Source organism: Providencia sp. wls1943 (assembly GCF_009706275.1).
GTDB classification, from domain to species: Bacteria; Pseudomonadota; Gammaproteobacteria; order Enterobacterales; family Enterobacteriaceae; genus Providencia; species Providencia zhijiangensis.
Window position 1 is genome coordinate 1 of record NZ_WLTU01000023.1, and the last position, 115,343, is coordinate 115,343.

Consider the following 115,343-nt stretch of genomic DNA (forward strand, 5'->3'; position numbering starts at 1 on the left):
CTGAGCCATGATCAAACTCTTCAATTAAAAAGCTTGATGCTCAAAGAATGTTTACTGTCGTTTAATTTCCGAAGAAACCAAATTACCTATTAGTTCATATATATGAATTAACGTGTTAGTCACTCTTCAAGACTTAAAATCAAATATTTTTTTGATAGTGTCCTGTGAGTGCCCACACAGATTGTCTGATAAATTGTTAAAGAGCGGTGCGACATTTCTTGAGAAATTCGACTCAGTTTTTATCAACTTAGGTCGCTGTCGCGAGGTGGCGTATATTACGCTTTCCTCAGTTAGAGTCAAGCATTTTTTTGCTTAATCTTTTCAGATTCTCTCGCTGCCGGTTCAGTGTCCATCGCGCTTTGCGTTGGCTTGTTCCCGGTCAGTGGATGCGCATTATAGGGAGTCGCAGAAATCCTGCAAGTGTTTTTTGAAAAATAATTTCCAACTGATTACCCTTTATACTTCACGTGTATTTTTTCAACAAAAATACGCCATTTTTGTATTCATTTTGGCATTATAGTCATGAAAAAGGCGACCTTCAGGTCGCCTTTTAACTTACTTATCGATAATAACCGAGCGCTTACTTACTGCTTCGCTACGATTTCATCGTTTTCAACATCCAGAGTAATTGGTTTGCCCGGGATTAATCTGCCTGACAGAATTTCTTGTGCCAGTGGGTTTTCAATCTCTTGCTGAATTGCACGTTTCAACGGACGAGCACCAAAGATTGGATCGAAACCAGCTTCACCAATTTTCTCTAATGCAGCCGCTGTTGCAGTGACTTCATAACCATGTTCTTCCAAACGTTTATATAAACGAGCTAATTGAATATTCGCAATATTCGTAATTTGCTCTTTACCTAATGGATGGAATACCACGACTTCATCAATACGGTTAATAAATTCAGGTCTGAAGTTATGAGCGACAACTTCCATCACCATATCTTTCATTTCTGAATAACCGATCATGCCAAAACGTTCTTGGATAAGATCGGAGCCTAAGTTTGACGTCATGATAATTACAGTATTACGGAAATCTACCGTTCTACCTTGTCCATCAGTTAAACGACCGTCATCTAATACTTGCAGCAAGATGTTAAATACATCAGGGTGCGCTTTTTCAACTTCGTCCAGCAAAATAACTGAATATGGACGGCGTCTTACCGCTTCAGTTAAATAACCACCTTCTTCATAGCCCACATATCCTGGAGGTGCACCGACTAAACGAGATACAGAGTGTTTCTCCATAAACTCGGACATATCGATACGAACCATGGCGTCGTCACTATCAAACATAAAGTTTGCCAGTGCCTTACATAATTCAGTTTTACCTACCCCAGTAGGGCCTAAGAACATAAACGAACCAATTGGGCGGTTTGGATCTGACAACCCTGCGCGACTACGACGGATAGCATTCGACACGGCCACAACCGCTTCATCTTGACCAATCACACGTTGGTGCAGCTGTTGTTCCATTCGTAACAGTTTTTCTCTTTCGCTTTCAAGCATTCTTGATACTGGAATACCTGTCCAACGAGCCAGAATTTCTGCGATTTCGACGTCGGTCACTTTATTACGTAAAAGCTTCATGCTTTTACCTTCTGCTTTCGTCGCTGCTTCTAACTGTTTTTCTAACTCAGGAATACGTCCATACTGCAACTCAGACATTTTCGCTAAATCACCGTTACGACGCGCTTTTTCCATCTCAATACGCGTATTTTCTAATTCAGCTTTAATGTGTTGGGTGCCAGTTAATGATGCTTTCTCTGCTTTCCACTCTTCTTCTAATGCAGAATATTCACGCTCTTTTTCCACCAGCTCTTCTTCTAACATTTCCAGACGTTTTTTACTGGCATCATCCGACTCTTTTTTCAGTGCCTGTTGTTCCAGTTTTAATTGGATAATACGTCTTTCCAGTCTGTCTAAAGATTCTGGTTTTGAATCCATCTGCATACGTAAGCTGGCACCGGCTTCATCGATTAAGTCGATAGCTTTGTCTGGCAGCATACGGTCTGTAATGTAACGGTGCGATAATGTAGCAGCTGCAACAATTGCAGGATCAGTAATTTGCACATGATGGTGCAACTCATAACGCTCTTTCAAACCACGCAAGATAGCGATAGTGTCTTCGACTGATGGTTCTGCAACATATACTTTTTGGAAACGACGCTCTAACGCAGGGTCTTTCTCTATATATTGACGATATTCATCAAGAGTTGTTGCCCCCACACAGTGCAGTTCACCACGAGCCAGTGCAGGTTTTAACATGTTACCGGCATCCATCGCGCCGTCGGCTTTACCCGCACCAACCATAGTATGCAATTCATCGATAAACAGAATGACGTTACCTTCTTGTTTAGCAAGGTCATTCAGAACACCTTTCAAGCGTTCTTCAAATTCACCACGATATTTCGCCCCTGCAATCAGTGCACCCATATCCAGTGATAATACACGTTTGTTTTTCAATCCTTCAGGGACTTCACCATTGACGATACGTTGTGCAAGTCCTTCAACAATCGCCGTTTTACCTACACCAGGTTCACCAATTAATACTGGGTTATTTTTAGTACGACGTTGTAATACTTGGATGGTACGACGAATTTCTTCATCACGACCAATCACAGGGTCTAATTTCCCTTGTTCTGCACGTTCGGTTAAATCAACAGTAAATTTTTTCAAAGCTTGGCGCTGGTCTTCAGCGCTTTGGTCATTCACTTTTTCGCCACCACGCATCTGTTCTATTGCCTTTTTCAAATTGTCTTTATTAACACCTGCTGTTTTTAACATATCAGCGAGGGTTGTATTGGCTTCTAAAGCAGCGAGCAGAAATAGTTCTGAGGAGATAAAGTCATCCCCATTTTTCTGAGCCAGCTGGTCACATAAGTTCAAATGACGCATTAAGTCACTTGATGGTTGTACATCCCCAGCAACACCTTGTACTTGAGGGAGCCGAGCCAATGCATCTTCAATTTTGTTTTCGAACGCAACTGCGTTCACGCCGAGCGTCGTCAATAATGGACGCACGGTGCCACTTTCTTGATTAAACAAAGCACTGAGTAAATGAATTGGTTCAATAAACTGATTTTCGCGCCCAAGGGCTAATGACTGGGCGTCAGCGAGAGCTTGCTGGAATTTATTAGTTAAACGATCCAGACGCATAACACCTCCAATAGAATATGATTAAATTTGCTACTGGAGATAAGATGCGGTCTGTTTTTAAATATTCAAGTTTTAGGCGGGATTATTTTTTCAATATTTGTTAATTTGGAATATTATTCCATGAACTAGTTATTTATCCATATAAGGGATGCCATTCTTCCTGTTCGTCCCTCACGTCGGTAGGAAAAAAATCTGTTTTCATCACTTACTGTACAAAATTCACCGCCATAAATGGCGGAAACGCCCGCTGCTTGTAGCTTTTTACGTGCGAGTAAATAGATGTTTGCCAGAAATTTGTCATTGTGAGGTGTAAACGCATCCGCAAGATCGGCTGATTGATGAATAAATGCTTGTTTAACTTCTACACCAACTTCAAATCTCTCAGGACCAATAGCGGGTCCCATCCACACCATAATGTCACTTGGTTGTGCATTAAATGCCGCTAACGTATTTTCCAATACGCCATTGCAAAGACCTCGCCACCCAGCATGAGCGGCAGCCACTTCTTTACCATCGCGGCTACAAAACAATACTGGCAAGCAATCCGCCGTCATAATGGCACACACTTGACCAACTTGATTGGTATACACCGCATCCGCTTGACGATTTTTAATCTCACTTCCCGTTAAGTGCAGAACATGAGTACCGTGAACTTGCTCAAGCCACACGGGTTGCTGTGGCAATTGAGCTAGCTTTTCAAGACGATAACGATTTTCACTGACTGCCTCAGGCAAATCCTCAACATGGTCACCTAAATTTAGGCTATCAAAAGGTGGAAGGCTCACTCCACCAGCACGAGTTGTACTGCATGTTGAAATATTTTTAGGCTGCGGCCAATCAGGGAAAATCAACGTATTCATTACCAGTCCATATCGTCTTTGTGAAGTTCAGTGTCTGCTTTCAGTGCTTCAATCAATTTCACCATATCATCAGGTAATGGCGCATGCCATTCCATTTGGATCCCAGTGATTGGGTGATAAAGACGCAGCATTGTCGCGTGCAATGCTTGTCTATCAAAACTACGCATCACTTCGAGGAACTCTTCTGTTGCTCCTTTCAGTGGACGTGGTCGACCACCGTATAATGGATCGCCAATTAATGGATGGTTGATATGCGCCATATGAACACGGATTTGGTGCGTTCTGCCAGTTTCTAAGCGTAAACGTAAGCGCGTATGTGCACGGAAATGTTCCATTACACGATAGTGAGTCACCGCAGGTTTGCCCATTGGATGCACTGCCATGTGCGTTCTTTTGGTTGGATGGCGAGAAATTGGCTCTTCCACCATACCGCCCGCTGTCATACGACCAACGGCGACCGCTTCATATTCACGCGTAATTTCACGGCGTTGCAACGCTTCCACTAAGTGAGTTTGTGCTGGAACCGTTTTAGCGACAACCATCAGCCCAGTTGTGTCTTTGTCTAAACGGTGAACAATACCCGCTCTTGGTACATCCGCGATTTCAGGATAGCGATATAATAATGCGTTTAAAATGGTTCCGTCTGGGTTGCCAGCCCCTGGATGAACAACTAAATCACGCGGTTTATTAATAATTAGGATATCTTCATCTTCATAAACAACGTCAAGTGGAATATCTTGAGGTTCCCAACGGGAATCTTCTTCAATTAAGGCATCGATGGAAATTTGTTCACCACCTAAAACTTTTTCTTTTGCCTTATTGATAACTTTGCCGTTAACCTGCACTCTATCGTCTAAAATCCATTCTTTTATTCGAGAACGTGAATAATCGGGGAACAATTCAGCCAAAGCTTGATCTAAACGTTGACCAAGCTGTGATTCTGCGATAGTTGCACTTAATTGTACTTGTTGAGCCATAAATTAATCTACTTTTTGGTGTTTGTGTTTTGACGGCGCTGCCGTTTCATTTAAAATGTATGCTATTGTAACTCGAATTTTGCCGGGAGCCTTACGGATAGACTCCCTCGATACAGTCAGAGGATAACCAACACGTGATGATACGTATGAAATATCTGGTGGCAGCTGCCACGTTGAGCCTGGCTCTCGCCGGATGCTCCAGCAATAACGAAGTCAGCCCCGATAGTTCCCCAGCTGAGATTTATAGTACAGGTCAGCAAAAATTACAGGACGGTAACTATAGCGCGGCAATTAAACAGTTTGAAGCGTTGGATAACCGCTACCCGTTTGGTCCGTATGCTCAGCAAGTACAGTTAGACCTGATTTACGCCTATTATAAATCAGCTGAGCTACCAATGGCGATAGCTTCGATTGACCGTTTCATGCGTTTAAACCCAACTCATCCAAATATTGACTACGTACTTTACATGCGTGGCTTAACGGCAATGGCGTTAGATGACAGCATGTTACAAGGTTTCTTTGGTATCGATCGCTCTGACAGAGACCCACAACACGCATTGGTTGCGTTCAAAGACTTGAGCCAGCTAGTTCGTTACTATCCGAACAGCCCATATTCCAACGATGCAAGTAAGCGTTTAGTTTACTTAAAAGATCGTTTGGCAAAATTTGATCTCTCTGTCGTTGAATATTACAACAAACGTGGGGCCTATGTCGCGGTTGTTAATCGTGTCCAACAAATGTTACGTGACTATCCAGATACAGAAGCAACACGTCAAGCGCTCGGATATATGGAAATTGCGTATAAAGAGATGGGCTTAGACAAAGAAGCAAATAAAGTCGGCAGCATTATTGCAGCAAACCAATAAATTGCTTTTTAACGCTATCGATTGAAATAAGAACGGCAGCTTCGGCTGCTGTTTTTTTTGATAGTTTTAATCGTGATTTGAAATACTGCAGGTTTAAAGATGAATACAAGTAAGAGATAGTTTTGAACTTTTTCTTTTAAAATTCATACCCTAAAATTTTACCCAAAAAAAGTACCGGCTATTTACCGTGTCGATAGCCAACTCTTTCAGTCTCCCTCAATATAGTTATTTTGGCAATCCTTTTACCTGCCTTTTTTAGCCAAAATCACACTTCAAGTGGGTACCCTCTCCCCCATAATTTAAGTGTGATCTAGATCATTTTTTTATTCCTAGATATCGGTATTCTGAATTCATCAAAGACGGAAACAATGAGAGGTAACTATATGATAGTTAACATTACTAGCAAACAAATGGACATCACTCCCGCAATTCGTGAGCACATTGAAAGCCGTCTAGCAAAACTCGATAAATGGCAAGTTTCCTTGATTAGCCCCCATGTGGTGCTATCGAAAGAGCCTCAAGGTTTTATGGTTGATGCCAACATAAAAACCGCTACCGGACAGTTGGTAGCAAGTGCTAAGCATGAAGATATGTACGTTGCAATAAATGACCTTATCAACAAACTCGAAAGACAGTTAAACAAAGTGCAACATAAAGGAGAATCAAGAAGGGCAACTAGTAGTGTAAAAGAAGCGAATCTAGAAACGTTGTAATCAGTTACGTTTAAGTAGTTACGTTATATTTTTATATTATCAATCCACTTATCTTGAAACCTTCCAAACGCGCTCATCATGGGCGCGTTTTTACGTTGTGCGCTGTTTTTTGTTGACTTCTCGTTCACTATCATGTCTATTTGAATAACTTCACTCGAAAGGATTTCCCATGAAACTAAATACTGTTTTCTTTTTCTTCTTTAGCCACTCACATTAAGGGGCTTTTGTCGTTCGAGAAAAAAAAGAAGACAATATTTTAAAGCCCCCTACCTAGGGGGCTTTTTTATTCACTGATGTTTGATAGGGTCGCAGAATGGAAAATAGCACTAATTTACTGAAAGTCCGTGAGAAAATTAGCCAGTTAGACAGTGAACTCCTTGGGCTTCTTGCAAAACGTCGAGGCTATGCAATTGAAGTTGCGGAAACTAAAATCGATGATAACCGCCCAATCCGTGATAAAGAGCGTGAACGCCAATTACTCGATGTATTAATTAATAAAGGCACGCCTCTGGGTCTTGATGGTTTTTATATTACACGCTTGTTTCAGATGATCATTGAGGATTCTGTTCTGACTCAACAAGCTATCCTGCAAAAACATTTAAACCTGACACCAAGCGATACCGCAAGATTTGCATTTTTAGGGCCGAAAGGTTCTTATTCCCATGTTGCCGCGCGTCAATATTCAGCTCGTCATTTTGATCAACTGGTTGAATGCAGCTGCCATAAGTTCCAAGATATCTTTTCACTCGTTGAAAGTGGCCAAGCAGATTACGGTATTTTGCCTATTGAGAATACCAGCTCAGGGGCAATTAATGATGTTTACGATTTACTGCAAAATACATCATTATCCATTGTCGGTGAAATTCGTTTGCCGATTAACCATTGCTTGCTGACTACCCCAGGTAGTGAATTAAGTAAGATTGATACGGTTTATAGCCACCCTCAGCCATTCCAGCAATGTAGCCAATATTTATCTCAATTCCCCCATTGGAAAATTGAATATTGCGACAGCACATCTACAGCCATGCAAAAAGTGGCAGAACATAATTCCCCTAATGTTGCTGCATTAGGAAGTGAAGCGGGCGGTGCTTTATATGGCTTAACGGTTTTGGAGCATAACTTAGCGAATCAGCAAATTAATATGACTCGCTTTATTGTTGTGGCTTCACGAGCGATTGAAGTGACTGAACAAGTTCCTGCGAAAACCACATTACTGATCACAACAGGTCAACAAGCTGGTGCATTAGTGGATGCTTTGATTATCTTAAAAAATAATAAGATAGTGATGAGTAAATTAGAATCGCGTCCAATTAATGGTAAGCCGTGGGAAGAGATGTTTTATGTGGATGTTCACGCTAACTTGCGTTCAGATAATATGCAACAAGCACTGAAAGAATTAGCGGAGATCACCCGCTCAATTAAAATTCTTGGCTGCTACCCATCTGAAAATATCGTTCCTGTAGAACCAGAAAAAATGGCGCCTTAGTTTTAATTTTGGCTCAAAAAAATAACACAGGTTATTCGCCTGTGTTATTTTTATTAATTACGATTTATGCCAATCACGATTTTTGTATTGTCGCGCTGAGCTTAAAGTAATTAACTAAGTTTTGAAGATGGTAAGCTTGGTCATTTAACGAATCAGCTGCCACCACTGACTCTTCTACCAGTCCCGCATTTTGTTGAGTGGTTAGATCCAACTGCCCCACAGCGCTGTTAATTTGTGAAATACCATCGCTCTGCTCTCTACTCGCTTGGCCAATTTCACGCAGCAACGCATTCATCTCTTCAACACTGGCAACCATTCCGTGGATCTGCTGGCTGGCTTGTTCAACCAATTCCATCCCTTCTTGGGTTTGTGAGGAAGAATTTTCGATTAATGAACGAATATCACTGGCCGATGCAGCGCTTTTTTGTGCCAGTAATCTCACTTCCCCCGCCACTACCGCAAATCCACGACCATGCTCTCCCGCCCTTGCTGCTTCAACGGACGCGTTCAAGGCTAAGATATTCGTTTGGAAGGCAATAGAGTCGATTAAATTAATGATATCCGTCATTTTTTGAGACGAACCATTAATTGCACGCATTTTATCAGTTAGCTGAACCATCATCTGACCATTGTTTTTGACTGTCACAGCCGTATTGTCAGCCAACATTGTCGCTTCATGGGTATGTTCAGTGGTGTTCTGTACCGTTGATGTGATTTGCTCCATCGAACTTGCCGTTTGCTCAACAGAAGCTGCTTGCTCTTCCGTTCTAGCCGCTAAGTTCTGATTACCCGCGACAATTTGCCCTGCTGCCGCAGAAATACTCTCAGAACCATTTTGAACCTCTTGGACAATCTCAAGTAGATGCCCTTTCATTTCGCTGAGCGACTCAAGTAAAATCCCTGTTTCATCTTTAGATTGTGCTTGAATATTTTGGGTCAAATCACCACTGGCAATCGATTTAGCAAAATCAACTGCTTGCTCTAAAGGTCGAGTGATAATACGCGTGATGTACCACCCCATAACGCAACCCACAACAATACTGATGATTGATAAAAATGCTAATAAAACACGATTTGCTTTATAGTCATCTTCCACCTGATAACCGGTTTCTTGCATCAACATGTTTTGGATGGCTATCAGGTTTTGGACTTGCTCACGATATTCTCGTTGAATAACAGATGTTTTTGTCATCATCATTTCAATCGCAGCTTGGCGATTGCCCTGATTCATAAACTCCATCATCTGTTGCTGAGCACTAATAAATTTAGCTCTCACTTCTTGGATATTATCAAGCACCTCGCGAGAACGGCTATCGGTTATACCCCTGTCCAACTCATCCAGCAGATCAGAAATGTTTTGGCTAATTTTAACCAGCTCTTCCTTACGTTTTTCACTCCCTCGGTCATCCAATAAAATCAATTCTTGAATACCAATATAAGAATAAAAGTTATCCATCACCGAGTTTGCATTAGCAGTTATTGGATAACTTTTAAAAATGACGTTCTGAATGCTTTCATTTGCACGATTCATATTCACTAATGAAAACAGGGAACTTAAAACAATTAGCGTGATGAAAACGCCAAACGCGATAGTTAATTTCAAACTAATTTTGAGGTGCTTAAAAGACATAGGTTTACCACACTTATCATCATTTAATGATTAGTGTTATCGGTCAATGACAAGGGATCTTTATTAGATAAATCGTTTAATTTATAAATATCGACATTATAAACTGATTAATTTCTAATTAATTAGTGGATAAACCCACCCAAGGAAGAAGCTCAATTGTAAATTTAGGATAAACTACAGAAATAAATACAATTACTTATTTATTATAAATATTAATAATGAAAATGTATTTAGCACTTTTAGCATAAAGATAGCCATTACCCTTTTTCATCGATTTATAGAGTAATGGCTAAAAGAGATTATTTACGGTTATCGTTCGCCCGTTGTAATAGAGACTGGCTTTCTTTCATGAAATGATGAGCATCTTCACCAAACCACTGGCTAACTTGCTCAAATTGTCGAATAAATTCGGCTTTATCTTTACGCTCCAGCATTTCAATGGATTGCCCCAAAAGCTGGTAATAACGGCGGATCAATTCAACATTTTCATCCGAAGACATGATGATATCTGCATACAATTGCGGATCTTGTGCAAACAAGCGCCCTACCATTGCCAATTCAAGACGATAAATTGGGGAAGAGAGATCCAACAACTGCTGTAGATCAACCTGCTCTTTCGCTAAATTTTGCCCATAAGTAAACGTCGTAAAGTGGCGTAACGCCTGAATAAAACTCATATTACGATCGTGTTCTTCAGGCTTAATCGCTTTCAAGCGCGCGCCCCAAACTTGTAGCTGCTCCAGTAGCCACTGATAAGATTCCGCTTTTCGCCCATCACAGAATGCAAAAACTTGCTTGGCAACACTGCCAATATCAGGACCAAACATCGGATGTAACCCTAATACAGGGCCTTGATGCACTGACAGCATAGCCTCGAGTGGCTTTTGCTTCACAGAAGCAATATCCACTAAAATTGTTTCTGGATCTAAAGTAGGCAAACGTTTAATGACATCAACAGTGAGGTGGATAGGTACACTGACTATCACCACACTTGCACCAGAAACTATTGACGCCGCATTATCCCAATCCTGCTCACCCAGCAATTTAACCTGATAACCAGACAGGGAGAGCAGACGATGAAATAACCGCCCCATTTTTCCATTCCCACCGACGATCACAATCGGGCCGGCGGTAGGGTTCAATGTTTTAAATCCTTTGTCATTTTCGCGCGCATAGGACTCACGCATGATTCGACGAAGAATATCTTCAATCAGATCAGGCGGGATCCCCATTCGCTCCGCTTCTGCTCGGCGAGCTGCCAACATGCTGGATTCACGCTCAGGCACGTAAATAGGTAATCCATGCTGGCTTTTGACTTCGCCGACTTCAGCCACTAGCTGAAGCCGTTTGGCTAACAAATCTAATAATGACTTATCAACTTCATCAATCTGTTCCCGTAAATGGGATAATTCAGCAGACATACCAATCCCTTGCTCAGCTCACTTTACTTAATTTCTGCCCACGCTGCTCAAGCACTGGGGATAATGCTTGGTGTAATTTACGCAGCACAGACTCAGTTTCATCCCAATTAATGCATGCATCTGTCACCGAAACTCCATATTTCATATTCTCACGTGGCTGTTCTGATGACTGGTTGCCTTCATTAATATGGCTTTCAAGCATAATACCTGTAATTGATTCATTACCATTAACAATTTGTTCGATGATTGAATCAACCACCAGTGGCTGACGACGGAAATCTTTATTTGAGTTACCGTGGCTGCAGTCCACCATTAACGATGGCTCTAGTCCTGCTTTTTTCATTTCTGCTTCACAAGCTGCAATACTTTGCTCATCATAGTTTGGTGTTTTGCCGCCACGTAAGATCACATGACCATTTTTATTGCCGCTGGTGTGCAGCAAGCAAACTTGACCTGATTGATTGATTCCCATAAAGCGATGTGGCATTGCAGCGGCTTTTAACGCATTGATGGCGGTAGATAAACTGCCATCTGTGCCGTTTTTAAAACCGACTGGCATTGATAAGCCGGATGCCATTTCACGGTGAGTTTGGGATTCCGTGGTTCTCGCTCCGATTGCTGACCAACTGAATAAGTCACCTAAGTATTGTGGGTTATTAGGATCTAACGCTTCTGTTGCCAGTGGTAATCCCATATTCACTAAGTTGGTCAATAAATCGCGGGCAATGTGTAGCCCTTTTTCCATTTCAAAGCTGCCATCCATAAATGGATCGCTAATTAAGCCTTTCCAACCCACGGTTGTACGTGGTTTTTCAAAGTACACACGCATCACAATATATAAGCTATCACTTAACTCAGCGGCAAGTTTCTGTAAACGCTCACCGTATTCGATGGCAGCATCTACATCATGGATTGAACAAGGACCACATACCACGAGTAAGCGCGGATCACGCTGATGAATAATATCAGCAATCACTTTACGCGATGTCGCAATGGCATGCAGGTTGCTGTGACTCAATGGATATTTTTGTTTCAGACTTTCAGGGGTGATAAGAACCTGCTCGTCTTGAATATTCACGTTATTGAGTACATCTTTTTGCATGATCATTTGATTACCTACTTAGCTTATTATTTATTAGTGATGTTATTTATCGATCTTGTGTTTGGTGCGTGAGAGATAACATATCATGCATCGTAAAGATTTCAATCCAAAACTGTAAAATAATTTAATTGAGTGTACATAAAAAATTACATTATTTTATACCATTGAATTTAAATAATATTAATGAATAACAAGCAAAAATTTCATATTAAAAAGCAAAGCATGAATAAAATAAGTAAACATAAGTTTACACATTGGAGTTTATTGAACGATATATTCTAAATAGTTCGAGTTGTCGCTAGGCGGCAAGAGAATGAGTCGCTAGGAGCATACATGAGTATGTGACCAGTGCGAATGAACGTAGCTAACACCGCGAGAACTTGAAATATGACGAATATATGACGAATATAAAAAAGGCCCGCAAATATGCGGGCCTTTTAACTTTCGGATGTAGCGAAAGCGTATTACTTGGCGTTCAGACGCTCTTTGATACGAGCTGCCTTACCAGAACGCTCACGCAGGTAGTACAGTTTAGCTCTGCGAACAGCACCACGGCGTTTAACAGCAATGCTATCTACGACTGGAGAGTGAGTTTGGAATACACGCTCAACACCTTCGCCGTTAGAAATTTTACGAACAGTGAATGCAGAATGCAGACCGCGGCTACGGATAGCGATAACCACGCCCTCAAATGCCTGCAGACGTTTTTTAGAGCCTTCTACGACCCATACCTTAACTTCCACGGTGTCACCCGGACGGAATGAAGGTACGTCCTGCTTCATCTGCTCTTGTTCAAGTTGTTTAATAATGTTGCTCATAATAACTCTCTTACCCTAGGTAAACTGATATGTTTAGACAATTAATTGTCTGGATTCACTGGTTGCTCAGCCTGATATTCCCGTTGGAATTCAGCTAGCAACATCCTCTGCTCGTCAGTCAGAGCTAGGCTTTCTAGAAGCTCAGGTCTTCTAAGCCAGGTACGACCGAGTGACTGCTTCATGCGCCAGCTATCGATCTTGGCATGGTTTCCTGAAAGTAGTATGTCAGGAACTTGCATGCCGTCTAACACCTCTGGTCGGGTATAGTGAGGACAATCTAACAAGCCATCCGCAAAAGAATCTTCTTGAGCTGAAGCTTGATGACCTAGTACTCCAGGAATAAACCGAGAGACTGAGTCTATCAACACCATAGCAGGGAGCTCCCCACCACTGAGAACGTAATCACCGATTGACCATTCTTCATCAATTTCGGTTTGAATGATCCGCTCATCAATACCTTCATAACGACCACAAACAAGAATTATCTTCTCGTTTGTTGCCAGTTCACAAACTCCGTCTTGACCGAGTTTGCGACCTTGAGGTGAAAGATAAATCACTTTTGCACCATCACCGGCCTCAGCTTTTGCTGCGTGGATTGCATCTTTTAACGGTTGCACCATCATCAGCATGCCTGGACCACCACCATAGGGGCGATCATCAACAGTTTTGTGTCTATCGTGAGTAAAATCTCTCGGATTCCAACACTCAACCGTTAGCAGGCTATTTTTCACTGCCCGACCAGTTACCCCGTACTCGGTTATTGCGCGGAACATTTCGGGAAACAGGCTAATTACCCCAATCCACATGATTTATCCCACTCATAAAAACCGGTAAACCGGAGATTTAAAAACCAGGATCCCACTCCACTTCAATAATTTTGGTGGAGAGATCGACTTTCTTGATAACCTGCCCATCAAGAAACGGAACTAACCGCTCCTTGATGCCAAATGCATCTTTTAAATTTGCCTTGATCACGAGAACGTCATTCGATCCCGTTTCCATCATATCAATGACAGTACCAAGGTCGTAACCCTCAGACGTCACTACATGGCAACCCATAAGGTCTTTCCAGTAGTATTCGTCGTTGTCCAAATCAGGAAGTTGGGTTGAATCAACCGCAATTTCAAAATTGGTCAATAGAGCAGCTGCATCGCGGTCTTCGACCCCTTTGAGCTTGACGATGATATCTTTGTTATGATGTTTCCAATCTTCTATTTCAATATGTTGCCACTGACCAGAGCGTTGGATAAACCAAGGTTGATAATCAAAAATACTTTCAGCATGTTCGGTGGAGGAAAAAACTTTGAGCCAACCACGAATACCGTATGCCGCGCCTAATTTGCCCAATACAATTGGGTTTGCAGGAGGCAGTAGTTTAGTTTGCTTGCTCATTGTTACCACCGTGACAGATTAAGCTACTTTTTTAGCTTGTTTGACCAGTTGTGCAACACGGTCAGAAACAGTTGCGCCTAAGCCAACCCAATGCTCAATACGGTCCAGGTCTAAACGCAGTTCTTCTGCTTGACCTGCAGCGATCGGGTTGAAGAAACCGATACGCTCAATGAAACGACCGTCACGCGCATTGCGGCTATCGGTTACAACGATTTGGTAGAACGGACGTTTTTTAGCGCCGCCACGAGATAAACGAATTGTTACCATAACATCCTCATTAGTTAACAAAACAACCAGACTCCATCGAGGGATAGAGTCCAGTTGTTATATAAAAAGCCCGAAAAGTTTACTCACTTTGACGCAAAAATCAATCAAAAGTACACTTTTGTTTCAGGCTTTACTGCTTAACGCCCCGGGAAACCCGGAGGCATCATACCTTTCATACCGCGCATCATCTTGGCGAGACCGCCTTTCTTCATCTTTTTCATCATGCGCTGCATATCATCAAACTGTTTTAAGAGTTTATTAACCTCTTGTACTGTGGTTCCAGAACCCGCAGCAATACGGCGTTTGCGTGATCCTTTAATAATCTCGGGTTTTTCGCGTTCTTTGCGTGTCATGGATTGGATCATCGCTTCCATACGGATGGTAATTTTGTCATCCATTTGGGATTTAACCGCATCTGGTAACTGGGACATGCCTGGCATCTTACTCAGCATGCTAGTCATTCCGCCCATATTACGCATCTGTTTTAGCTGGTTTAAGAAGTCATTAAAATCAAAGGTATCCCCTGTTTTCAACTTCTTCGCTAATTTTTCAGCTTCATCACGGTCAACTTTGTGTTCAATCTCTTCAATCAGAGATAACACATCCCCCATGCCTAAAATACGTGAAGCCACGCGTTCAGGGTGGAATGGCTCAAGGGCGTCAGTTTTTTCACCAACCCCTAAGAATTTGATTGGCTTACCGGTAATGGAGCGAATAGATAATGCAGCACCACCACGCGCGTCACCGTCAACTTTGGTTAAAACGACCCCAGTTAATGGCAATGCTTCATTAAAAGCTTTCGCTGTGTTAGCTGCATCTTGCCCTGTCATGGCATCAACCACAAACAAGGTTTCAACCGGATTGATAATACGATGGACTTCTTGGATCTCTTCCATCATCGCTTCATCAACGTGTAAGCGACCGGCTGTATCTACTAACAACACATCGTAAAATTGTAATTGTGCGTGCTTTAAGGCTTTTTGAACGATTGCCGCTGGCTTTTCTTGCACTTCAGATGGGAAGAAATCAACACCAACCGCTTGTGCTAAAGTTTCTAACTGTTTGATCGCCGCTGGACGATAAACGTCGGCAGAAACTACTAAGACTTTTTTCTTTTGTTTTTCTTTTAACAGTTTACCCAGTTTTGCAACGCTGGTTGTTTTACCCGCACCTTGCAAACCTGCCATCAACACAACAGCCGGAGGCTGAGCAGATAAATTCAGCTGGTGATTTTCTTCACCCATTGCGCGGGTCAGTTCATTTTGAACAATTTTAATGAACTCTTGACCCGGTGTTAGGCTTTTATTAACGTCTTGACCAACAGCACTTTCTTTGACTTTTTGAATAAATTCACGGACGACTGGCAAAGCAACGTCGGCTTCCAGTAACGCCATGCGAACTTCGCGTAATGTATCTTTAATGTTGTCATCAGTCAGACGTCCACGCCCACTGATATTGCGCAAAGTGCGCGATAGTCTGTCAGTTAAATTATCAAACATGTGTCTTAGCTCAATTCTGTTATGGGCCTATATGTAGCCTTATTTGGTTACTCGCGCGCTATATTTCAAGGGCAAACTCAAGATAGCCACGGCACAATTCAACGCTGTGTTGGTCGCCGATTGTATCATACTTGATGGGGTTTCGCTGTTTCGTTTCATTAAGCTAAGTGAGCAGCCTAAATGAGCGATTAGTAAAGAATATACAGCGATACGTCATACCAATAGTTGGAGCCTACACTTGCACGGGTTATACTAGTTAATTACTATCCACTTAAAATGAATAACGACACTATACTATGCCCGTATTTGCAGTCATAGCAGTTTGTACATACATGGTCAGTCTGCTGCTGATCGTTCCCGGACAAGTGCGCAAGCAAGCTCTTTATCGTCGATTGGCTATTTTATTAGCTATCGTGGCGATGGTTACTCACGCAATCACGTTGAAATTACAAATTTTTAGTGAAGCCAGCGGGCAAAATCTCACCCTCTTAAATTTAGGTTCCTCTGTCAGTCTCTTAATGTGTTTGATTATGACGGTGGTTTCCTATTTAGGGCGTGCGTGGTACTTAACCCCTATTGTGTATAGTTTCGCGATTATTAACCTGATTTTATCTACGATTATGCCTGGTGAGTTTATTACTCATTTAGAGGCAAGCACCCCATTATTTGTCCATATTGGCTTAGCCTTATTAAGCTATGCTACGTTGCTTATCGCGGCGTTATATGCGTTTCAAGTTGCCATTATTGACTACCAGCTTAAAAACAAAATTCTGAAATTTAGCCCTGATATGCCGCCAATGATGGTCATTGAACGCAAAATGTTTCACGTCACTCAGGTGGGCGTCATTCTCTTGACCTTAACGCTGTGCACGGGCTTTATTTATATGGATAACATCTTTGATAAAGAGAATATCCACAAATCCGTACTCTCCGTTATTGCTTGGTTTGTTTACGTTATTTTGCTGTGGGGGCATTTTCATGGTGGATGGCGAGGCAAACGCGTCCTCTTTTTCCATGTGGGCGGTTCACTTATCCTTACCTTAGCGTTTTTTGGTAATCGATTAATTCAGCAATTAACCATGATGTAGAGCCATTTTAGTCTTAAACGACCGTTATAAATAAGGAACCTTGTTTTGGATGAAGTATCTACTGGTACTCTAATCATCATACTGATTGTTTTAATTTTTTTATCCGCTTATTTTTCAGCATCAGAAACCAGTATGATGACGTTGAACCGTTATCGGTTAAAACACTTAGCGAAACAAGGTAATCGCTCTGCTATCCGCGTTGAAAAACTACTACGCCACCCCGACCGCTTACTGGGCTTAGTATTGATTGGTAACAACCTAATCAACATTGTTGCTTCTGCTCTCGCGACCATTATCGGGATCCGCTTATATGGCAATATGGGTGTCGCCATTGCAACTGGTGTGCTCACATTTGTTATTTTGTTATTTGCAGAAGTGATGCCAAAAACCATCGCGGCACTGTACCCTGAGCGTATTGCCTTCCCTAGTAGCTTTATTCTTACGCCACTGCAAAAAATCATGTTACCTGTCGTGTGGGCGTTTAATACTGTTTCCGCCCTTTTTATGCGCTGCTGTGGAATAAAAGTCTCAAACACTCGTAACGATGCTGTCAACAAAGAAGAGTTACGCACTATTGTTCACGAGTCCAAAAACAAGCTCAGCCGCCGTAATCAAGACATGCTGATTTCAATTCTTGATTTAGACAAAGTCACTGTTGGCGATATTATGCTGCCACGTAATGAAATTGTCGGTATCGATATTAATGATGATTGGAAGTCGATTGTTAGGCAGCTCACTCACTCCCCTCATGGACGTATTGTCCTGTATCGTGATTCTCTTGATGATTTGATTGGTATTTTGCGTGTGCGAGAAGCTTATCGATTGATGGTAGAAAAACGCGAGTTCAACAAGCAGAACTTGATCAAAGCTGCCGATAGGATCTATTTCATACCAAATAGCACGCCACTCAACGTTCAGTTGGTTAATTTCCAGCATAAAAAAGAGAAGCTAGGCATCATCGTTGATGAATATGGCGAGATCCAAGGTTTGATCACTGTCGAAGATATTTTGGAAGAAATTGTCGGTGACTTCACAACGTCAATGTCCCCTTCTTTAGCTGAAGAAGTCATGCCTCAGAGCGACGGTAGCGTCCTTGTGGATGGAACAGCAAACATTCGCGACCTGAATAAAGTATTTGATTGGAACCTCCCTATTGATGGTCCTAGAACCGTGAATGGGATGGTTTTAGAGGTATTAGGTGATATTCCGCAGCCTGAAGAACAAATTGTTATTGGCCACTATGTTATCGAAGTTTTAGTAATCAACGATAATATTATCAAGCAGGTAAAAATCACCCCGCTCGGTTTTGACTCACAAACCCCTGAATTTTAATTGTTCATTTCAAAGAAAAAAGCCTTAAAACCCTGATCCATTGATCGGTGATTTTAAGGCTTTTTAGTCTGTTTTTTTCAACAACTAAACATGAAGCTGGGCGAGCTTTTCTTCTGGCAATGCAAGTTCATCGTTTTTATTGACGAGAATATCTTTCGCTAGCACATTTCGGGCAATTTGCTGAGCTTCTTCAAGAGAGTGCATCATGTAAGTACCACATTGGTACACATTAAGCTCTGGGATCTTGTTTTGGTCTTGCACATGCAGTACATCTTGCATAGCGGCCTTCCAAGCTTTTGCAACACGTTGTTCATCCGGTTGACCAATCAAGCTCATATAGAAGCCTGTACGGCATCCCATTGGCGAAATATCGATGATTTCAACACCGTTACCATTAAGGTGATCTCGCATGAAGCCAGCAAAAAGGTGCTCTAGCGTATGCGTTCCTTTTTCTGTCATTGCTTCTTTATTTGGAACTGTAAAGCGTAAATCGAATACGGTGATAGTGTCTCCATGAGGCGTTGTCATCGTTTTCGCTACACGAACAGCAGGAGCAGCCATACGCGTATGATCCACAGTAAAACTGTCTAATAACGGCATTTCATGACCTCCAAAAAAATAATTTAAAAAAAATGAAACTAATCCAAAAATGCGGAGTCTTAATATGTGAAAGACGCGCAAATTGTTATCATCCCTAATTCTTTAAAAGATTTTTTATTTGGCCACCTCGTTGTGGCCATTTTCTTTTAGCGTCCTGCGTGGATCTTAAGATACTCTTCAAAGCTTTCACTCTGATCTTGCTCCATTCGCTTCTGCTTCTCAATTGAAGCCAAACGTGCTTGTTCAAACTGTTCTTCAGTGATCACTTCATAAGGTTCATTAATTAACTGCTGATAGTATTTTTCAGCTAATTCTAACCCATAGCCACCGATACCTTTTTCCAGCATTTCGTCCATCACCAGCGCTGAATAGGTCAAGTTTGGATCTTCAAACATGGCGACAAACTGATGACACACATCTTTGTATTTTGCATCACAGCAGGTATCCAAAACTTCAGCCACACGGATCAGATCTTTAAACAACGTTTGTCCCACTTCAACCAATGGTTTGAGCTCGCTACCACAGCCAAAGCCAATCACCTGCTCCGGTTTACGACCTTCAAGGATCACACGGCTCCAGTTTTTGCGGCAGCAATCCAACTCTTGAACATTCATTTCCGGGGCATCTGCAAGCACGCACCAAATAAGGAATAAATCTACAAAGCGAGCTTGGGTTTCATTAACCCCAATAGGGCTAAATGGATTGATATCGAGGGAGCGAACTTCAATGTATTCGATACCACCACGTAATAATGCATCAGAAGGCGATTCGTTACCTTGAGGGACACGCTTCGGACGAATTGGCGCATACAGCTCATTCTCGATCTGTAGCACATTGGTGTTCAACTGAACGTACTTGCCATCTTTTTTCACGCCCAGCTTTTCAAATTCAGCGGAAGGCTTGTGAATGGCTTTTTTCAGATTTTCCACATATTCGTCAAGGTGGTTAAACGTAATATTTAAATCACTCTGAGATTTATTGGTGTAACCTAAATCGCTCATTCTCAATGACGTTGCGTAAGGCAGATAATAAGTACCGCACTCGGTCTTGTTAAAGTTCAGTGTGGTTTCTCTGTTCTTTAAGAAAGAGCCGCAAATAGCGGGAGATGCGCCAAATAAGTATGGGATCACCCAACCAAAGCGATAGTAGTTTCTGATTAGACGTAAATAGCCTTCAGAAATTTTTTCCTTTCCGCTTTCTGCATCTTCAACACCCGCCCACGCTTTCCAAAACTCAATTGGAAATGAGAAATTATAGTGAACACCCGCGATGGTTTGCATTAATGCCCCATAGCGGTTTTTTAACCCTTCACGATACAGCGTTTTAAACTGCCCCACATTGGAGCTACCGTATTGCGCTAATGTGATCTTATCTTCACTTGCAATAAAGCAAGGCATACTTAACGGCCACATTCTTTCATCGTGTAAATGACGTGCCGTATAGCGATGCAGATCCCGCAAAAAAGCCAAGTTGTGGCTAATGCTTTTATCTACAGGAGTAATAAATTCGAGTAAGGATTCCGCAAAATCCGTGGTGATCCATTTATGGGTAAGGGCTTTCCCCAGCTCATCTGGATGTAATGTCTCGGCTAACGCACCTTGAGGTGTCACGCGTAGTGTTTCACGCTCAATACCGCGTTGAATGCCATTGAGAATTTCCGGGTGCGCTTCTAACCATGAGAGCGCTTTTGATACGTCCGGGATCAAATCGACCTCCCGCCTGTGATTTAGTTTTATTTTAATAAGGTGATTACTTTAGCTTAAATCACATAAATTGTCGCTGTCTAGATGTGTGGTTTACCCGATGAGAAAACAGAAAGAAAAGGAAGGAAGATAGCAAATTAGGATTTTAGGCAAAAAAAAACTCCTCAGATTGAGGAGTTTCTTAATGATGGTGCATCCGGGAGGATTCGAACCTCCGACCGCTCGGTTCGTAGCCGAGTACTCTATCCAGCTGAGCTACGGATGCAGAATTTGTCGATTATCAATCGATGCTGTATAACTACAGCAGTAATTTGGATTCATTGAATTTATGACAGAATTATTGATACTGACAGAAGTGTTTAAGAGATGGTGCATCCGGGAGGATTCGAACCTCCGACCGCTCGGTTCGTAGCCGAGTACTCTATCCAGCTGAGCTACGGATGCATTTTAGTGCAATACGTACTTCTCTCTCAATACTGCTTAATCAAAATCTACTTCAATATTTATGGTTGTAAATCTTGTTAGCTTTAAAACCATATTAAATCTAAACTACTTTTGCTTTAGTTCGCTATAAACTAAAACATCACCCTATCAGTTTTACTCATAAGGTAGAAAATGGTGCATCCGGGAGGATTCGAACCTCCGACCGCTCGGTTCGTAGCCGAGTACTCTATCCAGCTGAGCTACGGATGCAGAGCCTAAAATGGCGGTGAGGGAGGGATTCGAACCCTCGATGCAGCTTTTGACCGCATACTCCCTTAGCAGGGGAGCGCCTTCAGCCTCTCGGCCACCTCACCATATTTTAGTCACATGCGATTTGTTTTTGTTTAAACATCTCGTCTCTGTGTGGCGCACATATTACTTTCCTAGACTTAGAAGTCAAACAATTTTTCCAAACTTTTTGCATTCCAATGATCGTTTGCACATTTCACAAGCAAGATGATTAGTTTAACACCGAAAAAGCGATGTTTCCGTGCTTTTTTGCCCTTTTATTATCTTCAATCTTATTATAAAAAATTCAGGAAAAAATGGAGAAAGTTGATAGCGTGTAGCTTAGCAGTATGAAAATAGTACAGGAAGAAAGGTCGATTCATTCAAAGAGATAGCGCTCAACACTAACATAATGTGTTAAGCCAATTACAGAATAGAAAAATTAGGGAATCACTAAAGATAAAAAAGAGAAAGACAAGCGCCCATTATTGCTGTGTGATAACTCACTGGACGCTTATTCATTATTATTGATTGTCTGGTTGAGTCTTTTCGGCCTGGATCCGTTGATAAATTTCTTCACGGTGAACAGAAACTTCTTTTGGGGCATTAACACCAATACGTACTTGGTTGCCTTTTACGCCCAATACGGTCACTGTTACCTCATCGCCTATCATGAGTGTTTCACCAACTCGACGAGTCAGAATAAGCATTCTTTGCTCCTTGAAATATTAAAAGAGTCGGGTCTCTAGGTATTCCCCGCTATTGTCCATCACACACCGTGAAAACGTAAAGCAATGACATTCACCTAAAGCATTGATGCCATCAAGGCAATAATTCTAATTATTTACAAGCAAAATATAACACTACCGGCAACATATTAACAATGCTGCAACAGATTAAAGTTACCCCACTAAAATGGGGTAACTTCGCAGCAATTACAGTTTAGAATCAACCCATTGTTCGACACTTTCCATCGCTGTTGGTAATGCGCTTACGTCAGTACCTCCAGCCATCGCCATGTCTGATCGACCGCCGCCTTTACCGCCTACTTGTTGAGCAACGTAGGATACCAAATCACCTGCTTTAATTTTAGCAGTCAAATCATTAGTCACACCAACAATTATACTGACTTTATCACCACTTGTGGTTGAAAGCACGATAATCGCCGATTTCAGCTGATTTTTTAGATCATCGACCATTGTTCTCAATAGTTTAGGATCAGTATCGCTTAATTGACTAACTAATAGTTTGATACCTTTAACATCTTTCGCTTTACTACCTAGTGAAGCACTTTCTTGAGAAGCTTGCTGATCTTTTAATTGCAAAATCTCTTTTTCAAGATTTCGTGATTTATCCAATGCAGCTTTAACTTTCTCAACTAAGCTATTTACGTCACCTTTTAACAGGTGAGCAATCGCAGAAAGTTGTTCTGACTGAGTATGTAAGTGCTCCATCGCAGCTGCACCAGTTGTCGCTTCGATACGACGAACCCCTGCAGCGGTACCAGACTCACTTAAGATACTGAATAGGCCAATATCCCCTGTGCGACTAGCATGTGTACCACCACATAATTCGATGGAGAAATCACCCATACTCAGAACACGTACGCGCTCTTCATATTTTTCACCGAATAATGCCATAGCCCCTTTCGCTTTCGCCCCCTCTAAATCCATCAACTCAGTTTCAATTTCTGAGTTTTGACGGATCTGAGCGTTCACAATATCTTCCACTTGACGCAGTTGCTGTTGTGTCATCGCTTCAAAATGAGAGAAGTCAAAACGGAGATACTTGTCATTCACCAACGAGCCTTTTTGAGAAACGTGCTCGCCTAAGACTTGGCGTAATGCTGCATGTAATAAGTGAGTCGCCGAGTGGTTTAAACGAATAGCATTACGTCTTTCACTATTGACTATAGCCGCAATTCGATGGTTAACAACTAATGAACCTGATTCAACCTTACCCACATGACCAATTGCTTGACCATATTTTTGGGTATCAGTCACAGTAAAGCTAGCGCTGTCATTTTTGAGAACACCAGTATCACCAACTTGACCACCAGATTCTGCGTAGAATGCCGTTTTATCAAGGATCACTAACCCTTCATCACCCGCCTGCAGGGAATCAACCGGCTGACCATCTTTATATAATGCTGTGATAGTCGCTTGCTGTTCATCATGCTGATAGCCAGAGAATTCACTGTGTTTATCAACTTTGATCAGGGCGTTATAGTCTGCACCGAAGCCGCTTGATTCTCTCGCACGACGACGCTGGTCTTCCATTGCACGCTCAAAGCCTTCTTCATCTACTTTGAGGTTGCGCTCGCGACATACGTCCGCCGTTAAATCTAACGGGAATCCATAAGTATCATAGAGACGGAATGCGGTTTCACCATCTAGCGTATCGCCTTTCAGTGATGCCAACTCTTCATCTAATAATTGCAGACCGCGCTCTAAAGTACGCGCAAACTGTTCTTCTTCAGTTTTTAATACTTTCTCAACTAAAGCTTGTTGACGCTGTAGCTCTTCTGCAGCAGGCCCCATCACTTTAATTAGGGTAGAAACTAATTTATAGAAGAACGTTTCTTTCGCACCCAGCATATAACCATGACGTACCGCACGGCGAATAATACGACGTAAAACGTAACCACGACCTTCGTTGGATGGAATTACGCCATCGCTCACCAAGAACGCGCATGAACGAATATGGTCAGCAATAACGCGCAGAGATTTGTTGGACAAGTCAGTTGCACCTGTCGCTTCTGCTGCTGCAGCAATCAGTTCGCGGAAAATATCGATTTCATAATTAGAATTCACGTGTTGCAGAACCGCAGAAATACGCTCCAGCCCCATGCCTGTATCTACAGACGGTTTTGGTAGCGGCTCCATGGTACCGTCAGATTGACGGTTGAACTGCATAAAGACGAGGTTCCAGATTTCAATATAGCGGTCGCCATCTTCTTCAGGGCTTCCTGGAGGACCACCCCAGATATGATCACCATGGTCAAAGAAAATTTCGGTACAAGGCCCGCAAGGCCCTGTGTCACCCATCTGCCAGAAGTTGTCAGATGCGTAAGGAGCGCCTTTGTTATCACCAATGCGAATAATACGCTCGACAGGAACACCAATTTCTTTGTTCCAAATATCGTAAGCTTCATCGTCAGTCGCGTATACAGTAACCCACAGTCTTTCTTTTGGTAGGTTAAACCACTGTTCGCTGGTTAAAAGTTCCCATGCAAAGCGAATAGCATCGTGTTTAAAATAATCACCGAAGCTAAAATTACCTAGCATTTCAAAGAATGTGTGGTGGCGAGCGGTATAGCCCACGTTTTCTAAGTCGTTATGTTTACCACCTGCACGTACACAACGTTGTGCGGTTGTCGCTCGGGAATATGCTCGTTTATCCAGACCAAGAAATACATCTTTGAACTGGTTCATCCCTGCGTTAGTGAACAATAGTGTTGGGTCATTATTTGGCACTAGCGAACTGCTGGCTACCACCTGATGACCTTTCGTATGGAAAAAGTCGAGAAACGCTTGACGGATCTCAGCGGTGCTTTTACTCATATTTATCCCGATATCAAGCTGGAAACAGAATTACGAATTGTTGAGATGGAATGTAACATCACCTCTAATCAACTCTCCGATTAAAAAGTGACTGATAAGATAAAGTCTCTTTGTATAGAAGTAAAATATAGATACATCCATTCGCGGCTTTCATTGTAAAGCGTCTGAATATTTTCTGAAAGTATGTTTATACCTCTGGCTAGGGTATTTTTCCACAGAAAAACTGTGCAATAAACTATTATTGTGATAGGCAGAAACAAAAAAGCGCCAATCAATTAAGAATGGCGCTTTTGATATCAATTTATTTCAACACGTTAGCGTTGAATTAAAATTCTTCTGGAACCTCTTCTTCATCAGAATCACTGATGAAATCAGTTGCTGCACTGTTAAATTCACCTGTGTGGTTTAATAATAAATCACGCAGCTTTTTATCAATTTCTTGTGCAACTTCAGGATGTTCTTTCAGGTAAGTTGTCGAGTTCGCTTTACCTTGACCAATTTTGTCGCCGTTATAGCTGTACCAAGCACCCGCTTTTTCAATCAGCTTATGTTTAACACCTAAGTCAATCAGCTCACCGAAGGTATTGATTCCTTCACCATAAAGGATTTGGAATTCAGCTTGTTTAAATGGCGCCGCGACTTTGTTTTTCACAACTTTAACGCGAGTTTCGCTACCAACAATTTCTTCACCGTTTTTCACAGCACCAATACGGCGGATATCTAAACGGACAGAAGCGTAGAATTTCAGCGCGTTACCACCAGTCGTGGTTTCTGGGTTACCAAACATCACACCAATCTTCATACGGATCTGGTTGATGAAAATCAGTAAAGTATTTGAATTTTTCAGGTTACCCGCTAATTTGCGCATTGCTTGGCTCATCATACGCGCCGCAAGGCCCATATGAGAATCACCGATTTCGCCTTCAATTTCAGCTTTTGGTGTTAATGCTGCAACGGAGTCAACGATGATCACGTCTACTGCACCAGAGCGAGTTAATGCATCACAGATCTCTAACGCTTGCTCACCCGTATCTGGTTGGGAACACAGAAGGTTATCAATATCAACGCCTAATTTTTTCGCGTAGATAGGGTCAAGCGCGTGTTCGGCATCAATAAACGCACAAGTTTTACCACTACGTTGAGCTGCTGCAATAACTTGCAGAGTTAATGTCGTTTTACCTGAAGATTCAGGACCGTAGATTTCAACAATACGCCCTAATGGCAAACCACCCGCACCTAAAGCAACGTCAAGAGATAAAGAGCCTGTTGAAATGGTTTCAACATCCATTGTGCGGTCTTCACCAAGACGCATAATGGAGCCTTTACCGAATTGCTTTTCGATTTGACCTAATGCCGCAGCAAGTGCTTTTTGTTTGTTTTCATCAATAGCCATGTTCACTCCCTAAGGCAATGGTGGTAACCATTGCGAATAAAACGATTGAATTCGATTTGTTGAAACTAAGTATACTGTATAATCATACAGTATCAAGGAAATTTTTCAGATATTAACTGTAAAAGCGTTTCCAGCGAATAACCTGTTGATTGCAAACGAACTTGATACCTATCACCTTCGAATATCTGATGACGAGTCACAACATCCACAGTACCATTGGCCTGCTTTAATGCAAAACCAAACCAAACTGTCCCGACAGGTTTATCTTCGCTACCGCCGCCCGGTCCAGCAATGCCACTGACTGACATCGCAAAGTCTGCCTGAGCTTCATTTAATGCACCAAGCGCCATTTCCTGAACAACTTGCTGACTCACTGCGCCAAAACGCGCTAATGAGTCATTCGTTACCCCAATCATTTGATGCTTGGCTTCATTACTGTAAGTTACAAACCCACGGTTAAAATAAGCTGAGCTGCCTGCTATATCCGTCAACACTTTGGCAATCCATCCACCAGTACAGGATTCCGCTGCCGTCACTGTTTTATCAAGTTGCAGTAAACGCTGTCCTAACTGAATACTAAATATTTCGAGTTGCTTCTCATCTATCATTCGGTTATTCACCATTATGCTGTTTTCTTACGAGCGCGATCCCAAATCCATAGCCCTGCAATCGCAATTGCGAATACCACGCCAAAACCGACACCTACGCTCACGACCGAGAACCCGACCTTTATCGCCAGAGAATATAACCCTAGCATTAATAGCATGGCACTGTTTTCACCGAGATTTTGTACTGCGATGGCATTACCTGCTCCGACCGTTTCTTTACCTTTCTCTTGAAGCAAAGCATTCAGTGGAACCACAAATAACCCACCAAAAATCCCTAATACCATCAAAATAAAATATGAAGGAATAATATTAGTTTGCAGTGAAAGGAAAACCACCATAACCCCAATCACAATCCCTGCTGGAATACAGCGATAAACCGTTTTTAAGGTGATAAATTTCGCCGCCAACCCAGCCCCGACAACAATACCCACCGCCACCATCGCATTCAAAATGGTTGGGGTTGTATTATCTTGCAATCCTAAAGCTACTGGCACCCATGCCACCAGCAAGAAACGCAATGTTACCCCTGCCCCCCAAAACATGCTGGTGCCCACAAGGGAAAAACGACTTTCTTGATTTGCCCATAAAATACGACAGGCGGAGAAGAAATCCCCCACCAACTGTTTGAAATTCCATCCTGTTCCTGGTCTTGCGGCCGCTAAGTGGGGAATAAAAAAGTTAACAATGACCGCGAGCGCATACAGTAAAGAACAAGTTCCCAATGCCAATAGTAGGTTAATGTCAGAGAGCATACCGCCAACCACAGAACCCACTAAAATCGCTGCGATCGTAGAGGCTTCCATTAGTCCGTTAGCTTTGACTAAATTATCGCCGCCTGTAAGTTCACCCAAAATACCGTATTTTGCTGGAGAATATGCGGCGGCACCGACACCGACTAACCCGTAACAGAGGAATGGATTAACCCCTAAGCAGATCCCCAATGCCCCAATAAATTTAAATATGTTGGAAAACAGCATCACGCGGCCTTTAGAAAATCTATCCGCAATTTGCCCCACAAATGGTGCCAGCACAATATAGGTGAAGACAAACACCATTTGTAGAATTGGATGGCTCCATTCTGGGTAAAACTCCGCTTTTAGCTGCGCTAATATCGCGAATAATAACGCGTTATCTGCAAATGCAGAAAGAAACTGAGACGCCAGAACGGCTTTCATTCCGGTGCTCATCAGTGGCGTATTTGGTGTGCTTTCCTGCATATTATTCCCCTGTTAACGCCATCTGTTTTAATGTCACAAAATCCGTTTTTCCGCTACCTAATACTGGTAAGGCTTTAACCCAACGAATATCCCGAGGAACCGCTAATTCGGTTAAACCTTTACCTTTCGCTGCGGCAGATAATGCACCTCGGTCAAGATCCTTATCCGTGGTAAATAACACCAACGCTTCCCCTTTGCTACTGTCGGGTTTGGTCACAACACCATGGTCGCAGCTTGGAGAGATCTCAGCCACCATTTGTTCAATACTTTCAAGAGAAACCATTTCGCCAGCGAGTTTAGCAAAGCGCTTCACTCGTCCTTTAATGGTACAGAAGTTTTTATTGTCTAACTCAACAATATCCCCAGTGTCATACCAGCCTAGTTCTATCTCGCCCTGAGCATTTTCCGCTTTTGGCTCCTCTAACACGCCCGGCGCTTCTACACGTAAATAACCCTTCATTATATTTGGGCCTTTCAGTTGAAGTTTTCCACCGTGTTCAATACCCGGTAATGGAATAATACGGGCTTCCATACTGGGTAAAATCTGCCCTACAGAGCCTTCTTTCGCCGCCATAGGAACATTAATAGAGACTATTGGCGCACACTCCGTCACGCCATAACCTTCAAGAATACGGATACCAAATTTTTCGTACCAAATTTTCTTGGTTTTATCTGACAGTTTTTCTGCGCCAGCCACAACATAACGAACTCTTGCAAAATCATACGGATGGGCAAAACGTGCATAATTGCCTAAGAATGTTGAGGTTCCAAACAGAACGGTACAATTTCGGTCATATACCAATTCAGGAATAATTCGGTAATGTAACGGACTTGGATATAGGAAGACGCGGCTCCCAGAAAACAGCGGGATAAACAACCCAACGGTTAATCCAAATGCGTGGAATAACGGCAGTGATGACATAAAACGGTCACGCGGCGTAAAATCGGCAATGGTTTTGATCTGTTCAACGTTAGCCATTAAGCTACGATGACTATGTACTACGCCTTTTGGCGTCCCTTCAGAACCAGAGGTAAATAATACAATGGCTTCGTCATCCACGTTACGGGGAACAATAGCGTTACGTGGTGAAAATAAGTGCTTAACAATCCACCACTTATCTTGAAAAGTGACAGTATCTTTTAAATCTTCGAGGTAAATCCACGTGGCTTCGGGCACTTGCTCAGGAATATGAGTCAGTTTCCCTTTTTCCAAAAATTGTCTTGAAGTAAAGACCACTTTCGCCGTTGACGCTTTCAAAGCATTACTGATCCCGTGGCTTCCCGCCGTGTAGTTCAGCATTGCAGGCACACGACCACGCATTAAGCAGCCAAAAATCGCCGCGGCGGTCACTGTCGCATTGGGTAGTAATAGCCCGACACGTTCATTTTCATGAGTATAGCGTTCGATAATTCGCCCAACACCAAGAGATTTTTTCAGTAATCCTTGATAGTTATCTTCTTTAAAAGCGATATCTTCAATGCAGCGAGAACGACGTCCGTAACGCTCAATACTATCAATAAAGGCTTCGACTAACGTCATTTGCGGGCGGCTTGCCATACGTGCCGCTTTCATGATTTGGTAAAGGTGTTCACCCGCTAATGCTCGGCGCTCAACTGCACGAGGCGCATCCGGCATAGGAATGGCTTCAGCAGGCAGGATGTGTAACTTGATTTTCGGGAACCACTTTAACGGGATAACCCCTTTTAAGCGCCCAAAGTAACTTCGCTCCGCACCATCAATACGAATAGGGACAATTTTTGCCCCTGATTTGGCAGCGACAAAAGCCGCACCTTCATAGATCTTCATTAAAGAGCCATGAACAGAAATGCGGCCTTCTGGGAAAATAACGATTGGGAGACCTTTGTCCACTTCACGAACTAAGTGTCTGAGGCCCAACGGGTTCTTTGGATCTAATGCAACAACATCGGCATAAGGCTTAAGACGCTTGATCATCTTAGGCGTTGCCACTGTGCTGTACATAGCAAATACAGGTTTTACTGGTAAGAATAGCGCAATCAACACACCATCAAGAAAAGAGACATGGTTTGGCGTAATGATACATTTGTCTTGATTGAACTCATTTGGATTGCCAATGACTTCGACACGAAACAAAAACTTCAGTACTTTTTTTATTATCTTTGCCAACATAATGATTCCCTTTCTTATGGTGATAATTTTATCTATTGATTAACAATTAGATACTACAATAATTATCTCGTGACCAATGCGCCTCATTAAGGGGTTTATTCCTAAAGGCATTGGTATACCAAATATTTATCTCAAATTTGCGATCTGGTTAATGATAGCATCAATGGATTGATTGGCATCAATAACGTGGTGCGCAGTCGATAAATAGATAGGATCACGCTGCTTCATCACCTCTTCAATTTCTTCAAGCAGTGATTTTCCCGTTAAGCTCGGTCGCTGTTCTGCTTGAGGCTCTGCCGCCAGCCGCTGTGCGAGGATTTCAGGCGTGGAACGTAAATAAATGACCGTTCCATTATCCCGCATAACCTGCTGATTTTCAGAGGCTAAAATAATACCGCCCCCTGTTGAAACAATGGCTTTTTGTGGTTCGATTGAAGCAAGAATTTGGCTTTCTAACTGACGAAAATAGTCCCAACCTTGTTGCTGGACAATGTCAGCAATACTCATTCCCGCGTGTTCTAAAATAAGTTTGTCGGTATCAATAAACTGGTAACCCGTGTTTTCTGCGAGCTTCTTACCAATCGTTGTTTTTCCTGAGCCTCTAGGCCCAATAATGTAGAACATCGATATTCATCCCATCATCATGATTACTATGATAAATTTGCCATACACATGCTTCTAGCAGGTTAGCCAAAATGGCGAATAGTCTAAAAAAATAAAGCCACACGCAGTGTGGCTCAATATTATTATGGTTAAATTATGGGCGACTTAAAAAGTCACCGTAACCAATCCATTTATAGGTTGTCAGAGCATCTAACCCCATCGGCCCACGGGAATGGAGTTTTTGGGTACTCACTGCCACTTCAGCACCGAGTCCAAACTGCCCACCATCGGTAAAACGGGTGCTGGCATTAACGTATACCGCAGCCGAGTCCACACGCTGCACAAAGTAATCCGCTTGGCGAATAGACTCCGTTAAGATGGCGTCAGAGTGTGCAGTACCATAATGACGAATATGTTCGATAGCGGCATCAATCCCTGAAACAATCTCAACGTTCAAGTCCAAAGATAGCCATTCATCAACTAAGTTTTCCGCTTGAACAGGAACCACTTTAGCAGCGCCATCTTTCAAGAATGTCATTGCTTTCTCGCTGGCATGTAATGTCACTTGCTGCTGAGCCATTTTTTCACTTAAACGCGGTAAGAAACTCGCGGCAATGTCTTCATGAACCAACAGTGTTTCCAATGAATTACATGCACTTGGACGCTGAACTTTAGCATTAGTAATGACACTCAGTGCCTTATCAAAATCCACAGAGTCATCTACAAAAGTATGGCAAACACCAATTCCGCCAGTGATCACCGGGATTGTAGATTGCTCGCGACATAATTTATGTAAACCCGCACCGCCGCGAGGGATCAGCATATCCACATAGCGATCCAATTTTAATAATTGAGCCACTAATTCACGATCAGGATTATTGATTGCCTGTACCGCATTGGCTGGCAGCCCACTATTTTTCAGCGCTTGCTGAATAACCTCTACCACAGCAAGATTGGTATTATGCGTCTCTTTTCCGCCACGCAGAATGACCGCATTTCCCGTTTTTAAACATAAAGAAGCGACATCCACAGTCACATTAGGGCGGGCTTCATAGATCACGCCAATAACCCCTAACGGAACACGACGACGTTGTAAATTTAACCCGCTATCTAACTCGCTACCATCAAGGACTTGCCCTACCGGATCAGCTAACTGGCACACTTTTCTGACGTCATCCGCGATGCTTTTTAAGCGCGCTTGGGTCAGTAATAAACGATCTTGTAATGCTTCGCTCATACCACTTTGCTGAGCTTGAGCCATATCCAGCTGATTAGCCGCTAAAATACTGGCACTCTTTTGCTCTAAGAGGTCAGCAATTTGCTCAAGCGCACTATTTTTTTGTTTGGTATTGAATTGAGCCAACTGCCATGACGCTTCGCGCGCCGCTTTACCCATTTGTTCTAACATAATTAACTCACTATCATATCGTCGCGATGAACGGCAACTGAGCCATGTTCATAGCCAAGGATTTTACCAATATCTTGGGAATGATGACCGGCAATCATTCTGAGCGCATCACTATTATAGTGGCTTACGCCATGTGCCAAATCTTTGCCTGCCATATTGCGAATACGGATCACTGCGCCACGGGAGAAATCGCCTTCTATTTTCTTAATGCCTTTTGGCAATAATGAGCTGCCTTTTTCGGTGATCGCCAACTGCGCGCCATCATCAATATAAACATCCCCCGCCGCTGGAGCGCCAAAAATCCAGCGCTTACGATTTTCCATTGGGTTTTTCTGCCCATAAAAACGGGTTCCCACAGGGATATTTTCAATCACTGAATTGATGACATCCGGTTTATTGCCCGCGGCAATAAACACGTCAATCCCAGCACGGCCAGCAACATCAGCCGCCTGTAATTTTGTTGCCATTCCACCGGTGCCTAAGCCCGTTACGCTATCCCCTGCCATATGGCGTAAATCATCATTAATGCCGTGAACTTCAGGGATTAGTTTTGCGTTCGGATTACTGCGTGGATCCGCGTCGTAAAGGCCTTCAATATCGGTTAATAACAGTAGTTTATCTGCATCACCAAGAATGGCAGCAAGTGCGGATAAGTTATCATTATCCCCCACTTTAATTTCGGCTGTCGCCACTGCATCGTTTTCGTTGATCACCGGAATAATACCGTTATCTAACAGCGCTTGCAGTGTGTCTCGCGCATTTAAAAAACGTTCGCGATCTTCAAGATCTGCACGCGTTAATAGCATTTGCCCAATGTGAATACCATAGATGGAAAAAAGCCTTTCCCATAATTGGATCAAACGACTTTGACCGACCGCCGCCAGCAACTGTTTAGATGCAATGGTGGCCGGCAGTTCGGGGTAATTGAGATGTTCACGCCCTGCGGCAATTGCGCCAGACGTGACAATAATAATTCGGTGACCTTTTTCATATTGCTGCGCACACTGTCGAACCAACTCAACGATATGAGCTTGATTTAAACGACGTGAGCCCCCTGTTAAGACACTTGTGCCAAGTTTGACCACGAGTGTTTGGCTATTTTTCATCTTTTTTCTGCCATTAGGATTAATAAATACAAAGTGGGTATCAGTTTTATCAGGAGATGCGCGTTATGCCAACAGGCATAACGCAAAATTAAACAAAAGTTGGTTTAAAACAATTTTATGCGCTTAATTCCAGCTTTAATTCTGTCATTAAGGGGGATGGGAACAAGCTTAATTCTAGAGCGGATAATTGCTGGGAAAGGCGTTGATGGAAGGCATGCAGGTTCTTTTCAACGGCATCCGTTGTTGCGGCATCTTTCAAGGTTTTTGCTTGCCAATTTCCCTGATTATTGTAGATCCCTAATTTATAAGCAAATTCGAACCCTTCATCCGTGGAGGCTAATTCTAACCACCATCCCCAAAACTCTCGTTTTTCAGGCGCAATATTTGCATTAACACAGACAACCAAGCTATCAAAAAAGTAGCAGTTTTTGATAGATTGTTGCTCACGTAAATAAGGCCCTATCGCAGCAAATTTCTTTAAAAATTTTCCATTTGTGTAATCAGTCGGTAACGCCATATTAAGGATCTCCTTCTTGGGAAGATCCCTTTTTAACAAATGTTAAAAAATAAGCAAGCTATTCAATACAATTATAATATTTTACTTTCTAACCATTTGGTTGTATCTGACATGGATCGCTCGAAAGCCTCTAAAATAGGGCTACTTGGTAACGTCAATAAATGACTATCCATAGATGAACGCGCTATTAAATCTGAATCCGCTTTCGGACTGTAGGGATCATTTTTAAAACATACTGACATCATCGGTACTTGGTTACGGCGTCCCAACAGGCCTTGATTACGCAGTGAATAACAGCTGAGCTCATGGCGTAATGATTGACCATCAACTTGATAAATTCCTAAGCGGCTAGCAAAAACATCCAGCACCATACGGGGGATATCTTTTTGATATTTTTCTTCATGTAATAGGCTATGGACGATAGGGCCAATCACCGCAACGGCTTTGATTTTATCTGGGCACATATACGCTAAGCGAACGGCGATATTCGCGCCAAAACGGATCCCGGTGATTACAAATCGTGTGTGGTCAATCCATGGGATGGTGTCGAGCTGACGAACAATTTGTTCATGCAATGTACTGGTTTCTTGCGAAAGGCAGTACTTGCCAGAATAACCGATGGATGGCATATCCAGCGTTAGCATCGCAATACCGCGAGGCTCTAAATATTCTCGAAAGTAGCGGCTGTAATCTGTCTGTAGACTATCCAGCATGCCACAGACCATTACCGTAGGATAAGGACCTTGAACATTCGATGGTATGTGCAAAAAGCCACAGACTTCTTTACCACCATCAACTTTGAATGGAATTTTTTTCAATTGGTACTGTGAGAATTTTGCCGCACTATCATAAGCTTTACAGGCTAACACAATCGCTTGATCCGCCAGCTCATCCCCTTTAATAAACGGGTATGCCGCAATGCTGTATAAGTTAGCGGCACGCAACCACGCATCGCACGCTTCCTGACCTTTTTCAAATTCTAAGGCTTTTTGCTGCCAGTGCATGGCTTGATGGGACCATTCAAAGCACCAATTACCACGGCGATTACCAATAACCGTATCAAGCCATTCTTCACGGCTACGTTTAGCATCTGAAATAGCAATGCGGCTTAAAACTTCTTCAATCTCAATCGCATCAATACCACGCCAAATCCACATTAAACGGTTGAGAGTACGATACCAATGATTATGCGAAGAGCCACTTAATACACTGTGGTTCTCTAATTGGGACAAAGTATGAGAGGAATAAGAAACCAACGTTGATGTTTCAACTTGTCTAACGCGAGGTTTAAAAAGTTTTTCGGATAAATTTTGCTGAGTCATGTGGGTTCCCTACTTTTACCTATTAAATCTGTCACATAAACAAAAAGGGAGTGCATTTCGCACTCCCCTCTATCATATCGTGTTTAGCTCAAATCACTTAGGTAATAATGTGTTGTTTTTATCAAACAAACGCGACCTATCACGGCTAAACAGATTTAAATTATTTCGTTCGGACTACTTATCTTGTTCGCACAGAGGATCGATAAACACAACGCCCATATCCCAAGGCTGTTCAATCCAGGTGTTTTGTGGGATATCAACCACATAATCATCCACTAATGGGCGACCTGCTGGTTTTGCAAAGATAGTCACAAAATGTGCTTTTGGATACATATCGCGGATAGCTTTCGCTGTGCCACCAGTATCCACTAAATCGTCAATCACGATAAAGCCTTCACCATCGCCTTCAGCGCGTTTGATTACATTCAATTCGCGTTGGTTGTCATGGTCATAGCTAGAGATACAAACGGTGTCAACATGACGAATACCCAGCTCACGCGCTAACAGTGCGCCTGGGACTAAACCACCACGGCTAACTGCGATGATACCAGTCCATTGTTTTGCTGGTAATAAACGTTGTGCGAGTTTACGGGCATGTATTTGCAACATATCCCACGTTACGACATATTTTTCGCTCATAAAATTCGGGTCCCGAAGGTGAGTAAAACAGAAATGTGTCTTGCGGAAAAAAGGTTGCGCGAGATTATAGTGATTTGGCGCAGGAAAAACCAGTGAAACCATCCCACTAAATGAATTATTCTTATTATCGCTCTCCATTATTCGATAGAAAGTGTTATGCTGAATCAATACATAAAACCGCTTAAAACCTGAGTCATTACACTTAAGTGCAATCTTAAATTAAGCGACCAACGCCGTCAGTTAATTGTTTTGGATGTAAGACAATCCCCAGCTTGAAATATGACGGAAAGATTACGATCAAAGTGCCAAGGAGAAGAACGTGTCACAATTATCAACGCTAAAACCACAACCATTGTGGGATATTTTCGCTAAAATCTGCTCCATCCCTCACCCATCAAAACACGAAGAAGCTTTAGCCGCCCACATCATGGAATGGTCTAAAGGGAAAGGTTTTCACGTTGAGCGCGACCAAGTTGGTAATATCTTAATCCGTAAACCAGCGACTACAGGCTACGAAAACCGCAAGCCTGTTGTACTGCAAGCTCACTTAGACATGGTGCCGCAAAAAAATAACGACACAGAGCACGATTTCACTAAAGATCCTATCCGCCCTTATATTAATGGTGAGTGGGTTACTGCCGAAGGCACAACATTAGGTGCAGATAACGGCATCGGTATGGCTTCTGCATTAGCGGTATTAGCGGATGACAGCGTTGAGCACGGCCCACTGGAAGTATTACTGACCATGACCGAAGAAACCGGTATGGACGGCGCTTTCGGTCTACAACCAAACTGGTTACAAGCGGATATTCTGATCAACACTGACTCAGAAGAAGAAGGCGAAATTTACATGGGTTGCGCAGGTGGCGTTGATTTCACTGCGACATTTGATTTAACCCGTGAAGCATTACCACAAGGTTATAAAACCTTCCGTATGACCTTAAAAGGCCTTAAAGGCGGTCACTCTGGTGGTGACATTCACTTAGGTTTAGGTAACGCAAACAAACTGTTAGCGCGTTTCGTTGCGGGTCACGCTGAAGATTTAAGCTTAAAACTGCTGGAATTCACTGGTGGTACTCTACGCAACGCGATTCCACGCGAAGGCCAAGTAACCATCGCAGTGCCAGCTGATAAAGTCGCTGAGTTAACCGCATTAAGAACTCGCTACGAAGGCATTCTGAAAAATGAATTAGCCGCTGTAGAACCTAACTTAGTTTTACTGCTAGATGAAACAACGAGTGACTTAAAAGCACTGACTGATGATTGCCAACAACGTTTAGTTTTCTTCCTGAACTCTGCACCAAGCGGTGTTATCCGTATGAGTGATGTAGTGAAAGGGGTTGTTGAAACTTCGCTGAACGAAGGCGTTGTGAAAATGACTGAAGACAAAGCCGAAGTGATCTTCTTAATCCGTTCGTTAATCGACTCTGGTAAAAACTACGTCGTTAATATGCTGACGTCTCTGACAAAACTGGCAAAAGCTCAGCACCAAGCTGAAGGTGGATACCCAGGTTGGCAGCCAGATGCAGACTCACCAGTCATGCATATTGTTAGCGACACTTACCAAAAACTGTTTGGTAAAATTCCAAATATCATGGTTATCCATGCAGGTCTTGAGTGTGGTCTGTTCAAAAAGCCTTATCCATTAATGGATATGGTCTCCATTGGACCAACCATCCGTGGTGCACACTCACCAGATGAGCGCGTTCACATTGAGAGCGTGGGTCAATACTGGACACTGTTAACTGCTATCTTAAAAGCTATCCCAGTGAAAAACTAAGTCGGCTTTTAGCTGTCAATATCAGGGTTATAAGCGACAGTTTATGGCCCTATTTTTTAGCCTATACCCTATTTTTAGCCTATAAAAGTAATGAAAGCTGCCTTTCAATTTGCGGATTTTGCAATGTCACATGCAAGCCAACTAACCTGACACCTCGCCCTGCCCGCCGATTTTCCCAAGCCTGCTGTGCCAACCGAATAAGATCCTGCTTATCTATAATGGGATAAACATGCTCTTGCGTCGTTTGCTGAAAATCCTCAAATTTTAATTTCACACCTTGGCGAGCAATACGCAGATCTGGCTTCACTTTCTCTAAGCGAAAATGTAGCTCATCGTATAAAGTATCGAGTAAAGGTAAACACTCCTCCCACTGATGAATATCTTTGGCGAGAGTGCGTTCTACCCCAACGGATTTACGTAAGCGTTCAGTATTTACTGCTCGTTCATCAATGCCATGACAGCGCTCCCACAGAGCCTGTCCAAATTTACCCATGCTTTTTACCAACGACAGCATGTCATAGCGCTGAACATCCGCGCAGCTCAATAACCCCATGTCCGCAAGTTTTTGCGCTGTCACTTTTCCAACGCCGGGGATCTTTTTTAATGGCAGCGTGGCAATAAACGCCGGTAATTCCTGTGGCGTGATCACAAATTGCCCATTGGGCTTATTCATATCAGAGGCGATTTTGGCGAGGAATTTAATCGGGGCAATTCCCGCAGAAGCAGTGAGCTGAAGCTCATCAAAAATTTGTTGGCGAATAGCCTCAGCGATGAGCGTGGCAGAGCCGTGAAGCTGTTGGCAATCAGTCACATCCAAATAGGCCTCATCTAAAGATAATGGCTCAATAAGATCGGTATAGCGGGCAAATATTTGCCGAATATGATGGGAAACTTCTTTATAGACCGCCATACGACCGGGGACGACTTTCAGGTGAGGGCATAGTTTCAATGCCAACGCCGTCGACATTGCACTATGAACGCCATAGCGTCTCGCTTCATAATTTGCGGTACTCAATACGCCACGCCGGTCTACACTCCCCCCGACAGCAAGAGGAACATTGCGTAATTTTGGGTCGTCGCGCATCTCTATCGCAGCAAAAAAGCAATCCATATCAATATGAATAATTTTACGCATGATAGCTGCCCCAACCAATGATTACTGAATAAATATACAGTTGTTTTGTTAGCCATGCAACTTATTCATCTGATTGAAATGTATTCCTGAAATACTGTAAATGACCGAAAAAGTAAAAAGTTACTCCTAATTTATAAGCTTATTGCTTACAAAGTTGATGGAACATATTACAACAACCACTCGGTCAATCTCATGTTAGTTCATTGAATTCTCTATTATTATGGATTATACAAATGCAAATTATATCAACGTCAGTGTTCAAAAAATCCACCGCGATAGGTTTACTGCTTTTGGTTAGCCAATCCGCTTTTGCATTAACGCCGCAAATTGTGGCACACCGCGCAGGTACCGCAGATGCCCCTGAAAATACGCTTTATGCGATCGAGCAAGCCAAAAGCAATAAAGCTGATGCAATTTGGTTAACTGTTCAGCTCAGTAAAGATAATCAACTCGTTCTGTATCGCCCGAGTGATTTAGACGCATTAACCGATAAAAGCGGCGTTATTTCTGATTATTCCGCCAAACAATTAAGCCAGATAAATGCGGCGTATAAATTTAATCAGAAAAATAACCAACAACTACCCGCTGCACAAACCACTATCGTCACACTGGAAGATGTTTTAAAAAAATACCCCGATACGATTTTTTATATCGACTTAAAATCCCCAGATGCAGATCCTAATACGCAAGCTCAAGCTATTTTGGCGTTGTTGAATAAAACTAACGCATTTAACCAAGTCCGTTTTTATTCCACTAACGATGCATTTTTAAAAGCTCTGAAGCCTCTTTCTACTCAGTTACAATTATTTGAAAGCCGTGATGAGACTCGCACCATGCTGGCAAATAGTGTCATGGACCACAAATGTTCTATTGAGAATGACAAATCTACCACGCGCTGGTACGGCTTTGAATTACATCGCAAAGTTGAAGTCGTTGAGAAATATACCCTTGGGGAAGCTCGCTCCCCTGCCACCTTATCGTGGGATAAAGAAGCCATCGACTGTTTTAGAAAAAATGGTAACGCCTATATCATCGTGTTTGGTGTCAATAATCAAGATGACTACCAATTTGCTAAAGACATTGGCGTGGATGCAGTGATGGTCGACTCACCAAAAGCCTTCAAAAAATAACATTAAAACTATTAAGCTACTTTTATTCAATAGCCTTTCATTTAATTTAAGTAGCTTATCTTCATTATAAACATCCCTCATATTTCATTTCTTTTCATTAATGCATGATATTTAATATTAATTACATTTCAATAAGATACTGCCAAACTCATTTTTGTAAAAATTCAAACCCTCAATATCTAGATATGATTTCATATCAAATAAAAACATGAGTAAGAGGTAATATGTCTATTTCAAAAGGCACGATATCAATTGAAAACAAATGGAATGAAACTATCAAGAAAGTCGAAATAATTTATAAAAGTAATGAGAGTGAATATGACAATGCTTTTGTCACATACAATTTATCTAATAATAAAACTCTCCATGATATATTTAATATCTCGTATTCCTCGACAGGGAAAAGTGAATGGATTGGAAACATAACGACGAGTGACGGTATAAAATGGAGTAGTGGCAATTTCCTAACGTGTAATGCAAATAAAGCTGAATATAGTCATATTATGATCAGCTTCGATGGGAATAAAAAAGAAATGCACGTTTCTTATCCTAGATTTAATTCATGTTCAAAAAAAATGAACCCAATTTAATTTCAATTAAAAATAAAAAACCTTAGCCATCAATCAATGACTAAGGTTTGTATTTATCGTTGCCTAGGCTTACTACTCAGTAATTACAAAATGCGATTTTTCTCTAGCATTTTTTGGCGCGCTTCTTCGCGTGCCATACGTTTTTTACGCGCATCGCAAGGTTCAGGGCAATCACAAACTTTCTCTACCCCAATGCTACTTAAACCGCCGCAACTGCCTTGGATACTTTTACGTTTAATAATATACCCAAGGGACATACCTAAAAACGCCAACAAAAATAAGGCAAAGGCTGCAAGAAAAACATTCAACATTCTGCTTTCCTCCTTTTACTGTTTTTTCTGTAAAAATGGCTCGAATGCTTTAGTGTAACGCTCTTCGAAACCTTTATCTGTCTTAACAATCATAAAAACAGGAATATTCATTTTTTCAGCAAGAGCGAGACCCGCTTCTGGCCCCATCACATTGAAGCCTGTAGATAACCCATCCGCACTCATGCAATCGTCGGCTAATACCGTAATTGAGACTAAATTGTGGGAAATTGGCTTACCTGTTTTCGGGTCAATTGTGTGTGAGAAATGCACACCATTTTGTTCAAAATAGTTACGATAATCCCCTGAAGTGGCAATGGATAAATCGCCCGGCTCGATTATTTCCTGTGCCGTTTGACTCACGCCATCCGTTGCAGGTTTTTCAATCGCAATACGCCATGGTGTATCTTTGCCATTTTTACCTTTTGTACGGACTTCACCACCAATATCAACCATATAATCATTGATACCGATGGACTCTAAATATTCAGCCACCACATCAACACCATAACCTTTAGCGATTGAAGATAAATCAACATATAGCTCAGGAATGGTTTTGATTAAATTGTTGTCTTGTACAGAGAGCTTATCGATACCCACCCATGCGCGACGTTTTTCAAGCTCCTCATCTGTCGGTGCTTTTGTCACTCGACCCTCTGGACCAAACCCCCACAGATTAACCAGTGGACCAACGGTGACATCCAGACCGCCATCCGTTAATTTATTAATCTCAATGGCTTTACTGACCACTTTTGCCGTCGCAGCAGAAACAGGGAATGGCACATTAACTTCATTGGATTGATTGAAACGACTTAATTCAGAACCTGGGCGATAGGTAGACATCTGGTCGTTCACTTCTTCCAAACGCTTGTCGATTTCGGCTTGGATAGCTTCCGATGAAGGCTCTGAAGAGTCTGTCACGAACTTAACAGAATAATAGGTTCCCATGGTTTGTCCCTGAAGATTCTTTTGTTCAGGTCCACCACATGCGGCAAGAAGGAGAGTGGCTGCGAATAGCAGCACAGGAGCAAATACTTTTCTGTTTAGCATAAATTTTCTCAGCGTTAATTGTAAGCGCCCACTAGAGAAAGAGTAGGTGCTGAGACGTCTAACAAACTCAACATTCACAAATCTAGAGAATACTCACGTTTAAAAATTGAATTGCCTATTTGGCAATTTACAGTTTACAACCAAAAAGAGGAAAAAAACCCATTTTTTCCTCTTTTTAATCAACAAGCGCCCAGTTTCCTGAGCGCTTAATAGATAGTTTACAGCAACTAATCAACCACCAAAATCATCCAGTAAGATGTTTTCGTCCTCAACACCGAGGTCTTTTAACATCTTAATGACCGCGGCGTTCATGACAGGAGGCCCACACATATAGAACTCACAATCTTCTGGCGCTGGGTGATTTTTGAGGTAGTTTTCATACAGGACATTATGAATAAATCCTGTGTAACCGTCCCAATTATCTTCTGGCAAAGCGTCAGAAAGTGCAACATTCCATGTAAAGTTGTCATGCTCTGCAGCTAGCTGATCAAAATCTTCAGTATAGAACATTTCACGTTTCGAACGTGCACCATACCAGAAGCTGATCTTACGCTTAGAATCTAAACGACGTAATTGGTCGAAAATGTGGGAACGCATCGGCGCCATACCCGCACCACCACCGATAAAGATCATTTCCGCATCAGTTTCTTTCGCGAAGAACTCACCAAATGGACCAGAAATTGTCACTTTATCACCTGGCTTCAGTGACCAAATATACGATGACATAATTCCTGGCGGCACATCTGGATTACGCGGCGGTGGCGTTGCAATACGCACGTTCAGCATAATAATACCGTGCTCTTCTGGATAGTTTGCCATTGAATAAGCGCGTACAGTTTCTTCTTTAACATCAGAAACATAGCGGAACAAGTTGAATTTATCCCAATCTTCACGGTATTCCTCAGGCACATCAAAATCTGAGTACTTCACCACATGAGGAGGACATTCAATCTGAATAAAACCCCCCGCACGGAATGGAACCACTTCTCCCTCAGGAATTTTTAACTTCAGCTCTTTAATGAACGTCGCTTTGTTATCATTGGAGATAACTTCGCATTCCCATTTTTTCACGCCGAAAATTTCTTCAGGTAATTCAATCTTAAGATCTTGTTTTACGTTAACCTGACACGCCAGACGGCAACCTTCTTTCGCTTCACGCTTATTGATGTGAGAAAGCTCAGTTGGCAGGATGTCACCACCGCCTTCTTTGATTTTCACACGGCACTGACCACATGAACCACCGCCACCACAGGCAGAAGAAACAAAGATACCTTGGTTTGCTAACATACCTAACAGCTTATCGCCTGCTGGAGCATCAAAGCTCTTATCAGGATCGCCGTTGACTTCAACTTTAATGTTCCCTGTATTGACCAACTTGGACTTTGCAAACAGGATCAGACCTGTCAGCGCCAAGACAATCAGGGTAAACATAACTACGCCTAGAATAATAATATCCATGAATTCTTCTCGCCTTTATAGCTGCACACCGGAGAAGGACATAAAGCCCAATGCCATCAAACCGGTCGTAACAAAGGTGATGCCTAACCCTTTTAGACCCGCTGGAATGTCTGAATACTTCATCTTTTCACGGATCGCGGCCATTAAGACAATCGCTAACATCCAACCAATACCTGAACCAAAGCCATAAACAATGGATTCAGTGAAGTTGTAGTCACGCTGAGCCATGAAAGATACACCACCAAAGATTGCGCAGTTTACGGTGATCAACGGTAAGAAGATCCCCAGTGCGTTATACAGTGATGGGAAGTAACGATCTAAAATCATTTCCAGAATTTGAACCAGTGCCGCGATGACACCGATAAAGGTAATGAAGTTCAGGAATGAGAGATCCACGCCTTCAACCAGCGCGCCGTCACGTAACACTAAGTTGTACACTAAGTTGTTCGCAGGAACGGAGATCCCAAGCACCACGGTTACCGCAATACCCAGTCCAAAAGCAGTTTTTACGTTCTTCGATACCGCAAGGAATGTACACATCCCTAAGAAGAAAGCTAACGCCATGTTTTCGATGAAAATGGCTTTTACAAACAAGCTAATATAATGTTCCATTCTCTTAATCCTTCTCTATCTGAGCTGGTTTCAGAGTACGTAGACCCCAAATCAGCATACCGATGATAAAGAATGCACTTGGTGCTAACAGGAATAAGCCGTTTGGCATGTACCAACCACCATTTTGCAGTGATTCAAATACTGTAATACCAAACAGTTTACCGGAACCAAATAGCTCACGCAGGAAGCCAACCAGTACCAGAATTACACCATAACCAAGACCGTTACCGATACCATCCATAAAACTTTCGATTGGTGGTGCTTTCATCGCATACGCTTCAGCACGTCCCATCACGATACAGTTGGTGATAATTAAACCAACGAATACGGAAAGTTGTTTCGAAATTTCATAGGCATAGGCGCGTAAGATTTGGTCAACCACAATTACCAATGATGCAATAATTGCCATTTGAACAATAATACGAACACTACTTGGAATGTAATTTCTAATTAATGAGATAAAAAAGTTAGAGAACGCGGTAACTAGCGTTACGGCGATGGTCATAACCAATGCAGTTTCAAGTTTAGTGGTCACCGCCAATGCGGAGCACACACCCAGAACCTGCAATGCAATCGGGTTATTATCTAACAATGGTCCAAGTAGGACGCGTTTTACTTCTTTAGAATCAGCCATTATTCAGCGCTCCTTCACGAACTTTTTTCAGGAACGGACCAAAACCGTTATCGCCTAACCAGAAATCAAACATATGTTGAATACCGTTTGAAGTCAGGGTTGCACCTGAAAGACCATCGATACCAAATGGGTTATCGGTGGCACCACCACGCACGATCTTGATTGCAGGAATACCCTGCTCATTGAACAGTTTTTTACCCGGCCATTGCGCTTTCCATTGTGGGTTGTCAACTTCCCCGCCCAGACCCGGCGTTTCACCATGCGCATAGTAGGTAATACCACGAGAGGTTACACCATCGATATCCACCGCAATGAAGGCGTACATCACTGACCATAAGCCTGAACCATAAACTGGCAGAATCACTTGGGTCACTTTCCCTTGCTCATCTTTAACCAGATAAATTTCAGCGCTATTGGCGCGACGGCGAATTTTCGCAATGTCCTCTTCTGGGGATAACGCAATGCTGGTCTCTTCGCTACGCAGCTCGCTGTTTAAGTCAAAACGACTTACGCTGTTAGATAACTCATTGGTTTTGAAATTCAGGAGCTTAGGCTCGATACGCTTGCCATACACTTTTTGAATTTCTTCGGCGCTCATTTTCGGCTGCAGCAGACCTGCAACACTTAAAATATTACGCTGAGTATCTAACATAATTTGTTCTTGTTGCTGGGGTTTAAGACCAACCGCAGCACCGGCAACAACGACGGAACAGACTAAGCAGAGAATGAAAACAACGATAAACGTTCTGCCGACGCCATCTTTATTTACTGGTTTATCATTAGCCACGGGCTTTTCTCCGTTTAATATTTGCTTGAACGACCATATAGTCAAACAGAGGAGCAAACAGGTTGGCGAACAGGATTGCGAGCATCATCCCTTCTGGATATGCAGGGTTCACAACCCGAACAAGTACGCACATTACGCCGATCAAAATCCCGTAAGCCCATTTACCTTTATCGGTAAAGGAAGCGGAAACAGGGTCTGTCGCCATAAAGATCATACCGAAGGCAAAGCCGCCTAAAACCATGTGCCACCACCATGGCATAGCAAACAGTGGGTTGGTGTCTGAACCGATAAAGTTGAACAGGTAAGACATGGCAATCATACCCAGCATCACACCCGCCACGATGCGCCAAGAGGCGATACGGAAGAAGATAATAAATGCGCCGCCGATGAAGATCATCAGGGTAGAAACTTCACCAATCGAACCTGGCATATTCCCTAAGAAAGCTTGCATCCAAGTGATTGGCTCGCCAGTTACTGTGTTCACCAGTGAACTCACACCACCCGTCGCCCATTGGGACAGAGGCGTTGCACCCGAGAATCCATCAGCAGCAGTCCAAACTAAGTCACCCGAGATTTGCGCTGGATAAGCAAAGAAAAGGAAAGCACGACCCGCGAGTGCAGGGTTAAGGAAGTTACGACCTGTACCACCGAAAATCTCTTTTGCGACAACCACACCGAAGGTGATACCGAGCGCCGCTTGCCATAATGGAATGGTAGGCGGAACAATCAGCGCAAATAAGATAGAGGAGATAAAGAAGCCTTCGTTGATTTCATGACCACGGATCATGGCAAACAACACTTCCCAGAAACCGCCGACCAAGAATACCACTAAGTAAATTGGCAGGAAGTAAATCGCACCTAGCAGCATTTTGCTGCCCCAGCCAGCATCAGGAGCTAAAGATGCGCCCAATAACTGAGCCAGAGAATAGTGCCAGTCACTCGCTAAAACTTGTTGCAGCTCAGCGCCACTGTATAAATGATGTAGCGCAGGAATAGCTTGGTTACCAACGTTATACATACCCCAGAACATCGCAGGGAAAACCGCAAGCCAGACTAAAATCATCATGCGCTTGAGGTCGATAGTATCGCGGACGTGTGAGCGACCTTTTGTTACAGTGCCCGGTGTATAGAAGACTGTCGCAACAGCTTCATACAATGGATAGAATTTTGCTAATTTTCCACCGGGTTCAAATTGGTGCTCATATTTTTCAAATAAATTTTTCAGACCCATGGAATTACCCTTCTAGCTCAATCTTGGTCAGGACATCACGCAGTACTGGACCATATTCATACTTAGCTGGACACACATAGGTGCACAGTCCCAAGTCTTCTTCATCGAGTTCCAGACAACCCAGTTCCTGAGAAGTATCGGTGTCCCCTGCGAGCAGATCACGCAGTAAGTGGGTGATCATAATATCGAGAGGCATGACACGCTCATAGTTACCAATTGGTACCATTGAACGCTCACCGCCATTCATCGTCGTGGTAAAATCGAAGCGTTTATTCTTCAAGAAATGCCCAATGGTGGTACGCGTGATAGTGAACTTATTCACGCCTGGCATAATCCATCCAAACAGCTCTTTTTCACGACCTTCTGCTAATACAGAAACTTGGTTATGGAAACGACCAAGATAATGATGAGCATCATCACAAGTCACGCCCCACAGCACAGAACCAGAAATAATACGGTTCTCACCTGCTTTGAGCTGACCTTTGGTTAATTCATAGATATCCGCGCCAAGGCGAGTACGCAGCAAGCGAGGTTTCTCAACTTGCGGACCTGCGACAGAGACAACGCGATCAGTATAAAGATGGCCAGTGGTAAATAATTTACCAATGGCAATCACATCTTGATAATTGAGGCTCCACACTTTTTTGCGAATGCTAACAGGCTCAAGGAAATGAATATGAGTCCCTGCTAAGCCCGCTGGATGTGGTCCTGCAAATTGTGTGTATGTGATTTGTGTATTAGCCGCTTGTTTTGGAAGCTCGCTCGCACCATGACAAACATGCACCTTGCCTTCAGTCAGTCGGCTCAGAACGATGAGGCCGTCAGTAAAGGCTTGCGTATTTTCGCCAATAATAATCGAAGGATCAGCAGCAAGAGGATTGGTGTCAATTGCAGTCACAAAAATCGCTGCGGGGGATGAACCAGGCTCTGGAGAACGACTAAATGGACGCGTTCTTAAAGCAGTCCATAAACCGGATCTTAAAAGATTTTGTTCAACCTGCTCTTTCGTCAGTGATGGGAGTTGGTCGGTAGAATAAGACTCGAAAGTCTCTTGTTCATCACCATCGATTTCGATAACAACGGACTGAAGTACACGACGCTCACCGCGATGAATAGCAATAATTTTACCGCAGGCTGGGCTAGTAAATACCACGCCAGGATTCTTTTTATCTTCAAAAAGAACCTGCCCTTTTTTTACACGCTCACCTTCTTTAACCAGCATCGAAGGACGCATTCCGACATATTCTTCACCTAGCACCGCTACGTGTTGAATTTTCGGGCCGTCTTCTATCACTTGGGCTGGCTCACCTGCTATTGGAAGGTTAAGGCCTTTTTTAATTTTAATCATAAGATCTGCACAAGTTTATCAGTTAAACCCTAAGCTAACGATTCAGCAATGAATGATAGCGACTCAATAATAAAAATAACTCAAGTTGCTTTCGCCACTCGAGTAAGTAAATCTAACAATATTGCTACACTTTCTCTTCTTCTGCCGGGGTCAATTTTATCAGTTCCCTCGACCTCTGTCCGGTTATAGAAGTGACCTAGTTCAAGCAAATTGCAATAAAATTTAAAATTTTGTTGCAACAATTCGTAAATACCTACATGTTAGCTCATATTTATCGAACATCGATTAATTTGTAGTCAATAATGATTCATTAGAAAATTATTAACTTGATATATTAAATTTTGTTCCATTCGTCTAAAATATGTTGAATTTGGTCCATTTTTAATCAGCTTATTTTTCAACATTTGGCTTAATTATGCATATAAGTAAAACCGTCGGTGTTTATTTACTCTTCACATTTGCAGCGTCTGCATTTGCTCAACAAGAAGAAAACACATTATTTCACCTTAATAGTAAGCCAACTGCTCAGCCTGATTCATCGATATTTATTCAAATATTTAAGCAAGAGGGTGTGCTTGAGCTCTACCAAAAAACAGCCGTAGGAAAGTATAAATTAGTCAAAACCTACTCTATCTGTAAGTTTTCTGGTGGACTAGGCCCTAAAAAGATAGAAGGTGACTTAAAAAGCCCTGAGGGGTTTTATCAGATCACGCGCTCGCAACTCAATCCAAATAGTCGATATTATCGATCTATCAATCTTGGATTTCCTAATGAATTTGATAAGACTCAGGGGTATTCAGGTAACTATCTGATGATTCACGGTAGCTGTGTGTCTGTCGGGTGTTATGCAATGACAGATAAATCCATGGGTGAAATTTATCAAACCGTGGAACAAGCACTTCAAAATGGTCAACTAGCCGTTGATGTAAGTATTTATCCATTTCGCATGACTAAAATGAATATGCTGCGTTATCGCAACTCAACGCATTATGCTTTTTGGAAACAGCTTCAACCTGCTTATGATTATTTTGAGCGAACCGGCAAACCTGCTGAAATATCAGTAACATTAGGTAAATATCATGTTAACAGCATGCCAGAAACGCCCACTAAGTTATTGGGATCTAAATCACAGTATGCGTTGACCTCGGTGGAATAGCACAAATTCACCGGGTTCTATTTTTTGCCACGTCTCGTTGCCTGTTAAGGGCGCCGTGGCAATGACAGAAACAATATCACTTGGCGTTGTGCACTGCTGAAAGTCAATCTCGATATCCTGATCCAGCAGTTTCGCTTTACCAAACGGCGCTCTACGCGTGATCCAATGCAGCTTTGTTGAACTAAATGCCATCAAATATTGCCCATCGGATAACAGCATATTAAATACCCCTTTTTCACGCAGTTGCTGCGCGAGTGTGCCAATAAAACGGAAAACGGCTTTCCAGTTTGTTGGCTTTCTTGGGTATTTTTGATTCAGTTGATGCAAAATCCAGCAAAACGCCCATTCGCTATCAGTTTCACCGATTGGTCTATAGTGCCCCGTCTTTAATGAACGAAACCCTTTCAATTGCCCATTATGCGCATAAGTCCAGTTCCGTCCCCATAGTTCCCGTGTAAACGGATGGGTATTCACCAGTGAAACATCCCCCCGGTTCGCCTGACGAATGTGCGCCACAATGCTTTCCGATTTAATAGGATATTCCTGCACAAAACGCGCCACAGGGGAGACAAAACTGGGTTGAGGATCTTTAAATGTGCGGCAGCCTAGACCTTCGTAGAACGTGATCCCCCATCCATCTTTATGTGGGCCAGTCTGCCCACCTCGGGAAATCAGCCCGCTCAGGCTAAACGTAATATCCGTTGGTACATTGGCGCTCATGCCAAGCAACTCGCACATTTAAAGTCTCCTGCTACTAAAAATGGTTACTTAACCATCTCTTTTTCAATTAATTGGATCAGAATATGAATCACTTTGATGTGGATCTCTTGGATACGATCTGCGTAACCAAAATGTGGAACGCGAATTTCAATATCAGCGCTCCCCGCCATTTTCCCGCCATCTTTCCCTGTCAGGGTGATCACTTTCATACCTTTCGCACGTGCGGCTTCAATCGCTTTAATAATATTGCCAGAGTTACCTGAGGTCGAAATACCAAGCAGCACATCGCCTTTTTGTCCTACCGCTTCCACAAAGCGAGAGAAAACAAATTCATAACCAAAGTCATTACTCACGCAAGAGATGTGGCTAACATCGGAGATAGCAATCGCTGGGTAGCCAGGACGGTTTTCACGATAGCGTCCGGTTAACTCTTCCGCAAAGTGCATTGCATCACAGTGAGAGCCGCCATTACCGCAAGAGAGCACTTTACCACCCGCTTTAAAAGAGTCCGCCAGCAATACTGCCGCCTTCTCAATCGCTTGCAGATTTGCATCATCACTTAAAAATTTTGATAGCGTATCTGCCGCTTCAGTCAGCTCACCACGGATCAAGTCTTGGTACATGAGTTTCCCCTTAATTTTTACGAATGCTTGATGGAGATAATTACGTCTTTATAGGTAATTTATCTTTGATTTCTCGATTGTTGCACAGGGTACATTTTGTTTCTACTTTTGATTGTACCGTATGGGGTATGGTTGGCGAAATCTCCAACAATGCGCTTCTGCTCTGCGGCTAGCTAAAGACTGGTTATTTTTCATTCACCGTCCCTTTACAAAAAGGAACTGATGATTTTGTGAGCCAAGTTGTAATTAAGATGTAAATACCTTGCTAATTGTTTATTACCAGATATAGATTAATAAAACAAACAGGTCAGACCTCTTACAAGTAGACAGGAGCTTCAACTATGATCCTTCTCAGTATTGTTTTATTTATTGCGTTAATCGGCGTGCTGAGCTACCACAAAAGCTCACTCATTCTGAGCACCGTTATATTACTGGCTTATACCGCAGCCATGGGTGCTGCTAGTGTCTGGAGCTACTGGATGCTGTTACCCGTCGCTCTGGTTTTATTACCATTTGTCATCACACCAATTCGCCAATCTCTGTTTTCATCAAAAGCGATGACCCTGTTCCAGAAAGTGATGCCACCGATGTCTAGCACAGAAAAAGAAGCGATTGATGCTGGAACCACTTGGTGGGAAGGTGACCTGTTCCGTGGGGCACCAAATTGGAACAAACTTCATAATTACCCAAAACCACAACTCACCGCTGAAGAACAAGCTTTTATTGATGGCCCAGTGGAAACTGTTTGTGGCATGGTGAACGACTTTGAAGTCAGTCATGAACTCGCAGATTTACCACCAGAAGTCTGGCAATACCTACGCGATCACCGTTTCTTCGCGATGATCATCAAAAAAGAGTATGGCGGATTAGAATTTTCTGCGTACGCCCAATCTCAAGTTCTACAAAAATTAGCGGGTGTTTCCGGTATCCTTGCTATCACGGTGGGTGTTCCAAACTCATTAGGTCCAGGTGAATTACTGCAACATTATGGTACGGATGAGCAAAAGAATCGTTATTTACCGGGCTTAGCTACTGGTGAAGAGATCCCTTGTTTTGCATTAACCAGTCCAGAAGCAGGCTCTGATGCTGGAGCGATTCCTGATGCCGGCGTTGTTTGCATGGGCGAGTGGCAAGGTGAACAAGTCTTAGGTATGCGCCTGACTTGGAACAAACGCTACATTACCCTTGCGCCAATCGCGACGGTATTAGGCTTAGCCTTTAAATTAACTGACCCAGAGAAACTACTGGGCGGCGAGAAAAACCTCGGTATTACTTGTGCATTGATCCCAACGAATACCCCTGGTGTTGAGATTGGTCACCGCCACTTTCCGCTGAACATTCCATTTATGAATGGCCCAACCCGCGGAAAAGATATTTTCGTGCCTATCGATTACATCATCGGTGGTCCACAAATGGCAGGTCAAGGTTGGAGAATGCTGGTGGAATGCCTGTCTGTTGGACGCGGGATCACCTTACCATCCAACTCAACAGGTAGCTTGAAGAGTGTAGCAATGGCAACGGGTGCTTATGCTTATATTCGTCGTCAATTCAAACTTCCTATAGGCAAAATGGAAGGTATTGAAGAGCCTCTAGCCCGTATTGCTGGCAACGCCTATTTAATGGACGCCGCAGCAACCTTAATTACCTCCGGCATTATGTTGGGCGAAAAACCAGCGGTGCTTTCCGCCATCGTGAAATATCACTGTACTCACCGTGGCCAGCGCTCAATTATCGATGCAATGGATATCACTGGCGGTAAAGGTATCTGTTTAGGAAGTTCTAACTTCGTTGCCAGATCCTACCAAGGCGCACCTATCGCCATTACCGTTGAAGGTGCCAATATTCTGACTCGTAGCATGATTATCTTTGGACAAGGTGCCATCCGTTGCCATCCTTATGTGCTTGATGAAATGGCAGCAGCCCAAGATAATAACCTAAACAAATTTGATAAAGCGGTATTCGGTCATATTGGTCATGTGATCAGTAATAAGTGCCGCAGTTTCTGGTTAGGTTTAACCAATGGGCGTGGCAGCAGCGCACCAACTAAAGATGAAACTCGCCGTTATTACCAAATGCTTAACCGCCAAAGTGCTAACTTAGCCCTGCTCTCTGATGTGTCTATGGGTGTTCTTGGTGGTAGCTTAAAACGCCGTGAGCGTATCTCCGCTCGTCTTGGGGATATTCTGAGTCATCTGTATCTAGCTTCTGCAACCTTGAAACGTTATGAAGATGAAGGTCGCCAAAAAGCGGATTTACCGCTGGTGAAATGGGCTGTTGAAGATTGTCTGTATCAATCAGAAAAAGCGATGGACGACCTACTGAAAAACTTCCCAAATCGCTTTGTTGCTGGTGCATTACGCATCGTGTTGTTCCCGACAGGCCGTGCAATGTCGATGCCATCTGACCGACTGGATCACAAACTAGCACAGCTGATGATGGAGCCATCAGAAACACGCGACAGAATTGGACGTGGTCAATTCCTAACCCCTGTGGAGAACAACCCGCACGGTTTAGTGAACCAAGCACTGTATGACATTATTGCTGCAGAGCCAATTTTCGAACGTATCTGCCGCTTAAAAGAGCGTAAATTCAGCTTCACGCGTTTGGATAAGTTAGCTGATCAAATGTTGCCAGAAAACATTATCACCCAAGAAGAAGCTGACATTTTACGTAAAGCCGAAGCCAGCCGCTTACGTACGATTAATGTCGACGAATTTGATTTCGACGATTTAGGTGTGATTCCATCAAAAAAGCCACACACTGAGTCAGAGGATGAATCTCAGTCGAAAAAGAAAAAAGCGGCATAATTAATCTAACGCGCTAAAAATTGTCACCGTACTAAAAACAACAAGGGAGCCAATGGCTCCCTTGTTTATTTTGGTTAGTCGTTCGTCATGCATAATATATTTCCCTTTGATTTTAAGACTAACGTGATAACTTCATTGTATCTTTAAGATTTTTTAGGCAAATCTTCCCACCTTTTTTAGCCCCAAAATCAAAATAATATTTCATTTTCTCAATATCCTTCCCTTCACCATCATCATTAAAATAATAAATATAACCAATATCAAATATCAAATAACCAAATTTAATTTACAGTTCTAAGGCCAATAACTCTTGGATAGTTTGACGGCGACGAATCAGCGTTGGTTTTCCGTGAATAAACAGCACTTCAGGCAACAATGGACGGCTATTATAGTTCGATGACATCGATGCGCCGTAAGCCCCTGTGTCATGGAAAACTAAATAATCCCCAACGTTGACTGCTGGCAGTAAGCGGGTTTCCACCATTCCACCTTCTAGCTGGGTAAAGACATCCCCAGATTCACACAATGGCCCCGCTACAATGGTCTCTTTTAATGACTGACTGTCAACGCTGCTGCCATCTGCTGGTAATACCGAAATATGGTGATAACTGCCATACATTGCAGGGCGCATTAAATCGTTAAAACCGCTATCCACCAGCACATAATGGCGGCTGCCCATATCTTTAACTGCACGCACTTGCGCCAATAAAACACCGGATTCCGCCACTAAATAACGCCCCGGCTCAATTTCTAATTCAATAGAGTGACCTAAGTACTGCGCGATACGCTGACGCGCGTTATCCCACAGGCTGTAATAGTGCTGAACATTAATGATTTCATCATGCTCACGATAAGGCGTTGATAGACCACCACCCGCCGAAATAGCCTCAATATCCACGCCCGCAGACATCACCAGCTCCACCATAGAATCACACACATTGGCAAGATGCTGGTAGTCAACACCGGAGCCAATGTGCATGTGAATGCCTACTAACTTTAGGTTGTACTGCTGGATTTTCGCTAATGCTTCCGGTAAATCTTGATGCCAAATTCCGTGCTTGCTGTTCTCTCCACCCGTATTGGTTTTTTGGCTATGACCATGCCCAAAACCCGGATTGATACGCAGCCAAACTGGATGACCAGCTTTATATTCACCAATTTGTTGCAACATATCGATAGAGCCCGCATTCACCGGAATATCTAACTCTGTCACTTTCAGCAACGTGGCTGGATCGAGCACATCCGCCGTAAACACGATTTCCGATTTTTCACGACCCGGCTGAAAGCCCGCCACTAATGCACGCTCAATTTCACCCAATGACACCGAATCCACTTTCACGCCCTGCTCACGCATCAAACGCAAAATATGAATGTTGGAACAAGCTTTTTGAGCAAAACGGACGGTATCGAACACTTTTAATTGCCCAATACGGTCAATAATCACTTCACTATCATACACCCAGACAGGCGTACCAAACTGCGTAGGCAGTGTACGTAAATGTTCAGGGGTTAAATACTGGCTGGTGGTGTTGGCGAATGTGGTCATCGGAACCTCGTTGGCAAGTTTTATTATAGTAAGTTCGATTATTAGACGAATAAGACGGGAAAAAAAATATCCTTTTTGCTAGAGTCTATTCATATCTGATATATAAATACGAGAGGAGCAATCATGCAGGCTATTTCTTGGCGACATATTGAAATTTTTCGTGCGGTAATGACCACGCCCAACCTCACGGAAGCGGCTTCATTGCTAAATACCTCCCAGCCAACCATCAGCCGAGAACTGGCGCGACTCGAGCATTTATTACAATTTAAATTATTCGATAGGGTCAAAGGTCGCCTACACCCCACGGCGCAAGGCTTGCGTTTCCATGAAGAAGTCGAACACTCCTATTATGGTTTGGAGCGTATTCGCAACTCTGCAGAAACTATTCGCCGCTTTGAACACGCTCAAATTTCCATTGCCTGCTTACCTGCTTTCGCACAATCTTTGTTACCGCAAGTTTGCCAAGCCTTTATGCAAAATTACCCAGAAGTGAACTTAACTGTGATCCCGCAAGAATCCCCCGTATTAGAAGAGTGGCTATCCGCCCAGCGTTATGATTTGGGGCTAACTGAGCACTTACAAACTCCGCCGGGCACGGAACAACTGACATTAGGTTCATTAAATGAAGTTTGTGTAATACCCGCAGGGCACCCTTTCGAGCAGAAAAAAGTCCTCACTCCACAAGATTTTCATCAACAGCGTTTTATTAGCCTCTCTCTCACAGATAGCTATCGGCAAATCATTGATACCACCTTTGCCGAGCATCAAGTGGAGCGCAAAATGGTGATGGAAACCCACTCCGCTTCCTCTATTTGCGCCATGACCTTGAAAGGAATTGGGGTCTCTATCGTCAACCCCCTGACTGCATTGGATTTTTATCAACAATCAGCAGGTAAGCTGGTGATCCGTCCACTTAGTTTTTCTATCCCATTTACCGTTAGCTTAATTACGCCGAATCACCGCCCATCTTCGCAGATCACCCATATTTTCACTGAGCATTTGCAACGTACCTTTACACAACTAGAGCATGACCTCGCCTTAGCGCTGCGACATCAATGAGAGCCAGTGAGGTGAGGTTTTAAACCAATTAGCAAGGAAGTCGATCACGGCACGTAATGTCGTTGGCATATGCTGCCGGCTGGTATAGACCCCATAAATACCAAGGGGCATCGGCGTGTAATCTGGTAACAACTGAACCAACTCCCCCGATTGTAAATAGCTCGCAACAGAATAGTAAGGCTGCATCGCGATGCCCGCGCCATTAAGTGTCGCTTCCATTAAAAATACGGATTCATTGGCGCTGAGTCGACCATCCACCAGCACAGTCGAGGTTTTTCCCGCCTTTTCAAAGCTCCACATACTACGCCCAAAAAAGCTGTAAGTGAGGCACTCCATCAGAGCCAAATCTTCAGGTTTGGTGGGTAAATTTTTGCCTTGTAGAAATTTCGGCGAAGCACAAATTACGGAATGGCAGGTTGATAGCGGCTTGGCAATTAAATTCGGTTCTAACTGATTGGTAATGCGGATAGCCAGATCGATACGCTCCTCGATTAAATTCACCGATTTATTCGAAATCTGCATATCAATCATCATATTAGGATAAGTTTGTAAGAACTCAGAAATCGCTAGAGACAACGCACTTTGAGCGATGGATTGAGAGCAACTAATCCTCACCAAGCCCGCTAGCTCTTTCGTATCATGCTTTTGCTCAACCGGAACGCTTAAAGAGAGTGCATTCAACTGCAATGATTGCTGATAAACCCCTTCCCCCGCTGACGTTAAACTTAAGCGCCGTGTGGTACGGTTAAGCAAACGTACCCCCGCCCACTGCTCCATTTCAGCCAAATAGCGCGTCACCATCGCACGGGACATATCCAATTTATCTGCCGCACCGCTGAGGCTACCTTGTTCTACAATAGTAATAAACACCTGTACTGCTTTGAGTCTATCCATATCATTTGACCGATTTATGCAACAAATATGACCTTATTATGGTGTTTTTCTCACCTTAATTGCAATTTAATATACACACCAAGCCGAATCAGGCACACAACATCACTCAACATTAGGATAGAAAAATGAAATTATCGACTGTATTAACTGCAACCGCATTTGCCACTGCCACTCACTTTGCTCAAGCGGCGAACTTAACCTTAGATGTTTATAACCCAGGCAATAACAGTGTGTTTCCCGTTTCCTCTGAAATTATCAGTGGCGATAAAGAAGTGGTATTGATTGACGCTCAGTTTCAAAATAATGACGCCCAGCAGTTAGTCGATAAAATCAAAAAACTGGATAAAAAACTGACCACCATTTATATCAGCCATTCTGATCCAGACTACTATTTTGGTTTAGAAACACTGACTAAAGCCTTTCCTGATGCCAAAGTGGTTGCGACTCAACAAACCGTTGATGCGATTAACTCCACTAAAGATGGCAAACTGGCTTACTGGGGCGGCGTCTTAAAAAATGAAGCACCAAGTAAAGTTATCGTACCTGAAGTTATCAAAACTAATCACTTCACTGTAGATGGCGAAACGTTAGAAATTAAAGGGTTAGATGGCGCATCTCCAGACAGAAGCTACGTTTGGGTGCCTTCACTCAAAGCCGTTGTAGGTGGCGTTGTCGTTTCTGACAATATCCACGTTTGGGTTGCCGACACTCAGACTCCGCAATCGCGCCAAAATTGGCAACAAACGTTAGAAAGCATCAAAGCGCTGAAACCAAGCGTGGTTGTTCCAGGACACTTTACGGGTAAATCCAAAATGGATCTGGCAAGCGTGACCTTTACCCAAAAATATTTAACTGACTTTGAGAAAGCGAACAGCCAGAGTAAAGATTCCGCAGAACTTATTCAGAAAATGGAAGCTCGCTACCCAAGCTTGGATGACAAATCAAGCTTAGAGTTAAGCGCTAAAGTGGTGAAAGGCGAAATGCAGTGGCCGCAATAAGCCGCAGCTCAATATAAAGACAGTTAATGACGGAGATAGCGACTATTAACCCGCTATTTTCCGTTAGCTTGTTTTTTTAACGACTGGCTTTTCAGCGATTCGAATAGAATGATAAAACAAATAATTAGAGAGAATAAAAACCATGAACACAATTACCCTACATTATATTTATGACCCTTACTGTGGCTGGTGTTATGCCGCTGCGCCGTTAATCGCCATTGCCGCTAATCACCCCAATATTCACTTAGAATTGCACGGTGGCGGAATGCTTGCTGGCAATGCACGCCTGCATCTTGACGACCAATTCCGTCAATATATTTTGCAATCAGATAAACGCATTGCTGCCATGACGGGGCAAGTTTTTGGTGATGACTACATCGCAATGCTGCACCAGCCAAATGTAGTGATGGACTCAACGCCACCACAAACCGCTATTTTAGCGGCAACAAAACAAGGAAAAGGCGTTGAAATGCTTAAAGCTTTGCAAAAAGCACATTACATTTCTGGTCGCCAGATTAAACAGCCCGAAGTCTTAGCGGAAGTGGCGCAAGAAATTGGTTTGAATATTGAGCAGTTCCAAAAAGATTATGCCCAATGCGCGCAAACTGAAACAGACGCTCATATTGCTCAAAGTAAGCAATTGCTCGGCCAATCCGGTGCGTCTGGCTTTCCAACGCTGTTAATCGAACAGCAAGGCAAATGGCTGCGCGTACCACTGCAAAACTACCTTGGCGACCCCGCAAAATGGCAACAATTTTTAGACTCGCTGGTGAAAGCCGCTAATTAGGATACCAGCTAAACATCAGCCAAAAACTGGCGCTACAAATAATGGCAGGACCAAACGGAATACTCTTCACTAATTTATGTTTGCCTTGCCATTCCTGTTTTTCTCGCCATGCGCGCCAAAGAAAATGCAGTAAACCTAAGCTTGCTGCAAGCCCAAGAAAATAGGGAAGATAGAATAGACCGAGCCAAGTCGCACACGCGGCAATTAATTTAAAATCCCCTCGTCCCATTTGCGGACGCCGACGAATTTTTTCCACCAACGTCGTGATAACCACTAGCCCAACATAACTAAAGATCAGTGCATAAATAGCGGATAACAGATTTCCCGCTGGCATTATCCATTGAAATAACAGACCCAAAACGAGTAAGGGATAATTGAGAACATTCGGTAAATAGCCCGTTTTTAGGTCTATTACCCCTAACGGAATAACCAAATTAAAAAACAGAAATAATACAGAGATAACGAAAAGTGGATAACCAAGGAGCGCAATCATCGCTCCCAATACCCAATAACCTATCCATACCCGATTCACGTTAATGGTAATACTCGGTAAATCAAAATAGCGGGCAGGAATTTCCCTCAGTAACAGAGTTGTCAGCCACGATGACAAGAGGGACAATAGTGTGACTAACGATATAGGTATTAAAAATCCATTTACGGCATCAATCATGGTGTTCTCCTTTTCCATGAGCGGTAAAGACAAGGCTTACTATACGGTGCTGGGCGCAGAAACCAACACTATAATTTCGTCGTTTTGAGTCGGTTTTATCGACAAATTTAGCGTCGATATGAGAGTGTGAAATGCAAGGCACAGACGAGCTAAAAAATCCCTCTTTTTAGTTATAAACTCAGACCGTCCTCTTGTTTTTCGAGATTCAGCCCCCATATCCTGCATCAGTTATCTTAATTATTGGACTAAGGAAAAATCATGCGCGTTCCACGCATTTATCACCCAGAGCCACTTCAAATTAATACCACCATTTCGCTTTGTGATGATGCAGCTAACCATGTGGGTCGAGTTCTTCGCATGACAGCCGGACAGCAGCTAGAATTGTTTGATGGAAGCAATCACACATTCCGCGCTGAAATTACCGAAGCAACGAAAAAAAATGTGTTTGTGACTATCCAAGACTGCACATTGGATGACCGTGAATCCCCCTTAGATATCCACCTTGGGCAAGTAATGTCCCGCGGTGAAAAAATGGAATTCACTATTCAAAAATCTGTGGAACTTGGCGTCAACACAATCACGCCACTACTTTCAGAACGTTGTGGCGTACGCCTGGATGGCGAACGTTTAGAGAAAAAATTACAACAGTGGCAAAAAATTGCCATTGCTGCCTGTGAGCAAAGTGGTCGCAACCGCATCCCTGAAATCCGCCCTGTTCAATCTCTTGAAGCGTGGTGTGCAGAAAATGACGGCGCGTTTAAAATTAATTTACACCCTCGGGCAAGTGAGAGCATCAACACGCTCCCCGCTGATTTAAAGCACGTAAGATTGCTGATAGGCCCAGAAGGCGGCTTATCCGCTGATGAAATTGCCATGACAGCCAATTATCAATTTACTGATATCCTGTTAGGGCCACGAGTATTACGAACAGAAACGACCGCGCTAACCGCTATAACGGCATTACAAGTGCGTTTAGGTGACTTGGGTTAAGGAGATAAAATGATCAAGCTTGGCATAGTAATGGATCCTATTTCATCCATTAAAATCAAAAAAGACACCAGTTTTGCAATGATGCTGGAAGCTGCACGCCGCGGTTATGAAATCCATTATATGGAAATGAACGACCTGTACCTGCACCAAGGTGAAGCCCGTGCGACCACAAAGATTGTGACGGTCGAAGAGAACCCAACCAAATGGTATGAGTTTCACTCAGAACAAGATATCGCTCTGAGCGACCTTGACGCCATTTTAATGCGTAAAGATCCGCCATTTGATACTGAATATATCTACGCGACTTACATTCTTGAGCGCGCAGAACAAGCGGGCTGCTTGATTGTCAACAAGCCACAAAGCCTACGTGACTGTAACGAAAAGCTGTTTACGGCATGGTTCCCTGAGTTAACTCCAGATACCTTAGTCACTCGTAGCTCTGAAAAACTGCGTGAATTCCATAAAAAACACGGCGACGTGATTTTTAAACCGTTGGACGGTATGGGCGGCGCCTCTATTTTCCGTTTGAAAAAAGAAGACCCGAACGTTGGCGTTATTATTGAAACATTAACCGAGCACAATTCCCGTTATTGCATGGCGCAAAACTTCTTACCTGCCATTAAAGAGGGTGACAAACGTGTGCTGGTGGTGGACGGTGAACCTGTGCCATATTGCCTTGCGCGTATTCCTGCACAAGGGGAAACCCGTGGAAACCTCGCAGCGGGTGGCCGTGGTGAAGCCCGCCCATTAACAGAAAGTGACTGGGCGATTGCTCGCGCTGTCGCACCGACCTTAAAAGAAAAAGGTCTGATTTTCGTGGGTCTGGATATTATCGGTGATCGCTTGACTGAAATTAACGTCACAAGCCCAACCTGCGCCCGTGAAATTGAAGCTGCATTTGATATCTCCATCACCGGTATGTTGATGGATGCGATTGAGCGCCGCCTGAAAAAATAGTCTTTATGAAAAATAGTATCTGTTAACAGATACGTCTCAAAAAGGCAGCCTTTCGAGGTTGCCTTTGGCGTTATTTTTTTAGCCCATAATTTTTGTTTTAAGCCATAGTTTTTGTTTTAATCCATAATGTTATCTCAACGAATAGGAACATAACCCCTGAGCTTGCCATTTATGAACTTACAGAATCATTTTTTAATTGCCATGCCTTCACTGACGGATCCCTATTTCGACCATTCCGTGGTGTATATCTGCGAACATAATGAAAATGGTGCGATGGGCCTCGTGATCAACAAGCCTATTGAGGATTTTTCTGTCGCGACCATGCTGAAAAAGCTCGAAATTGACGTGTCTGACAATACCAATACGCGCAATCTTGAAAAAATGGTGATTGCGGGTGGCCCTGTTTCTGAAGAGCACGGGTTTATTATCCATACCCCTGTTGCGGGTTATGCAGCAAGTTTGCGCCTCAATGACCATGTCATGGTAACAACCTCTAAAGATATTTTAGAGACATTAGGCAGTGAGCAGCATCCCATGAATTCTTTAGTCACGCTCGGTTATTCAAGCTGGGAACCCGGGCAGTTAGAAAATGAAATCATGGAAAATAGCTGGTTGACCGTTAAAGCCGATCCTAAACTGATTTTTGATACGCCGTTAAACGAACGCTGGAAAGCCGCAGGCAACCTTTTAGGCATCGACATCCATAATATCTCCATGCAAGCGGGGCACGCTTAATGTCAGCAAGAACTCTATTAGCGTTTGATTTTGGGACGAAAAGTATTGGCGTCGCTGTCGGTCAAGAGATCACTGGTACCGCGCGTGCGTTAGCCTCATTAAAAGCCAGCGATGGCCGACCCGACTGGTCACAAATTGAAAAATTGCTCAAAGAGTGGCAGCCGCAGCTCGTGATCGTCGGGCTTCCTTTAAATATGGATGGCACTGAGCAGCTCGTCACTAGCCAAGCACGTAATTTTGCCAATCGCATTCACGGACGCTTTGGTGTGCAGGTTCAACTACATGATGAAAGGCTGTCTACCGTAGAGGCGAAATCGGGGCTGTTTGAGCAAGGTGGCTATCGCGCACTGAGTAAAGGCAAAGTGGATTCTGCCTCTGCGGTGGTGATTTTAGAAAGTTGGTTTGAACAAAATTTCTAAAAGGCGCATCTTTACGTTTATTTTCCCCATTCAGTTGCTGCAAAGGTGCCGTTCGCCCTTAATATGTTTTACACTAGGGCTAATTCTCACTATTCACCGAAAGCAACTGAAAAACGGTATTGAATAACATGACCATTCAAAAAAACCTATCTGATGTCACTGAGCGTATTCATCTTGCTGCAACCGAGTGTCACCGCTCCCCTCAAGATATTACCCTGTTAGCTGTGAGTAAAACCAAACCTTGTGAAGCCATTATGGAAGCTATCGAGGCAGGTCAATGCCAATTTGGTGAAAACTATGTGCAAGAAGGCGTTGAGAAAATCCAGCACTTTGCAGAAAGAACCGACCTAATTTGGCACTTTATTGGTCCACTACAGTCCAATAAAAGCCGCTTAGTGGCAGAACATTTTGATTGGTTCCATACTTTAGATCGCGTCAAAATCGCTCAACGTTTAAATGAGCAGCGCCCTCAAGATAAAGCGCCGCTAAATGTGCTGATCCAAATTAATATTAGTGATGAAAACAGCAAATCGGGGATCCCCCTCGAGGAAGTAAATGAACTTGCTGCTCAAGTCGCCCAATTCCCCAATTTAGTGTTGCGTGGGTTAATGACCATTCCAGCCCCAGAAACCGATTATGAGCGCCAATGTGCAGCGTTTCGCCAAATGGAACAGGCATTCGAGCAATTGAAAGCTAACTACCCGACTGTGGACACTTTATCCATGGGGATGACCGACGATATGCGCGCTGCTATCCACTGCGGATCAACACTTGTTCGCATCGGTACCGCCATTTTTGGTGCCCGTCAGTACCATAATTAATCTTTAGGAGAACAACATGCAACATCGCAAAATTGCCTTTATTGGCGCGGGAAATATGGCAAATGCCATTATTGCGGGTCTTGTGGCTCATGGCTATCCTGCATCGATGATCACCGTCTGTTCACCAACCCCTGTACGCCGTGACAAAATGGCGCAAGATTACGGCATCATTAGCACCAATGATAATCTCACCGCCGCCCAACAAGCGGACGTGATTGTGCTTGCCGTCAAACCGCAAATGATGAAAGACGTTTGTGAGCCTCTTCAACAACTCACAAACTTAGAAAATAAGCTGATATTAACCATCGCTGCCGGTATTCCTGCGGCTCGTTATAATGACTATTTTGCCCATTCACTGCGTTTAGTGCGCATTATGCCAAACACGCCGTCACTGGTTGGTAAAGGTGTTAGTGGCTTGTTTGCACAGTCCAACGTCTCTGAAGATGATAAACAATTTACTCAGCAATTGATGGAAAGCGTCGGTTCAACAACCTGGTGCGCCAAAGAGAGCGAAATCAACAATATCATTGCGTTAACCGGTAGCTCCCCCGCTTACTTTTTCCTGTTTATGGAATCCATGCAGCAAAAAGCCGAGCAGCTTGGCTATGATGAAAAACAAGCCCGCGAATTGGTTCTTAATGCCATTGAGGGCTCCGTGGCGTTAGCGAAATCACAAGGGGACACCCCATTTTCAACCTTGCGTGAGCAAGTCACCTCTAAAGGCGGTACCACCGCAATGGCTTTAGAGCAATTTTACCAAGGTCATCTACCGCAAACTGTCGCCAATGCTATGCAAAGCGCGATTGACCGTGCGGAAGAAATGGAAAAACTTTTTTAATTTATTTTTTGGGATAAGCCATGCAGACTATCGTTTTTGTTGTTACCACCCTGATCCAACTGTACATCTTTGTGCTTCTGCTCAGAGTATGGATGCAATGCGTTCACGCCGATTTCTATAACCCATTCTCACAGTTTGTGGTTAAAGCCACTCAACCTATCGTGGGGCCTTTACGTCGCCTAATTCCATCTGTTGGCTCTATTGATACCGCGACTCTGCTGGTGGCGTTTGTACTAGCAATTGCTGACATTATCTTTGGTATGTGGGCGACCAATATGCTGCCAGCCATCGGTCTGACCTTACTGCCAATGGGATTAATTCTCTTACTGACTTATATCGGTAAATTGATTTTCTGGATGATCTTAATTCGCGCCATTTTAAGCTGGGTCAGTCAAGGCCGTAACCCTGTCGATTATTTACTTTTCCAATTAACTGAACCGTTAATGGCACCGATTCGTCGCATTATTCCAGCCATGGGCGGGTTAGACTTCTCTGCGATGATTGTGATGTTTATTTTGATCGCTCTGAACTACTTACGCGTCGATATCTCTTTAATGATTGACCCTGCGTTAACCGCCATGCTGTTCTCTGTCGGCATTATGTAAGGGAAGATAGAAACAATGCAAAAAGTTGTATTAGCCACAGGTAACCCGGGCAAAGTTAATGAATTAGCGGATTTACTTCGCGAGTTCGGTATGGATATCGTCGCTCAAACCAGCCTTGGGGTTGAGTCCGCAGAAGAGACCGGATTAACCTTTATCGAGAACGCAATTTTAAAAGCCCGCCATGCCGCGGCACAAACAGGTTTACCCGCCATCGCCGATGATTCCGGTATTTCTGTGGATGCATTAGGTGGCGCGCCGGGAATTTACTCTGCACGTTATGCGGGTGAAGATGCTACCGACCAACAAAATCTCGATAAGCTTCTCGATGCCATGAAAGATGTGCCTGATGACCAGCGCCAAGCGCAATTTAACTGTGTGCTGGTTTACCTGCGTCATGCCGAAGATCCGACGCCATTAGTGTTTCATGGTCGCTGGCACGGAGTATTAACCCGTGAAGCAAAAGGGCAAGGTGGTTTTGGCTATGACCCAATTTTCTACGTGCCAGAATTAGGCTGCACTTCTGCAGAACTGACTAAAGCCGAAAAACAAGCGGTATCACACCGCGGTAAAGCCCTTGCGATGATGTTGGATGCCCTAAAAAATGCTTAAGCTTCCTCCATTAAGCTTGTATATCCATATTCCTTGGTGTGTACAAAAGTGCCCGTATTGTGATTTCAACTCGCATACTCTTAAGGGGGAAATTCCCCAAACTGAGTATGTTGAGCATTTGCTTAGCGATCTGGATAAAGACGCCGAACTGATTGGCGACCGCCCCGTTAAAACTATCTTTATTGGTGGCGGTACACCGAGCTTATTAACCGCTGAATCCATGCAAATGTTGATGGATGGCGTTCGTAAGCGCGTGAATTTAGCCCCCGATGCTGAAGTGACTATGGAAGCCAACCCCGGCACAGTGGAAGCTGACCGTTTTGCAGGCTACCAAGCAGCAGGTATCAACCGTATCTCCATCGGTGTACAAAGCTTCGGAGACGACAAACTGATCATGTTAGGGCGTATTCATGGCCCTAGTGAAGCTAAACGTGCCGCTCTGCTCGCCACCAACTTAAATCTACGCAGTTTTAATTTGGATTTAATGCACGGCTTACCGTCACAAACTCGCGAAGAAGGGCTGTCGGATTTACGCCAAGCTATCGAACTCTCTCCACCGCATCTTTCTTGGTATCAGCTCACCATTGAGCCGAACACGCAGTTTGGCTCTCGCCCGCCGCGTTTGCCGGATGACGATACCCTATGGGATATCTACACCGAAGGGCATAAATTACTGACGGCGGCAGGCTATCAGCAATATGAAACCTCCGCCTATGCCAAAGCGGGTTATCAGTGCGAACATAATCTCAATTATTGGCGTTTTGGAGATTACCTCGGTATTGGCTGTGGAGCTCACGGTAAAATCACCTCAACCGATGGGCAGATTTTACGTACCGTCAAAACCAAGCATCCGCGAGGTTATATGGAAGGTCGTTATCTTGATAATCAATATAATGTCGAGAACGAAGACCGCCCATTCGAATATTTTATGAACCGTTTCCGGTTACTTGAAGCGATGCCTCGCCGTGAATTTACTGAATATACCGGTCTGGCAGAATCTGTGGTTCGCCCCGCTATCGATGAAGCCTTAGCCAAAGGTTATATCTCAGAAACCGCTGATGAATGGCAAATAACCGAACATGGAAAGTTATTCTTAAACTCCCTACTGGAGCTATTTTTAGGGGAAGAGTGATTTATATTTTCCCATAAAAAAGCCAGCTTTCGCTGGCTTTTTCTTTTACTAAACGTAATAAACAAAGGTAATAAACGAAAATAACAATCTACCGATTACAGTGCTTTGGTGACTGCATCGATTTGCTCGGTGAGACTGACTAAACCGCCACCGGAGAGATACCACAAGTCAGATTGCAAATAGGTGATTTTGCCATCTTTATAGGCTTTGGTTTCTTGGATATTTTGGTCTTCAAATACCGTTTTTTCTAATTTCCCTGCGCCAATCGCTTCACTACGATCGACAATCAAAATCACGTCAGGGTTCGCTTGTGCGATAGTTTTTGTATCCACCACACGACGTTTGGATTTATCAGCATCCGCTTGAACAGGTAATTCAGCACGTTGTGCTTTTACCACATCGTAAACAACCGCTTGGTTATTTGGGATTAATTTGCCGTCATTGTGCAATAAAACCAGCACTTTTTTATTGGATGCAGCCGCTTTTTTCTGAGCTTCTGCAATGGTTTTATCCAACTGAGCCAGTTGCTCGTCTACCGCTTTCTGGTCACCGTATAAATCGCCAATTAAACGAATGTTGGCTTTTACTGACTCAACATAATTTTTGCTGTCAGAGCCTAAATTCAGCGTCGGAGCAATTTTTGATAATGCGTCGTAAGATTTACCTTGGCGACCTGTAATCACGATTAAATCGGGTTTCAACGCGGCGATTTCAGCTAAGTTTGGTTCTTTCATGCCGCCTGCATTTTTGACTGTCGCAGGGATGCCAGCTTTCACATAAGCAGGTGCATTACCCATCGGCAGAGCGACAACCTTGTCCCCTAACCCCAGTTTTTGCATTGAGTCATAAATACCGAAGTCAAACAGAACCACTTTCTGAGGTTTTTTCACCACTTCCGTTTCGCCGGAAAGGTGTTTAACCGTGACTTTTTCAGCACCTTGTGCAGTGATTGCGTTTGGCGTAAATGCAGCAGATTCAGCACTCAGTGCGTAAGGTGCGGAGAATGACAGGATGGAAACTAGTACCGCTGGAATAAACTTTTTCATATGAATAACACCCATTTAGTCGTTAAGCCAAACCTGCATTCTAAGGAGAGTTACTCATAAGTCAATCAAATGATAATGATTCTTAGTGTTGTTTTTATTTATGTTAATGCCGTCATGATTTGTATGGTATGCCGGTATGGTTTGATGAGGCTTTTAATGCAAAAGGCAGTAATCGGTTTCCCTATTACTGCCCTTCATTACCGATAATAACGTTGATAACTGACCAAACTACCTGAATTATTTACCGTTAATTGAATTCAGTAAGCTAATGCGTTGCTGCTCCAATGAGGTGACTTTAGTACAGACTTGCTGACCAAACTGCTGGAAGCTATTTTCTTGGTTTTTCCATTCGCTATCAATTTCTTGCTGTAACCCACCGAGGCTACCTAGCATACCTTGCAGCATTTTGTTGGTATCACCGCCAGCAAGTAACTGTTTGCGCCCCATCTCATTGATACTGTCTTGTAAAATCCCACCTAAACTTTCATTGACTAATTCACGCCCTGACGTTTCCACTTTCTTGATACCTTCGTGGTGGAAAACGTAGCCGTTTGAACGAGTTTCAATGATTTGGTTAATTTGACCGTTTAAATCTTTTTCAAGTTTAGTCAGGCGGTTACGAATATTACTATCGCTACCAATCACCTTAACCACCACTTTATCGAGAGATTTACGTGATGCCGCTAATTTCTCTTCAGATTCTTTCTTGATCCACGGTAAATCCTGACGTATATCTGATTGATAACGCAATGCTTTCTGCTGTTGTTCAGAGGTCAGTGCAACCTTTTGACCATTCAGTGTCACATCACCGCTTGGGGTGATTTTTAAATCGCCACTGCGACCGACGACTTGAACATGTTCAGGCGTCATAAAAATGTCGTCTTTAGGGGTTACCGAGCAGTTATAATCCGCCGCTTGGCTGGTGGCACAGGCCAGTAATGAAAACGCAATTAAAGTACGGCGTAACATAAAATCTCCTCGTCGATTACCTCTAGATTGGTTGAGAGGTAATTAGAAAACAGAACGTCCAATTCGTTTCGATAAAAGCTCTAAGGCAGCACAACCCACCAAAGAGTTTCCGGCTGAATCTAATTCCGGTGACCACACGGCTACCGTAAATTGGTTAGGAACCACACACACAATACCGCCACCGACACCTGATTTACCGGGCATTCCAATACGAAATGCAAATTCACCAGAACCATCGTACATACCACAAGTCATCATCAACGCATTGATTTGTCGAGATTGTAGCGGCGTGATAATTGGGTCTATCGAACAAGGTGACTCACCTTGATTCATTAAATAGGTAAAACACCTAGCCAGTTCGACACAATTCATACTTAGAGAACAATAATGAAAATAAGTTTCTAAAACCGTTAAAACATCATTATCAAAATTGCCAAAAGATTTCATTAAATACGCGATAGCTGCATTGCGGCTCGCATGCTCCATTTCTGAACGAGCGACATTGATGTCATAGCTAATGTCAGGTTCGCAAGCGAGTTTTCGGACAAACTCCAGCATCCGCTGTTTTGGTGCGCTTAAACGAGATTGCAGCATGTCGGCAATCACAATCGCGCCGGCATTGATAAAGGGATTACGGGGAATGCCCTTTTCCATCTCTATCTGAATCAATGAATTGAACGGCAGCCCTGAAGGCTCTTTACCAACACGGCTCCAAATTTCTTGCTCTTCGTAGCGCGTCATTGCCAAGGTTAAGCTGAGAACCTTAGAAATGGATTGAACTGAGAAACGTTTTCTCGCATCTCCAGCAGTGAAAATATCGCCCTCTGCGGTATGAACCGCTATCCCCAAATGATGTGAAGGAATACCGCCAAGCGCCGGTATGTAGTCAGCCACCTTCCCTTGACCTATCAGGGGGCGGACTTGCTCCAAAATATCATGCAGTAATTGGTCAGAAAACTGGGTGCTCAAGTGTTTTGCTCCAGAATGGATTACTCTAGAAAATAAAGGCATCCAATTGGATGCCTTTATTAATAATCAAACTAGCTATTATTCCCACCAAACATCAAACAGTTCAGAAACAACAACGTCGTTCATCCCTTTTGATTTTAGCCAATTTTCAACGATTTGACGGTGTTCTTCGGTACATTTACCAATTTTCTGCAGGCAAACAATCCCTTCCCAGTTCATGTAGCCGCTAGCTTCAAATGCCAGACCGTTTGGTTCGATAGCTTCAGCAATCAGTTGGTCAACGACGCTGTCCACTTCTTCGATTGGCGTGCCTTCTTTAAAGTTCCACTTAACAATGAAACCTAATTCTTGGAACTCGTCCAAACGCATTTTTTTACGTAAACGGCGACTACGTTGTTGTTTAGCCATGATTAAACCCTCTTAAACATTAAATCCCATACACCGTGCCCTAACCGCTGGCCGCGCTTTTCAAACTTTGTTTCTGGTCTTGATTCTGGACGAGGAACGTAGTCCCCTGACGTGGATACGTTTTCATACCCAGCCACGCTGGTCATTACCTCAAGCATATGCTCTGCATAAGGTTCCCAGTCTGTCGCCATGTGGAAAACACCACCATCAATTAATTTACTGCGAATTTTTTCAGCAAAAGGTATCTGCACAATACGACGTTTATTGTGTTTCGCTTTATGCCAAGGATCAGGGAAGAATAACTGAACCATTGCTAAGCTGCCGTTCGGGATCATGAAGTCTAAAACTTCAATGGCATCGTGGCACATCACGCGTAGGTTGGTGATGTTCTCTTCTTTTGCGGATGCCAAACAAGCCCCAACGCCTGGTGCATGCACTTCAATACCCAGAAAGTTTTGATCTGGGTTTTGTGCTGCCATCGTCACTAGTGAGGTGCCCATTCCAAATCCAATTTCCAGAGTGACTGGATTTGAATTATTAAATAGTTTTGCGAAATCAAAGGGTTCGTTAACAAAATCGATCCCCATTTCTGCCCATTCGCTTTCTAATGCCTCTTCCTGACGTTTTGTCAGACGCCCTTGACGGCGGACAAAACTACGGACACGGCGCATAACCCGCCCTTCTTCATTATATTCGGGGGAGATAACGTTATTGATCATAATAAAGTTCTAAAAAATTCGTTGTCCAGTTAGATAATGTGCCAACAAGAGTATAAAAAAACCCAAACATACCTAATTAATTAATATCTAAGTATGGTGGGAAAGGGAGTTTAGCAAAACTTCAAGGATCTTGCAGTTGATAATTGGATAACTTTACACAAGAAGCGGTTTACAGCTATCACCGTCTATGTTGCAATCCTCTCCATGACTGAAATCGCGATAAAAATATTATAAATAATGGAAGCTCAACAATTCTCAAGTGCAGTGCTCAAGTGGTATCACAAATACGGTCGTAAAACCTTGCCATGGCAGCAGGAAAAATCCTCCTACCATGTTTGGCTCTCTGAAGTCATGTTGCAGCAGACCCAAGTTAGCACAGTCATTCCCTATTTTGAAAAGTTCACCCAACGCTTTGCGGATGTGACTGCACTGGCGAATGCGCCCCTTGATGAAGTTCTGCATTTATGGACAGGGCTCGGTTATTACGCACGAGCGCGCAATCTACACAAAGCAGCGCAAGTGATTGCCACCCAATATAATGGTCAATTTCCTACCACATTTGAGGAAGTTAATGCGCTTCCTGGAGTGGGACGTTCAACGGCAGGCGCCATTCTTTCCCTTTCCCAAAAACAACATTACCCAATTTTGGACGGTAACGTAAAACGCGTGCTTGCTCGCTGCTATGCTGTCGCGGGTTGGCCGGGTAAGAAAGAGGTAGAAAATCGCCTGTGGGAAATCAGCACCAACGTCACCCCCAAAGTAGAAGTCGAATATTTTAACCAAGCCATGATGGATCTTGGTGCAATGGTGTGTACTCGCAGTAAACCAAAATGCGAACTATGCCCACTCAATACCGGCTGTGTTGCTTACGCTAACCATTCTTGGCAGGAATATCCGGGGAAAAAACCTAAGCAGAAAATTCCGGAAAAAAGCGCATGGTTTTTGATCCTTCAACATCAAGATAATGTCTGGTTAGAACAGCGCCCTCCTTCCGGCATTTGGGGCGGTTTATTCGCCTTCCCACAGTTTGAAAGCCATGAGCTACTGGCTCAGTGGCTAGCTGATTCTGGCCTGCAATATGACACGCCAGAACAATTAATTGCTTTTCGCCACACGTTTAGCCATTTTCATTTAGATATTATCCCTGTAAAAGTTAATATTCAGGCATTTAATTCTGCCATGGATGAAGGCAACGGACTCTGGTATAACTTACACCTAGGCGCAACCGTTGGGCTTGCAGCTCCGGTTGAAAGTTTGCTAAAACAACTTGCCTTACTACCTGATATTCGAGGAAAAAATAAATGAGTAGAACCATTTTTTGCACTTTCTTACAACGTGACGCCGATGGGCAAGATTTCCAGCTTTACCCAGGTGAATTAGGAAAGCGTATTTTTAATGAGATTTCGAAAGAAGCATGGAGTCAATGGATGACAAAACAGACTATGCTGATCAATGAAAAGAAATTAAACACCATGAACCCAGACGATCGCAAAATGCTGGAACAAGAAATGGTGAAATTCTTATTTGAAGGTCACGATATTCAAATTGATGGCTATACCCCAGAAAAATAGTTTTTAGGTCTCTACCTATCGAACCTCAAGTTGCACGGCTCGGTTTGCTAACCTCCTGCAACTTGAATGTTTTAGAGTAAATGACCGAAATAGCAGCTAGCTTGCATTATTATTGTGGATCGTATGAAAAAATTATTTGCTCTCACATTGTTGATTCCCCTGATTGTTTCTTGCTCCAGTAATCAGAAATCCGACTTTAATCCCGACTACGTCAAAGATACCAATGGCTTTGATATTTTGATGGGGCAATTTGCTCATAACATCGAAAATATTTGGGGGATCAAAGAAGTCCTGATTGCAGGACCTAAAGACTATGTGAAATATACCGATGAGTATCGTACTCGTAGCCACATTAACTTTGATGCAGGGACAATCACGGTTGAGACCATCTCCGCTGTAGAGCCGTCAGAACACCTGAAAAAAGCCATTGTCACCACATTATTGATGGGCGATGACCCGAATTCCATCGACCTCTATTCTGATATTAACGACATTCCCTACAGTAAAGAGCCATTCCTGTTTGGTCAGGTGATGGATAATACGGGTGAACCGATCCGCTGGGAGTGGCGAGCCACTAAATTTGCAGATTATCTGATCAGCAATAAAATGCAGCGCAGACAATCTGGTATGAATATTGTTTGGTCGGTGACCATGCAATTAGTACCAAACCACTTAGATAAACGCGCCCATAAATATATGCCATTTATTAAGAAATCCTCCGCGAAATACGGTGTGGATGAATCATTAATTCTGGCTATTATGCAGATTGAATCGAGCTTCAACCCATACGCAGTTAGCCGTTCTGATGCGCTAGGTTTGATGCAAATTATGCCAAACACAGCCGGTAAAGATGTCTTCCGCTCTCAAGGTAAATCAGGAGTACCAAGCCGCAGTTACCTGTTTGACCCAGAGCAAAACATTGATACAGGTACGGCATACTTAGCTATCTTACAAAATAGTTATTTGGGGGATATCAGTAACCCAACTTCACGTCGCTATGCGGTTATTACGGCTTATAACGGCGGTGCAGGCAGCGTGCTACGCGTCTTCCACAATGATAAAAAACAAGCGGCTCAGCGTATTAATAACCTAGAGCCGGGAGAAGTTTACGAAACGCTTTCCACCAAACACCCTGCGGCGGAATCTCGTAATTATCTTATTAAAGTGAATAAGGCGCAGAAAAAATATTTACGCTAATAAATCCTTAAAATAGCGATAAAAATGCCAGTAAACCATCACGGTTGCTGGCATTTTTTTCACTTTTTGTGAGTTTTTGCATTGATTTGCTTAAAAATTAATTGAAACGCTGAAAAAAAACGCACTCAATCAAAAGTTTTTAGAAACCGCCTTGACTCACCCTCTTAAATCAGGTTTAATACGCTCCGTTGCCCGGATAGCTCAGTCGGTAGAGCAGGGGATTGAAAATCCCCGTGTCCTTGGTTCGATTCCGAGTCCGGGCACCACTATTTAAAGAACCCGCCCTAGTGGCGGGTTTTTGCTTTTTAGCCTTTCCAAACTTATTCAACCAGAATCTACTCAGCAACCGCCTATTTGCGCCAAAAACCAAAGGGTTAACCTTAGCGCAAACCGCCAAGATGAGCATAGTGAAAAGAAAATAGCCTTTTGTTAGCTATTACGATTAATCAAGCAGAAAAAGACAGGCTATTTATTCTTGTTCACACGAACATGAATGTAAAAGAGTATTCTTTGTAGAAAACAGGTAAATATAACACCAACTACTGAGTTTAATTTTTACATCGCGATTGTATTTTTGCATCCCCCCCAACAATTGGTTATTAAACTATTGAGGGTTACTTCACCGAATGATATTTTTTGCTTTCCGTAAACTAAAAATCTCATCTGGCTAGATTTCAGCTTCTATAGGTTCTTTAGAGATTAATTCAACTTTATCGCTTCTTAAAAATTGAATACCCGTAAGATCATTTCCATAAACATCTCTCAGTTCCCACTCTTTTTTTAGAAAATGGCCACCTAATAAGGCATCAAGCCGAGATAAATCAACTTTTACTTTTTCATTAGAATCAATATTGAGTTTTGTCTGTAATTTATAGCGAAGAAATTCCAGCATAATAATACTTGCATTACATATCGCATATTGGTTTATTAACGCTAAGTTTCCACCAATTACATAACATTCCCAGTTATGATGAACATCAACAATCGCATCTAATTCACTATTTTCATATAATGGCATAACGCCATAAAACATTTGCAGAAGAAAAAGAATTTCACACTCAACCAGACAATCATCTGAAGATGAAAAACTCGGCAACTTATCTCTAATTAACTGAATATAAGCGCAAGCTTGTTGAAATTGCTCTAGGCTTAAATTTGTTTCAACACCATAAAACTGTGCTGATCGGCTATACGCATGAGTTAACTGATATTTCATAATATAATCATTTGGGATTGATGCTTTTCAATACTCTTGAAAAACAAATAACGTGTTTTCCAAAATATAAATCGCAATTTAAAATTAATTAAAAATCGTATCTTTATAAGAGCATCCACTTCAATATCAATTGTTTAAAGCAAAAAACAATATCAATTATTACATATACAAAAAAGATAACGCCATATTTTAAAATTCAACAATGAAAATCAAAAATAGATTCACTTTCAATGAATGAAATTTATTATAGTTCAACATTTCATTAATGATAATATTTTTTCAAATTAAAAATCAAAAATTCAATTATGTTTATTATTTTCAAAATTTGAATTTCATTTTCAGATGGGAATTAAATAGAAAATAACATTGATAGTTTAAATATAGCTATATTTAAACTATCAATTTCAGACTGATTGAAAAAGTAGGCGAACAAGAAAAAGAATTACTTCATCTTTACGGCATAATCACTTTCCATGTCATCATCACCGCACTGCATAAAATCAGCAGTAACGTAATATATTGGAAAGTCCGTTCAGACAATTTCACCAGTAAATATTTTGCCAGCGGCATCACTAACAGCGCCCCCGCACACAAAATTAATGCCAATTTTAAATCCGTGTGGCCATCTTGCGCATAAGCCAGCGCCGAAGAGCCCGATAATACGGTAGTTACCACAATCGATGTGCCAATGGCTTGCTTGATATTTAAATCCATATAACGCAATAACATTGGCAGAACCACAACTCCACCGCCAACCCCTGTTGCACCTAATACTATCCCCGCCAATACCGCTGGGATTGCCATCGCTTTTAATTGGTTTTCTTTCACAGAAATTTTTTTACGCGGATTAGCAAAAAACATCCGTTGAATAAATAAATACAACGAAAAAATAATGGCAGCGGAGACCAACACATTAATACCCCACTCCACCTGTTTTTCATAAGCTGGGATGCTGCCTAACCACGTCACAAACAGGCTGGATAAAAACGTACTTGGCAACATAATCGCCAAGACAATCAACGCTCCTTTTAAGGGAATATTGCCTAAGCGAAAATGCATGTATGACGAAGAGACCTTCATCAGCATAGAGAGAAAGTTAGCTGTTGCCACTGCGGCTAAGGCATTAAGCCCAAAAAAGTAAGTCAGTATGGGTAAAACAATCACACCGCCGCCCACACCGGTTGTGCTTATAATCAAGCCAATCAGTGCGCCGATGGCTAACTCTGTGACAATCATGGTGGTTTATCCTGCCTGAGTAACGGCTTGTCGACCTTTTTGCAATGCGATGTCTGCATCTTCATTGGCAAGGGTTAAATATTTGAAAAATAGCGTATCGAATATGACCATCTGCAACACTTGAGGCGTGATCACTCCCAGCTGAGAGTGTTGTTCATCATAGTAATATGGCAGCGTTAAATCCGCGAGACGCGCCGCATCATCTTGCCCAAAGCGCGTTAAAGCAATCGTCGTACAGCCATTTTCATGTGCCGACTTCAGCATTCGGTTAATTTCTGGCGTATTGCCCCTTGCTGTCACGGCGATGGCGAGATCGCCTTCACCTAAATTTGCCGAATAGCTCAGTTGCACATGCAAGTCAGGGCTAAATAACGCCGATTTATTAACGCGAATAAGCTTATGGAAAATATCATTCGCTACAATCGCAGACGAGCCAATACCAAATAGCACAATGCGCTTGGCTTCAACCAATTTTTGCGCGACGGCATCAACCGCGGCGGGCTCTAGCAGTTCTAAGGATTTTTCAATGGCGCTAATAAATAACTGCCCAGATTTCGCGATAATCTGAGCTGTATCATCGTTACGGCTCAGATTGCCATACAAACTTTCCGCTTTGTGTTGCTTCTCGTCGGATAGATAATCGACTTTAAATTCAGGATAGCCACGGTAGCCCATTTGCCTTGCAAAACGAATGACGGATGCACTGCTCACGCCAGCCTCACGAGCCAATTCAGCGGCATTCATTGCCACAAGGCTATCGCGATATTCCAGCAAAAACTTCGCAATACGCTGCTCTGTGCCTTTGCCTCTCGTCAATAAGCTTTCCAATTTTACTGTCAGTGCTGACATGGCTATACCTTCTTATTATTTTTCTGGATCGTTGAAGCCTATTATCATACTGGCAATGAAACCGACAATCCATGCGCCTGCTACCGCAATCAGAAAATCCAGAATTTGCCCATCACCCACCAGCGGAATTAAGGATAAACCCGCAGTACCAAATGGAATGATAATACCCACATGGAAGAACGCCATCAGCGCACCGCCCGCGGCTCCACCGATACAGCCTGCAATAAACGGTTTACCCAGCGGTAAGGAAACCCCGAACAGTAATGGCTCACCCACACCGAAGATACCGACGGGTAATGCCCCCACTAAGGTTTTCTTTAAACGCTGATTCTTGGTTTTCAGGAACACCCAGAAACATGAACCGACTTGTCCCATTCCGCCCATGGCTAAAATCGGGAATAAATAGTTCAAACCAAAAGTTTGTAGTATTTCCGCGTGAATAGGGATCAAACCTTGGTGCAGACCTGTCAATAATAAGAATAGGAAGCTGCCACCTAAGATGCCGCCCGTTGCTACTGCCCCGCCGCCACTACTCAGCAGCGCCACAGAAACCCCTTGCGCCAGCACTTGGTTCAGATAATGACCCGCTGGTTGGAAGACGACTAACGCCACCATTGCAGAGACCAAAATCGTCACAAACGGCGTCACAATCAGATCCAAACTCTCTTTGATGATACCTCTAAACCACACTTCAAATTTAGAAGAGAACACCACCACCATCAGCACCGCGAAAATTCCGCCGCTATTTGGTTGGAGTTTCTCACCAAATAAGGTGATATCGGCTAAGCCTGGCATTGCTAAAAGCCCCGCCATCACTGCACCAATCGACGTGGATGCACCTAACTCTTTCGCAGTATTTACCCCTATCATGATAGATAAATAGGTAAACACAGCACTACCAATTAGCTTTAATAATTTAAATAGCTCCGGGAACTGATCAACCACTCCTGGCGCCACTAAACGCACAATATTAATCAGCCCCATAATTAGACCGCAACCAATTAACGCAGGAATGGTTGGGACGAAAATTGCGGCTAATGTATTGAGCATACGGCGGATAGAGAACGATTTTTTCTCTGGTGCTGATGGCGTACTTTCATCACTCGCTACGCCACTGTTTTGCATTCTTTTATTCATCACAGAGAAGACTTTCGCTGCCGTCCCCATGCCCACAATCACTTGCTGTTGTTCACCATTAAAAACAACGCCTTTCACACCTTCCACTTGCTTGAGTGCATCTGCATCAAACTTGCTATTATCTTTTAAAACCAGACGAATACGCGTCATACAGTGGGTTAAGGTACCCACGTTTTCAAACCCGCCCGCATATTTTTCTATTTCTCTGGCGAGCACTTCCAGATGTTCTATCTTATTAGCCATAGGATTTCCCCGGTGTCGACTGAGTTATGACTCTGTTTATGTTATGTTTTACGCTATTCACTGTGACTGTTTAGCATCGAATCCAAGCTGGTATTCGGGTTGCGCTGAACAATCTCTGTCGCTTGTTGTGCAGTAATATTCAATTCATACATTAAAATGGCGCGACGCGGGTGGTAATCCACTTGCTTCAATAATGCTGCTGCAGTGTCGATATCAATCCCGCACACTTCCCCTACAATACGTTCAGCACGACGCAGTAATTTAATATTACTCGCCATCACATCGACCATTAAATTGGTATGAATTCGTCCTAAACGCCCCATGACACAGGTGCTTAGCATGCCTAAAATCATTTTCTGTGCAGTCCCGCTTTTCATGCGCGTGGAGCCAGAAAGCACTTCCGCCCCAACATCCGGCGCAATGGCATACTGGGCTAAATCACTCAGTAAACCGTGCCCACGGGTGGTGATCCCTACGGTTAATGCCCCGATTTGATTACCATATTCAATCGCCGCTAAGGTAAATGGTGTTCGCCCGCTTGCCGCAATGCCGATAATCACATCTTTTTCCGTTGCGCTACGTTCCTGTAGTTCTTTCACCGATGCTTCCGTTGAATCTTCAATATTTTCAACGGCTTTCAACATAGCTGAATGACCGCCCGCAATAATCGATTGCACCATTTCTGGCGATGTACCAAATGTTGGTGGGCACTCTGCACTGTCTAATACTGCCAGTCGCCCACTGGTGCCAGCACCCACATAAAAAATCCGCCCGCCTTGTTTTAAACGATCGCTAATCACATCCACCACATTGGCGAGTTCCGGCAGCACAGACTGCAATGCCGTTGCTACCGTGCTATCTGCCTGATTAATTACCGTTAACATGGATAAGGTATCTAAACGAGAAAACTGTAATGTGTCCTGGTTAAGTTCATTGTTCAAACAATCGCTAAGCGTATTTTCGGTTACTGACATGGCACACCTCAACTGAAACTATATTTCATTAGAAAATACTATTTATGAATTTTAATTTCAATTCTAATCATAACAAGTTATTCACTTGTGATGATTTACGTGACTGGCCTCACAACAACAACATGAAAAAGAGTGAAAGAATCGGTGGCAACGTTATAAACCGTTTAAGGCTGCCACCGGATGAGGATTATTTGACGAGCTTACAGCTTCCGAAAGCGGAAGGGATATGGAAGTCTGGTTTTACTGAATCTGGCTTGATCCAACTGATCCACTTACGCACTTGCTTAGGTTCACCGGCACTAAACTCGCCGCGTAGAATGGCACACATCAAGGTTTTCTTGTCATTATCTTGCCAAAGATTCAGTTTAGTGAATTCATCCATATCGATTTTCCCCGTTAACACATAACCTTCAGGGGTAATTTGTCCAACCGTTTTCAGTGTTTGCCAATTCCAGCTTGGATCGACTTCACGGTAAAAATTGGCTTTCGCATCAAATGTACGACCTGATGGATCCATTTCAGCCGTGTAATACGGTTTTAATTCAGGGCTGGTTGCAAAGAATAATTCAACGCGATCTGAGTCCAATACCGCCTGATCTTTATCAGCGTCTTTGCCTAGCTGAATGTCTTTATCATCCGCAATAAAGCGAAAATAGAGTGCATTGTCGCTCCATAATGCACGGAAATCGGTTTTTGGTGGTGTCTCATTTTCCCACGGATAGATAAAGTCAGTGAGCACTTCAGCCTGCTCCCAAACCGCTGCTTTTTGAGCATCTTCAAGGGAATTAATCTGCACAGTATGATGAATGGGGTACTCTTTTGCCGCCACGCTGGCGGTCACTAACAAGGTTGTTGCTGCAAATAGGGTCGTTAATTTCATGCCTTGCCTCACTTTATCGGTTTTATAATGTGCGAATAACATCATGGTGTTTTTTATAAAGGAATCGTTATGATTATTTAAGAAATAAAATTTCATAACATATAACAAATATAGAATTAAAATTTCACCAAGAGCAAGGCATGTTCAATAAAAACCCTCACATTGTGAAGAGGCTCACTGTTTATAATTTCGTTATTCTGACCTTAGACTTAAGGCTAACTTTTCACGCATCGCATCGATAACTACTCTTATTTTTAGCGGTAAAAAGGACGTTGCGACCCACACGACAGAAATTGGGTAACGAGCACTTTGATAGTAAGATAAAACCTCAACAAGCTGCCCTGAGTCTATTTTTTCTTGCACCAACCACTGCGGTAAATACGCAATTCCCGCCCCTTGAATAGTCGCCAACATAATTGTTTGCATATCGTCCATAACCAATTTACTGGTGGGTAAATAACGGTGCTCTTGCTGAGCTTGATCATGCACTTGCCAAGGTAAAATGTGACCGCCTTGTGTGTAAGCGATAAGTTGATGCTTTTCTAATTCTGAGAGTACTGTCGGTGTACCATTTGCCGTTAAATAATCGGGTGAGGCACAAAAAATCATTTTATGGTGGCCAATTTCGCGTGCAATTAACTGGTTTGAATCAGCCAGCTGCCCCACCCGCACTGCAACATGAACCCCTTCTTGCTGTAAATCCACATTCCGGTCATTCAATAACGTCTCAATCTCCAATTTAGGGTAAAGATTCATTAACTCAATCAGTAGCGGGATAACATATAAGTTTCCCAATAGCCGAGGCGCGGTAATGCAGACTTTCCCTTCGACATTACGTTTACCACTTTCCAAGAAGTTTGACGCTTCTTGCAGAGAATTCAGCGCATGGCTCGCATATTCATAAAGCACCATTCCATCATCCGTTAATGCTTGTTGACGGGTAGTACGCTGAAACAGTGCAACGCCTAGGCTATTTTCTAAACGTGAAATACTTTTGCTCACTGCTGAACGTGTTACATGTAGCCGCTCAGATGCTGCGGTAAAATTTCCGCTTTCAACCACAGCAATAAAAATAGGTAAACAGTTCAAATCTAACTTGTTCATATTGGTGCTCAATTGGAAACAATATAAGGAAAGAATATCACTCATTGTCAACTTATCAAGCCAGATATACTGGCCACATCCTAAGTTGATAAGGAACAATTCCATGAAAATTTTAGTTATCAAATCCAGTATTAACGGTGCACAATCGCAAACCAATACCTTAATTCAACAATATCTGGATGAACGTAAAGCCCAAGGCTATCAAGACTGTGTTATCGAGCGTGATGTGGCAGAAAACCCATTACCCGTTCTCAATCAAGCCCGTTTCGCAGCATTAAGAGGCGCGGAAATTAGCAACCCTGATTTAAAAAATACAGCAGAGCTTTCTGATCAACTGATTGCAGAGCTTAAAGAGAGTGACTTACTTCTCCTTGGTGCGCCAATGTACAATCTCAATGTGCCAACTGAATTGAAAAATTGGTTTGATTTAGTCGTTCGTGCTAGAGAAACTTTTCGCTATACCGCAACCTACCCACTGGGGTTAGTGGAAAATGTCAAAGCGCTGGTGTTTAGTGCTCGAGGCGGTATTCATTACGGGCAAGAGACCGATGCGATTACGCCTTATTTAAACTCTGTATTAGGGTTAATGGGTATTAACGATGTTCAATTTATCTACGCAGAAGGTTTAGATATGAAACCCGAAGGTTATGAGGCAGGACTCGCCAAAGCTAAACAACAATTAATGCTTCTCATTCATAATTAAGTTTCATAATTAAATAAATCCCCACGCTACATTATTTAATTCGTGGGGATTTTGTTTTCATTTAATTAACGAACAATACTTACTTACAACTGTTAATTGTCAGCTAATGTATTGTATTAATTAATATTTGAATAGCTTATTTCTTTATAAAAATAGACTGCACAGCAATACAGCAAACCATAATAACTCTCATATTGCGTAACCGAAAGCGCGAAATGAAAGCAAATATTATATATTGTATCACTTTGTTTCATTTAAGGATTAATAAATAGATTTTATTTATTGGTCTACGTCATTATCAAAAAATTCTTTTATTTAACTTAAGATTTAACTCATAAAAAGAGTGATTTTCTAGCAGATATTCTAAGTTTTTTATTTCATTTGAATGTAACATTATATTTCATCATATTTTGAGTATTTACATCATTATTTAACCTATCTACAATTCGCCTCGTTTTGAAATCATCCAATCATACAAATCATATTTAACCAATCTAGGTAATTAACTAATTATCAATATAATGAAACTAAATGAAAAAACAGGAAGATTTATTAGAAATGCACGGATAAGCAAAGGATTATCTGAAAAAGAATTAGCATCCTTAATATCAGTCAGTCAGCAACAAATATCAAGATATGAAAGAGGAATATCAACATTAAGTATTGAGAATATTTTAAGAATTTTAAATGCATTAAATATCCCCTTCGATGAATTCAGTAGCAAGGTAATAAAGCCAGAACAAAATAGACTTTTCAATTTACTAATTGATGAGCTAGAAACTGATGGTGTAATTCATGTAGGCAATCTCAAAAATACATAAATGTATTTTTCGGAGTGCATGCTTTATTTTTAATGCAAGCACCAAACAAGAAATAAATCCTTTTAAAACCTTATCTAATGGAAAGTAATATAATGAAACTTAAGTTAATCGCTATCGCATTGCCTATTTCTCTAGCTTTATCTGCAAATGTATTTGCAGAAGAAGGTCCTGGTGCTCCAGAAGAATTAGCTCCTGTTACTGTCGGTGGTGGCGTTGTTAATTTTGCGGGTACTATTGTGAATACCCCTTGCGTTATTGACAATGATGATGCTTCACAAACAGTTAATTTAGGTCAATACCGCCAAGATGCTTTTAATGGTAAAGGCTCTGTGTCATCACCTGTTGGTTTTGATATTAAATTAACTGGATGTGCAACTGAAACATTCAAAAATGTCTCTCTGACGTTCGCGGGTATTACCGTTCCTGACGAAGAGAAAATCCTTGCTCCAGTAGCCTCACAAAGTGGACAAACAACTGCAACTGGCGTAGGTATCCAAATTTTACAAAACAGTAAATTAGTCAACGTTGATGGACTGAAAGCAACAGACATTATTAAGATGAATGAAGGTGATAGCACATTACGCTTCCAAGCACAGTACATCGCATTAGCGGGTAAAGTGACTGCGGGTTCTGCTAACGCATCTGCCGATTTCACTATTACTTATCAGTAATATTTCTGTCTTAGCACCCGTGTCATAGCGGGTGCGCATTATTTATATCCGGAGTTTTTATGTTTTCGTTACCTAAAGCAAGTCATTATTATCAATGGCTGGTTTCGCTATTCTATTTTGGTTTTTCTTCACTTTGTTTGGCGGGTGGAATTACACTTGATAGCACCCGAATTATTTATCCACAAGAAAGTAAGCAAATTACTACGGGTATTCGAAATACCTCAGATAAATCAGCTTTTCTAGTTCAAACTTGGATTGAGGATGCCAAAGGAAATAAAATAAGCGATTTTATTTCCACGCCACCATTATTTACTAGCGCACCAAGAAATGAAAACACCATTCGATTAGTGTATGCAGGCGAGCAATTAGCGAAAGATAAAGAATCACTATTTTATTTTAATGTAAAAGCCATTCCATCCATTGATCGAAATGAATTAGCTGATAAGAATGCATTAATCCTTGCTGCTGTAACTCGAGTTAAACTTTTTGTTAGACCAAAAGGATTAAAAATCACACCAAAGGAAGCTGAAAACCTTATCCGATTTGGCAAGATTGATAAGCAGAAAATTAAAATATCAAATCCATCACCGTATTACATGACCTTAACTGACCTTCGTTCAGGAAATAATGAATTACCATCAACGATGATCGCGCCATTTAGTCATATTGAAGTTAATGCACCAGCAGGATTTGACACCAGTAAACTGATGTTTAGTTCAATTAATGACTTTGGTGGGATCACTTCGCCAAAACCCGCCATTTTCAATTAAGAATTAATCTATTTTATTTCAAATGGGAATAAGGTTTTCTATGTTCGTTTTACTAAAAAAATACAAAAAAATCATCAATAACCATTTGAGACCCTCATACTTATTTATCTGCCTTTTTGTCATACCAAGCATTCATGCCCAAGAGGGAGAAAATTACTATTTTCCACCTTCTTTGATCTCTATCGATTCAGAGCATATTGCTGATTTAAGTACTTTCGCAAGCCAAGGTTCACAATTACCAGGAACCTATGATGTAGATGTTTCATTGAATGGCAATCTCAAGTACAGAAGAAATATTACCTTTATCAAAGCACAAGATTGCCAACAGCAAGATGAGCAATTACCCAAATTCGTCGTGGACCAAACAGGGTTAATTCCACTGCTAACGTCGCATGAACTGGCTGAGCTGGGAGTCAATATTGATAGCCTTCCATTGCTGCAATCGGACAACCATCAATGTATTCCTTTAGCGCAATTGATCCCTAATGCGAGCACTGAATTTGATTTTCCGAAAATGAAATTAAATATCAGTATTCCGCAGATAGCGTTAAATAATTTAGCCAAAGATGAAATTCCAACTAACCAATGGGATGAAGGAATTAATGCATTATTTACCAGCTATACATTAGGTGTCACAGATAACCAATATCAGCACGATTTTAGTAAAAACATCTACTTGAATCTAAGAAATGGCGTCAATTTAGGGAGCTGGAGATACCGTGATAACCGCACATGGACCAGCTATAAAAGCAAACATAATCAAGAAAATAACTGGCAACATCTCAACAGCTATATCGAGCGAGGGATCATCCCTTGGCGAAGCCGCTTAGTATTAGGGGACAGTTCAACCAATAACACCGTTTTCGATTCACTGACGTTTCGTGGCGCACAATTGCGAACGGACGAAAGTATGTATCCGTCAAGTCAACAAGGGTTTTCGCCGATTATCCGTGGTGTAGCAAACAGTAATGCGACCATTGAAATTCGCCAAAATGATTATTTAATTTACCAAGCTAATGTCGCACCTGGTGAGTTTGCTATTACCGACTTAAACGCCATGAGTTCGAGTGGTGACTTGCAAGTCAGTATTCTTGAAGCTAATGGCGATATTCAATCATTTATCGTGCCCTATTCCTCTGTTCCCGTGTTATTACGAGAAGGTCGAATGAGTTATAGCCTGACAGCCGGTGAGTTTCGCTCAGATAACAGCCACTATGATACGACTCAATTTGGAGAAACAACGCTTATCTGGGGAGCATCTTCATTAACTACGCTCTATGGCGGCGTTCAATATGCCAAAAATTATCTGGCAGGAGCGGTCGGTACCGGCTTTAACTTAGGGACATGGGGGGCATTTTCAGCGGATATTACCCATGCAAATAGCCAATTAACCGATGGAAGCCGCTATCAAGGGCAATCACTGCGATTTCTCTACGCACGCGCATTCCCTGAAACGGGTACGAATATTCAATTAACCGGATATCGATATTCAACTCGGGGTTATTACACCTTACAAGAAACGTCACTGAATCGAATGTCCGGTTGGTTATCCCAGAATGAAAGTGTTGACTCCGATGGGGAACTTAAAACCAACAATACTGATTACTTTAATCTTTACAATAATAAGCGCGAAAGAATACAAACCAATATCTCACAAAAAATCACAGGCATTGGTTCTATTTATTTAACGGGAGTCCGCCAAAGTTTTTGGGAACAAAATGGCAGCTCTGTTTCCATACAATCAGGATTAAGTAGCCAAATTGGCGATATCAATTACACGCTCTCATATGGGCTAAATAAAAATATTGATCAGTACGATGTCAAAACGACAGATAGGAATATTTTCTTAACGGTTTCCATTCCGTTGCAAAAATGGTTGCCTCAAGGAGCGCCACCGATGTATGCCTCTTATAGTGCTAACCATGATAACCAAGGAGAGTTAATCCAGCAAACTAGCCTAAGCGGAAGTTTCCTGCCACAACAAAACCTGAATTGGAACGTAGCTCAAGGCTATTCCTCAAGTAATGGAAATGACGGAAATCTCAACTTAGCGTATCAAGGTGGCTATGGAAATACACAAGTGGGTTATAGCTACGGCAAGGATTACCGCAAGATCTCTACGGGTCTTTCAGGTGCTGTGACCTTGCATTCTGACGGTGTCATTTTTAGCCAGCCTCTTGGTGAGACCAATATTCTGATTTCGGCGCCGGGAGCCAGTGATATCCCCGTTGAGCACACCAGTGGCGTTAAGACGGATTGGTTCGGTTACACCATCAAACCTTACGCAACCCCATATCGTTTAAACCGCGTTGCATTAGACAGTAGCGAATTAGATGAACAAACGGAAATTGAAAACAGCGTTCTGACAACGGTGCCCACTCGCGGCGCTATCGTCAAAGCAAATTTTGTGACTCGTCAAGGTGCTCGAGCGCTGATTCACATCGTAAAAAATGGCAAAAATCTGCCTTTCGGTACCTTAATTTCAATTGGGCATCAAACATCCATTGTGAATGATGATGGTCAGGTTTATTTATCTGGGCTCGAATCCTCTGGCGAATTAACCGCTAAATGGGGACATGACGATGAAAACCAGTGCCAAGCAACATACTCGTTACCTGAAAATGCAGATCTGCAATCATTAATTCGATTTGATGTTAATTGCCAATAACCATTGGTCAATAACAAAACTATTTTAATCATTTATTTAAATAACAGGCTTAATATGAATTTAATTATCAATAAACTCGTGAAATTAATTTTGGTCGTCACCTGTGTTGGTGGCGCAAATATCAACTTAGCCAGCGCGGAAAGTGCAAGTGCGTTAGTTAAAATAAAAGCGACTGTTTTGGCAGGCTGCACACTTGATGCCCCCGAGACGGTTTCTTTAGATAAAATTCCGAGTTCTGCATTTAATAATAAATTAACCGGAGATGACTTAGACGCTTATTCTAAAAAATTCACGTTGACCGCTACTTGCTCAGGAACCGACAAATATAAATACACCTTCAAAGCAAATGAAGCGGATGGTTCCTGTATTAAGACGGACGCTGACTTTATGCGCTACTGCTTAAAATTCGATGAAAACCATCTTGATTTATCGTCGACAACAGCAACGTTGGAAAGAGACAGCACCAAAGATGGGGATAAGACTGAAATCACTGTCGTTCCGCAGGTAGCCTCTACTTCAAGTACCCCTGTTGGTGACGTTAATGGACAGATTACGGTCACTATCGAACCGATGTAAATTGCAGATTAACCAGTAAGGTCAAGACATTGCGCCAGTTATTTATTTTTATCGTTTCATTATTTCCGCTATCTATTTATGCAGAAACAGTATTTATTCTAAAAGAAACTCAAAATGTGTCTATAGAGGAAATGTCATCTCAAGCTAATAAAACACTATTCAGATTTACTGTCGACTATATAAATGATAATAACACATCAGGCTCATTACGATCGTCATGTTGGGGAAGTTTTGATGATATGAAAAATAATGCTTCTAATGATGGCCTTTATGCCGCTGAGATAACATTTAACGACGAAAAAATAGGTGTGTATGCTAGTTACACCCCAATGACATTTTATAGTGGTAATAACACTGTAAATACATATGCAAACTTTAGAAGTCTCACGGGGTTTAACAGTGACAAATGGACACTATACTGCACTGCTGTAAGTAATCTTGCTGCTGAAATTAAATTTCGACCTCGTGAAGTATCTTATACGATTGTAAATCTAATGGCATCTAGTGAGGCGTATCCCCATATCAGCGCACCTGCAATTGTTGATTTAAAGTCTTGTTTCCCCAATCAAGAACTAGAAACCGTTATTCCTTTGACTGTAGGTTTTGTGGGGTATATAGGGCAAGATAAAAGAATGGAGTTAACCGTAAAATCTAATGATTTACCTGATAGTTTTGATATTACTCTCGATAATCAAAGTATTCTCAATAAACAACCCCAAGTTATTCAAATGCCAGCAGGGCAAAAAGAGAAACAGATTGAAACTCACTTAAAAGGAAAGTGCCCAAATCAAGCAGGAGAATATATTTGGAATGCAGAATATATTACGACCATTCAGTAAACTTGATTTCGTATTTCATTAGTCACTCATTAATAAAAAAATCCGCCTAATGGCGGATTTACAATCAAAATGAATGCAGAAAAGAATAAATAAAGAAAAGATATTAATAATATCAAATTGATATCCTAACTTGTTTTATCAAAATAGCTTTCAATATCCTTGTGTGTATCACTTAGCTTCACGTTCGGAATTTCACCATGATAATCATTATTCAGCAGGAACCTTAACTCACTAAAAAAGTCCCCAAAATCAAAATCTAAAATAAAAAGAATACTTAATAATATATCAACAGAAATGCGGCATTTACCACACTCATATCGCGAATAGTGCTGTTGTGAAATACCTAACTGACTAGCCACCTTAGAGCCCGAGAAACCTTTCTTTTTACGAATTCGTTTCAGCTCTTTGCCGATTATTACGGAGTAAACATGATTTTCGGGTTTACTATCTTCATCTACGCTCTTCATATTTTATATATCTCCCTGTACCGGAACGATTAAATTAAAGATTTAATTCTCGATCCTACTGATAGATAAAGTTATCCATTATGAGTGACCTTGATGGTGTCATTATTTTGAGTTTTAAAACCGTAACGACTTAATGGGGAAATCACTAACTCCTGTACTGTGTTTTTCACATTAATAGTTTTGCTTTCATTCGGTCTTAAATAAAATTGATCAATGGTATAAGCGTCATTGCTTGGTAATGTCGTGACTGAAGGTGATAAGCGAATAACTTGATCCCCTGTATTCGTCAACGTTAGTTGATTATTTTTTTGATTAACGGTGATATTTTTCCAAGGTGTTTGGCTTAATACCCCATTTGCTGGCGTAATCAGCATAGCCACATCTTGGCGAATAGGCATTTTTGCAGAGTTTTGCTTAACGGCACCGACCCCTTGAAAAGAAACACGCAAAATCTGTTCTTGTTTTAAATCTAACCCTTTCTTTAAAACAAAATTAATTTGCTGGCTTTCATTTGGTTCAATTCTAACAATTGGCGGAGATACCATAATATCTTTAGCCATAGGCTGAGAACCTTCTAAATCAGAGACTTTTGTTGATAATAAGATAGGTTCTTTCGATGTGTTTTTTACACTAAATACTTTGCGCTCTTCACCTGCATCTAAAATAACAGTCATCGTTTCTAATTGGAAACTCGCTTTTGCAGATACACTCATTAAGCCCATTAAACTTAAAAATGCGATATAAATTAACTTTTTCATTGAAACCTCAAACTTGTATTCAAATAATAGTAAGATTATTGGCAGATAGCATCTGCCTCTTCATAAAGTGATTCAGCTGAAAAAAATTCCGGTACGTTATATTTAATAATGCAATCATCAGAGTTAGGTGAGCGTAAAATAATGTCATCACCAATTTGCTCATTACTGAGTAATAAATTACCTTCCCCCATGATGACGCCCATATAATCACCTTTTTTATTAAGCACACTGGCGCCAAAAGGAACGTCATCACCATTGGCCATTTTGATGCTCAACAATAATTGGCGCATTGTGGTTGCCTGAATGCGCTTCGTCATGACAGTCCCTCTCGCCGCCGCAACGTCAAACGACGTCGTATCCAAACGCACATTCAGGAGCAGTTTCTCTGTATTTAAGTGCACCGTAGACTTTTGGTTCTTTGGTAACAATGAAATCGCTGCCGTACCAAAATGATTCGTTATCGTAGTGCCACTGCCCATCGTGTTGACTCTAACCCCCGGGGCATCCGGCACATACACAATGCCAAAGGTGTCACCTATAGGCACCGATGACGTTGCAAATAACCCATCGGAATACGCCATACCGCCTGATGCAGAGACCGTGACTGAGTGCGTATTATTCTGGGACATCGAACCGCTCAGCGAAATATTGCTATACGCATTGGCATTATTAATACTGCCATTCACTACACTCGTGCCATCATTACGACCAGCACCAACGGAATACCTTAAATTATCGCTGACTTGCTGATTGTAATTTGCCATTACCATGGTTTTATCTTGGTAATATTGGCTCTGCATACTGACACTTTTTTTCTTACCTAACGGCATCGATGCATTAATAAAAATTCGGCTATCTCGGTCATCACCCGTTTGGTAACTCACATTCACCGAAATATCTGTAATTTTTCGGCTATAGCCTGCTGAATAAAAAACAGTATCAGATTTATCACCATAAAAATGATTATGGTTTACGTTAGCGCTAAAGCGCCCCCATGTAACATCACCCCAACTTGCAAATAACGAAGAGGTCGTTTGTAATTCTCCACTAAACCATCTATTCGTATTTTCTTGCTCATCCTGAGCGGGTTGCTTTTTTAATAATGAACTATCCAAGGTTGGAAACTCATTCGTACGATATAAAACAGATGCGCCGAATGTCATTTTTTCAAATGCAATATTGCTATTGAAATCGATCTGCTCCCCGCGCTTTTCATTATTTCTCGCACTTTGAACACCAATCCCCGTAGAAATCGGCGTTGAAAAATCAAAATAAGAGTTAAGTCGTCCACTCACCGCTTGAAATTGATTTGAATAAAGTACGCCTGCACCATAATTTGACATGCCATATTGCTGGCTTATTTCTGCACTGCCAATAATGGGTTTATCTGTTCGCAGATCACTTTGGCTACGATAACGCCCCACTGAAAATTGATAACTCATGGGTGAAACCGCAGTTTGCTGGTTGGCTGTCACCACCTGAAACTGCTGTTTTTCACCATTATCTTGGAAAATAGTGACGTCCAGAGGCGAACCAATCACCACATTATTAATACGATTTAACTCAAAAGGCCCCGCTGGCACCATCGTTCGATATAGCAGCCGTCCATTTTGCTGAACTTCAACCGTTGACGGTGTACTTGCAAAGCCAGTCACCGGAACAACTAAAATATTCGAACCTTGCAAAGAGCTATCTGAGTAAATTTGCACACCATCCAGCGGTGTTCCCCCAAAAAATGCGCCTTGCGTATTAAGTTGCCCAATATCTAATAACGACTGCAAAGGTTCGATGCTTTTTGACAGTACGGTTTCATTAAATTGATATTGTGATTTTGAATCTCCAACAGAGAGGCTACTGTTATTTCGTAGAACCCAATTTTGCCAGTTAATGCCTGTTTCAAACTCTCCTTGGTAGAAACGCTGGCTGTAATTACCGTTAATATGCATACCATATAATTGATAGTTACTGACAACACCAAACCCACCGTACGTTAACTCATTACCTTGTAGCTTTGGATCTAAATTCTCTTCGGCAACCACCATATCTATTTGGTAGGAGCTAGGATGTAATGCAATTTTTGCTTCAGGGTAAATTTGTTCGAATGTATTACATCCGTCAGTTAAGTTAACTTTTTTTAGCCTCAACTTACTCATTAACCCGTCAGTCAGGCAAAGCTCACCGTTTTCATTGATTTCAATATTCGCAGTATATTCATTACTGCCATTTAATTTTATGGTGACATCATGATTTCCGGGTAAAAATTGATTACCCTTCATAAAGAATTCAGCGACCTCTGCCCCATACCCTAGTGATTTTAAAGAGTCGATATCAAAATTAATTGACGATCCTGTATTACTCTTTATTGATTCAGATGCATCGGAATTATTTACATGCAGTACGACAAAAATTAAAAATAGCTGGCAATAAGAAAATTTATTTTTCTTATTCATTGTTATTTTTATTTCCAATATAAATTACTAAGAATTAAAACTATATTCCAAATGAAAATATAATATCTGCACTACCATCTAATTCCACAGCCTCAATAATAGGACCATTGGTCTCTTTAAGGCTATTTAAGATAGGCTTAACGGCTATATTAACGGTGAAGTTTTTGCCACTGGATAATACGTTTTCATTTGTAAACCATGCATATTTTTTCCCTTTTAATATTGCTCCTTGAATGCGCTGAAATGGCCCTGCACCTTCCACTGCACCGATTCCAACCGATTGACCATCTACTTTAGGTTGGTTAAGTATCAGCTGGTAATTCCCTAATCGTCCTTGGTTATTCACTTTCCCTAGTCCAAAATAATCTTCATTTCCCAACTGTGATGAATCACTTCGGTTATCCGAGAATTGAACAAGCAATTGCGTTGGCGTATTACACAACACTTGCCATGTTTTGGTGATCTCCGGTATTTCCGTTGCTTTAACCGCATTAAACTGGCGAGCATGCAATTGATTAAATTGATATTGCCCGCCATCAGGGATAACGATTTCACACGTAGGGGGTGACTCAACCTGTTCAATAATATTTCTATTTTGAAAAGTATGCGAATAAACTGCTTCACTAAAAAACAGACTACAATATGCAAACAACAATGTAGCTTTAGTTACTGGAGTGACAAATAAACGCATATATTCCCCAAGAAATACATCTCATTAGAATTTAATTAAATACCAAAGTTAAACGCCAGCACAGCTTCTGCTTGATAATCAACATTAGACGTCAAATCGATACCCGCTGTCGTTAATTGGTTGATTGAGCTAATATAAACGCTAGTTGTTACAAAATCTGCAGAGAATACTTTTCCTGCTGTTAATTTATTGGCGAATATTGTTGAGCTCTTTGTACCAAAACCATTAAGTATTTTTTTAGTCATGACAGAGTTATTTGCAGCGACACCATCACTTGCAATAAAAGCAGTTTTAGAATCAATCGTGACATCAGAAACAGCAAACATCACTGCACCGACGGATTTATCTGGACTATCCGAATTCACCATGAAAAAGTAACTATCGCCAGATGCTGTAGGCCATGGTGTACTTTGATACGTATCCGTTGCACGATAGGTTAAATATGTCTCTGCATCACAAGTCACAGTGACATTCTTTTTAACTGGTGACTGTAATACCGTATATGATGTCTGATTCAAATATCTCGGCGATGTTGTTGCTAACTCAAAAATAACATCTGACTGTTCATTTCCATTAATTAAACAGGTTGGCATTGCAACTTTGCCTGATACTTTTATATTTGCAGTTGTATTAGCAAATACAGCTGGAGATATTAATACTGTCGATAATATTAATGGTGTTATTTTTTTAATCATAGTTCCGTTCCATAATGAATAGATATAAATTTATATCTATTCATTTCAATCAAAAAAATTAGAGGGAGAAAGCAAAGGCTAATGTTGCATGACCATCTAATTGTGCATCACCCGAGCTTGTTTTCAATTCAGAACTCAGCGTTGGTTTTACATCAAAGTCTGCTGTAAAAATTTGCCCTGCTTTTAATGTGCTTGCTGCTGTTGCCCACGCCATTTTTTTCGTTTTATCAATAAACATTGTTGTGGCATATGTTGCTCCATTCGAAATACCGACAGTTTGAGCAGCACTTGAAGAATCTGCTTTAACTGTTGCATTCTTCATATTGATTGTATAGAAACCAACTTTTTTATCGGTATCAAATAGACCTAAACCAAAGTTATATGCACTCGCGGTTAATACAGAACTCGCACGGTTATCAGTAGAGGAGAAAGTTAAATAAGTTGCTGCATCACAAATTACTTCAATGCTATTTGTTTTTGCATCAAGTCCTAAATTACCAGAAACAGGGAACATGCCAGGTGACACATCAAATACATATTCTAAGTCAACTTCATTCTGACCTTTAATAGTACAAGTTGGTGGTGTAATTGAACCTGATACTTTTAAATTAGCCACAGGTGCCGCTGCTAATGTCGCGCTTGAAACAGAAATTAAAGATAATGCAATTACGGTTCTCTTAAACATGAAATAAACCCTATAAAATAAAAATAATATTTAAACGAATAAAACCCCTCCTATTGGAATTTTAAATTAAAATTCAAACAAGAATATTTTAGATATTTATTTGGTTTTATTTATTTTCAATATCGATTTAAAGCTAATAAACCTCATCAGCCTTATTAACTCGATGGAGCCATTATAAGAATATATTTTTAAGATTTGAATTAGGCTAAATAAAGCAAGTTATTTAATTTTGCCTTATTACAAAGTATTTCAGTATGTTTCATCATAGAAAACAAACAAGTAAACTCAATTACTCGTTTTAAGATTATCTATTTAATATATTTAAACCTAAAATCATCATAAAAAGAATGCAAATACAGTGTTTTATATCAAATATACTTTTTATTTGTTCCGAACAGCGAAGAATTACAATTTAACACATATGCGGAGTAAAAATAAAAGATCAATAATTGACGAAAAAAGACAAGATTAACTTTATTTAGCTATAAATCAACAAGATACTGACAGGCAGCTAAATGAACCATTCACACTTATACACAGTAAACTAACGAAACCATACAAAACTGTGAAGTTACACCAAAATCATAACCAAGCTGTTACGCTGATGAGGAGTAATAATAGTGACTTTATCTAGCCATCCTTTTTGAATACCATATTACGATTATCTTAATATGATAACCACGACTTACCTATTGTATTTTATCCTAATCACCCATTTTTATTTGGTGGATTATAGAGCCATTATTTTACAGCTTAATAATTTATTTTTTGACTTACGCTATAAAACAGTCAGATATAATGTAAACAACAGTAAAAAACCGCCTTTTATTTTTTTCGTTTCTTTCTCGCCGTCATACTATTTTTCTTTTTTTCTTCTCGGCTTGATGACCAAATCTCAATGTAATCCATATTCGTTAGGAAAAAGACAATACAGCTTCCCATAACCACCATCCAAACTAACATCGCTTTTGGAATATTATCGAAACGGAAGATTAATAACAGTGGAATAAGCACCATCATGCTGATAAACATCGAGCTCATCATGCCCAATACCACAGGAGCGATGAATTTCTTCATCCCAACCACTCTCATCACCAACGTGAAAACAATACAGGTGGGGATCATACCAAATGTGGCAAACATCACGATCAACCCCGGCTCCCCTTTATTCACCAACCAATCGGTGAAACCAAACCATGAAAAAGGAATGGTGATCATGATGCAGACTCCTGTTGAACATACAGCAAGGGAATATCTTTAAAACGAAATAAGAGCGTAAAAATGAGATTCGGGAAAAGACGAATATTGGTGTTGTATAACGTGACCGTTTGATTAAAAAATTCTCGGCGATCCGCAATTTGGTCTTCAAGCCCTTTCGCTGATGTTTGTAATGCTAATAACGCCTGCTGGCTAATCAGCTTAGGGTATTTTTCTGCCAGTAAAAAAATCGGCTTTAAATGTGAGCGAAATTGGTTTGCGGAATCCACTTTAACATCGAGCTGTTCCGTGGATAAATAGTGCTGACGGCTTTGCAGTAATTCGCTAATTAAACGCTTTTCATGGTTCATTGCCCCTTCTGCAACAACCGTTAATTGAGGCATCAAATCTGCTTGTTTCTTTAGAAGCACATCAATATTGGCAAACGCTTTTTCGCAGTTATTTTTCAAGAAAATAATATTGTTGTAGATCCCCACAATATAGCGAACCAAAATGGTGCCTATCACGGCGATAAAGATCCAAAAGATAATCTGATTCATATCATTCACTGTCAGATAACGAAATTTGGTTAAAATGAAGCGTTAAATATCCATCTTGATAACTCACTGGCGTCATTAATATCAACGCAATCAGAATAGCTGCAACCATTGCAGTCACCCCAATATTCCGACGCATTGGCGCGGATTTATTCCAGCGAGTCACATAATCTGATGGCGAAACGCCTAATAACATGTGTGGCGCTTTGCGGGTAATCACCACTTTGCCATTCTCACTGTCCGCCGAACCAATCAATAAATAACTCTTCCCACTTTCAAGTAAATACTCTTTATAACGACGATTGCCACTTTCATAATCCATATGGGGGGATAATCCCGTATGAACAAAATAATCTGGGTCACAAATCACATTCACTGAGCCTGTATCATCCGTTATGGTGAAATTATGTAGCTGAGCGCTGCTGTCTCTGAGGGTATAACTTTTTTTACCCTCTTTATCCGTAGAGATGGAGTATTCATAATAGAAAGCGCCATAACAACTGCGATTACCCAACTTACTTTTAACTTCCTTTCCTGACGTTATTTTCCCTTCCACTTCCACAAGCCCCATCGCAATTGAGCGAATTTTTGACGTCGCGAGGTTCTTTTGAAACTTTAGAAAGCGTTTTTCGGGGGTATTTTGAATAATACTCAAAACAAACAATAAGACGAAAGCCACAAAAAAGAGGCGAATATCGATGAAAAATCCCATCGTTAAACACCCAGCTAATGCAGTGCTAACAAGGGTTTTTAATAATGCGGTAAATTTTGAGGAGCCTTCTTTTTGTAAACGTTGATAGCGGTCATAGGCACTTTCCGTTATTCCAACGACAAGACGGCTAGCTGCAAAAGCCATCCCTACAGCCACGGCGTAGAAAAAGTAGCGTTCATATTCACCAGGTCTCGGCGAAATAGTTTCCCACGCCCCAAATAGCACCGCAGTAAAAGGAATAATGCCCCAATTAAATTTACGCTTTTTGGAATATTTTCTGTCTAAATAAAAAAGAATGCCGCCTAATGCAGCACCTAGAAAGTAGTAGATATTCACAGATGATACCTTTAACGGTAATTATGATTTGAATTGAACACCATCATATTTTTTCTCCGCCTCAGAGATTTCCAATAAAGGCAACGCAGTAAAACCAAAAATACTGGCAAAAATACTGTCTGGGAACATTTGGATCGCCGTATTGTATTCCGTTGTTGCGTCATTAAAGCCTTCGCGGCGCTGAGCGATTTTATCTTCCACTTCACTTAGTGCGATTTGTAATTGGGTAAACTGTTCACCCGATATTAGCGTTGGGTAGTTTTCAGCAACCGCCACGAGGCTTTTTAATGCCTTATCCATTTCATTCGATGCCGCAATTTTTTCATTCACATTTTTAGCGCTGAAATAATTTTGGCGAGCATCACTCAATGAGGTAAATAGCGCTTTTTCATGATCCATGGCTTTTTCAACTATGGTGACTAATTGGGGAATCTGGTCCGCACGCTGTTTTAAAATCACATCAATATTGGCAAATTGATTGCTAACTTGATTCCGAGTACTCACCAAGCGGTTATAAATAGAAATTCCCCATCCCGCTAAAATAAGCAGTAAAACCAGAAGAACAATCATTGTCGTTGCCATTTTTATGCCTTTTAATTAAAAAATCATTAATGCAGAGATATTTAATTTAAGTTATCGATATAACACTTTTTATTCAATCGGAAAAATAGCAAAGAAAAAGATTAATAGAGATTTATACGCTACAGCAAATCGATCGCGATCACATTAATGACGCAAACTAATTCAAATTTCACCTTAAAGTGTTAGCTGAAATGTTTTTTCAAAGATTCTTCACTTCTGAAAATAACGAAACTAATTATACTCTTTCGAAAATCATCGCATCCACTATAGTTTGCATTTTATCTGGCAAACAAACCTCATAAACAAAAGAGTTCTTAAATAAAAAATAGGATTTGAATCACAATTATCACTTTTTTATTTAGCATCTCTCAAAAATGACGACGTCGTCATATTAAAAACTAAACAATTTATTTATAACAATAGAGCATCACTTTTCTCACACTATTATTATTTTTAGCCGTCAAGCTTTACAAAGAGAACGGTTTAGTTACAAAAGCGACGTTTAATGTTGACGTCAACATTATAGCCAACATCCAGAATGAGGTTATTAGAATATGAGTACCCTACCTGAAAAAATGAAAGCTGTTGTATGTCATGGCCCCCATGATTACCGCTTTGAAGCCATTAAAAGACCAACACCAGGGTTCCGTGAAGTGGTCATCAAAGTTGATGGATGCGGTATCTGTGCAGGTGACTGTAAAGCCAATGATGGCGCTCAAATGTTCTGGGGTGAAAACCCATGGATCAAAGCCCCTGTCGTACCCGGTCACGAATTTTACGGTCGCGTTGCGGAACTGGGCGAAGGGTCCGCTGAAAAATATAAATTGAAAATTGGCGACCGTATCTTAGCGGAACAAATTGTCCCTTGCTGGGAATGCCGTTTCTGCAAGTCAGGCAAATATTGGATGTGTGAAACCCATGACATTTATGGCTTTCAAAAAGAAGTCGCAGATGGCGGAATGGCTGAATATATGCGTTTCTCTGAGCGTGCAATTATTCATAAAATTCCAGATGAATTATCGGATAAAGACGCGGCATTAATCGAGCCAATGGCTTGTGCTATCCATACCGTTCGCCGTGGTGATATTGATTTAAATGACGTGGTTGTCATCGCCGGTGCGGGTCCATTAGGTCTGTGCATGATCCAAGTTGCAAAACTGAAAACGCCGAAAAAATTAGTCGTGATTGATGCTATCGATGAGCGCCTTGAATTAGCGAAGAAATTTGGTGCGGATGTTGTTATCAACCCACTGAAAGAAGATGCTATCAAACTGGTTAAGGAGATGACCGAAGGTTATGGTTGCGATGTGTATATCGAAGCCACTGGCGCGCCTATCGGTGTGACTCAAGGGTTAGAAATGATCCGTAAACTGGGTCGCTTCGTCGAGTTCAGCGTTTTCGGTAAAGAAACGACGGTTGACTGGTCCATTATCGGTGACCGCAAAGAGTTAGATATCCGAGGCGCACACTTAGGTCCGTACAGCTATGAGGTTGCTATCGACCTGTTCAGCCGAGGGCTGGTATGTGCTGACGATATCGTTACCCACTTCTACTCAATCGATGATTGGGAAGAGGCGTTTGTTATGGCGAAATCAGCCGACTCCATCAAAGTCGTCATCAAGCCATAATGCTGTTGTAGTGCAATATAGTGAAATTCAGTATTGTGAAATGCAGTATCAGCATAATTAAAGTAAGTCATTAATAATCATAAATATTAGCAGTACCCTATAACACTAAAGACTCTTTAGGAGAACATCTTATGTTGAGTAAATTTAAAAAGTTAGCTGTTGCAGCAAGTGTTTTAACACTGGGCATGGCTTTTAATGCGACAGCAAAACCTGTTTCTGTCGGAATGTCGTTTCAAGAACTGAATAACGAATATTTCGTGACCATGAAAGAGGCTTTAGAAAGCGCAACAGGTGAAATGGGCGCTCAGCTTTATATCGCTGATGCGGCTCACGATGTCTCAAAACAAACGAGCGACATCGAAGATATGCTGCAGAAGAAAATCGATATCCTGCTGATTAACCCAGCGGATAGCGTAGGTGCAGAAACGGCGGTATTAGCGGCGAAAAAAGCCGGTGTCGTGGTAATTGCTATCGATGCACAAGCTAACGGTCCAATCGATTCATTCGTGGGTTCTAAAAACTACGAAGCGGGCCTAATGGCGGGTAAACGTTTAGGTGAATCATTAGGTGGTAAAGGTGAAGTTGCTATCCTTGATGGTATCCCTGTCGTGCCAATCCTTGAGCGTGTTCGTGGTTTTGAAGCTGCTATGAAAGAGTATCCAAATATCAAAATTGTGACCAAATTAAACGGTAAACAAGAGCGTGATACTGCGATGAACGTCACTGAAAACATGCTGCAAGCTAACCCTGGCTTGAATGGTATCTTCAGTGTGAACGATGTGGGTTCTTTAGGTGCATTAGCGGCCATCGAATCTGCGGGCCGTGATGTGAAACTGGTGAGTGTTGATGGTTCTCCTGAAGCCGTCGCTGAAATTGCCAAAGGTAATTCACCGTTTATCGCTACCTCTGCACAATTCCCACGTGACCAAGTACGTATTGGTTTAGCCATGGGCTTAGCAAAACACTGGGGAGCGAACGTACCTAAAGAAGTTCCTCTGGATGTTAAGTTAATCGACAAAACCAATGCTAAAGATTTCCATTGGTAATCAGCAATTAATAAAATAAATAAGTCGAACTCGGTATTGCGTCTGTGGATTATATCCCTGGCGCAATACTCTTAATAAAAATGAATGACACTCTGTTTATTGGAAAGTATTTCACTTTCCAACTCGCTTTGTTACCCATTTTTAAGCGGTAAAGAAATTAAGGGAAGCAACATGATGCAATTGTTAGCATTAAAAGATGTCAGTAAAACTTTCCCTGGGGTTAAGGCGCTAGATAATATTAATCTCTCTTTAGAAAAAGGAGAGGTACACGCACTGCTGGGTGAAAATGGTGCGGGTAAATCAACGCTAATGAAAGTGCTGTGTGGAATTCATAAACCAGATAGCGGGAAAATACTTATCGAAGGCGAAGAACACACCTTCCATAATTATCGTGATGCCATTAAAGCGGGCGTCGGTATTATTTTCCAAGAGTTTTCGTTAATCCCTTATTTAAATGCTTTTGAAAATATCTTTTTAAACCGGGAAATTAAAAATAAATTTGGCTTATTAGATAGAAAGCTGATGCGTGAAAAAGCGCAGATAATCCTATCTGAGTTGGGTGTTAATATTGATATTGATGAACCCATTAGCCATTTAAGTATTGCTGAACAACAATTTGTGGAAATTGCCAAAGCGCTTTCTCTGGATGCCAAAATATTGGTATTAGATGAGCCAACGGCAACATTAACACCCAAAGAAGCCAATCACCTATTTGATGTGATGCGTGACCTGAAAGCAAAAGGCGTCGGCATGTTCTTTATCTCTCACCACTTGGAAGAGATTTATGAAATTTGCGACACCATTAGCGTATTGCGAGATGGTCAATATATTGGCTCCCGCAAGGTAGATGATACAGACCTTGATGTGATCATCGAAATGATGGTGGGTCGTGAAGTCGAAAATATTTACCCGCCAAAACGTCATTTTGATGGGCAAGAGGTCATTCTCGATGCTCAAATTCAACGGTTTGCTTCTGGCCCAACCAACCGCATTCAATTGAAAAAAGGTGAGATCCTCGGCCTTGCAGGCTTAGTCGGCTCAGGCCGTACTGAAAATATTCTCGCCATGATGGGAGCCGATAAAGCTTACAAGAAAAAAGTGATTTTGGACGGTCAAGACGTCAAAGTGAAATCAGCGGCGCAAGCGCTACAGTTAGGGATTGGGCTGTTACCTGAAAGTCGTAAAACCCAAGGATTAGTTTTGCCATTTTCGGTGAAAGAGAATATCTGGCTAAATAACCACGCCCAAAAATTGTTCTTAATTCAAAATAAAAAAGAGCATTTGTTATCACTTGATTTGATTTCTCAAGTCAAAGTTAAAACACCCGAAGCGGATACCGCGGTTTCAACCTTAAGTGGGGGAAATCAGCAAAAAGTGGTTATTGCGCGCTGGCTCAATAAACAAGCCAAAATTCTTATTTTCGATGAGCCTACGCGAGGTATCGATGTTGGGGCAAAATCAGAAATCTACCAGTTAATGCGTTCACTCACTGAAAAAGGTATCTCAATTATTATGATCTCCTCCGAGCTACCTGAAGTTATTGGCGTGAGCGATCGGGTTTTGGTATTTCGAGATGGTGAAGTTGCTGCTGAATTAAGTGGGGACGAGATCAACTCAACCCAAATTATGTTACATGCGGCCGGCAATATTATATAGGATCATGACTATGTCTAACCAAAGTACAATTCCACTGGCGAAGAATAAATTTAATTTTGCCAAATTAACCAAGATACCGGCATTTTTACCTCTCGTTGGGTTAATTATTTTATTTGCTTGCATGTCCATTTTTAATGAGCATTTTTTAACGGTAAATAACTTATCTACTATTGCCCGCCAAGTTTCGATTAACGCAATCATTGCTATCGGGATGACATTTGCCATCTTAACAGGAGGAATTGACCTTTCCGTTGGGGCGGTGATGGCACTATCCGGTACATTGATGGCTGGATTAATGAAATATTATGGTATGGACCCTTCGATCGCCATTGCTCTGGGTCTGTTATCCGGTATCGCATTTGGATTTATTAATGGGATTTTAACTGCTTACGGTAAAATGCCGCCTATTATCGTGACCTTAGGCGCCATGATCATCGCGAAGGGCTTAGCGCTAATTTACACCGGTGGTTACCCTATTTCTGGCTTACCTCAAGAGTTTGCTTTTTGGGGACGTGAAGAATTGATGGGAATTCAAGTGCCTATCCTGTTAATGCTGGGTCTGTATCTGATTTTTTATGTGGTACTTAATCATATTCCATTCGGTCGCTATATTTATGCGATTGGCGGTAACGAAGAGGCAGCGCGTTTAAGTGGTATCCGCGTTGAGCGCTACAAAATGTTGGTGTACGTCATCAGTGGTTTCACTGCCGCATTTGCCGGACTGATTTTTACCTCTCGCGTGATGAGTGGTCAGCCTAATGCTGGTGTAGGTTTTGAACTTGATGCCATTGCAGCGGTGGTTTTAGGTGGTGCATCTATCGCAGGTGGTCGCGGAATGATCATCGGTACATTGATCGGCGCAATGATTTTAGGTGTGCTGAACAATGGCTTGAACCTATTGGGTATTTCGCCGTACGTTCAATATATTGTAAAAGGCTTAATTATCTGGGGTGCAACCTTAATTAGCTCAATGAAGCGTTAATTTTCACGCTGTTATGATAAATAATAAATAAGGATTTCATGATGAAATCCTTATTTTTTAATCGTACGTCACGAGTTTTCCATTGACAAAAATTTGCTTGGAGCCCGTTTCTTTAGTAGAGCCACCTTCTATCTCTGCAAACAATAATTCCGCTGTTCGTTTACCTAAATAAACTGAGTCATGGTGAACGCCTGAAATCGATAAATGATAAGTATCAGCATAAGGTGGTAAGTCCACCGAGAAATAACGGCAAGATAATCCGAGTTCAGAAATAATTTTGTACATCCCCGCGGTAATAATTCCGTTTAACCCCACGATGTACATATTGGGTGTATAGAGCTCTTTTATTTTTTCTCTTAAATACTCTTCATCTTTCTTACTAAAAATATAACTGCTGTACAGGACATGAATATTTTTACGGTTGGTAAATTGATCATAAATACCTGCTAAGCGTGAAAGACTAATTTCAGAATGCTCAGGCCCTGAGACAATTAAGGTATTTTCACTGCGTTGCTGATTGAGATATTTACCAGTTAATGCCCCGATTTCAAAGTTTTTCAGAAATAGCCCAGGGTAATCTTTGCCATAAATAGAACGGTCAACAAAAACCAATGGGACTTTATGCTGATCAATCAATGACAAATAACTCGGTTGATAGGCTTTATCGTCACGAACAGGTGAAAGTAAAATGCCACTGGCCTTATAGCTAACTAAGGTTTCAATGGCGGTTTGTTCCGCTTTTTCATCACTATCAGTATCAAAAATCATGACCTGATAGCCTTTTTCTTTCGCTAAGCGCGACACCGTCTGGATTAAAACCACATAGAAGGGGTTAAACGTGCTGTCTGTCACAACACCAATAATTCGGCTATTTTTATTCTTTAAGTTACGCGCAAATACATTGGGAACGTAATTTAACTCTTGTGCGATCGCGAGTATTTTTTCCCGTGTTTCTTTTTTTACCAATTCTGGGTGATTAAAAGCTCGAGATACCGTAATATCGGTCACATTCGCGCGTTTGGCGATATCAATGATGGTTGTTGAACTATCTTGTTTAGTCATATTTATGCTAGTCAACCTGTAATGATTATTGTATTTGGTAGGGTATAGCGTGTTCTGTTGATATCACTGCTGAATAAGAATTGCGATTAATCCATTATACCTATTTATCATTGAAGATAAATCAGTTTTCTTTCTTATACATCAAACCAATAGCATCTTATGCCTAATATTCTCAATTTGAATCAAGCCAAATATAAAAAATTGTTTTAAACGTAAAATAACTGAAAAATCACTAATAAATGAGTAATGGAAATGAAATTATTATATTAACAAACTGGGGATCCCATTATTATTTATAAAAACAAAAATTAAATATAATAAATATAATGAAACAAAAATAACTAATAATGAAAATATAGTTTGAACAATATTAACAGGGATGTAGCCAATCAAAAAACGTCCCGCAACCAACCCAAAAACGCAGGCTAAAATAAAGGTTGCACTCACCTCTAATGGATATTCAAAACCATTCAAGATATTAATTGAAATACTAATGCTGCCAATGAGGAATATCACCATCAGCGAAGTAGCAATAATGCTTTTAATATTTAAATTAGTGAATTTTCTCATGGCAGGCACAATAATAAACCCGCCCCCGACACCTAATAAGCCCGTCAGCAATCCTGCAACCAAACCTATTCCACCCAGTATAGATGCCGTTTGTATATTCCAAATAAATTTTCCCGTTTGCTGATTTATTTTGCACGGGGCATCATCCTCTTCAATTACTTTTTTAAAAACAACACGATATGCAACCACCAGCATCACGAGGCTAAATGCTAAAGTCAGCCATTGGGGTGAAATAATTTGAGCTAAATAAACACCATATTTAGCGGTGGGAATACTCATTAACGCAATCCAAATAGCCGCTTTATAACGAATATTCTGCTGAATAAGCCCCTGAATAACACCAACTAATACCGCCAATGTAATCGCTAATAGCCCCACTGGCGCGGCGAGTGCAACGCCCCATCCTTGAGATGTCATCAATGCAGGAACCGCTAAAATACCCCCACCAGCGCCCGTTAATCCTAATAGGCAGCCAATAACTAATCCTTCAAAGATTAATGTGAACATAACAGCTTATTTTCTATTTTCGCAATCAGTGAAGAAAGTTGATATTCCCCGGCTATCAAATCCACCAAACGAGCATCATGAAAAAGCGCAATAGAAGGAACAGATTTAATTCCGTATTGAGGGGCTATTGTCGGAGATTGGGCGATATCCACTATTCCAAAATGTACACTCCCACCAAAATGCGAGCCGCCATTATCAGAAAAGTAGTCTGCTAATTGTAAATAGATAGGCTTCATTGTTTGACAAGGCTGGCACCAAGACGCAGAAAAATAAATTAATGCCCATTGCCCACTCGATTGCATTGGGTCAGATAACAATCGGCTAAAGTTCTCACTACTGATCAGGGGAACCGCGGACATGATAATTTTCCTTTTGCCAGATAGAATACGCTTTGACTATATCAGCTAAATTAACAAGGTTCTTCCCTAACTATTACTCACGTTAATCTTTAGCGCCGCCGCAATCGCCAGTGGAGAGAACGTAATACTTGCCGCAAACAATGCCCCTAGAATGGCAAAATAGCCTCCAAGCTGCATATTAAAACTGTGTGCTTCCATTGTCCCTGTGGCGTAAATCAGAACCGGAATATACAACGGTAATACTAATAAGCTGACCAGAACGCCGCCTTTCTTCAGTGATACCGTCAACGCAGCGCCAATCGCCCCAATGAAACTTAATACTGGCGTACCCAATAATAACGTGCCCGCTAGCACTAGCAATGTTTCGCTATTAATCGATAACATGACCGCCGCCACAGGAGAAAGCAGTACCAACGGTAATCCCGTGACTAACCAGTGGGAGATCACCTTAGCTAACACAGTCATAAACAGTGGGTGAGGCGCTAATAGCAATTGTTCGAGAGAGCCATCCAAATAGTCATCTTTAAATAAGCGTTCTAACGAAAGCAGTGATGATAAAATTGCCGCAACCCAGAAAATCCCGACGGAAATCCGCGCCAACAATTGAGGCTCAGGTCCGATACTCAACGGGAATAACGTAATGACAATCAAAAAAAACCACAGTGGGTTGACGAGTTCAGAGAAACTGCGAAACGCAATTTTAAGCTCTCTTTTTATTAATAACCAAAACATCAATCATACCCGCCTGTCAGTTTTAACGTACCAAAATGCCCTGTCATCGCTTGGTGCGACGTAAACAAAATCATACCGCCTTGCTGGGCATGTTGATGAAAACGCTCAGTTAAACGATTAACACCTGCTACATCAATAGCCGTAAATGGTTCATCCAAAATCCACAACGGCGCTTCACTTAGCCATAGGCGAGCAAGATTGACCCGACGCTGCTGTCCTGCCGAAAGCTGCCCCACCGGAATATCTTCATACCCCATCAAAGAGACCTCTTCTAATGCAGACCAGATTTTGTCCCCTTCTGGCTCATGGTGGTACATTTGATAATAAAATTTCAGATTTTCATAAGGTGTCAGCAATGATTTTACGGCGGGTTTATGCCCCAGATACAATAGATGACGAGTAAACTCTTCCTTTAGTTTTTCAATCGATTGTTTCTGCCATAGAATCGTTCCTTCGTCTGGCTTTAATAACCCAGCCATCATGCGTAACAGGGTCGTTTTCCCTGCCCCATTCGGACCTTCCACCTGCAAAATTTGACTCGGTAAAACGGAGAAATCCAGTTGCCGGAATAACGTTCTATTTTGTCGGTGGCAGGTAATTTTATCCGCACTTAACATGGGGCTGAGTTCCTTTTAACATCCGTGAAATCGCTAGCTTTTGGTGACTTTGCTCAGCAGCATATCACTAATGCTGTCATTAGAAATTGTTTCACCGCAAAGCACTTGCATCAAAACTTCTGAGCCAAGAGAAGAGAGCGAAAATAGCATATCAGGATGCAACAAACGGATTTTATCCATATTTGACTCTTGGTTAACTAATACCACCGTTTTCGCCTCACCTTTGCTGCCTGATTGTTCTTTCACTCCCAGCAAGGCAAACGTACTCAAAGAGTCACTATCGGTCATGATAAGCACACATTTAGCCTGCTTCACATTTGCCTCTGCCAATAAGGCAGAATCCGTCGGGTCCCCCGTGACAATATTGTCTTTTTCAGGGTAGTGGCTACGGTGGCTGTCTTGACAAATGACTGCGACAGGAAGTTCCCGCTTTTTCAGCGCTTGGTAGATATTAACTGCCATCGGTGTGCTACCAATGACAACATAATGATTTTTCATATATGAAAACCTCTTACGAACAATCTCTTTCGTTCCTTTCGCTAATACACCCACCACATACACTACGGAAGTAGTAAAAATAGTGATCCCTAAAATAATCACGGTGACCGTAAATACACGGGCATCTATTGTCACGGGCACAATATCGCCAAACCCCACCGTCGTCATGCAAACAAGCGCAAAATAGAATGCCGTGGTGCCATCTTTCACAACTGGCGAGAATTCATCACCAATATATAGCGTACCAAAAATGGAGTAGATCAATAATGAAATAATACAGGTAAGCGCCACAAACCCCGCGCTACTGATACTGTGTCGAGGGTAAAGCTTCCAAAACAGCGTTAATGCAATCAGCAAACCAAACGAGAAATATCCCTGTCTTACGTGGTCTACAGCGATCCGCAAATCTACAAACGCGATAATCGCCAGTAGCAATAGCGCAAAAACCCAAGCTATACGCGCACCGTTAATCATAAATAGCGATAAAAATATCAACGCGATCCCTAATAAAAAGCGCGGGATATCCAATAATTTCATAAATCCGAGGGATTTTAGCCATTCAGTAAATCCACTTTGGCGCCAATCGATATAGTCTGTGTAAGCACTCAACACCGGTTTTAAGATTAAGCCCCCATCAACAATCACCAAAATGGAGAGCAAAATTCTTACGGCTAAAGCGGATCTCAAAAAAGCCACAAAGGCGTTATCTAGCATCGTGTTGTGCCACCCATCAATTAAATCGCCGGTTGGTATTTCCAGCGAATAGATTAACAAAGAATAATATCAATTCCATGACTTATGCAATAAATGAAAAATCTATCTGAAAAGCCTCATTTCTTAATGAGTTAATCATTAAAGGATGGATGAAAAGAAAAGCTTATACATTATTTAAAAATCATTGATAATCAGTGTAATAAATTACTCATTATCTGTAATGAGTTCATTATTAATATAATTTGAACTAACTCGATGACTTTCTATCTAAAAAATGATTTTTCGACTATGGTTTGATTGTTACTTAACGAAACTAATAATTAAGAGCTAAAAATTTATGGTTAATTCGATAAAAACAGGAAAATTTAGCTGGATGTCTTTGTTCTGGCTATTAATTTATTTCTGGTATTTTTCATCTTTATTACAGCTGTATGTGGTCATCACGGGTCAAAGTAACACCATTGGATTAAGAGATTCTTTACTGTATAGCTCACTTTGGCTCGTCCCAGCATTATTTTTCCCTCGAAAAATCAAACTGGTAGCCGGCTTAATTGGGATTGTATTGTGGCTATCTTCGGTCGTCGCCCTCGCCTATTTCGTAGTCTATGGGCATCAATTGTCGCAAAGCGTCATGTTTGTGATGTTCGAAACCAATACCAACGAAGCGGGCGAATTCCTACGCCAGTATTTGAGTTTTAAAGTGATTGCGGTGATTTTGGCTTACACCCTGGGCGCTATTTTCCTATGGACACGTTTGAAACCTGTTTCGTTGCCAGTGACTGGGCGCGTGATTGTGTCCGCGCTCGTTCTGATCGTGCTATTTGGCGTGCCTTACTACAATAAAGCCATCAAACAGCAGCGTCCTTTCGAAAACGTAGTTTCCTACGTTAACAGTAAATTAGCGTATGCCGCACCATGGCAGTTTGTAAGTGGTTACTTCCTGTATAAGAACCAACTGGCAAACATGGAAGAATTAATCCGCGACAACAGCAAAATTCCACCGTTAGAAAATTTTGTTGATGCCAATGGCAACACCCCAAGAACATTTGTGTTGGTAATTGGTGAATCCACCAGCCGCGACAGAATGAGCTTGTATGGTTATTCTCGCCAAACAACGCCAGAGCTTGATCAACTGGAAAAACAGTATCCTAACAATTTGGCGGTCTTTAATGATGTGGTTACGCCACGCCCTTATACCATCGAAGCGTTACAGCAAATTTTAACCTTTGCTTCAGAAACTGAGCCTGATCTGTTTAATTCCCGCCCATCTATCATGAATATGATGAGACAAGCTGGCTTTAAAACGTTCTGGATCACCAATCAGCAAACCATGACTGAGCGAAATACGCTGTTAACGGCGTTCTCTCGTCAAACCGATAAGCAATATTATTTGAACAACGATATGGCGCAAAGCTCCCGTATTTATGATGACGTGGTGCTTGACCCATTCAAAGAAGCCTTAGCCGATCCTGCTGAGAAGAAATTTATTGTGGTGCACCTGCTTGGAACCCATATGCGCTATGAGTTCCGTTATCCTGAAGATAAAGCCATCTTCACCGATAGCAATAGCCCAGTGCCGACCAACTTAAAAGGCGACCAAATTAAAGATTACAATGCCTATGATAATGCTCAGCATTACAATGACTATGTGGTCTCGTCGCTGATCAAAGATTTCGACTCTTCAAAAGAAAATGGCTTCTTAGTCTTCTTCTCCGATCACGGTGAAGATGTTTACGACACGCCACCACATGAAATGTTAGGCCGTAGCGAAGGCAAGCCAAGCAAAGTGATGTACAACGTACCATTCTTAGTATGGCAGTCGCCAGAATGGTTACAGACCCATCAATTTGACTTGAAAGATAAAACCGCTCGCCCATACAGCAATATGGACTTTATCTATACATGGTCTGATTTGGCGGGTCTCAAGTACACCGGATTTGAGCCACAAAAAAGTCTGATTAACAATGAGTACCAACCACAGCCTCGTTGGATTGGTGACCCAGAAAATAAAGCATCCATGATGCTGTATGACGACTTAAAGAAATAGCCTTAAATCAGCGCAAGTGGGTGTTTACTCACTTGCGCACTATCTCCGTCTAACACAAGCTCCTTCCCGCATACGCTGTTTCCTACGCATCTTTACAGATACCACATGGATCTCTCGCCATTTCATATGCTACATTTTGATTTGTCTATGTCGGTATTTTAGCCCCAAATGAATTTACCGTTTAATTAGTATTTTTCTAACATTACCTGTTAAGGAATTAATAATGAAACATAAAATCATTTCTTCTCTTGTTGTTGCAGGCGTTTTAACTCTCGTCGCTGGCTGTGATGATTCATCAAAAAAAGACAGCGCGGTTCAACAAGTCGAAGAAAAAGCTACCCAGTTAAAAGACGCGACTGAGCAAAAAGCCACTGAGTTATCTGATAGCGCAAAAGCCACCGCGCAAGATGTGAAAAATGATGTTTCTGACAAAACATCTGAACTCTCAGACAAAGCCAAAGCATTAGCGGACCAAGGTGAGAAAAAAGCGGATGAGCTGAAACAAGATGCATCCGACTCCGCCGATAAACTCAAAGATCAGTATGACAAAGCGTCTAGTGAGTTTTCAGAAAAAGCACAAGACATGAAAACGGATGCCATTAACAAAGCTGACGAACTTGCCACTGATGCTAAAGACAAAACTGAGGCGTTAAAATCAGAGAATGATGCGAAGAAATAAATTATCGCATTTTCCCCTTTTTTCATTCTAAAGCAGACAGATCTTGTCTGCTTTTTTATGCGCACTGAAATTAATTCATTTTGCTATTTAGCCCGGTTTAAGGCTATTTTTAGCAACATAATCATCTCTTTTGCTCACTTGGTTAAATTCCTATAAATAACACCCAAATACAGTAAGATAAATAAACAATGAATTGATAAATAACATGAAATTTACACCCTTTATTTATTTTCATTTTACCCCTTAGGTTGATCATTGATGCCTACCATGGCAGTATACCCTTTCGTTTTTTGTTCATAACAGGGTTCAAAGGGGGTCATCATTCACCAATTTTTGTTGATAATTCAGCTATAAACGATCATTATCAACGCTCACAATTTAGCCATTTTATTGTTCTTTCTATTTCGTTTCCTACAGGGAAACCCTTTCGCAATAACCTATTGTTTCATTCAGAAGGACAGCTCGCCGCATGCCCCCTTAAGATTGGTATGCAAAAAATAAAATAAAAATCAAAGAAGGTCGTTATGAGTCAAAACGTGACTGAAAACAAAAAAGTACGCACCAAAATCAGCCCCCCTGTGTTTTACAGTTCGGCTATCATTATTCTGCTTATCGTCGGTTTTGCCGCCTTAATGCCTGAAATGGCAGAATCTCATCTAAGTCATCTTCAAAAGAACCTATTTAACAACGCCAGTTGGTTCTACATTCTCGCTGTAGCCATCATTTTGTTGAGTGTGACTTATCTGGGACTCTCGCGTTATGGACAGATAAAATTAGGTCCTGATCACGCACAGCCCAACTTCAGCTATGTCTCTTGGTTTGCTATGTTGTTCTCAGCGGGTATGGGTATCGGCTTGATGTTCTTCGGCGTTGCCGAGCCTGTCATGCACTATCTCAACCCACCAGTGGGGGATCCGCAAACCGTAGAAGCCGCCAAAGAAGCCATGCGCCTGACGTTCTTCCATTGGGGATTACACGCTTGGGCTATCTACGCCATTGTCGCCTTGATTCTGGCCTTTTTCAGCTATCGCCACGGTTTACCACTCACTCTGCGTTCTGCCCTATACCCGATTATTGGTGACCGAATTTATGGTCCTTTGGGTCATGCAGTTGATGTCTTTGCGGTCGTGGGTACCGTGTTTGGTGTCGCGACCTCTCTTGGCTTTGGGGTGCTGCAAGTTAACGCCGGAATGAACCATCTGTTTGGTTTACCGGTGAATGAGACTGTGCAAGTCGGCTTGATTATCGCCTTCACCGCTCTCGCGACCTTATCCGTTGTCTCAGGGCTCGACAAAGGGATCCGTATTTTATCTGAGCTGAACCTCGGTCTCGCCTTCCTATTATTACTGTTGATTGTGATATTAGGCCCGACAGTCTTGCTGTTAAAATCTTTTGTGGAAAACACGGGGGGATATCTCTCTGAAATTGTCAGCAAGACGTTTAATTTGTATGCCTACGAACCGAAATCCAGTGATTGGTTAGGGGGCTGGACGCTACTGTATTGGGGTTGGTGGTTATCATGGTCGCCGTTTGTTGGGATGTTTATCGCCCGAATTTCTCGCGGTCGTACTATTCGTGAGTTTGTTACTGGCGTGCTGTTTGTTCCTGCGGGCTTTACCCTGATGTGGATGACCTTCTTTGGTAATACCGCCATTGATTTAATCAAAAATCAAGGAGCAACCCGACTGGCGGAAACGGTGCAGTCTGATGTCTCTCTCGCGCTATTCGAGTTTTTGACTTACTTCCCGTTCTCTACGGTGTTATCGTTCTTCGCCATGCTGATGGTGGTAGTGTTCTTTGTCACCTCTGCGGACTCTGGTGCCATGGTGGTCGATACCCTCGCCTCTGGCGGTGACTCAAATACCCCAGTTTGGCAACGTATTTTCTGGGCTGGCTTAATGGGCGTTGTCGCTATCACGATGTTACTTGCAGGTGGTCTACAAGCGCTGCAAACCTTAACCATCGCTAGCGCCTTGCCATTCGCCGCGGTTCTGCTTGTCTCCATTTATGGGTTATTCAAAGCGTTACGCGTGGATGCCTATAAACGTGATAGCCAGCAATTAGCTACCATCGCCCCAACTGCGAGCCGTAACCCGATTCCGTGGCAGCGCCGTTTACGTAATATTGTCTACTTCCCGAAACGCGCTCATGTAAAACGCTTTATGGAAGAGTCCGTGAAGCCATCCATGGAGATGGTTTCCGAGGAGTTAGCTAAGCAAGGTACCGTTTGCCATATCCATACAGATAAAGACGATAGAATCGGATTTGAAGTCGATTTAGGCGACGATATGAACTTTCTGTATGAAGTTCGCTTACGCTACTACATTCAACCCGCATTCGCCCTCGCGGGAATGGGAAATGACAACGATGAAGAGCGAAGTGAAGAGCAAAAATATTACCGCGCTGAAATTCACTTAAAAGAAGGTGGGCAAGACTACGATGTGATGGGCTGGGCGAAAGAACAAATCATCCATGACATCCTCGACCAGTATGAAAAACATATTCACTTTTTACATTTACTGGGTAAGTAGCCCCAAAAAAGAAGAGTTGAACATTAGAGGCTGAAGTTTATACAGAAGTAACTGCCATCTTTACATCAAGATGGCGGTTACTTCTAATACTTTCCTAGCTTTTATCATGTTTTATTTATTTCGTATAACAGCCCATAATCTTAATCATGGTACATACGAGGAAAATACTCACTAATTTTGTCGTTATCTAGTAATCTATCTTTCGTGAAATCAATCGTATCTGAGACAACAATATTATTACAATAAATAGTTTTAGTCCCAATATCAGCCCCCCCTAACAGACAGGCTCTCAATTTCATTTTGTGGGCAGTTCCGACGAGCTGCCCACAATTAGTTTTATGCTGAATTGCCATTACTCTATTAGTAATATTTTAATAATAACTATTTTTAATTAGTATTGATGGTTTTATTTGCGCATAAAATATTTTCTCATTGTGTCCCTCTACTGAAGTAATGATGATTTCATCACCAATAATTTCTATCTTATTGACATTAATAATATTTATTGTTGCAATCTTGATGTTTCTAACTTTTAATATAAGAGTTGCGCTGTTTTCTAATATAGTAAAATAAAAGAGGAGAGAGATATCGCCAGTACTATATTCATAGCCAAAAGTTAAACCATCATCTAAGTTCGTGTAAAAAGGCTCATTTTCAAAGAATTCAAGCAATTCAACACTATCCGGATATTTATAAATGCTCATTATTCACCTTTAGGAATTGTTGTTACAAAAGTCATATTGCCATTGTTTTCTATTTTATATGTCGTATGGAAAACTGTAGCCTTACCTGATGGCCCAATAAGAAACGACTCGCGCTCTTCAAATTTTCCCCACTTATTTTCAAATGTATTAATTGTATTACCTTTCAGCTGAGGTGTTACTTTAAAATGTTCGATAAGGATATTTTTTCCGATAACGTCCTCAAATATCCCTAATTTTTTCATCGTATTAGCCATCTGATTTGTTCTACTACTGTTATGATCACCGCTCGTAACATGACCAAATAGATATTTAAACTTGTCCTCATGGAAAATAACTGGATTTTTTATTTTTATAGTGGGCTTTTGCTTAGTAATTCCCATTGCACCTATAGAAGCGGCAAAATACAAGTCTTCTAAATTTTTTTTACTCCACCCTGTATAGTTACTGGCATTTTCAATCCATTGATTAAAAACAAACGCTTCCATATCAGTTGAACTATCAATTTTAGAGTAAGTGAATAGCCGTATTGATTCCACGCCACCAAAAGCAGGGTAATTTCCAACTACTTTCCTTTCTTTTGTTATCCAATAGTCCGCTAATAAAGAGTCCTCAATATAAGTACTAGGGTACTTCTTCATGAGTGACTCATAATAAACTCGATCTGAGGATTCGAGTGACTCTTGAGCAATGCAGTTTACTTTACGACATGATGAAGCTAATAATCGCTCTAGTTTATTTTTATCTCCATTAGCAAGCTCATTAACAGCTTTAATTTCCTCTAAATGAAGTTGGCGATTATAACGTTCTATAATTTCAGCTGAATTCGCAGCACTATTGATACCACTTGCTTCACCTGTTGCGATTAGACCTGCGAAAGCTCCTGCTATGCGGCTAATTTGTGCTTGCTGCTCTTGCCAATTATCGGTTTTATCAAGATTATCATTAATCGTAATACCTGCTATTTGGGCCGCTAATGCACCTACAATTGCGCCTTTGGCATTTCCACCAGCAATTTCAGCACTAATACCCGACACAACGGAGTGACCTAAAAGCTTTCCTGTATGCCCTAAGATCTCTCCCTTATCACCAATCAGTTTTGCACCTTCCGCATTAACTTGATTGCCAATATTACTGAGTAGAGCATTTTTAAAATTATCGGTGAAACTGCCGCCTTGAATGGTGGTATTTACAGTTGAGCTAATCACTGACTGTGCAGCAACCCTCTGGGCAACCTTATTCCAATCACCATTGGTCAGTAACGGCAATTTGGCATCTGCTGGATTACCTTTAGTCCACTCCATTTTGATATCAAGGCCATTGAGCGCTCCTGAAATCACCATTTGAGCAATAATGGATTTGACGGTATCGCTTTTTCCAAGCGAGTTAAGTGTCTTGGATAGATTTCCTTGGTTTTCAGCCAGTGCGACCGCAGCTTGCGTAGAGAGTGCTGTCATGCCTGAATAGGCTGCGCCTGAGATGACCGCTGCGGTGGTTCCACTAGTTCCAGATGCTGCCCAAGCGGCAAACTGTGATGCAGTACCTGATGTCATGGCTGCAACGGTTATCATAATTAAAGCTGACGCAACAGGATTTAAGCTTTGGCTTTTATAATCCCAACTGTCATATGCATCCTTAACTAACCCCCACTGTACATCCTTGCGATCTTTTAGACCTGCGAGCCATTTTGTACCTTCGGTTTGCCCAAGGGTATTTAGGGCATTCTGTAAGCTTTGGTTAT

108 protein-coding genes, 5 tRNA genes and 1 other annotated feature (1 of these 114 running past the window's edge) are annotated in these 115,343 nt (G+C 41.9%); of the genes, 40 read left to right on the forward strand and 73 right to left on the reverse strand.

The window, feature by feature from the left end; translation table 11 throughout:
• Positions 1 to 584: 584 nt before the first annotated feature.
• The 3 genes from clpB to rluD all read right to left on the reverse strand — a co-directional run bounded on the left by clpB (position 585) and on the right by rluD (position 4,995).
• Positions 585 to 3,158 (reverse strand): ATP-dependent chaperone ClpB, encoded by a 2,574-nt coding sequence (gene clpB / locus GKR48_RS11490; RefSeq protein WP_154628189.1) that lies wholly within the window; start codon positions 3,156 to 3,158, stop codon positions 585 to 587.
• Between the two features lie 125 nt (positions 3,159 to 3,283).
• The gene (gene yfiH, locus GKR48_RS11495) at positions 3,284 to 4,018 is read right to left on the reverse strand and encodes a purine nucleoside phosphorylase YfiH (RefSeq protein ID WP_154628190.1); all 735 of its coding nucleotides are present in this window, start codon (positions 4,016 to 4,018) and stop codon (positions 3,284 to 3,286) included.
• The gene (rluD, locus tag GKR48_RS11500; RefSeq protein ID WP_154604589.1) at positions 4,018 to 4,995 is read right to left on the reverse strand and encodes a 23S rRNA pseudouridine(1911/1915/1917) synthase RluD; all 978 of its coding nucleotides are present in this window, start codon (positions 4,993 to 4,995) and stop codon (positions 4,018 to 4,020) included. Before rluD ends, yfiH begins: the two co-directional genes overlap by 1 nt.
• Positions 4,996 to 5,132: 137 nt before the next feature.
• On the opposite strand from rluD, the gene bamD reads away from it, so the two are divergent.
• The 3 genes from bamD (at position 5,133) to pheA (ending at position 8,060) form a co-directional block, all read left to right on the forward strand.
• Positions 5,133 to 5,861, forward strand: a complete 729-nt coding sequence (gene bamD, locus GKR48_RS11505; RefSeq protein WP_154604595.1) for an outer membrane protein assembly factor BamD — start codon at positions 5,133 to 5,135, stop codon at positions 5,859 to 5,861.
• Between the two features lie 383 nt (positions 5,862 to 6,244).
• Positions 6,245 to 6,574, forward strand: coding sequence for a ribosome-associated translation inhibitor RaiA (raiA, locus tag GKR48_RS11510; RefSeq protein ID WP_154628191.1), 330 nt, complete (start codon positions 6,245 to 6,247; stop codon positions 6,572 to 6,574).
• Positions 6,575 to 6,742: 168 nt separating this feature from the next.
• Positions 6,743 to 6,862, forward strand: a sequence feature (Phe leader region).
• 25 nt (positions 6,863 to 6,887) lie between these two features.
• Complete coding sequence (gene pheA, locus GKR48_RS11515) at positions 6,888 to 8,060, forward strand: bifunctional chorismate mutase/prephenate dehydratase (protein WP_154628192.1); 1,173 nt, start codon at positions 6,888 to 6,890, stop codon at positions 8,058 to 8,060.
• Between the two features lie 73 nt (positions 8,061 to 8,133).
• Here the strand turns inward: pheA and GKR48_RS11520 are convergent, their stop codons facing one another.
• The 8 genes from GKR48_RS11520 to ffh form a co-directional block, all read right to left on the reverse strand.
• Entirely contained in the window at positions 8,134 to 9,690 is a 1,557-nt protein-coding gene (locus tag GKR48_RS11520) for a methyl-accepting chemotaxis protein (RefSeq protein WP_154628193.1), read from the reverse strand.
• Positions 9,691 to 9,989: 299 nt separating this feature from the next.
• The gene (gene tyrA, locus GKR48_RS11525) at positions 9,990 to 11,111 is read right to left on the reverse strand and encodes a bifunctional chorismate mutase/prephenate dehydrogenase (protein ID WP_154628194.1); all 1,122 of its coding nucleotides are present in this window, start codon (positions 11,109 to 11,111) and stop codon (positions 9,990 to 9,992) included.
• A 13-nt stretch (positions 11,112 to 11,124) separates the two neighbouring features.
• Positions 11,125 to 12,219, reverse strand: a complete 1,095-nt coding sequence (locus tag GKR48_RS11530; protein ID WP_154628195.1) for a 3-deoxy-7-phosphoheptulonate synthase — start codon at positions 12,217 to 12,219, stop codon at positions 11,125 to 11,127.
• Between the two features lie 458 nt (positions 12,220 to 12,677).
• On the reverse strand, positions 12,678 to 13,031 hold the full coding sequence (rplS, locus tag GKR48_RS11535) for a 50S ribosomal protein L19 (RefSeq protein WP_036949834.1): 354 nt from the start codon (positions 13,029 to 13,031) through the stop codon (positions 12,678 to 12,680).
• 41 nt (positions 13,032 to 13,072) lie between these two features.
• A complete protein-coding gene (gene trmD, locus GKR48_RS11540; protein WP_154604584.1) occupies positions 13,073 to 13,837 on the reverse strand; it encodes a tRNA (guanosine(37)-N1)-methyltransferase TrmD in 765 nt (254 codons plus the stop codon).
• Positions 13,838 to 13,874: 37 nt separating this feature from the next.
• Positions 13,875 to 14,423 carry a ribosome maturation factor RimM gene (gene rimM, locus GKR48_RS11545; RefSeq protein WP_154604583.1) on the reverse strand — a complete coding sequence of 183 codons (549 nt, stop codon included), beginning with the start codon at positions 14,421 to 14,423 and terminating at the stop codon, positions 13,875 to 13,877.
• Positions 14,424 to 14,441: 18 nt separating this feature from the next.
• Entirely contained in the window at positions 14,442 to 14,690 is a 249-nt protein-coding gene (gene rpsP / locus GKR48_RS11550) for a 30S ribosomal protein S16 (RefSeq protein ID WP_036949828.1), read from the reverse strand.
• A 137-nt stretch (positions 14,691 to 14,827) separates the two neighbouring features.
• Complete coding sequence (gene ffh, locus GKR48_RS11555) at positions 14,828 to 16,189, reverse strand: signal recognition particle protein (protein WP_036949826.1); 1,362 nt, start codon at positions 16,187 to 16,189, stop codon at positions 14,828 to 14,830.
• 296 nt (positions 16,190 to 16,485) lie between these two features.
• Between ffh and GKR48_RS11560 the strand changes: the two genes are divergently transcribed.
• Positions 16,486 to 17,277 (forward strand): cytochrome C assembly family protein, encoded by a 792-nt coding sequence (locus tag GKR48_RS11560; RefSeq protein WP_154628196.1) that lies wholly within the window; start codon positions 16,486 to 16,488, stop codon positions 17,275 to 17,277.
• Between the two features lie 45 nt (positions 17,278 to 17,322).
• The gene (locus GKR48_RS11565; RefSeq protein ID WP_154628197.1) at positions 17,323 to 18,609 is read left to right on the forward strand and encodes a CNNM domain-containing protein; all 1,287 of its coding nucleotides are present in this window, start codon (positions 17,323 to 17,325) and stop codon (positions 18,607 to 18,609) included.
• A gap of 84 nt (positions 18,610 to 18,693) precedes the next feature.
• On the opposite strand, the gene luxS is transcribed toward GKR48_RS11565, so the two are convergent.
• The 18 genes from luxS to gpt all read right to left on the reverse strand — a co-directional run bounded on the left by luxS (position 18,694) and on the right by gpt (position 36,148).
• The gene (gene luxS / locus GKR48_RS11570) at positions 18,694 to 19,209 is read right to left on the reverse strand and encodes an S-ribosylhomocysteine lyase (protein ID WP_154628198.1); all 516 of its coding nucleotides are present in this window, start codon (positions 19,207 to 19,209) and stop codon (positions 18,694 to 18,696) included.
• 146 nt (positions 19,210 to 19,355) lie between these two features.
• Positions 19,356 to 20,915 carry a glutamate--cysteine ligase gene (gshA, locus tag GKR48_RS11575; protein WP_154628199.1) on the reverse strand — a complete coding sequence of 520 codons (1,560 nt, stop codon included), beginning with the start codon at positions 20,913 to 20,915 and terminating at the stop codon, positions 19,356 to 19,358.
• Positions 20,916 to 21,100: 185 nt separating this feature from the next.
• Positions 21,101 to 21,177 (reverse strand) — tRNA-Arg (locus GKR48_RS11580).
• Positions 21,178 to 21,279: 102 nt separating this feature from the next.
• A tRNA-Arg gene (locus tag GKR48_RS11585) sits at positions 21,280 to 21,356 on the reverse strand.
• A gap of 172 nt (positions 21,357 to 21,528) precedes the next feature.
• A tRNA-Arg gene (locus GKR48_RS11590) sits at positions 21,529 to 21,605 on the reverse strand.
• Positions 21,606 to 21,616: 11 nt separating this feature from the next.
• Positions 21,617 to 21,709 (reverse strand) — tRNA-Ser (locus tag GKR48_RS11595).
• 438 nt (positions 21,710 to 22,147) lie between these two features.
• Positions 22,148 to 22,333, reverse strand: a complete 186-nt coding sequence (csrA, locus tag GKR48_RS11600; protein WP_004264815.1) for a carbon storage regulator CsrA — start codon at positions 22,331 to 22,333, stop codon at positions 22,148 to 22,150.
• 225 nt (positions 22,334 to 22,558) lie between these two features.
• Positions 22,559 to 25,186 carry an alanine--tRNA ligase gene (gene alaS, locus GKR48_RS11605; RefSeq protein WP_154628200.1) on the reverse strand — a complete coding sequence of 876 codons (2,628 nt, stop codon included), beginning with the start codon at positions 25,184 to 25,186 and terminating at the stop codon, positions 22,559 to 22,561.
• A gap of 325 nt (positions 25,187 to 25,511) precedes the next feature.
• The gene (gene recA, locus GKR48_RS11610; RefSeq protein WP_036954212.1) at positions 25,512 to 26,579 is read right to left on the reverse strand and encodes a recombinase RecA; all 1,068 of its coding nucleotides are present in this window, start codon (positions 26,577 to 26,579) and stop codon (positions 25,512 to 25,514) included.
• Positions 26,580 to 26,671: 92 nt separating this feature from the next.
• The gene (gene pncC, locus GKR48_RS11615) at positions 26,672 to 27,187 is read right to left on the reverse strand and encodes a nicotinamide-nucleotide amidase (protein WP_195848246.1); all 516 of its coding nucleotides are present in this window, start codon (positions 27,185 to 27,187) and stop codon (positions 26,672 to 26,674) included.
• 14 nt (positions 27,188 to 27,201) lie between these two features.
• A complete protein-coding gene (lplT, locus tag GKR48_RS11620; protein WP_154628202.1) occupies positions 27,202 to 28,404 on the reverse strand; it encodes a lysophospholipid transporter LplT in 1,203 nt (400 codons plus the stop codon).
• A 1-nt stretch (position 28,405) separates the two neighbouring features.
• Complete coding sequence (aas, locus tag GKR48_RS11625; RefSeq protein ID WP_154628203.1) at positions 28,406 to 30,553, reverse strand: bifunctional acyl-ACP--phospholipid O-acyltransferase/long-chain-fatty-acid--ACP ligase; 2,148 nt, start codon at positions 30,551 to 30,553, stop codon at positions 28,406 to 28,408.
• 126 nt (positions 30,554 to 30,679) lie between these two features.
• On the reverse strand, positions 30,680 to 31,177 hold the full coding sequence (gene aroL / locus GKR48_RS11630; RefSeq protein WP_154628204.1) for a shikimate kinase AroL: 498 nt from the start codon (positions 31,175 to 31,177) through the stop codon (positions 30,680 to 30,682).
• A 133-nt stretch (positions 31,178 to 31,310) separates the two neighbouring features.
• Positions 31,311 to 32,564, reverse strand: coding sequence for a glutamate-5-semialdehyde dehydrogenase (gene proA / locus GKR48_RS11635; protein WP_154628205.1), 1,254 nt, complete (start codon positions 32,562 to 32,564; stop codon positions 31,311 to 31,313).
• 2 nt (positions 32,565 to 32,566) lie between these two features.
• A complete protein-coding gene (gene proB / locus GKR48_RS11640; protein ID WP_154628206.1) occupies positions 32,567 to 33,670 on the reverse strand; it encodes a glutamate 5-kinase in 1,104 nt (367 codons plus the stop codon).
• Between the two features lie 115 nt (positions 33,671 to 33,785).
• The gene (crl, locus tag GKR48_RS11645; protein ID WP_154604573.1) at positions 33,786 to 34,187 is read right to left on the reverse strand and encodes a sigma factor-binding protein Crl; all 402 of its coding nucleotides are present in this window, start codon (positions 34,185 to 34,187) and stop codon (positions 33,786 to 33,788) included.
• Positions 34,188 to 34,258: 71 nt separating this feature from the next.
• Complete coding sequence (frsA, locus tag GKR48_RS11650) at positions 34,259 to 35,509, reverse strand: esterase FrsA (protein ID WP_154628207.1); 1,251 nt, start codon at positions 35,507 to 35,509, stop codon at positions 34,259 to 34,261.
• A gap of 174 nt (positions 35,510 to 35,683) precedes the next feature.
• Complete coding sequence (gene gpt, locus GKR48_RS11655; protein ID WP_108479429.1) at positions 35,684 to 36,148, reverse strand: xanthine phosphoribosyltransferase; 465 nt, start codon at positions 36,146 to 36,148, stop codon at positions 35,684 to 35,686.
• A 319-nt stretch (positions 36,149 to 36,467) separates the two neighbouring features.
• Between gpt and pepD the strand changes: the two genes are divergently transcribed.
• Positions 36,468 to 37,928 carry a beta-Ala-His dipeptidase gene (gene pepD / locus GKR48_RS11660; protein WP_272522484.1) on the forward strand — a complete coding sequence of 487 codons (1,461 nt, stop codon included), beginning with the start codon at positions 36,468 to 36,470 and terminating at the stop codon, positions 37,926 to 37,928.
• 79 nt (positions 37,929 to 38,007) lie between these two features.
• On the opposite strand, the gene dinB is transcribed toward pepD, so the two are convergent.
• Positions 38,008 to 39,063 carry a DNA polymerase IV gene (gene dinB, locus GKR48_RS11665; RefSeq protein WP_154628208.1) on the reverse strand — a complete coding sequence of 352 codons (1,056 nt, stop codon included), beginning with the start codon at positions 39,061 to 39,063 and terminating at the stop codon, positions 38,008 to 38,010.
• Positions 39,064 to 39,296: 233 nt separating this feature from the next.
• Between dinB and GKR48_RS11670 the strand changes: the two genes are divergently transcribed.
• Positions 39,297 to 40,193 carry a glycerophosphodiester phosphodiesterase family protein gene (locus GKR48_RS11670; RefSeq protein ID WP_154628209.1) on the forward strand — a complete coding sequence of 299 codons (897 nt, stop codon included), beginning with the start codon at positions 39,297 to 39,299 and terminating at the stop codon, positions 40,191 to 40,193.
• A 224-nt stretch (positions 40,194 to 40,417) separates the two neighbouring features.
• Entirely contained in the window at positions 40,418 to 40,783 is a 366-nt protein-coding gene (locus GKR48_RS18170) for a hypothetical protein (protein ID WP_154628210.1), read from the forward strand.
• Between the two features lie 83 nt (positions 40,784 to 40,866).
• Here the strand turns inward: GKR48_RS18170 and nqrM are convergent, their stop codons facing one another.
• The 8 genes from nqrM to GKR48_RS11715 all read right to left on the reverse strand — a co-directional run bounded on the left by nqrM (position 40,867) and on the right by GKR48_RS11715 (position 48,211).
• Positions 40,867 to 41,094: a (Na+)-NQR maturation NqrM gene (gene nqrM / locus GKR48_RS11680; RefSeq protein ID WP_154604568.1), complete on the reverse strand. Its 228-nt coding sequence runs from the start codon at positions 41,092 to 41,094 to the stop codon at positions 40,867 to 40,869.
• Between the two features lie 15 nt (positions 41,095 to 41,109).
• On the reverse strand, positions 41,110 to 42,141 hold the full coding sequence (locus tag GKR48_RS11685; protein ID WP_154628211.1) for an FAD:protein FMN transferase: 1,032 nt from the start codon (positions 42,139 to 42,141) through the stop codon (positions 41,110 to 41,112).
• Positions 42,142 to 42,372: 231 nt separating this feature from the next.
• Positions 42,373 to 43,599, reverse strand: a complete 1,227-nt coding sequence (gene nqrF / locus GKR48_RS11690; protein WP_154628212.1) for an NADH:ubiquinone reductase (Na(+)-transporting) subunit F — start codon at positions 43,597 to 43,599, stop codon at positions 42,373 to 42,375.
• A 15-nt stretch (positions 43,600 to 43,614) separates the two neighbouring features.
• Entirely contained in the window at positions 43,615 to 44,211 is a 597-nt protein-coding gene (gene nqrE / locus GKR48_RS11695; RefSeq protein ID WP_006657396.1) for an NADH:ubiquinone reductase (Na(+)-transporting) subunit E, read from the reverse strand.
• Positions 44,212 to 44,215: 4 nt separating this feature from the next.
• A complete protein-coding gene (locus GKR48_RS11700; protein ID WP_154604565.1) occupies positions 44,216 to 44,845 on the reverse strand; it encodes an NADH:ubiquinone reductase (Na(+)-transporting) subunit D in 630 nt (209 codons plus the stop codon).
• Positions 44,838 to 45,632, reverse strand: a complete 795-nt coding sequence (locus tag GKR48_RS11705) for a Na(+)-translocating NADH-quinone reductase subunit C (RefSeq protein WP_336431156.1) — start codon at positions 45,630 to 45,632, stop codon at positions 44,838 to 44,840. Before GKR48_RS11705 ends, GKR48_RS11700 begins: the two co-directional genes overlap by 8 nt.
• Positions 45,625 to 46,863, reverse strand: a complete 1,239-nt coding sequence (locus tag GKR48_RS11710) for an NADH:ubiquinone reductase (Na(+)-transporting) subunit B (RefSeq protein ID WP_036954189.1) — start codon at positions 46,861 to 46,863, stop codon at positions 45,625 to 45,627. Before GKR48_RS11710 ends, GKR48_RS11705 begins: the two co-directional genes overlap by 8 nt.
• A 4-nt stretch (positions 46,864 to 46,867) precedes the next feature.
• Positions 46,868 to 48,211 carry a Na(+)-translocating NADH-quinone reductase subunit A gene (locus GKR48_RS11715; protein ID WP_154628214.1) on the reverse strand — a complete coding sequence of 448 codons (1,344 nt, stop codon included), beginning with the start codon at positions 48,209 to 48,211 and terminating at the stop codon, positions 46,868 to 46,870.
• A 415-nt stretch (positions 48,212 to 48,626) separates the two neighbouring features.
• Here GKR48_RS11715 and GKR48_RS11720 point away from each other — a divergent pair, with 415 nt between their 5' ends.
• Positions 48,627 to 49,367, forward strand: a complete 741-nt coding sequence (locus GKR48_RS11720) for a L,D-transpeptidase family protein (RefSeq protein ID WP_154628215.1) — start codon at positions 48,627 to 48,629, stop codon at positions 49,365 to 49,367.
• Here GKR48_RS11720 and GKR48_RS11725 read toward each other — a convergent pair.
• Both GKR48_RS11725 and lpcA read right to left on the reverse strand, forming a co-directional pair.
• Entirely contained in the window at positions 49,338 to 50,105 is a 768-nt protein-coding gene (locus GKR48_RS11725) for a class II glutamine amidotransferase (RefSeq protein ID WP_154604561.1), read from the reverse strand. The genes GKR48_RS11720 and GKR48_RS11725 overlap by 30 nt on opposite strands.
• Positions 50,106 to 50,131: 26 nt before the next feature.
• Entirely contained in the window at positions 50,132 to 50,710 is a 579-nt protein-coding gene (lpcA, locus tag GKR48_RS11730; protein ID WP_036954182.1) for a D-sedoheptulose 7-phosphate isomerase, read from the reverse strand.
• Between the two features lie 341 nt (positions 50,711 to 51,051).
• Between lpcA and fadE the strand changes: the two genes are divergently transcribed.
• Complete coding sequence (gene fadE, locus GKR48_RS11735; protein WP_154628216.1) at positions 51,052 to 53,517, forward strand: acyl-CoA dehydrogenase FadE; 2,466 nt, start codon at positions 51,052 to 51,054, stop codon at positions 53,515 to 53,517.
• A 286-nt stretch (positions 53,518 to 53,803) separates the two neighbouring features.
• On the opposite strand, the gene lysA is transcribed toward fadE, so the two are convergent.
• Complete coding sequence (lysA, locus tag GKR48_RS11745) at positions 53,804 to 55,063, reverse strand: diaminopimelate decarboxylase (RefSeq protein ID WP_154628217.1); 1,260 nt, start codon at positions 55,061 to 55,063, stop codon at positions 53,804 to 53,806.
• Positions 55,064 to 55,186: 123 nt separating this feature from the next.
• On the opposite strand from lysA, the gene GKR48_RS11750 reads away from it, so the two are divergent.
• Positions 55,187 to 56,122 (forward strand): LysR family transcriptional regulator, encoded by a 936-nt coding sequence (locus tag GKR48_RS11750; protein ID WP_154628218.1) that lies wholly within the window; start codon positions 55,187 to 55,189, stop codon positions 56,120 to 56,122.
• Here the strand turns inward: GKR48_RS11750 and GKR48_RS11755 are convergent.
• On the reverse strand, positions 56,102 to 57,016 hold the full coding sequence (locus tag GKR48_RS11755) for a LysR family transcriptional regulator (RefSeq protein WP_154628219.1): 915 nt from the start codon (positions 57,014 to 57,016) through the stop codon (positions 56,102 to 56,104). The genes GKR48_RS11750 and GKR48_RS11755 overlap by 21 nt on opposite strands.
• Positions 57,017 to 57,141: 125 nt before the next feature.
• On the opposite strand from GKR48_RS11755, the gene GKR48_RS11760 reads away from it, so the two are divergent.
• Positions 57,142 to 58,014 carry an MBL fold metallo-hydrolase gene (locus GKR48_RS11760; protein WP_154628220.1) on the forward strand — a complete coding sequence of 291 codons (873 nt, stop codon included), beginning with the start codon at positions 57,142 to 57,144 and terminating at the stop codon, positions 58,012 to 58,014.
• Positions 58,015 to 58,156: 142 nt separating this feature from the next.
• Positions 58,157 to 58,801: a DsbA family protein gene (locus GKR48_RS11765; RefSeq protein ID WP_154628221.1), complete on the forward strand. Its 645-nt coding sequence runs from the start codon at positions 58,157 to 58,159 to the stop codon at positions 58,799 to 58,801.
• Here the strand turns inward: GKR48_RS11765 and GKR48_RS11770 are convergent.
• On the reverse strand, positions 58,794 to 59,471 hold the full coding sequence (locus GKR48_RS11770) for a prepilin peptidase (protein ID WP_154628222.1): 678 nt from the start codon (positions 59,469 to 59,471) through the stop codon (positions 58,794 to 58,796). The genes GKR48_RS11765 and GKR48_RS11770 overlap by 8 nt on opposite strands.
• A gap of 258 nt (positions 59,472 to 59,729) precedes the next feature.
• On the opposite strand from GKR48_RS11770, the gene rsmE reads away from it, so the two are divergent.
• The 9 genes from rsmE to hemW all read left to right on the forward strand — a co-directional run bounded on the left by rsmE (position 59,730) and on the right by hemW (position 66,577).
• Positions 59,730 to 60,461, forward strand: a complete 732-nt coding sequence (gene rsmE / locus GKR48_RS11775) for a 16S rRNA (uracil(1498)-N(3))-methyltransferase (protein WP_154604537.1) — start codon at positions 59,730 to 59,732, stop codon at positions 60,459 to 60,461.
• A gap of 9 nt (positions 60,462 to 60,470) precedes the next feature.
• Positions 60,471 to 61,418 (forward strand): glutathione synthase, encoded by a 948-nt coding sequence (gene gshB / locus GKR48_RS11780; protein ID WP_154628223.1) that lies wholly within the window; start codon positions 60,471 to 60,473, stop codon positions 61,416 to 61,418.
• 171 nt (positions 61,419 to 61,589) lie between these two features.
• Entirely contained in the window at positions 61,590 to 62,153 is a 564-nt protein-coding gene (locus GKR48_RS11785; protein WP_108479443.1) for a YqgE/AlgH family protein, read from the forward strand.
• Complete coding sequence (ruvX, locus tag GKR48_RS11790; RefSeq protein ID WP_154628224.1) at positions 62,153 to 62,572, forward strand: Holliday junction resolvase RuvX; 420 nt, start codon at positions 62,153 to 62,155, stop codon at positions 62,570 to 62,572. Before GKR48_RS11785 ends, ruvX begins: the two co-directional genes overlap by 1 nt.
• 128 nt (positions 62,573 to 62,700) lie before the next feature.
• Positions 62,701 to 63,393, forward strand: coding sequence for a YggS family pyridoxal phosphate-dependent enzyme (locus GKR48_RS11795; RefSeq protein WP_154628225.1), 693 nt, complete (start codon positions 62,701 to 62,703; stop codon positions 63,391 to 63,393).
• A 16-nt stretch (positions 63,394 to 63,409) separates the two neighbouring features.
• Complete coding sequence (gene proC, locus GKR48_RS11800) at positions 63,410 to 64,231, forward strand: pyrroline-5-carboxylate reductase (RefSeq protein WP_154628226.1); 822 nt, start codon at positions 63,410 to 63,412, stop codon at positions 64,229 to 64,231.
• Between the two features lie 20 nt (positions 64,232 to 64,251).
• Positions 64,252 to 64,836 (forward strand): YggT family protein, encoded by a 585-nt coding sequence (locus GKR48_RS11805; protein WP_154628227.1) that lies wholly within the window; start codon positions 64,252 to 64,254, stop codon positions 64,834 to 64,836.
• Between the two features lie 15 nt (positions 64,837 to 64,851).
• Positions 64,852 to 65,445, forward strand: coding sequence for an RdgB/HAM1 family non-canonical purine NTP pyrophosphatase (gene rdgB / locus GKR48_RS11810; protein ID WP_154628228.1), 594 nt, complete (start codon positions 64,852 to 64,854; stop codon positions 65,443 to 65,445).
• A complete protein-coding gene (gene hemW / locus GKR48_RS11815) occupies positions 65,438 to 66,577 on the forward strand; it encodes a radical SAM family heme chaperone HemW (RefSeq protein ID WP_154628229.1) in 1,140 nt (379 codons plus the stop codon). Before rdgB ends, hemW begins: the two co-directional genes overlap by 8 nt.
• A gap of 95 nt (positions 66,578 to 66,672) precedes the next feature.
• Here the strand turns inward: hemW and GKR48_RS11820 are convergent, their stop codons facing one another.
• The 5 genes from GKR48_RS11820 to trmB form a co-directional block, all read right to left on the reverse strand.
• A complete protein-coding gene (locus GKR48_RS11820; protein ID WP_154604529.1) occupies positions 66,673 to 67,623 on the reverse strand; it encodes a siderophore ABC transporter substrate-binding protein in 951 nt (316 codons plus the stop codon).
• 237 nt (positions 67,624 to 67,860) lie between these two features.
• A complete protein-coding gene (locus tag GKR48_RS11825; protein ID WP_154628230.1) occupies positions 67,861 to 68,592 on the reverse strand; it encodes a DUF2884 domain-containing protein in 732 nt (243 codons plus the stop codon).
• A gap of 42 nt (positions 68,593 to 68,634) precedes the next feature.
• Positions 68,635 to 69,603, reverse strand: coding sequence for a glutaminase B (gene glsB / locus GKR48_RS11830; RefSeq protein WP_410431244.1), 969 nt, complete (start codon positions 69,601 to 69,603; stop codon positions 68,635 to 68,637).
• A 36-nt stretch (positions 69,604 to 69,639) separates the two neighbouring features.
• A complete protein-coding gene (locus tag GKR48_RS11835) occupies positions 69,640 to 69,969 on the reverse strand; it encodes a YggL family protein (protein WP_036954142.1) in 330 nt (109 codons plus the stop codon).
• A gap of 2 nt (positions 69,970 to 69,971) precedes the next feature.
• Positions 69,972 to 70,688, reverse strand: coding sequence for a tRNA (guanosine(46)-N7)-methyltransferase TrmB (gene trmB, locus GKR48_RS11840; RefSeq protein ID WP_154628231.1), 717 nt, complete (start codon positions 70,686 to 70,688; stop codon positions 69,972 to 69,974).
• Positions 70,689 to 70,925: 237 nt separating this feature from the next.
• Between trmB and mutY the strand changes: the two genes are divergently transcribed.
• The 4 genes from mutY (at position 70,926) to GKR48_RS11860 (ending at position 73,722) form a co-directional block, all read left to right on the forward strand.
• Positions 70,926 to 71,993, forward strand: coding sequence for an A/G-specific adenine glycosylase (mutY, locus tag GKR48_RS11845; protein WP_154628232.1), 1,068 nt, complete (start codon positions 70,926 to 70,928; stop codon positions 71,991 to 71,993).
• A complete protein-coding gene (locus tag GKR48_RS11850; RefSeq protein WP_006657365.1) occupies positions 71,990 to 72,259 on the forward strand; it encodes an oxidative damage protection protein in 270 nt (89 codons plus the stop codon). Before mutY ends, GKR48_RS11850 begins: the two co-directional genes overlap by 4 nt.
• Positions 72,260 to 72,382: 123 nt before the next feature.
• Positions 72,383 to 73,456, forward strand: coding sequence for a membrane-bound lytic murein transglycosylase MltC (mltC, locus tag GKR48_RS11855; RefSeq protein ID WP_154604525.1), 1,074 nt, complete (start codon positions 72,383 to 72,385; stop codon positions 73,454 to 73,456).
• Between the two features lie 190 nt (positions 73,457 to 73,646).
• Positions 73,647 to 73,722: transfer RNA gene (locus tag GKR48_RS11860), tRNA-Phe, on the forward strand.
• 401 nt (positions 73,723 to 74,123) lie between these two features.
• Here the strand turns inward: GKR48_RS11860 and GKR48_RS11865 are convergent.
• The 7 genes from GKR48_RS11865 to GKR48_RS11895 form a co-directional block, all read right to left on the reverse strand.
• The gene (locus tag GKR48_RS11865; protein ID WP_154628233.1) at positions 74,124 to 74,672 is read right to left on the reverse strand and encodes a hypothetical protein; all 549 of its coding nucleotides are present in this window, start codon (positions 74,670 to 74,672) and stop codon (positions 74,124 to 74,126) included.
• 453 nt (positions 74,673 to 75,125) lie between these two features.
• Positions 75,126 to 75,908, reverse strand: a complete 783-nt coding sequence (locus tag GKR48_RS11870; RefSeq protein WP_154628234.1) for a sulfite exporter TauE/SafE family protein — start codon at positions 75,906 to 75,908, stop codon at positions 75,126 to 75,128.
• A gap of 6 nt (positions 75,909 to 75,914) precedes the next feature.
• A complete protein-coding gene (locus tag GKR48_RS11875) occupies positions 75,915 to 76,757 on the reverse strand; it encodes a MurR/RpiR family transcriptional regulator (protein ID WP_154604514.1) in 843 nt (280 codons plus the stop codon).
• A gap of 15 nt (positions 76,758 to 76,772) precedes the next feature.
• Positions 76,773 to 78,137 (reverse strand): PTS transporter subunit EIIC, encoded by a 1,365-nt coding sequence (locus GKR48_RS11880; protein WP_154600402.1) that lies wholly within the window; start codon positions 78,135 to 78,137, stop codon positions 76,773 to 76,775.
• Between the two features lie 53 nt (positions 78,138 to 78,190).
• Complete coding sequence (murQ, locus tag GKR48_RS11885) at positions 78,191 to 79,111, reverse strand: N-acetylmuramic acid 6-phosphate etherase (protein ID WP_154628235.1); 921 nt, start codon at positions 79,109 to 79,111, stop codon at positions 78,191 to 78,193.
• Positions 79,112 to 79,298: 187 nt separating this feature from the next.
• The gene (locus tag GKR48_RS11890; RefSeq protein ID WP_230088655.1) at positions 79,299 to 79,991 is read right to left on the reverse strand and encodes a carbohydrate-binding family 9-like protein; all 693 of its coding nucleotides are present in this window, start codon (positions 79,989 to 79,991) and stop codon (positions 79,299 to 79,301) included.
• 192 nt (positions 79,992 to 80,183) lie between these two features.
• Positions 80,184 to 81,095, reverse strand: a complete 912-nt coding sequence (locus GKR48_RS11895; RefSeq protein WP_154628237.1) for a LysR family transcriptional regulator — start codon at positions 81,093 to 81,095, stop codon at positions 80,184 to 80,186.
• Between the two features lie 103 nt (positions 81,096 to 81,198).
• On the opposite strand from GKR48_RS11895, the gene GKR48_RS11900 reads away from it, so the two are divergent.
• The 7 genes from GKR48_RS11900 (at position 81,199) to GKR48_RS11930 (ending at position 88,143) form a co-directional block, all read left to right on the forward strand.
• A complete protein-coding gene (locus tag GKR48_RS11900) occupies positions 81,199 to 81,798 on the forward strand; it encodes an FMN-dependent NADH-azoreductase (RefSeq protein WP_154628238.1) in 600 nt (199 codons plus the stop codon).
• 521 nt (positions 81,799 to 82,319) lie between these two features.
• Positions 82,320 to 82,619: a helix-turn-helix domain-containing protein gene (locus GKR48_RS11905; protein WP_154628239.1), complete on the forward strand. Its 300-nt coding sequence runs from the start codon at positions 82,320 to 82,322 to the stop codon at positions 82,617 to 82,619.
• Positions 82,620 to 82,711: 92 nt separating this feature from the next.
• Positions 82,712 to 83,290 (forward strand): fimbrial protein, encoded by a 579-nt coding sequence (locus GKR48_RS11910; RefSeq protein WP_154628240.1) that lies wholly within the window; start codon positions 82,712 to 82,714, stop codon positions 83,288 to 83,290.
• A gap of 59 nt (positions 83,291 to 83,349) precedes the next feature.
• On the forward strand, positions 83,350 to 84,060 hold the full coding sequence (locus GKR48_RS11915) for a fimbria/pilus periplasmic chaperone (RefSeq protein WP_154628241.1): 711 nt from the start codon (positions 83,350 to 83,352) through the stop codon (positions 84,058 to 84,060).
• Between the two features lie 40 nt (positions 84,061 to 84,100).
• Positions 84,101 to 86,728 (forward strand): fimbria/pilus outer membrane usher protein, encoded by a 2,628-nt coding sequence (locus GKR48_RS11920; protein ID WP_230088656.1) that lies wholly within the window; start codon positions 84,101 to 84,103, stop codon positions 86,726 to 86,728.
• 54 nt (positions 86,729 to 86,782) lie between these two features.
• Positions 86,783 to 87,304 (forward strand): fimbrial protein, encoded by a 522-nt coding sequence (locus GKR48_RS11925; RefSeq protein WP_154628243.1) that lies wholly within the window; start codon positions 86,783 to 86,785, stop codon positions 87,302 to 87,304.
• A gap of 29 nt (positions 87,305 to 87,333) precedes the next feature.
• Complete coding sequence (locus tag GKR48_RS11930) at positions 87,334 to 88,143, forward strand: hypothetical protein (RefSeq protein ID WP_154628244.1); 810 nt, start codon at positions 87,334 to 87,336, stop codon at positions 88,141 to 88,143.
• Positions 88,144 to 88,268: 125 nt separating this feature from the next.
• On the opposite strand, the gene GKR48_RS11935 is transcribed toward GKR48_RS11930, so the two are convergent.
• The 10 genes from GKR48_RS11935 to GKR48_RS11980 all read right to left on the reverse strand — a co-directional run bounded on the left by GKR48_RS11935 (position 88,269) and on the right by GKR48_RS11980 (position 97,273).
• Positions 88,269 to 88,610, reverse strand: a complete 342-nt coding sequence (locus GKR48_RS11935; protein ID WP_154628245.1) for a helix-turn-helix domain-containing protein — start codon at positions 88,608 to 88,610, stop codon at positions 88,269 to 88,271.
• A gap of 71 nt (positions 88,611 to 88,681) precedes the next feature.
• Positions 88,682 to 89,368: a fimbria/pilus chaperone family protein gene (locus tag GKR48_RS11940; RefSeq protein WP_154628246.1), complete on the reverse strand. Its 687-nt coding sequence runs from the start codon at positions 89,366 to 89,368 to the stop codon at positions 88,682 to 88,684.
• A gap of 35 nt (positions 89,369 to 89,403) precedes the next feature.
• Positions 89,404 to 91,818: a fimbria/pilus outer membrane usher protein gene (locus GKR48_RS11945; RefSeq protein WP_154628247.1), complete on the reverse strand. Its 2,415-nt coding sequence runs from the start codon at positions 91,816 to 91,818 to the stop codon at positions 89,404 to 89,406.
• A gap of 40 nt (positions 91,819 to 91,858) precedes the next feature.
• A complete protein-coding gene (locus tag GKR48_RS11950; protein WP_154628248.1) occupies positions 91,859 to 92,509 on the reverse strand; it encodes a hypothetical protein in 651 nt (216 codons plus the stop codon).
• A gap of 35 nt (positions 92,510 to 92,544) precedes the next feature.
• Positions 92,545 to 93,204 (reverse strand): fimbrial protein, encoded by a 660-nt coding sequence (locus GKR48_RS11955; protein ID WP_154628249.1) that lies wholly within the window; start codon positions 93,202 to 93,204, stop codon positions 92,545 to 92,547.
• Between the two features lie 58 nt (positions 93,205 to 93,262).
• Positions 93,263 to 93,889: a fimbrial protein gene (locus tag GKR48_RS11960; RefSeq protein WP_154628250.1), complete on the reverse strand. Its 627-nt coding sequence runs from the start codon at positions 93,887 to 93,889 to the stop codon at positions 93,263 to 93,265.
• An 825-nt stretch (positions 93,890 to 94,714) separates the two neighbouring features.
• A complete protein-coding gene (locus tag GKR48_RS11965; protein ID WP_154628251.1) occupies positions 94,715 to 95,107 on the reverse strand; it encodes a hypothetical protein in 393 nt (130 codons plus the stop codon).
• Positions 95,104 to 95,646 carry a LemA family protein gene (locus tag GKR48_RS11970; RefSeq protein ID WP_154628252.1) on the reverse strand — a complete coding sequence of 181 codons (543 nt, stop codon included), beginning with the start codon at positions 95,644 to 95,646 and terminating at the stop codon, positions 95,104 to 95,106. The genes GKR48_RS11965 and GKR48_RS11970 overlap by 4 nt, the downstream gene beginning before the upstream one ends.
• Before the next feature lies 1 nt (position 95,647).
• Complete coding sequence (locus GKR48_RS11975) at positions 95,648 to 96,691, reverse strand: hypothetical protein (RefSeq protein WP_230088657.1); 1,044 nt, start codon at positions 96,689 to 96,691, stop codon at positions 95,648 to 95,650.
• A gap of 21 nt (positions 96,692 to 96,712) precedes the next feature.
• On the reverse strand, positions 96,713 to 97,273 hold the full coding sequence (locus tag GKR48_RS11980) for a LemA family protein (protein ID WP_154628253.1): 561 nt from the start codon (positions 97,271 to 97,273) through the stop codon (positions 96,713 to 96,715).
• Positions 97,274 to 97,827: 554 nt separating this feature from the next.
• On the opposite strand from GKR48_RS11980, the gene GKR48_RS11985 reads away from it, so the two are divergent.
• The 4 genes from GKR48_RS11985 (at position 97,828) to GKR48_RS12000 (ending at position 102,585) form a co-directional block, all read left to right on the forward strand.
• Positions 97,828 to 98,901, forward strand: coding sequence for an erythritol/L-threitol dehydrogenase (locus tag GKR48_RS11985; protein ID WP_006657336.1), 1,074 nt, complete (start codon positions 97,828 to 97,830; stop codon positions 98,899 to 98,901).
• A 185-nt stretch (positions 98,902 to 99,086) separates the two neighbouring features.
• Positions 99,087 to 99,947 (forward strand): ABC transporter substrate-binding protein, encoded by an 861-nt coding sequence (locus GKR48_RS11990; RefSeq protein ID WP_414153954.1) that lies wholly within the window; start codon positions 99,087 to 99,089, stop codon positions 99,945 to 99,947.
• A gap of 171 nt (positions 99,948 to 100,118) precedes the next feature.
• Positions 100,119 to 101,603: a sugar ABC transporter ATP-binding protein gene (locus GKR48_RS11995; protein ID WP_154628254.1), complete on the forward strand. Its 1,485-nt coding sequence runs from the start codon at positions 100,119 to 100,121 to the stop codon at positions 101,601 to 101,603.
• Between the two features lie 10 nt (positions 101,604 to 101,613).
• Entirely contained in the window at positions 101,614 to 102,585 is a 972-nt protein-coding gene (locus GKR48_RS12000) for an ABC transporter permease (RefSeq protein WP_036954045.1), read from the forward strand.
• A 57-nt stretch (positions 102,586 to 102,642) separates the two neighbouring features.
• On the opposite strand, the gene GKR48_RS12005 is transcribed toward GKR48_RS12000, so the two are convergent.
• The 6 genes from GKR48_RS12005 to GKR48_RS12030 form a co-directional block, all read right to left on the reverse strand.
• Positions 102,643 to 103,647 carry a LacI family DNA-binding transcriptional regulator gene (locus GKR48_RS12005; RefSeq protein ID WP_154604492.1) on the reverse strand — a complete coding sequence of 335 codons (1,005 nt, stop codon included), beginning with the start codon at positions 103,645 to 103,647 and terminating at the stop codon, positions 102,643 to 102,645.
• A 261-nt stretch (positions 103,648 to 103,908) separates the two neighbouring features.
• A complete protein-coding gene (locus GKR48_RS12010) occupies positions 103,909 to 104,724 on the reverse strand; it encodes a sulfite exporter TauE/SafE family protein (RefSeq protein ID WP_154628255.1) in 816 nt (271 codons plus the stop codon).
• Positions 104,712 to 105,083, reverse strand: a complete 372-nt coding sequence (locus GKR48_RS12015; protein WP_006662714.1) for a thioredoxin family protein — start codon at positions 105,081 to 105,083, stop codon at positions 104,712 to 104,714. Before GKR48_RS12015 ends, GKR48_RS12010 begins: the two co-directional genes overlap by 13 nt.
• 66 nt (positions 105,084 to 105,149) lie before the next feature.
• Positions 105,150 to 105,815 carry a heme exporter protein CcmB gene (gene ccmB / locus GKR48_RS12020; RefSeq protein ID WP_006657329.1) on the reverse strand — a complete coding sequence of 222 codons (666 nt, stop codon included), beginning with the start codon at positions 105,813 to 105,815 and terminating at the stop codon, positions 105,150 to 105,152.
• Positions 105,815 to 106,432: a cytochrome c biogenesis heme-transporting ATPase CcmA gene (gene ccmA / locus GKR48_RS12025; RefSeq protein ID WP_154628256.1), complete on the reverse strand. Its 618-nt coding sequence runs from the start codon at positions 106,430 to 106,432 to the stop codon at positions 105,815 to 105,817. Before ccmA ends, ccmB begins: the two co-directional genes overlap by 1 nt.
• Positions 106,433 to 106,465: 33 nt before the next feature.
• Positions 106,466 to 107,644 (reverse strand): NAD-binding protein, encoded by a 1,179-nt coding sequence (locus GKR48_RS12030; RefSeq protein WP_154628257.1) that lies wholly within the window; start codon positions 107,642 to 107,644, stop codon positions 106,466 to 106,468.
• Positions 107,645 to 107,981: 337 nt separating this feature from the next.
• Here GKR48_RS12030 and cptA point away from each other — a divergent pair, with 337 nt between their 5' ends.
• The 3 genes from cptA to GKR48_RS12045 all read left to right on the forward strand — a co-directional run bounded on the left by cptA (position 107,982) and on the right by GKR48_RS12045 (position 112,901).
• Positions 107,982 to 109,691 carry a phosphoethanolamine transferase CptA gene (gene cptA / locus GKR48_RS12035; protein ID WP_154628258.1) on the forward strand — a complete coding sequence of 570 codons (1,710 nt, stop codon included), beginning with the start codon at positions 107,982 to 107,984 and terminating at the stop codon, positions 109,689 to 109,691.
• A gap of 223 nt (positions 109,692 to 109,914) precedes the next feature.
• A complete protein-coding gene (locus tag GKR48_RS12040; protein ID WP_154628259.1) occupies positions 109,915 to 110,370 on the forward strand; it encodes a hypothetical protein in 456 nt (151 codons plus the stop codon).
• A gap of 524 nt (positions 110,371 to 110,894) precedes the next feature.
• Complete coding sequence (locus GKR48_RS12045; RefSeq protein WP_154628260.1) at positions 110,895 to 112,901, forward strand: BCCT family transporter; 2,007 nt, start codon at positions 110,895 to 110,897, stop codon at positions 112,899 to 112,901.
• 371 nt (positions 112,902 to 113,272) lie between these two features.
• Here the strand turns inward: GKR48_RS12045 and GKR48_RS12050 are convergent, their stop codons facing one another.
• Both GKR48_RS12050 and GKR48_RS12055 read right to left on the reverse strand, forming a co-directional pair.
• Positions 113,273 to 113,605 (reverse strand): hypothetical protein, encoded by a 333-nt coding sequence (locus GKR48_RS12050; RefSeq protein WP_154628261.1) that lies wholly within the window; start codon positions 113,603 to 113,605, stop codon positions 113,273 to 113,275.
• Positions 113,605 to 115,343: the 3' portion of a DUF637 domain-containing protein gene (locus tag GKR48_RS12055; protein WP_230088658.1), read on the reverse strand. Its footprint extends 3,418 nt past the window's final position; only the last 1,739 of its 5,157 coding nucleotides appear in the window; its start codon lies off the right edge, out of view; the stop codon is at positions 113,605 to 113,607. The genes GKR48_RS12050 and GKR48_RS12055 overlap by 1 nt, the downstream gene beginning before the upstream one ends.

Excerpts from the sequence above, each read along its gene's own strand:
- clpB (WP_154628189.1), bottom strand. The coding sequence starts at position 3,158 with ATGCGTCTGGATCGTTTAACTAATAAATTCCAGCAAGCTCTCGCTGAC.
- yfiH (WP_154628190.1), bottom strand. The coding sequence starts at position 4,018 with ATGAATACGTTGATTTTCCCTGATTGGCCGCAGCCTAAAAATATTTCA.
- rluD (WP_154604589.1), bottom strand. The coding sequence starts at position 4,995 with ATGGCTCAACAAGTACAATTAAGTGCAACTATCGCAGAATCACAGCTT.
- bamD (WP_154604595.1), top strand. The coding sequence starts at position 5,133 with ATGATACGTATGAAATATCTGGTGGCAGCTGCCACGTTGAGCCTGGCT.
- raiA (WP_154628191.1), top strand. The coding sequence starts at position 6,245 with ATGATAGTTAACATTACTAGCAAACAAATGGACATCACTCCCGCAATT.
- pheA (WP_154628192.1), top strand. The coding sequence starts at position 6,888 with ATGGAAAATAGCACTAATTTACTGAAAGTCCGTGAGAAAATTAGCCAG.
- GKR48_RS11520 (WP_154628193.1), bottom strand. The coding sequence starts at position 9,690 with ATGTCTTTTAAGCACCTCAAAATTAGTTTGAAATTAACTATCGCGTTT.
- tyrA (WP_154628194.1), bottom strand. The coding sequence starts at position 11,111 with ATGTCTGCTGAATTATCCCATTTACGGGAACAGATTGATGAAGTTGAT.
- GKR48_RS11530 (WP_154628195.1), bottom strand. The coding sequence starts at position 12,219 with ATGATCATGCAAAAAGATGTACTCAATAACGTGAATATTCAAGACGAG.
- rplS (WP_036949834.1), bottom strand. The coding sequence starts at position 13,031 with ATGAGCAACATTATTAAACAACTTGAACAAGAGCAGATGAAGCAGGAC.
- trmD (WP_154604584.1), bottom strand. The coding sequence starts at position 13,837 with ATGTGGATTGGGGTAATTAGCCTGTTTCCCGAAATGTTCCGCGCAATA.
- rimM (WP_154604583.1), bottom strand. The coding sequence starts at position 14,423 with ATGAGCAAGCAAACTAAACTACTGCCTCCTGCAAACCCAATTGTATTG.
- rpsP (WP_036949828.1), bottom strand. The coding sequence starts at position 14,690 with ATGGTAACAATTCGTTTATCTCGTGGCGGCGCTAAAAAACGTCCGTTC.
- ffh (WP_036949826.1), bottom strand. The coding sequence starts at position 16,189 with ATGTTTGATAATTTAACTGACAGACTATCGCGCACTTTGCGCAATATC.
- GKR48_RS11560 (WP_154628196.1), top strand. The coding sequence starts at position 16,486 with ATGCCCGTATTTGCAGTCATAGCAGTTTGTACATACATGGTCAGTCTG.
- luxS (WP_154628198.1), bottom strand. The coding sequence starts at position 19,209 with ATGCCGTTATTAGACAGTTTTACTGTGGATCATACGCGTATGGCTGCT.
- csrA (WP_004264815.1), bottom strand. The coding sequence starts at position 22,333 with ATGCTTATTCTGACTCGTCGAGTTGGTGAAACACTCATGATAGGCGAT.
- alaS (WP_154628200.1), bottom strand. The coding sequence starts at position 25,186 with ATGAGTAAAAGCACCGCTGAGATCCGTCAAGCGTTTCTCGACTTTTTC.
- recA (WP_036954212.1), bottom strand. The coding sequence starts at position 26,579 with ATGGCTATTGATGAAAACAAACAAAAAGCACTTGCTGCGGCATTAGGT.
- pncC (WP_195848246.1), bottom strand. The coding sequence starts at position 27,187 with ATGATAGATGAGAAGCAACTCGAAATATTTAGTATTCAGTTAGGACAG.
- lplT (WP_154628202.1), bottom strand. The coding sequence starts at position 28,404 with ATGCAGGAAAGCACACCAAATACGCCACTGATGAGCACCGGAATGAAA.
- aas (WP_154628203.1), bottom strand. The coding sequence starts at position 30,553 with ATGTTGGCAAAGATAATAAAAAAAGTACTGAAGTTTTTGTTTCGTGTC.
- aroL (WP_154628204.1), bottom strand. The coding sequence starts at position 31,177 with ATGTTCTACATTATTGGGCCTAGAGGCTCAGGAAAAACAACGATTGGT.
- proA (WP_154628205.1), bottom strand. The coding sequence starts at position 32,564 with ATGTTAGAACAAATGGGTAAAGCGGCGCGCGAAGCGTCATGGCAGTTG.
- proB (WP_154628206.1), bottom strand. The coding sequence starts at position 33,670 with ATGAAAAATAGCCAAACACTCGTGGTCAAACTTGGCACAAGTGTCTTA.
- crl (WP_154604573.1), bottom strand. The coding sequence starts at position 34,187 with ATGGCGTTACCGACTGATTACACAAATGGAAAATTTTTAAAGAAATTT.
- frsA (WP_154628207.1), bottom strand. The coding sequence starts at position 35,509 with ATGACTCAGCAAAATTTATCCGAAAAACTTTTTAAACCTCGCGTTAGA.
- gpt (WP_108479429.1), bottom strand. The coding sequence starts at position 36,148 with ATGAGCGAAAAATATGTCGTAACGTGGGATATGTTGCAAATACATGCC.
- dinB (WP_154628208.1), bottom strand. The coding sequence starts at position 39,063 with ATGCGTAAAATTATTCATATTGATATGGATTGCTTTTTTGCTGCGATA.
- GKR48_RS11670 (WP_154628209.1), top strand. The coding sequence starts at position 39,297 with ATGCAAATTATATCAACGTCAGTGTTCAAAAAATCCACCGCGATAGGT.
- GKR48_RS18170 (WP_154628210.1), top strand. The coding sequence starts at position 40,418 with ATGTCTATTTCAAAAGGCACGATATCAATTGAAAACAAATGGAATGAA.
- nqrM (WP_154604568.1), bottom strand. The coding sequence starts at position 41,094 with ATGTTGAATGTTTTTCTTGCAGCCTTTGCCTTATTTTTGTTGGCGTTT.
- GKR48_RS11685 (WP_154628211.1), bottom strand. The coding sequence starts at position 42,141 with ATGCTAAACAGAAAAGTATTTGCTCCTGTGCTGCTATTCGCAGCCACT.
- nqrF (WP_154628212.1), bottom strand. The coding sequence starts at position 43,599 with ATGGATATTATTATTCTAGGCGTAGTTATGTTTACCCTGATTGTCTTG.
- nqrE (WP_006657396.1), bottom strand. The coding sequence starts at position 44,211 with ATGGAACATTATATTAGCTTGTTTGTAAAAGCCATTTTCATCGAAAAC.
- GKR48_RS11700 (WP_154604565.1), bottom strand. The coding sequence starts at position 44,845 with ATGGCTGATTCTAAAGAAGTAAAACGCGTCCTACTTGGACCATTGTTA.
- GKR48_RS11710 (WP_036954189.1), bottom strand. The coding sequence starts at position 46,863 with ATGGGTCTGAAAAATTTATTTGAAAAATATGAGCACCAATTTGAACCC.
- GKR48_RS11715 (WP_154628214.1), bottom strand. The coding sequence starts at position 48,211 with ATGATTAAAATTAAAAAAGGCCTTAACCTTCCAATAGCAGGTGAGCCA.
- GKR48_RS11720 (WP_154628215.1), top strand. The coding sequence starts at position 48,627 with ATGCATATAAGTAAAACCGTCGGTGTTTATTTACTCTTCACATTTGCA.
- GKR48_RS11725 (WP_154604561.1), bottom strand. The coding sequence starts at position 50,105 with ATGTGCGAGTTGCTTGGCATGAGCGCCAATGTACCAACGGATATTACG.
- lpcA (WP_036954182.1), bottom strand. The coding sequence starts at position 50,710 with ATGTACCAAGACTTGATCCGTGGTGAGCTGACTGAAGCGGCAGATACG.
- fadE (WP_154628216.1), top strand. The coding sequence starts at position 51,052 with ATGATCCTTCTCAGTATTGTTTTATTTATTGCGTTAATCGGCGTGCTG.
- lysA (WP_154628217.1), bottom strand. The coding sequence starts at position 55,063 with ATGACCACATTCGCCAACACCACCAGCCAGTATTTAACCCCTGAACAT.
- GKR48_RS11750 (WP_154628218.1), top strand. The coding sequence starts at position 55,187 with ATGCAGGCTATTTCTTGGCGACATATTGAAATTTTTCGTGCGGTAATG.
- GKR48_RS11755 (WP_154628219.1), bottom strand. The coding sequence starts at position 57,016 with ATGGATAGACTCAAAGCAGTACAGGTGTTTATTACTATTGTAGAACAA.
- GKR48_RS11760 (WP_154628220.1), top strand. The coding sequence starts at position 57,142 with ATGAAATTATCGACTGTATTAACTGCAACCGCATTTGCCACTGCCACT.
- GKR48_RS11765 (WP_154628221.1), top strand. The coding sequence starts at position 58,157 with ATGAACACAATTACCCTACATTATATTTATGACCCTTACTGTGGCTGG.
- GKR48_RS11770 (WP_154628222.1), bottom strand. The coding sequence starts at position 59,471 with ATGATTGATGCCGTAAATGGATTTTTAATACCTATATCGTTAGTCACA.
- rsmE (WP_154604537.1), top strand. The coding sequence starts at position 59,730 with ATGCGCGTTCCACGCATTTATCACCCAGAGCCACTTCAAATTAATACC.
- gshB (WP_154628223.1), top strand. The coding sequence starts at position 60,471 with ATGATCAAGCTTGGCATAGTAATGGATCCTATTTCATCCATTAAAATC.
- GKR48_RS11785 (WP_108479443.1), top strand. The coding sequence starts at position 61,590 with ATGAACTTACAGAATCATTTTTTAATTGCCATGCCTTCACTGACGGAT.
- ruvX (WP_154628224.1), top strand. The coding sequence starts at position 62,153 with ATGTCAGCAAGAACTCTATTAGCGTTTGATTTTGGGACGAAAAGTATT.
- GKR48_RS11795 (WP_154628225.1), top strand. The coding sequence starts at position 62,701 with ATGACCATTCAAAAAAACCTATCTGATGTCACTGAGCGTATTCATCTT.
- proC (WP_154628226.1), top strand. The coding sequence starts at position 63,410 with ATGCAACATCGCAAAATTGCCTTTATTGGCGCGGGAAATATGGCAAAT.
- GKR48_RS11805 (WP_154628227.1), top strand. The coding sequence starts at position 64,252 with ATGCAGACTATCGTTTTTGTTGTTACCACCCTGATCCAACTGTACATC.
- rdgB (WP_154628228.1), top strand. The coding sequence starts at position 64,852 with ATGCAAAAAGTTGTATTAGCCACAGGTAACCCGGGCAAAGTTAATGAA.
- hemW (WP_154628229.1), top strand. The coding sequence starts at position 65,438 with ATGCTTAAGCTTCCTCCATTAAGCTTGTATATCCATATTCCTTGGTGT.
- GKR48_RS11820 (WP_154604529.1), bottom strand. The coding sequence starts at position 67,623 with ATGAAAAAGTTTATTCCAGCGGTACTAGTTTCCATCCTGTCATTCTCC.
- GKR48_RS11825 (WP_154628230.1), bottom strand. The coding sequence starts at position 68,592 with ATGTTACGCCGTACTTTAATTGCGTTTTCATTACTGGCCTGTGCCACC.
- glsB (WP_410431244.1), bottom strand. The coding sequence starts at position 69,603 with ATGCCTTTATTTTCTAGAGTAATCCATTCTGGAGCAAAACACTTGAGC.
- GKR48_RS11835 (WP_036954142.1), bottom strand. The coding sequence starts at position 69,969 with ATGGCTAAACAACAACGTAGTCGCCGTTTACGTAAAAAAATGCGTTTG.
- trmB (WP_154628231.1), bottom strand. The coding sequence starts at position 70,688 with ATGATCAATAACGTTATCTCCCCCGAATATAATGAAGAAGGGCGGGTT.
- mutY (WP_154628232.1), top strand. The coding sequence starts at position 70,926 with ATGGAAGCTCAACAATTCTCAAGTGCAGTGCTCAAGTGGTATCACAAA.
- GKR48_RS11850 (WP_006657365.1), top strand. The coding sequence starts at position 71,990 with ATGAGTAGAACCATTTTTTGCACTTTCTTACAACGTGACGCCGATGGG.
- mltC (WP_154604525.1), top strand. The coding sequence starts at position 72,383 with ATGAAAAAATTATTTGCTCTCACATTGTTGATTCCCCTGATTGTTTCT.
- GKR48_RS11865 (WP_154628233.1), bottom strand. The coding sequence starts at position 74,672 with ATGAAATATCAGTTAACTCATGCGTATAGCCGATCAGCACAGTTTTAT.
- GKR48_RS11870 (WP_154628234.1), bottom strand. The coding sequence starts at position 75,908 with ATGATTGTCACAGAGTTAGCCATCGGCGCACTGATTGGCTTGATTATA.
- GKR48_RS11875 (WP_154604514.1), bottom strand. The coding sequence starts at position 76,757 with ATGTCAGCACTGACAGTAAAATTGGAAAGCTTATTGACGAGAGGCAAA.
- GKR48_RS11880 (WP_154600402.1), bottom strand. The coding sequence starts at position 78,137 with ATGGCTAATAAGATAGAACATCTGGAAGTGCTCGCCAGAGAAATAGAA.
- murQ (WP_154628235.1), bottom strand. The coding sequence starts at position 79,111 with ATGTCAGTAACCGAAAATACGCTTAGCGATTGTTTGAACAATGAACTT.
- GKR48_RS11890 (WP_230088655.1), bottom strand. The coding sequence starts at position 79,991 with ATGAAATTAACGACCCTATTTGCAGCAACAACCTTGTTAGTGACCGCC.
- GKR48_RS11895 (WP_154628237.1), bottom strand. The coding sequence starts at position 81,095 with ATGAACAAGTTAGATTTGAACTGTTTACCTATTTTTATTGCTGTGGTT.
- GKR48_RS11900 (WP_154628238.1), top strand. The coding sequence starts at position 81,199 with ATGAAAATTTTAGTTATCAAATCCAGTATTAACGGTGCACAATCGCAA.
- GKR48_RS11905 (WP_154628239.1), top strand. The coding sequence starts at position 82,320 with ATGAAACTAAATGAAAAAACAGGAAGATTTATTAGAAATGCACGGATA.
- GKR48_RS11910 (WP_154628240.1), top strand. The coding sequence starts at position 82,712 with ATGAAACTTAAGTTAATCGCTATCGCATTGCCTATTTCTCTAGCTTTA.
- GKR48_RS11915 (WP_154628241.1), top strand. The coding sequence starts at position 83,350 with ATGTTTTCGTTACCTAAAGCAAGTCATTATTATCAATGGCTGGTTTCG.
- GKR48_RS11920 (WP_230088656.1), top strand. The coding sequence starts at position 84,101 with ATGTTCGTTTTACTAAAAAAATACAAAAAAATCATCAATAACCATTTG.
- GKR48_RS11925 (WP_154628243.1), top strand. The coding sequence starts at position 86,783 with ATGAATTTAATTATCAATAAACTCGTGAAATTAATTTTGGTCGTCACC.
- GKR48_RS11935 (WP_154628245.1), bottom strand. The coding sequence starts at position 88,610 with ATGAAGAGCGTAGATGAAGATAGTAAACCCGAAAATCATGTTTACTCC.
- GKR48_RS11940 (WP_154628246.1), bottom strand. The coding sequence starts at position 89,368 with ATGAAAAAGTTAATTTATATCGCATTTTTAAGTTTAATGGGCTTAATG.
- GKR48_RS11945 (WP_154628247.1), bottom strand. The coding sequence starts at position 91,818 with ATGAATAAGAAAAATAAATTTTCTTATTGCCAGCTATTTTTAATTTTT.
- GKR48_RS11950 (WP_154628248.1), bottom strand. The coding sequence starts at position 92,509 with ATGCGTTTATTTGTCACTCCAGTAACTAAAGCTACATTGTTGTTTGCA.
- GKR48_RS11955 (WP_154628249.1), bottom strand. The coding sequence starts at position 93,204 with ATGATTAAAAAAATAACACCATTAATATTATCGACAGTATTAATATCT.
- GKR48_RS11960 (WP_154628250.1), bottom strand. The coding sequence starts at position 93,889 with ATGTTTAAGAGAACCGTAATTGCATTATCTTTAATTTCTGTTTCAAGC.
- GKR48_RS11965 (WP_154628251.1), bottom strand. The coding sequence starts at position 95,107 with ATGATCACCATTCCTTTTTCATGGTTTGGTTTCACCGATTGGTTGGTG.
- GKR48_RS11970 (WP_154628252.1), bottom strand. The coding sequence starts at position 95,646 with ATGAATCAGATTATCTTTTGGATCTTTATCGCCGTGATAGGCACCATT.
- GKR48_RS11980 (WP_154628253.1), bottom strand. The coding sequence starts at position 97,273 with ATGGCAACGACAATGATTGTTCTTCTGGTTTTACTGCTTATTTTAGCG.
- GKR48_RS11985 (WP_006657336.1), top strand. The coding sequence starts at position 97,828 with ATGAGTACCCTACCTGAAAAAATGAAAGCTGTTGTATGTCATGGCCCC.
- GKR48_RS11990 (WP_414153954.1), top strand. The coding sequence starts at position 99,087 with ATGGCTTTTAATGCGACAGCAAAACCTGTTTCTGTCGGAATGTCGTTT.
- GKR48_RS11995 (WP_154628254.1), top strand. The coding sequence starts at position 100,119 with ATGATGCAATTGTTAGCATTAAAAGATGTCAGTAAAACTTTCCCTGGG.
- GKR48_RS12000 (WP_036954045.1), top strand. The coding sequence starts at position 101,614 with ATGTCTAACCAAAGTACAATTCCACTGGCGAAGAATAAATTTAATTTT.
- GKR48_RS12005 (WP_154604492.1), bottom strand. The coding sequence starts at position 103,647 with ATGACTAAACAAGATAGTTCAACAACCATCATTGATATCGCCAAACGC.
- GKR48_RS12010 (WP_154628255.1), bottom strand. The coding sequence starts at position 104,724 with ATGTTCACATTAATCTTTGAAGGATTAGTTATTGGCTGCCTATTAGGA.
- GKR48_RS12015 (WP_006662714.1), bottom strand. The coding sequence starts at position 105,083 with ATGTCCGCGGTTCCCCTGATCAGTAGTGAGAACTTTAGCCGATTGTTA.
- ccmB (WP_006657329.1), bottom strand. The coding sequence starts at position 105,815 with ATGTTTTGGTTATTAATAAAAAGAGAGCTTAAAATTGCGTTTCGCAGT.
- ccmA (WP_154628256.1), bottom strand. The coding sequence starts at position 106,432 with ATGTTAAGTGCGGATAAAATTACCTGCCACCGACAAAATAGAACGTTA.
- GKR48_RS12030 (WP_154628257.1), bottom strand. The coding sequence starts at position 107,644 with ATGCTAGATAACGCCTTTGTGGCTTTTTTGAGATCCGCTTTAGCCGTA.
- cptA (WP_154628258.1), top strand. The coding sequence starts at position 107,982 with ATGGTTAATTCGATAAAAACAGGAAAATTTAGCTGGATGTCTTTGTTC.
- GKR48_RS12040 (WP_154628259.1), top strand. The coding sequence starts at position 109,915 with ATGAAACATAAAATCATTTCTTCTCTTGTTGTTGCAGGCGTTTTAACT.
- GKR48_RS12045 (WP_154628260.1), top strand. The coding sequence starts at position 110,895 with ATGAGTCAAAACGTGACTGAAAACAAAAAAGTACGCACCAAAATCAGC.
- GKR48_RS12050 (WP_154628261.1), bottom strand. The coding sequence starts at position 113,605 with ATGAGCATTTATAAATATCCGGATAGTGTTGAATTGCTTGAATTCTTT.